The 115,343-nt window shown below is 69.2% G+C and carries 76 protein-coding genes and 2 pseudogenes (1 of these 78 running past the window's edge); 43 read left to right on the top strand and 35 right to left on the bottom strand.

The window, feature by feature from the left end:
- Positions 1–60: 60 nt before the first annotated feature.
- The 7 genes from ACGFIG_RS23890 to ACGFIG_RS23920 all read right to left on the bottom strand — a co-directional run bounded on the left by ACGFIG_RS23890 (position 61) and on the right by ACGFIG_RS23920 (position 12,377).
- Positions 61–2,046, bottom strand: a complete 1,986-nt coding sequence (locus tag ACGFIG_RS23890) for a site-specific DNA-methyltransferase (protein WP_393006340.1) — start codon at positions 2,044–2,046, stop codon at positions 61–63.
- Positions 2,047–2,069: 23 nt separating this feature from the next.
- Positions 2,070–5,129 (bottom strand): BPTD_3080 family restriction endonuclease, encoded by a 3,060-nt coding sequence (locus tag ACGFIG_RS23895; protein ID WP_393006342.1) that lies wholly within the window; start codon positions 5,127–5,129, stop codon positions 2,070–2,072.
- A gap of 54 nt (positions 5,130–5,183) precedes the next feature.
- Positions 5,184–6,530 carry an AAA domain-containing protein gene (locus ACGFIG_RS23900; protein WP_393006344.1) on the bottom strand — a complete coding sequence of 449 codons (1,347 nt, stop codon included), beginning with the start codon at positions 6,528–6,530 and terminating at the stop codon, positions 5,184–5,186.
- A gap of 5 nt (positions 6,531–6,535) precedes the next feature.
- Positions 6,536–8,872 (bottom strand): DUF262 domain-containing protein, encoded by a 2,337-nt coding sequence (locus ACGFIG_RS23905; RefSeq protein ID WP_393006346.1) that lies wholly within the window; start codon positions 8,870–8,872, stop codon positions 6,536–6,538.
- Between the two features lie 63 nt (positions 8,873–8,935).
- Positions 8,936–10,444 (bottom strand): hypothetical protein, encoded by a 1,509-nt coding sequence (locus ACGFIG_RS23910; RefSeq protein WP_393006348.1) that lies wholly within the window; start codon positions 10,442–10,444, stop codon positions 8,936–8,938.
- Complete coding sequence (locus ACGFIG_RS23915) at positions 10,441–11,571, bottom strand: hypothetical protein (RefSeq protein ID WP_393006350.1); 1,131 nt, start codon at positions 11,569–11,571, stop codon at positions 10,441–10,443. The genes ACGFIG_RS23910 and ACGFIG_RS23915 overlap by 4 nt, the downstream gene beginning before the upstream one ends.
- Complete coding sequence (locus ACGFIG_RS23920) at positions 11,568–12,377, bottom strand: hypothetical protein (RefSeq protein WP_393006352.1); 810 nt, start codon at positions 12,375–12,377, stop codon at positions 11,568–11,570. Before ACGFIG_RS23920 ends, ACGFIG_RS23915 begins: the two co-directional genes overlap by 4 nt.
- A 94-nt stretch (positions 12,378–12,471) precedes the next feature.
- Here ACGFIG_RS23920 and ACGFIG_RS23925 point away from each other — a divergent pair, with 94 nt between their 5' ends.
- The 10 genes from ACGFIG_RS23925 (at position 12,472) to ACGFIG_RS23970 (ending at position 32,700) form a co-directional block, all read left to right on the top strand.
- A complete protein-coding gene (locus ACGFIG_RS23925; protein WP_393006354.1) occupies positions 12,472–14,934 on the top strand; it encodes an AAA family ATPase in 2,463 nt (820 codons plus the stop codon).
- Positions 14,931–15,347 carry a hypothetical protein gene (locus ACGFIG_RS23930; RefSeq protein WP_393006356.1) on the top strand — a complete coding sequence of 139 codons (417 nt, stop codon included), beginning with the start codon at positions 14,931–14,933 and terminating at the stop codon, positions 15,345–15,347. The genes ACGFIG_RS23925 and ACGFIG_RS23930 overlap by 4 nt, the downstream gene beginning before the upstream one ends.
- Positions 15,348–15,735: 388 nt before the next feature.
- The gene (locus ACGFIG_RS23935; RefSeq protein WP_393006358.1) at positions 15,736–19,134 is read left to right on the top strand and encodes an AAA domain-containing protein; all 3,399 of its coding nucleotides are present in this window, start codon (positions 15,736–15,738) and stop codon (positions 19,132–19,134) included.
- Between the two features lie 94 nt (positions 19,135–19,228).
- Positions 19,229–20,494 (top strand): hypothetical protein, encoded by a 1,266-nt coding sequence (locus tag ACGFIG_RS23940; RefSeq protein ID WP_393006360.1) that lies wholly within the window; start codon positions 19,229–19,231, stop codon positions 20,492–20,494.
- Between the two features lie 305 nt (positions 20,495–20,799).
- Positions 20,800–22,386, top strand: a complete 1,587-nt coding sequence (locus ACGFIG_RS23945; RefSeq protein ID WP_393006362.1) for a TIGR02677 family protein — start codon at positions 20,800–20,802, stop codon at positions 22,384–22,386.
- Between the two features lies 1 nt (position 22,387).
- Positions 22,388–23,623, top strand: coding sequence for a TIGR02678 family protein (locus ACGFIG_RS23950; protein ID WP_393006363.1), 1,236 nt, complete (start codon positions 22,388–22,390; stop codon positions 23,621–23,623).
- Positions 23,620–27,825, top strand: coding sequence for a TIGR02680 family protein (locus ACGFIG_RS23955; RefSeq protein ID WP_393006365.1), 4,206 nt, complete (start codon positions 23,620–23,622; stop codon positions 27,823–27,825). Before ACGFIG_RS23950 ends, ACGFIG_RS23955 begins: the two co-directional genes overlap by 4 nt.
- Positions 27,822–29,135: a TIGR02679 family protein gene (locus ACGFIG_RS23960; RefSeq protein ID WP_393006367.1), complete on the top strand. Its 1,314-nt coding sequence runs from the start codon at positions 27,822–27,824 to the stop codon at positions 29,133–29,135. The genes ACGFIG_RS23955 and ACGFIG_RS23960 overlap by 4 nt, the downstream gene beginning before the upstream one ends.
- A 106-nt stretch (positions 29,136–29,241) precedes the next feature.
- Positions 29,242–30,111, top strand: coding sequence for a hypothetical protein (locus ACGFIG_RS23965; RefSeq protein ID WP_393006369.1), 870 nt, complete (start codon positions 29,242–29,244; stop codon positions 30,109–30,111).
- 288 nt (positions 30,112–30,399) lie between these two features.
- Entirely contained in the window at positions 30,400–32,700 is a 2,301-nt protein-coding gene (locus ACGFIG_RS23970) for a DUF4365 domain-containing protein (RefSeq protein WP_393006371.1), read from the top strand.
- 529 nt (positions 32,701–33,229) lie between these two features.
- Here the strand turns inward: ACGFIG_RS23970 and ACGFIG_RS23975 are convergent.
- The gene (locus ACGFIG_RS23975; RefSeq protein ID WP_393006373.1) at positions 33,230–33,742 is read right to left on the bottom strand and encodes a hypothetical protein; all 513 of its coding nucleotides are present in this window, start codon (positions 33,740–33,742) and stop codon (positions 33,230–33,232) included.
- An 81-nt stretch (positions 33,743–33,823) separates the two neighbouring features.
- On the opposite strand from ACGFIG_RS23975, the pseudogene ACGFIG_RS23980 reads away from it, so the two are divergent.
- The 3 genes and pseudogenes from ACGFIG_RS23980 to ACGFIG_RS23990 all read left to right on the top strand — a co-directional run.
- Positions 33,824–34,045: pseudogene (locus ACGFIG_RS23980) on the top strand (response regulator transcription factor); the annotation flags it as partial.
- Between the two features lie 531 nt (positions 34,046–34,576).
- Complete coding sequence (locus ACGFIG_RS23985; RefSeq protein ID WP_393006374.1) at positions 34,577–36,043, top strand: endo-1,4-beta-xylanase; 1,467 nt, start codon at positions 34,577–34,579, stop codon at positions 36,041–36,043.
- 191 nt (positions 36,044–36,234) lie between these two features.
- Complete coding sequence (locus ACGFIG_RS23990) at positions 36,235–37,617, top strand: RICIN domain-containing protein (RefSeq protein WP_393006376.1); 1,383 nt, start codon at positions 36,235–36,237, stop codon at positions 37,615–37,617.
- 103 nt (positions 37,618–37,720) lie between these two features.
- On the opposite strand, the gene ACGFIG_RS23995 is transcribed toward ACGFIG_RS23990, so the two are convergent.
- Both ACGFIG_RS23995 and ACGFIG_RS24000 read right to left on the bottom strand, forming a co-directional pair.
- Positions 37,721–37,870, bottom strand: coding sequence for an FCD domain-containing protein (locus ACGFIG_RS23995; RefSeq protein WP_393006378.1), 150 nt, complete (start codon positions 37,868–37,870; stop codon positions 37,721–37,723).
- Positions 37,871–37,882: 12 nt separating this feature from the next.
- Positions 37,883–38,029 carry a hypothetical protein gene (locus ACGFIG_RS24000; RefSeq protein WP_393006380.1) on the bottom strand — a complete coding sequence of 49 codons (147 nt, stop codon included), beginning with the start codon at positions 38,027–38,029 and terminating at the stop codon, positions 37,883–37,885.
- 544 nt (positions 38,030–38,573) lie between these two features.
- Between ACGFIG_RS24000 and ACGFIG_RS24005 the strand changes: the two genes are divergently transcribed.
- From ACGFIG_RS24005 to ACGFIG_RS24020, 4 genes are all read left to right on the top strand, one after another.
- Positions 38,574–45,221, top strand: a complete 6,648-nt coding sequence (locus tag ACGFIG_RS24005; RefSeq protein WP_393006382.1) for an RHS repeat-associated core domain-containing protein — start codon at positions 38,574–38,576, stop codon at positions 45,219–45,221.
- Positions 45,221–45,703, top strand: a complete 483-nt coding sequence (locus ACGFIG_RS24010; RefSeq protein WP_393006384.1) for a hypothetical protein — start codon at positions 45,221–45,223, stop codon at positions 45,701–45,703. The genes ACGFIG_RS24005 and ACGFIG_RS24010 overlap by 1 nt, the downstream gene beginning before the upstream one ends.
- 245 nt (positions 45,704–45,948) lie before the next feature.
- Entirely contained in the window at positions 45,949–46,254 is a 306-nt protein-coding gene (locus tag ACGFIG_RS24015) for a hypothetical protein (protein ID WP_393006386.1), read from the top strand.
- A 211-nt stretch (positions 46,255–46,465) separates the two neighbouring features.
- The gene (locus ACGFIG_RS24020; protein ID WP_393006388.1) at positions 46,466–52,975 is read left to right on the top strand and encodes a carboxypeptidase regulatory-like domain-containing protein; all 6,510 of its coding nucleotides are present in this window, start codon (positions 46,466–46,468) and stop codon (positions 52,973–52,975) included.
- Positions 52,976–53,109: 134 nt separating this feature from the next.
- Here the strand turns inward: ACGFIG_RS24020 and ACGFIG_RS24025 are convergent, their stop codons facing one another.
- A complete protein-coding gene (locus ACGFIG_RS24025; protein ID WP_393006390.1) occupies positions 53,110–53,346 on the bottom strand; it encodes a hypothetical protein in 237 nt (78 codons plus the stop codon).
- A gap of 393 nt (positions 53,347–53,739) precedes the next feature.
- Here ACGFIG_RS24025 and ACGFIG_RS24030 point away from each other — a divergent pair, with 393 nt between their 5' ends.
- The 3 genes from ACGFIG_RS24030 to ACGFIG_RS24040 all read left to right on the top strand — a co-directional run bounded on the left by ACGFIG_RS24030 (position 53,740) and on the right by ACGFIG_RS24040 (position 57,130).
- Positions 53,740–54,261 carry a GNAT family N-acetyltransferase gene (locus tag ACGFIG_RS24030; RefSeq protein WP_393006392.1) on the top strand — a complete coding sequence of 174 codons (522 nt, stop codon included), beginning with the start codon at positions 53,740–53,742 and terminating at the stop codon, positions 54,259–54,261.
- Positions 54,262–54,358: 97 nt separating this feature from the next.
- Entirely contained in the window at positions 54,359–55,666 is a 1,308-nt protein-coding gene (locus tag ACGFIG_RS24035; RefSeq protein WP_393006841.1) for an MFS transporter, read from the top strand.
- Between the two features lie 282 nt (positions 55,667–55,948).
- Positions 55,949–57,130: a peptidase M23 gene (locus ACGFIG_RS24040; RefSeq protein ID WP_393006394.1), complete on the top strand. Its 1,182-nt coding sequence runs from the start codon at positions 55,949–55,951 to the stop codon at positions 57,128–57,130.
- Between the two features lie 185 nt (positions 57,131–57,315).
- Here the strand turns inward: ACGFIG_RS24040 and ACGFIG_RS24045 are convergent.
- From ACGFIG_RS24045 to ccsA, 6 genes and pseudogenes are all read right to left on the bottom strand, one after another.
- A pseudogene (locus ACGFIG_RS24045) lies at positions 57,316–59,117 on the bottom strand (glycoside hydrolase family 15 protein).
- Positions 59,118–59,280: 163 nt separating this feature from the next.
- Entirely contained in the window at positions 59,281–60,159 is an 879-nt protein-coding gene (locus tag ACGFIG_RS24050; protein ID WP_393006396.1) for a cytochrome c-type biogenesis protein CcmH, read from the bottom strand.
- A complete protein-coding gene (locus ACGFIG_RS24055) occupies positions 60,156–60,707 on the bottom strand; it encodes a TlpA family protein disulfide reductase (protein WP_393006398.1) in 552 nt (183 codons plus the stop codon). Before ACGFIG_RS24055 ends, ACGFIG_RS24050 begins: the two co-directional genes overlap by 4 nt.
- A complete protein-coding gene (locus tag ACGFIG_RS24060) occupies positions 60,704–62,602 on the bottom strand; it encodes a heme lyase CcmF/NrfE family subunit (protein ID WP_393006400.1) in 1,899 nt (632 codons plus the stop codon). Before ACGFIG_RS24060 ends, ACGFIG_RS24055 begins: the two co-directional genes overlap by 4 nt.
- Entirely contained in the window at positions 62,592–63,002 is a 411-nt protein-coding gene (locus ACGFIG_RS24065; protein WP_393006402.1) for a cytochrome c maturation protein CcmE, read from the bottom strand. The genes ACGFIG_RS24060 and ACGFIG_RS24065 overlap by 11 nt, the downstream gene beginning before the upstream one ends.
- Positions 62,999–63,772, bottom strand: coding sequence for a cytochrome c biogenesis protein CcsA (ccsA, locus tag ACGFIG_RS24070; RefSeq protein WP_393006404.1), 774 nt, complete (start codon positions 63,770–63,772; stop codon positions 62,999–63,001). Before ccsA ends, ACGFIG_RS24065 begins: the two co-directional genes overlap by 4 nt.
- Positions 63,773–63,904: 132 nt before the next feature.
- Here ccsA and ACGFIG_RS24075 point away from each other — a divergent pair, with 132 nt between their 5' ends.
- The 15 genes from ACGFIG_RS24075 (at position 63,905) to ACGFIG_RS24145 (ending at position 80,955) form a co-directional block, all read left to right on the top strand.
- A complete protein-coding gene (locus tag ACGFIG_RS24075) occupies positions 63,905–64,936 on the top strand; it encodes a c-type cytochrome (RefSeq protein ID WP_393006406.1) in 1,032 nt (343 codons plus the stop codon).
- A 16-nt stretch (positions 64,937–64,952) separates the two neighbouring features.
- On the top strand, positions 64,953–66,881 hold the full coding sequence (gene ctaD, locus ACGFIG_RS24080; protein ID WP_393006408.1) for a cytochrome c oxidase subunit I: 1,929 nt from the start codon (positions 64,953–64,955) through the stop codon (positions 66,879–66,881).
- Positions 66,878–67,504 carry a heme-copper oxidase subunit III gene (locus ACGFIG_RS24085; RefSeq protein WP_393006410.1) on the top strand — a complete coding sequence of 209 codons (627 nt, stop codon included), beginning with the start codon at positions 66,878–66,880 and terminating at the stop codon, positions 67,502–67,504. The genes ctaD and ACGFIG_RS24085 overlap by 4 nt, the downstream gene beginning before the upstream one ends.
- Positions 67,504–67,902, top strand: coding sequence for a hypothetical protein (locus tag ACGFIG_RS24090; protein WP_393006412.1), 399 nt, complete (start codon positions 67,504–67,506; stop codon positions 67,900–67,902). The genes ACGFIG_RS24085 and ACGFIG_RS24090 overlap by 1 nt, the downstream gene beginning before the upstream one ends.
- On the top strand, positions 67,890–68,786 hold the full coding sequence (locus ACGFIG_RS24095; protein ID WP_393006414.1) for a cytochrome c oxidase assembly protein: 897 nt from the start codon (positions 67,890–67,892) through the stop codon (positions 68,784–68,786). Before ACGFIG_RS24090 ends, ACGFIG_RS24095 begins: the two co-directional genes overlap by 13 nt.
- Entirely contained in the window at positions 68,783–69,169 is a 387-nt protein-coding gene (locus ACGFIG_RS24100) for a c-type cytochrome (protein WP_393006416.1), read from the top strand. The genes ACGFIG_RS24095 and ACGFIG_RS24100 overlap by 4 nt, the downstream gene beginning before the upstream one ends.
- 3 nt (positions 69,170–69,172) lie before the next feature.
- Positions 69,173–69,976, top strand: a complete 804-nt coding sequence (locus ACGFIG_RS24105) for a c-type cytochrome (RefSeq protein ID WP_393006418.1) — start codon at positions 69,173–69,175, stop codon at positions 69,974–69,976.
- On the top strand, positions 69,973–70,839 hold the full coding sequence (locus ACGFIG_RS24110) for a ubiquinol-cytochrome c reductase iron-sulfur subunit (RefSeq protein ID WP_393006420.1): 867 nt from the start codon (positions 69,973–69,975) through the stop codon (positions 70,837–70,839). Before ACGFIG_RS24105 ends, ACGFIG_RS24110 begins: the two co-directional genes overlap by 4 nt.
- On the top strand, positions 70,836–72,557 hold the full coding sequence (locus ACGFIG_RS24115; RefSeq protein ID WP_393006422.1) for a cytochrome bc complex cytochrome b subunit: 1,722 nt from the start codon (positions 70,836–70,838) through the stop codon (positions 72,555–72,557). Before ACGFIG_RS24110 ends, ACGFIG_RS24115 begins: the two co-directional genes overlap by 4 nt.
- A 137-nt stretch (positions 72,558–72,694) precedes the next feature.
- The gene (locus ACGFIG_RS24120) at positions 72,695–72,862 is read left to right on the top strand and encodes a hypothetical protein (protein WP_393006424.1); all 168 of its coding nucleotides are present in this window, start codon (positions 72,695–72,697) and stop codon (positions 72,860–72,862) included.
- Positions 72,863–73,215: 353 nt separating this feature from the next.
- Positions 73,216–74,982, top strand: coding sequence for a thiamine pyrophosphate-dependent enzyme (locus ACGFIG_RS24125; protein ID WP_393006426.1), 1,767 nt, complete (start codon positions 73,216–73,218; stop codon positions 74,980–74,982).
- A complete protein-coding gene (locus tag ACGFIG_RS24130) occupies positions 74,979–78,077 on the top strand; it encodes an FAD-binding and (Fe-S)-binding domain-containing protein (protein ID WP_393006428.1) in 3,099 nt (1,032 codons plus the stop codon). The genes ACGFIG_RS24125 and ACGFIG_RS24130 overlap by 4 nt, the downstream gene beginning before the upstream one ends.
- Before the next feature lie 6 nt (positions 78,078–78,083).
- Positions 78,084–79,163, top strand: coding sequence for an enolase C-terminal domain-like protein (locus ACGFIG_RS24135; RefSeq protein ID WP_393006430.1), 1,080 nt, complete (start codon positions 78,084–78,086; stop codon positions 79,161–79,163).
- 338 nt (positions 79,164–79,501) lie between these two features.
- Positions 79,502–80,545, top strand: a complete 1,044-nt coding sequence (locus ACGFIG_RS24140; protein ID WP_393006432.1) for an SDR family oxidoreductase — start codon at positions 79,502–79,504, stop codon at positions 80,543–80,545.
- 11 nt (positions 80,546–80,556) lie between these two features.
- Positions 80,557–80,955 (top strand): hypothetical protein, encoded by a 399-nt coding sequence (locus ACGFIG_RS24145; protein ID WP_393006434.1) that lies wholly within the window; start codon positions 80,557–80,559, stop codon positions 80,953–80,955.
- Between the two features lie 460 nt (positions 80,956–81,415).
- Here the strand turns inward: ACGFIG_RS24145 and ACGFIG_RS24150 are convergent, their stop codons facing one another.
- The 3 genes from ACGFIG_RS24150 to ACGFIG_RS24160 form a co-directional block, all read right to left on the bottom strand.
- On the bottom strand, positions 81,416–82,441 hold the full coding sequence (locus ACGFIG_RS24150) for a hypothetical protein (protein WP_393006436.1): 1,026 nt from the start codon (positions 82,439–82,441) through the stop codon (positions 81,416–81,418).
- A 96-nt stretch (positions 82,442–82,537) separates the two neighbouring features.
- Positions 82,538–83,005 (bottom strand): hypothetical protein, encoded by a 468-nt coding sequence (locus ACGFIG_RS24155; protein WP_393006438.1) that lies wholly within the window; start codon positions 83,003–83,005, stop codon positions 82,538–82,540.
- Positions 83,006–83,397: 392 nt separating this feature from the next.
- Positions 83,398–86,118, bottom strand: a complete 2,721-nt coding sequence (locus tag ACGFIG_RS24160) for a sugar-binding protein (protein ID WP_393006440.1) — start codon at positions 86,116–86,118, stop codon at positions 83,398–83,400.
- Positions 86,119–86,644: 526 nt separating this feature from the next.
- Between ACGFIG_RS24160 and ACGFIG_RS24165 the strand changes: the two genes are divergently transcribed.
- The 7 genes from ACGFIG_RS24165 to ACGFIG_RS24195 all read left to right on the top strand — a co-directional run bounded on the left by ACGFIG_RS24165 (position 86,645) and on the right by ACGFIG_RS24195 (position 95,298).
- On the top strand, positions 86,645–87,793 hold the full coding sequence (locus tag ACGFIG_RS24165) for an ROK family transcriptional regulator (RefSeq protein WP_393006442.1): 1,149 nt from the start codon (positions 86,645–86,647) through the stop codon (positions 87,791–87,793).
- A 257-nt stretch (positions 87,794–88,050) separates the two neighbouring features.
- Positions 88,051–89,103, top strand: coding sequence for an extracellular solute-binding protein (locus ACGFIG_RS24170; protein WP_393006444.1), 1,053 nt, complete (start codon positions 88,051–88,053; stop codon positions 89,101–89,103).
- A 61-nt stretch (positions 89,104–89,164) separates the two neighbouring features.
- Positions 89,165–90,241, top strand: a complete 1,077-nt coding sequence (locus ACGFIG_RS24175; protein WP_393006446.1) for an ABC transporter ATP-binding protein — start codon at positions 89,165–89,167, stop codon at positions 90,239–90,241.
- Complete coding sequence (locus tag ACGFIG_RS24180; protein WP_393006448.1) at positions 90,238–91,986, top strand: ABC transporter permease; 1,749 nt, start codon at positions 90,238–90,240, stop codon at positions 91,984–91,986. Before ACGFIG_RS24175 ends, ACGFIG_RS24180 begins: the two co-directional genes overlap by 4 nt.
- Positions 91,974–92,795 (top strand): creatininase family protein, encoded by an 822-nt coding sequence (locus tag ACGFIG_RS24185; RefSeq protein WP_393006450.1) that lies wholly within the window; start codon positions 91,974–91,976, stop codon positions 92,793–92,795. Before ACGFIG_RS24180 ends, ACGFIG_RS24185 begins: the two co-directional genes overlap by 13 nt.
- Positions 92,796–92,842: 47 nt before the next feature.
- Positions 92,843–94,303 carry an argininosuccinate lyase gene (locus tag ACGFIG_RS24190; RefSeq protein WP_393006451.1) on the top strand — a complete coding sequence of 487 codons (1,461 nt, stop codon included), beginning with the start codon at positions 92,843–92,845 and terminating at the stop codon, positions 94,301–94,303.
- A 95-nt stretch (positions 94,304–94,398) separates the two neighbouring features.
- Positions 94,399–95,298 carry an ROK family protein gene (locus ACGFIG_RS24195; RefSeq protein WP_393006453.1) on the top strand — a complete coding sequence of 300 codons (900 nt, stop codon included), beginning with the start codon at positions 94,399–94,401 and terminating at the stop codon, positions 95,296–95,298.
- 293 nt (positions 95,299–95,591) lie between these two features.
- On the opposite strand, the gene ACGFIG_RS24200 is transcribed toward ACGFIG_RS24195, so the two are convergent.
- The 15 genes from ACGFIG_RS24200 to ACGFIG_RS24270 all read right to left on the bottom strand — a co-directional run bounded on the left by ACGFIG_RS24200 (position 95,592) and on the right by ACGFIG_RS24270 (position 114,021).
- A complete protein-coding gene (locus ACGFIG_RS24200; protein WP_393006455.1) occupies positions 95,592–96,383 on the bottom strand; it encodes an ABC transporter ATP-binding protein in 792 nt (263 codons plus the stop codon).
- Positions 96,384–96,385: 2 nt separating this feature from the next.
- Positions 96,386–97,174: an ABC transporter permease gene (locus ACGFIG_RS24205; protein WP_393006457.1), complete on the bottom strand. Its 789-nt coding sequence runs from the start codon at positions 97,172–97,174 to the stop codon at positions 96,386–96,388.
- Between the two features lie 4 nt (positions 97,175–97,178).
- Entirely contained in the window at positions 97,179–97,964 is a 786-nt protein-coding gene (locus ACGFIG_RS24210; protein WP_393006459.1) for an ABC transporter permease, read from the bottom strand.
- Positions 97,961–98,950, bottom strand: coding sequence for an ABC transporter substrate-binding protein (locus tag ACGFIG_RS24215; RefSeq protein WP_393006461.1), 990 nt, complete (start codon positions 98,948–98,950; stop codon positions 97,961–97,963). Before ACGFIG_RS24215 ends, ACGFIG_RS24210 begins: the two co-directional genes overlap by 4 nt.
- A 1,273-nt stretch (positions 98,951–100,223) precedes the next feature.
- On the bottom strand, positions 100,224–101,231 hold the full coding sequence (locus ACGFIG_RS24220) for a TauD/TfdA family dioxygenase (RefSeq protein WP_393006463.1): 1,008 nt from the start codon (positions 101,229–101,231) through the stop codon (positions 100,224–100,226).
- Between the two features lie 10 nt (positions 101,232–101,241).
- A complete protein-coding gene (locus ACGFIG_RS24225) occupies positions 101,242–102,729 on the bottom strand; it encodes an aldehyde dehydrogenase family protein (RefSeq protein WP_393006465.1) in 1,488 nt (495 codons plus the stop codon).
- A gap of 21 nt (positions 102,730–102,750) precedes the next feature.
- Positions 102,751–104,352, bottom strand: a complete 1,602-nt coding sequence (gene aceB / locus ACGFIG_RS24230; RefSeq protein ID WP_393006467.1) for a malate synthase A — start codon at positions 104,350–104,352, stop codon at positions 102,751–102,753.
- A 372-nt stretch (positions 104,353–104,724) separates the two neighbouring features.
- Entirely contained in the window at positions 104,725–106,377 is a 1,653-nt protein-coding gene (locus ACGFIG_RS24235; protein ID WP_393006469.1) for a GMC oxidoreductase, read from the bottom strand.
- Positions 106,374–106,769 carry a hypothetical protein gene (locus ACGFIG_RS24240; protein ID WP_393006471.1) on the bottom strand — a complete coding sequence of 132 codons (396 nt, stop codon included), beginning with the start codon at positions 106,767–106,769 and terminating at the stop codon, positions 106,374–106,376. The genes ACGFIG_RS24235 and ACGFIG_RS24240 overlap by 4 nt, the downstream gene beginning before the upstream one ends.
- Positions 106,770–106,778: 9 nt before the next feature.
- Positions 106,779–107,555 carry an ABC transporter ATP-binding protein gene (locus ACGFIG_RS24245; protein ID WP_393006473.1) on the bottom strand — a complete coding sequence of 259 codons (777 nt, stop codon included), beginning with the start codon at positions 107,553–107,555 and terminating at the stop codon, positions 106,779–106,781.
- 35 nt (positions 107,556–107,590) lie between these two features.
- On the bottom strand, positions 107,591–108,484 hold the full coding sequence (locus ACGFIG_RS24250) for an ABC transporter permease (protein ID WP_393006475.1): 894 nt from the start codon (positions 108,482–108,484) through the stop codon (positions 107,591–107,593).
- Complete coding sequence (locus ACGFIG_RS24255; RefSeq protein ID WP_393006477.1) at positions 108,477–109,238, bottom strand: ABC transporter permease; 762 nt, start codon at positions 109,236–109,238, stop codon at positions 108,477–108,479. The genes ACGFIG_RS24250 and ACGFIG_RS24255 overlap by 8 nt, the downstream gene beginning before the upstream one ends.
- Positions 109,239–109,274: 36 nt before the next feature.
- Entirely contained in the window at positions 109,275–110,234 is a 960-nt protein-coding gene (locus ACGFIG_RS24260) for an ABC transporter substrate-binding protein (RefSeq protein WP_393006479.1), read from the bottom strand.
- A gap of 330 nt (positions 110,235–110,564) precedes the next feature.
- Positions 110,565–112,802: a cytochrome P450 gene (locus ACGFIG_RS24265; RefSeq protein WP_393006481.1), complete on the bottom strand. Its 2,238-nt coding sequence runs from the start codon at positions 112,800–112,802 to the stop codon at positions 110,565–110,567.
- 136 nt (positions 112,803–112,938) lie between these two features.
- Positions 112,939–114,021, bottom strand: coding sequence for an NAD(P)-dependent alcohol dehydrogenase (locus tag ACGFIG_RS24270; RefSeq protein ID WP_393006483.1), 1,083 nt, complete (start codon positions 114,019–114,021; stop codon positions 112,939–112,941).
- A 72-nt stretch (positions 114,022–114,093) separates the two neighbouring features.
- On the opposite strand from ACGFIG_RS24270, the gene ACGFIG_RS24275 reads away from it, so the two are divergent.
- Positions 114,094–115,343 carry the 5' portion of an aldehyde dehydrogenase family protein gene (locus ACGFIG_RS24275; protein ID WP_393006485.1) on the top strand. 220 nt of this gene lie beyond the right edge of the window, so the window shows 1,250 of its 1,470 coding nt (coding positions 1–1,250); its start codon is at positions 114,094–114,096; its stop codon lies off the right edge, out of view.

The following is a 115,343-nucleotide window of genomic DNA, read 5'->3' on the forward strand; positions in this document are numbered from 1 at the left end:
CCATCTTCCGACGCCAACACCAAGCCGAAGCCAAGATCAGCCACTACGCCCGACAAGCCCTCACCGAGCCCTGAAACGGATCTCCTGCTGGAGTATTAGACGCTCGTTCTTACGACCGTTCTGGATACCAGCCGCGCGAAGATTGGCTATGACGGTCTGCTCGAACTCTGCACCACCGTTGGAGGCACGCTCTTCGTTTTCGCTCGTTGCGCCATTCTCTTCGACAGCGCTGCCCGCGAAGGCTAGCGACCGATGGGGGGACAGGCTCTCGACGGTGAAGGGGCCCGCAACCCGCACCTTCCTTGGATCTTCGTAGGGCCGGTCGTAGAGCAACTCGTATTCGGCGTGCCGGCGTATAGCTGCGTCGATTTCCGCCCGACTCATCCCCTGTCTGATATCAGGGTTGTTTGCAATTGACTTAAGCGTGATGTGCTGAACCCGCTCGTAGACAAAGCCATGTCGAATGTCGTTGGTCGTATTCGCTGGTGGCAGCGGCAATCCGGCCAGCTCGCTTTCCTTGGCGCGGCCCTCGGCCGAATCGGCGAGAAGATGCCACGGGAAGCGAGCTGCCATAATCCGCTGACGAGCAAGGGCTAGAGAGACGCGCGAGGTGTCGATCGTGATCCAGCGCCGGCCCCATTGTTCGGCGACGTAAGCGGTCGTTCCGGAGCCGCATGTTGGATCTAGCACCAAGTCCCCGGGATCGCTGCTCATCAACATGCAGCGCTCAATGACTTTGGTGTTCGTCTGGACCACGTAGATCTTCGGGTCAGCTCTACTCTGGATTCCACCGAGATCGTTCCAGGAGTTAGAGAGGCCGAACGCCGGGAAGTCGTCGAGGTAGCGAACATAGGATAAAGTGTTTCGAGAAGCGGCCACTCGTCGTGCAGCAATCAGGCGCGCCATCCCTGATTCGTTCGTCTTCCAACGGCTCTGCATAGTGGGCCGAAAGGTTTTCCCGTCGATTTCAACTGGGAACCAAGAAGCCGCGCCTTCTCCCTTCGCTCGCCCTTGGCTCTGACTAGTCAGATTATCGAGCCTGAAGACGCGGCTGGTTGAAGGTAGGTCGCCAAAACTCCGGAGTGGATGACGAGTGCCGTCCGCCAATTCCACTTGATCATACTTTGATGCGCCGGCTCCTCCGAGCGACTTGACGGTGAACAGCTGGCGCCACTTAACGCTCGATCGGTCTTTTGCAAACCACAGCACATAGTCGACGGTTCCGGGTAGCAAGTCGCTTGTTGCGCTGCTAGTCGTTGTGTAGGAGATCTGGCTGACAAAGTTGTCGCTGCCGAATACTTCGTCGAGGAGTGATCGAACGAGGTGGACGTTCTCGTCGCCGATCTGCACGAATATGCTGCCGGATTCCGTCAGGAGCTGTCTGGCTACGGTGAGCCGATCACGCAGGTAGGTGAGGTACGAGTTGATGCCGTACTCCCACGTGTCGCGGAAGGCTTTGATCTGCTCGACCTCGCGGGTGGCGTCCTCGAGCTTGCCGTCCTTGACATCGCGCTTGCGGGCCGACACCTGCCAGTTGCTGCCGAACTTGATGCCATACGGCGGGTCGATGTAAATCATCTGGACCTTGCCGCGGAGGCGCTCCCGCTCCGCGAGGCTCGCCATGACGTTCAGCGAGTCGCCGAGGATCATGCGGTTCGACCAGTTGGCCTCGTGCTGGTAGAAGTCGACTAGATCGAGCTCGGGCAAGCCGTCGAAGGCGTCGAACAGGGTCAGCTCGGGCTCTTCCTCGGGCTGGGCTGACGTCTGGCGGAGGTTCTCGATGAGCACCCGTGGGTCGATTTTCTCCTGGATGTAGATCGGGGGAGCGTTGCCCTCGAGGTACTCCGCCAGGTCCTGCTCTTCCTTGCCGCGCCACACGAGCTGCGGGCTGTAAAGCGGCCGCGGGTACTTGAAGACGAACGGGTTCTCGATCTCAGGATCCACAAAGTCGTGTGCGTCGGCGGTGGGTAGGTTCGTTCGCTTGTCGGCGTAGGTGATGGCGTCGACGGGGGTCGGCCCGGTGGTGGCCTTCTTCCGCGGTGGCATAGGTGCGGGTTCCCTTCGCAGGATCAGGCGGGCAGGCCGATGATCGGCCGGTCGGCGTACAGATTTTCGATGGCGGTGTGAAGCACGGCGTGCGCGTCAAAGGGGTTGCCAACCTCGATGTAGCCCCAGCGGCCAAAGTCGCCGCCGTTGTTGACGGCGGCGCACCACTGGTTCCGGGCGGTGTCGGCCTTGGCCCAGGTGGGGCCGGGCGACTTCCGGCCGCCGGACACCTCGACGATGAGCGTGCGCTCGACGTCGCCCGGCTCGGTGACAAGTCGCACCAGGAAGTCCGGCACATACTCGTGGCTACGGCCCTCGAACACGTACGGGATGGTGAAGCCGAGCCGCTCGTTTTTGACGTACGAGTAGACCCGCTTGTCCCGCTCGAGCATGTCGGCGAGGGCTTCCTCCCAGGTGTTGCCACGCACCCCGTCGAGAACCACGTGGTTGAGGTGCGACTTCTCAGGCGGAGGATCCATGACAGCCTTGCGAGTCAGGTAGCGGACGTCGTCCGTTGACCCCTCACCGTCCATGCGTCGGACGACCGGCATGAGTACCGGGGTGCGGTTGTCCTGCAGCCGGATGATTGAGGAGTAGACCTTCTCCGCGGCCCGGGCGCACGCCTGCGTCAACAGCAGGTGGCCCTTCGTCACCTCGGGGTCGGTCGTGACCCACTGCTCCAACCACTGCTTGCAGATGTCGACCAGCTGGGGGAACAGCCACGGCCGTTCGACACCCGCGTGCGCCGCGAAGTACCGCTCTTCTTCGATCAGTCGCTTCGCGATCGAGTAGGCGATGCGCTGGGGACGTGCGCGTCGGATGTCCTCCAGATCCGTGTCACTGGCAGCGCCCACGACGCCCTGGCTCTGCACCCACAAGGCGACCTCACGCTGATCGAGATGCAGGCGGGACTCGGCCGTGAAGTCGGCGTGCAGCGTCTCATCGGGCAGTTCGACGCGGTAGCCGTCCAGCTTCGGGAAGCGAATCGCGAGGTGTGACCGTTCGGGCAACGCGCGGACCTCGACCGCCGGCCGGGTCAGCTTCGGCTTCGGCATGGCCCGGTCGCTGGGGATGAACGCGAACGGGACGCCGTACACCTCGGCGTACTCCGGCTCGAATCGGCCCTCGGCGTTCACCGCGTAGCTGCGCCGGCGGAGCCCGCGCCCGACCACCTGCTCGCAGAGCAGTTGGCTGCGGAACGGTCGTACACCGAGGATGTGGGTGACGGTATTGGCGTCCCAGCCTTCCGTGAGCATCGCGACGGACACGACGCAGCGGATGTGCTCTCCCAGCTTGCCTTTCTTGCCGATGGTGTTCATCGCCTCGCGCAGCAGGTCGCCGTCGGTCAGGGAGTCGACGTCGGCGCCAGGGTTTCGCAGCCGATACGCCTGCTTGAACGCCTCGATCTCCCGAGCGGCGTCCTTGCGGAACTCCGGACCGAGCGGGCCGCCGGATTCCAGCGCTACGGAGTCGACCAGGATTGTCCGCTGGCGGGGCGTCCACACGCCGTCATCGACATTGCTCAGCAGTGGCAGGTTGCCGGCCGCGAGTCGCGTCGACCCGTCGGGGTGTTCGACCTCGCGGCCCGCGATCCAGTCGAACACCCACTTCGACACGATCGTGTTGGGGCATACCACGATCAGCACCGGCGGAGGTTCGCCGGCCGCGGCCATGGTCTCCTCGTACCGTCGGTGGTTCTGTTCGTAGCTGCGGTAGAGGCTGCGGAGGGCGCCTTCCAGCGTCTCTGGCATGACCCAGCCCTGTGGCCCGAAATCCACGCCCTTGGTGCTGCGACGCTTAGGCAGCGGCGGCTTGATGTTGTCCCAGAGGTTGAGGTACACCGGCTGCCGGGTGGCCGCGTCGTCGTCCACGGGTACTCGCGGGATCTTGACGATGCCCGACTCGATGGCGTCCATCAGCGAGAAGTCGCTGACGACCCAGGGGAAGATGTAGCCCTCGTTGTAGCCGGAGCCCTTGAGGTAGTAGGGCGTGGCCGAGAGGTCGTAGACCGACTTGATCTTTGTCTTGCGGCTCAGGTCAAGCAGGCCCCGGAACCACACGCGGGCCTCACGATTGCGCTCCTCGTCCTCCCGGTCAGCCTCGTCGTCGGGGTGCTCCAGGAGCTTGTCTTGATAGCAGTGGTGTGCCTCGTCGTTGAGTACGACGATGCCACCCTCGGTAGAGCCAAAGGGGCGCAGCACGCGGTCGGCGACCATCTCCGGGGTTTCCCGGAAGGCATCGGGCATGTCCGGTCGTCCGCCCCGCAGCAGCTTGCGCGTGTTGCTGGAGACGCCCTGGATCTCCTTGGCATCCCTGGGCAGGAAGGTGTGGTAGTTGACGACCTGGACCTGAGCCTGAAGCAGCGGCTCCCACAGGTCCGATGGGACGAGGTCCCGCTCGCGGTAGTAGTTGTCGTCCCGTTCGGGGTGGAGGACGCCGAGGCGGTCGCGGATGGTCACTCCCGGCGCCACGACGAGGAAGCGCTTGGCGAAGCGTGCGTCCCGCGGCGTCATCACCTTGTTGATGGTCTGCCAGGCGATCAGCATTGCCATGACCACCGTCTTGCCGGACCCGGTTGCCATCTTCAGCCCTATTCGCGGCAGCGCGTCGTTGTGTAGCTGGTTCTCCGGCTCCAGGCGTCGCCGGTAGTCGGCCGTGCCGTGGCGGCCGGCGACCTCTGCGAGGAAGATCGCGGTCTCGACAGCCTCGCGCTGGCAGAACAGCACGGCGTCGTCACGATGTGGGCCGGGTGCCCAGTGCGCCAGCAGCTTCCTGGTGTACGGCGTGACGCCGTTCCAGTTGTTCGCGCGCCAGCGCTCGACGGCAACCCGGATGTCATTGATGAGAGAGTTCGACTCACGGCGCTCGCCGGTGACGTCGAAGTCGAAGGCCTGCTGAACGGCGCCCTTACGTCCCTTCTTGCTGACAGGGACCGGGATGAACGACTCGCTCGGCCGGCGGCCGGGGAGGAGCTTCCCGGTGGGGCCGTGTTCACCGATCTCGAAGTGGTGCTCGGGAGGGTGATACGGCGAGTTGATGATCGGGTTGCTGAGGTCCTGGGTGAGCGTGGAAGGGTCTGGCATGTTGGCACCTTCGGTGGATGCTGGTTCAGAAGCAGACGGTGGCTGGAAGCGGGATCAGTGGCCGGAGACGCGATGCCCTGCCAGGTGCGCGAGCACGGCTTGGTTCGCCTCCCAGCCGTCGGGAAACTTGACCGGCACGTTGAGGTGAACCGGCTCGCTCGACGGATGTGCATCGAGTAGCTCGGCGATCCCCGCCCGAGCCACCACGATGCAGGCCTGGCGGTGCCGAGACGTCAGCACACAGAGCCGCCCCGATTCCAGGTGGAAAGCAGTGGCGTCCCGCCGTCCTGACAGCGGGTGCAGCACGATCGTCACGTCGTATTCCCGGCCCTGCAGCCGGTTGGCGGTGTCGACGGTGATGTCTGCTGCGGCCGGGCCGAGCTGTCCCCGGATCGCAGCGACCTGGTCACGGTGGGCGGCGCCGATCGCGACTCGGTCCGCGGTGACCGACGCACCACCAGGTTCACGTTCCGAGACGGCAACCGCTCCCCGCTCCAGCACCCGCCGTGCCAGGGCTGCACAGGCCGCGACTGCCTTGGCGTCGGTCCGTAGCGTGTGCCGGGCCGGGAGTTCGTAGAGCGCCCACCCGGTCGACGCCGCCGTCTCCACCGCCGCGTCAACCGGCCGGTGTCCGAACCCTGAGGTGGTGAGGGACAGCGACCGTTCGCCCGGGTCTGTGCCGGCCTGGAATCCGGTGAAGGGATAGAAGGCCTCAGCCACAACCGGTGCCGCCGAGGGAGGCAGTCGCCAGGACACGGGCAGCCGGTGTACCGGCAGGTCGGGGTTGTGCCGCAGTAGGGCCGCCACCGCAGACAGCATGGGATCCCAGGTCAGTCCGGTCCACCGCTCGGTTTCGACGGTCGAGAACGGGTCGAGCTGGCCGGGGTCGCCGACGAACAACGCCCGCTCGAATCGGCCGGCCACGCGCAGGAGAGCGTCAGACCGCATCTGGTACGCCTCGTCGACGATGGCCCAGGGCCAGCAGCCGTCGGGCACCACCGCCCACTTGGCCGCCGTACCGATGATGACGGACGGACCACCGAGGTCGGCTACCTTGGATGCGACCCGAACGGTGGGGTATCGCTTGATCCGATCGGTGGCCGTGTAGTCGGTCGCCGAAAGCCGGCCAATGTGCAGCTCCGGCGCCTTCTGTGCCAATCGGTCGATCAGGTCGTCGACCTGCTCATTGGTCTGCGCGATCACGATCAGCGGCTCGCCGCCTCGGGCCAGCTCGACGGCGGCGCGGACGACGAGGGTCGACTTGCCAGCCCCGGGAGGCGAGTCGACCACGACGCCACGGTGCAGGCCAGACTGGAGGTCTGCCAGCACATCGGCGATGACCCGTTCAGCCTGGACCGACGGTGGGTCGGCGGGCGCGTCCGGCAGGAGCAGGGTGGTCATCGTACTCACCGCCGCGCGGCGATGTCGTAATCGAACTGCCGCAGCCGGTGACGAGCGATGTCGAGCTCGCCCGGCGTGAAGAGGGATTCATACTCGGGCTTGACCACGAGCGCCTCCACCGTCAGGTCGAGTCGCTCGCGCTCCCACAGCGCCGCGAACCCGTCGGACACCACCGGGCTGGCGAGCAGCTTCTTCGCGGTGGCCAAGCCACCGTGCTCGGCGATCATTCCGAGGAAGTAGGTGGCGTTGTAGCCAGCCTCGCGCCGCGCGGCCTCGTACACCCCGCGCATCGCTCGCTCGAAGTCCGCGACCGTCCCGTGGTCACCGCCGGCCTGTGCCGGCACGACGGACGGCGCGATGGTCGCCCTGGCTTCGGAGTCCGAGTCCTCGCCGAGCGGCTCACCGTCGGCGTCGCTAAGTCCCGCCGCGTGCTCGTTGCGGCGGGCCACGTAACCACGAAGAGCGTCGACCGAGGTGAAGACCTCGTAGCCGAGCTCCTCCATCCGAGCCAGCTCCGGGTTGGCGTCCAGCTCCAGCACGACCGGGTTCCCCAGCCCGGGCTGCAGCCCGTCCGGCCAGTAAGCCTCCGCCACACCCAACACCCGGCCGGTGGCGGGGTCCGCGATCTCGCTATCGAGGGCTGGCTCCGCGCAGCCCGCGTTGACCAGCTCCTCGACGAGGGCCTTTACCTGCCCGGCACGGACGTCGTCGGCCTCTTCCTCGGCGACAACCACGACCGGCCGCAGCGGCTCGGCAGCCGGCTTCGTGCCGTCCCGCAGGCCCGCGAGGAAGCCGTTGGCGGCGTTGGCCAGCAGCTCCCGACGGGCGGCAAGGAAGTCCAGGTAGCGGTCGGGCCGCCAGAGCTGCGGGTCGGTCGGGATCCACTGAGATTCCAGCGCACCCGGGTGCTTCTGCTGCGTCTCGGCGAAGTAGTCCTCGGGTGCCCGCTTGCCGATCGCCAGGTTGGTCTGCTGGGTGAGGAAGGAGAAGTTGGCGACCGCGTTGACCTCGGATCGGCCGTAGCCGTGCTTGTAGAGCAGCGCCTTGGGAAAGATGTGGTGCACCTGCAGCGAGGTGAGGTGGCCCAACATCTCGCTCTTGAGCTCCAGTCCGGAGCCGAAGTCACGGGCGCCGAGCACCCGGGTGAGCAGGTAGAGCAGGGGGTAGAACCGGGAGCCCCGGCCGAACCCTTCGAAGTCCTGCCCGTCGATCGTCAGGTTGCCGCCGCGCCAGCGGGTCAGGCTGGTGATCAGGCCGCCGATGCCACCGCGGGCGACCGTCTCGTAGTCCTGGGTCAGGATCGTCTCGGTCGAGCCGGCGAAGCGTCCCCACAGCGCCGCGTGGATGTACCAGAAGAGCATCCGGTCACGCTGCATGGCGTCGGTGAACGAGCCGCCGTTGAGGTGCAGGAAGCGGGAGATCACCGGGAAGGCGTAGCGGCCCATCAACACGCGGTCGTGATCGAGGCCGAGCCGACCCGAAATCACGTCGAGGAACCCGCTGATGTAGCGCTCGCTCGATGCCAGCGCCTGGGCAAAGTCGGCCGACCCGACCCCCTCCAGGGACTCGAACTGGGCACGCCCGGTCGCGACGGCGTTGACGTTGCGGAGCAACCAGTCGAGGTTGAACTGGAATCCGGCGGTCGACCAGGTGCCCAGGTGCTTACGCATGGTCGAGCGGGCCTCGGGCCAGTCGGCGCAGATCTTGGCCAACGCGAGGTCACCCTTGGAGAGCTTGGTACCGCCCGAGTTGACCCGGTTGAAGATGTCGACGACGACCTCGACACCCTTGTCCGCTCCGGTGATCTTCTCCTGGTGGAACTCGCGCTCGAGGAGATTGCGCAACCGGCTCAGCCGGGTCATGTACGTAACGATGCGGGGCGCCACGGACGGGTGGGCGTTCAGCTTCCCGATCTGCGTTTCCAAGCCCTCGACGAAGAGCGCGGTGACGTCGACCCAGGTGGGGTCGTCCTTCATCTTCGCCGGCGCGTAGAACTCGAAGGTCTCCTCCTCGACGTTGAACCGCAGGCCGGTGAAGGCGGCGGGGTCGCCTTCGAAGAACGCCGGCGGCTGACCGCGGACCACGCCGTACAGGGAGGTGATCCGCTGCTGCCCGTCGAGGAGCAGCAGCTTCACCCCGCCGCCGACGTGGGTGTTACCGCGTACGGAGCCATGGTCGGCTTCCGTCTCCCACACCAGCAGCCCACCGACGGGGAAGCCGAGGTAGAGCGAGCGCATCAGGCCGCGTACCTGATCCCGGTTCCACACGTAGCCGCGCTGGAATTCCGGAAGCAGCACGGTGCCGGAGTCGATCTGGTCGAGGATCGTGCCCAACTTGCTCATGTCAGCTCCCCCACGGATCTGAACGCTTGGTCATCGATTGCTGGTATGGCCGGTCAGGGTAGATCAAGACCACTCCTCGCGGGCGTCCTCCGACGTCGGGGAGGTGTCCTCGTACGGGGCCGGTGGCCCGCCATGGGTCCACGGCGTCTCGTCGCGAGACGGGAAGGTGCCCGGAGGCATGAAGGAGTCGGTGAGCGTGGTGTAGCAGATCCGCTGTCCCACCTCCGGCACGGTCCCGGGGGCCGGGGTGAGTGCCCGCCCCATCCCGCCGGTCAGTTCCAGCACCACCGCGGTCGTACCGTCGTCCTTCGGCGCCACGGACATCACCCGAGCCTTCTGCTGCTCGGGTTGTTCCGGGGAGTACAAGGTGGTGCCGGGCGTGACGAGAACCGTGTCGGCGGTGGTCACGGCGATCCAGGGGCGCAGCACCCGCTTCTTCCCGCTGCTGTCCACCCGTGTGGGGTGGGCCGCCGTCACCTCGCCAACGAATGCCTCCCCGGTGAGCCGGTACTCGGCCATCACCATCGGGTCGTCGTAGGCGCGTTGCACGTCGTACGAGGCCAGAGCCCGCTCCATGTGGTGCAGCTTCCTGGCCGCCGCGACCGCCCCGTCGCGGCGGGGCTGCGGAATCCCGCCCTGGTCCAGGTACGCCGTGAAGTTCGTGAAGGCATCCCGGTCATCCGTCCAGCGCTTGGCCACGTGGGCGCCTGCGGGCAGCTCCCGCAGCAGCGAGATCGCCTGCCACATCAGTCGCCAGGTCGGCTCGAGCTGGGACCGAAGGAGGTATTCCAGCTTGGCGCGGGATCGGGACACCTGCGAACCCGTGGTCACCGCCCGGTCGTATGCGGCCATCGCCGGGGCCAGCTCTTCGTTGTCGAAGGTGGGGTCCGTGGCGGGACCCGCCGGCGGCCAGGTCATCGGGTCCTCGGCCGCAGCCGCAGCCTCGGCACCCGTCATACCCGACGGGGGCGTGATCCAGGCGAGAAGCGCGGCCAGCTGCGCGTCTTCGAGTGGGCTCTGCCCGGTGGCCCAGTGCATCGAGAGAGCCTGGGTCATCGCCACCAGGGCCGACGAGCCCGGGTGCTCGGCGCGTTCGGCCAGGTACGTCAGCCATCGGCCGAGCAGGGGCACCGACGGGTCCACCGGGTAGTCGCCGTCGGTGCGGCGGAACCGCGTGGAACGCCCGAACAGCCGGGTGAAGCCGACTCCGCCCGGGTTAGGTACAAGCAGCTGTGGCGCGTCCGCATAGCGGTGGCGGGAGGTTTTGCCCTTGCTCGTCGCCTCGACGGTCCCGTGGAAGCTGTTGATGTAGGGAACCACGACGCCCGCCAGGTCGGCCGCGAAGGCGAACCGCTGGTCGCGGTTACGCGGCTGCGGCACGATCAGCAACGTCGGGTCTTCCGGGTCGTCGCCCACCATTGCCGCAAGCGGCGCATTGGCCTCGCCTGCCATGGTGAGCGGAATGAAGACCAGGGGCCGGTCGGCTATGTGCACGTGACGGACGAGGGTGATTCGCTGGGCGATGCCCTCGACCACAGCCTCGGCCCGCGCCAAGGTGGTCAGGGTCGTCATCCGGCGACCCCGCTCATCAGCTCGGCCCGCAGCCGTGCGGCAGCGCGCAGCAGCTCGGCGGCCTCCTGCTGGTCCTCTGCGGGGGCAAGCTGGCTGCGTGCGATGGCCAGCGCCGTCTCCACGCGCTCGATGCCGCCTATCTCATCCCGAGCGGACTTGCCGAGCGCGGCCGTGCTGCCGCGAGCCTCATGCCGGCAGAAGTACGCAAGCTCGCAGCTCGCCAGGCACTCCGGCGAGTACCGGGCCTCGACGGCTTCGAGGGCAGCGACCAGCGAGGCCGGCGAACGGGTGGGTACTCCACGCGCGTCGGGAGCGAAATCGAAGCTGAGCGTGGCCGGAAGGCCGGCCAGGAGCGCGTCGATCCGGGTCATCCGGGACAGCTGACGGCGCAACACGGCGAGCTGCTTCCGCACGTCGACCCGGACCGCCATCGGTTGGTTGGAGAAGTCGCGGGGGCAGACCAACACCACATCGTGCGAGACGATCTGCGGGCCGTACCCGGCCTCGCCGAGCAGCTCACGCATGGCCAGCACGTAGACGGCGGCCTGGATCGCCGCGGCAGCCACCTTGCCCGGATCGCCCTGGCCGTCGATGACCGCGAAGGACTTGATCTCCACCACGTGGAACTGCCCATCGTGCTGGAACGCGATCAGGTCCGGTTCCAGGTAGGCCTGCTGGCCGGCTACCTCAAGTCGAAGCAGCGGATGGTCAAAGAGCGTGCCAGCCCCGTCGGCCTGGGCCGCCGCCCGGGTGAGCAGGGCCCGCGATCGGGCGTACCGAACGTCCTGGCTCTCGCGGCCCGCGACCGACTCCAAGTCGTCGTAGGAGACCTCGGGAATCTCGAGGTCGAGCCGTTCCCGCAGCAACTGCAGCAGTTGGGCGCAACCGTTGGCCTTGACCTGCGCCTCGAAGGCGTTGCCTCGAGTGATCGCGAACTGCGACTGACCGAAGCGGGCCGGGTAGTCGATGTAGGCAGCCAGGCGCTGCTTGTCGACGCCGGCGCAGTCGAGCACCGCCCTGCGCGCGCAGCCCGGGTTCGTGGTCAGGGCGGCGATGGTTCGAGCGTTGTGGCGGCTCGCGGCACCGCCACCGCGGATCGCGGCCAGCCGCTGACCGACGTTGGTCATGCCGTCCCCCTGAGTACGCGCAGCTTGCTGCCGAAAAGCTGCTCGGCCTCGTCCATCTGCCGGCGGGCGCGTTCCGCAGCCGCCTTCCGCTGTGACTGGTCGGCCGCCGCGTGCACGTCGAGCTCGGCCTGAGCGGCCTCCATGACGGTGGCCGCGTCTACCCCTCCATGCGGTTCGGCTGCCCCTGGGATCGTGGTGGCAAATCTCCAGAGCAGCCGAGTGACGCCCGGATCCTGTTCAGACATCCTGGTCGCCCGTTCCGCCACTTTGATGGCAGCTGTCAAAAAGTCGACACGTGGGCTCAGCGGTCCGATGATGCGTCGCTCGAGTGGCCAGGTGGATACGGCCAGCAGGCCGCGGGCCGGCGCCAGGTGATCGGCGGTCAACGCGGAGCAGAGGTAGTACGGCCGGGAGTGCCGCGCTGTGCGGAAGGATCGCTCCTCGTCGCGGCGCAGGTGAGTGAGCTTGCCTGCCGCGATCCCAGTAGCTCCGGCGCCATAGAAGGCGGCGTGCACTTCGGCGATCAGCTTGGGCGCGGCCGGCACCGACAGCAGGGTGAGCGCGTGGTGCACCTGCTCGCGCACCGGCACCAGCGGCGCGTCGTGCTTCGCGGCCGAGGCGTCGTCCTCTGCCGCGTCGGCGAGGTCCGTGAGCGCCCTCTCCCATTCACCTTCGGCGGCTCGTAGCTCAGCCCGCATCGCTCGCGCTCGGGCGGTGTCGCGCGCGATCACCGCCCGGCGGACCGCTGTTCGCAGGTCTTCAATCCGACGCTCGAGGTTTTCTATGGACTCGGCCACGAGGAGCATGGTACAAGTTCCAGTATTTTCCAGCAATCACCCGTCGGGCGGGTTGTTGGTGCAGGCAACAATACTTACCGTCGGGCCTGGAAGGGAGACCCGTATGGCCCCGGACCAGTCGCTACTCGACCAGGTTTTCGACCGGTTGGCCGAGGACAACGCCCCTGACGACCTCGTTGATCTTGTGCTCGCCGCGTACGTCGGAGATGAGCAGCTTGCCGCCGTCCTCGGGGGAGAGCCCGTCGAGCTGCCGACCCGGGACCCGTCGACGCGACCGCGTCCACAGCCGCTCTTTCTCGAGTCGATCTCCGTCGCAGGCTTCCGAGGTGTCGGTCCACAGCAGAGCCTCCGACTGCAGCCGCACGCTGGGCTCACGCTCGTCGTGGGTCGAAACGGCTCGGGCAAGTCGAGCTATGCGGAGGCCGCTGAGCTGGCCCTGACCGGCGACAGTGCGCGCTGGGCCGACCGCAACAGCGTCTTCAAGGACGGCTGGCGAAACCTGCACTGCGGGTCGCCCTGCGAGATCGAAGTGCTGCTGCGCGCTGATGGAGCCGCGAAACCCATCCGGGTACGCCGATGGTGGCGCGATGACCACATGGAGGCCCACCAGGGCGTCAGCAACATCCTGGCAGATGACGGCAACCGCTACGGGGAGACGGCGGAGCTGGGATGGCAGCAACCACTCGAGGCATGCCGGCCATTCCTCACCGCGAGCGACCTCGCCCGGCTCATCACCTCCACGCCCAGTGGGCTCTTCGACGCGTTGGCCCCGATCCTCGGCTTGGACCCGATCATCGATGCTGACAAACGACTGATGCGGATCCGCAAGGATCTGAGTGATCAGATCGCCACGGTCAAGTCGGCGCGGGACGCGCTGCGGGTCGCGCTCGCCGGTGTCGACGACCCGCGGGCACAGACAGCGTGCGCGCTTCTCGCGAAGCGGGCTCCTGACCTCGATGCTCTCGACCAGCTGCTCGCCGACGCGGGCAGCGACGTCAGCGACCCGGTCGCAGTCGCGGCTCGCCGATTGGTCGCCGTAGCGCTGCCAGACCTGGCCTACGCCAGCGAGGTGGCCGACGAACTCATGGCTGCGGCAGCACAGGTTGCTGACCTCTCCGCCACCCAGGCTGGCACGGCCGACCAGGCGGCCCAGCTGCTCCGCATGGCAGTCACCTTCCACGCCGAGCACGGCGATGGCCCGTGCCCCGTCTGTGGCTCGCGAACCCTCGACGCCGACTGGCGAGCCCACGCCGGCGCCACTCTCGAGCAGCTGCAACGCGACGCTGTCGCCGTGGAGGAGGGGCACCGACGACTTCGGGATGCCCGCGCCCGGGTTTCGAGGCTGCTCGACCTCGACCGACGGATCAGCACCGACGATCTGGAGGCCTTGGCTGGCGTACTCGACCAGGCTGACATGGTGAAGCGGTTCCGTTCGCGGGCGGATGAGCTGCACCCTGTGAACGACCAGCTCTCACACGACCAGCTTGCCGGACACCTCCGGGCCACCTATCCGGCGCTGCTCGAGGCGTTCACGGAGTTGCAGGAGGCGACGAGCGCTTGGCTCCGGCAGCGCCACGACGCCTGGCGCGAGCATGCCGTCGCTCTGCAGGACTGGCTGATCCGGGCCCGGACCGCCGCCGAGAACGAGGCGAAGCTCAAGCGTGTCAACGCCGCCCGAGACTGGTTGAAGAACGCGATCACGGCGCTGCGCGACCAGCGGTTCCAGCCGTTTGCCCAGCGGTCTCAGGAGATCTGGGACGAGCTGCGGCAGGAGAGCAACGTCGAACTGAGCGGGATGCGCCTGGACGGCACCAACACCCGCCGCAAGATCTCCTTCCCCGCCAAGGTTGATGGCACCACCACCTCCGCCATGGCGGTCATGAGCCAGGGAGAGCTTCAGGCCCTCGGTCTGTCGGTGTTCCTGCCCCGTGCCTGCGCCGACGACAGCCCGTTCCGGTTCGTCATCATCGACGACCCGGTCCAGAGCATGGACCCGTCGAAGGTCGACGGCCTGGCGCAGGTGCTGGCCGGCCTGGCGGAGACCCGGCAGGTCGTGGTCTTCACCCACGACAACCGCCTGCCCGAGGCGGTACGCCGGTTGCGCATCGAGGCCACCATCTGGGCGGTCACCCGGCGGGACGAGTCGGTGGTGGAGATCCGAAAGAACAGCGACCCGGTCGAGCGGTACCTCAATGACGCCAGCGCGATCCTCAAGGCCGAGGAACTGCCCGACAACGCCCGCTACCCGCTGGTCTCCGGGTTCTGCCGTTCAGCTCTCGAGGCCGCCTGTCATGAGCGGATCCGGCGGGAGCGGATCGCGCGCGGCGAACGACACGGCGACGTGGAGGAACTCATCGAGAAGGCACTGACGCTCAACCAGGTAACGGCCCTGGCACTCTTCGGCGATCTGCACCGCGGTAAGGATGTGCTCGGCCGAATCAACCGCTTCGGTGGTTGGGCCGGTGATGCGTTCCAGGCCTGCAAGCAGGGCGTACATGGGCCGGGCACCTTCGATCTCGAGGTGCTGGTGCGAGACGCACGCCGACTCGCGGAGCACCTGCGATGACGGCCGGTCAGCTCGTGGCCGTCCCGCAGAACTGCCTGGAGGCTGCCGACCAGCTGCTGTCCAGCGTCGTACGGGGCACCCGCGGCGCTTGGCCACGAGCCTGCGCCTGGCTCCTTCGCCTCGCGCTCGAGGCCGCCATGGACGACTACTGGCGGCGCTGTCACCCGGAGGTCTTGCCGATGCGAGCCCGGTCGCCCCAGTTCCTGATCCTCGACCGCTACGCTGGCCGGCCCATCGCCGCCCGCGCCGGTTACGCCTGGTCGGCGCTGTCCCGCGCCGGCCACCACCACTGCTACGAGCTCGGCCTCACTGCAGGGGAACTACGCCGACTGCGGGAGATGGTCGCAACAATCGTCAGTGACCTTGCTGCGGCACGGGGTGGGCGCGAAGGGGGCTCCGATGACCAGGATTGACGTGGGATGCACGCGGTGTGTCACGGTCTGTGAGGACTTGCTGGGGCAGGTCGATCGACCCTCCGGGCAAGCCAGGTCACTGGAGGGCGGCCGGCTGGTCGCCAAGCTGGGGCCGGACCCTTTGAGGTTAGGGCGCCTCCGGCGAGGGCGCGCCGGCTCCAGGATGACCGGAGGTCATTTGCGGCCGCTGGCCTGGTGGGCGGTGGCGGAGTCCGGGTGCAGTCGCGTGAAACCGACCTCTCGCAGCCTGTGCCAGTGACTCTGGCAGCACCCGTCCTCGCCGAAGGGTCTCTATCGCTGCCGTGACCGCCTTGCTACTACTGTGTTGTAACCCTTTGGCCGAGGCGAGGAGTGCTCTGTGCCGCCAGTGCTGATCAACGGTAGGTTCATGCTCTCCGACGAGTCCCCCAGATTCGGTGGTCTGTCGGAGGTGCGGAGGGCCTTCGACAGCACAACCGCTGAGCTCGTCGCGGTCAAGCTACTCAACCCACCATCGGATGACGACGTCATCGAGATCTTCCTGCAGCGGGAGACGGAGACGCTCGGCAAACTTCAGCATCCGAACATCGTCCAACTGCTGGACTCCGGCTGGAGTGCGGAGCTCGGTAAGTACTTCATGGCGTTGGAGTGGGTCGACCGAAGCCTCAAGGACGAGCTCGACGCGGGGCGAACCTACGAGTGGCAGGAGTATTTCGACCAGATCGGGCTTCCGCTCGCCGCCGCGCTCAGCTATGCGCATGCCAAGGAGATTGAGCACCGGGACGTTAAGCCGGGGAATGTTCTTCTCGACACCGAGGGCAAGCTCAAGCTCGCGGACTTCGGGATTGCCAAGATCCGCTCCAAGGTGACAGACCCTGACAACACCGTCGCCGCCTTCCGGTCCGGCTTGTACGCGCCCCCTGAGACAGACGACTCAATCCCATACGTGCGAGACGTTTTCGCGTTCGGTGTGCTCGCGGTCAAGGTGCTCTCGCCGCAAGAGGTGAACAGCTACGCAGACCTCGAGCCGGCACTCAACGCCCTGACTGCCATGCCGCACGAGCTCCGTGACGTGCTGTGGACCTGTGTCGCGCTCGACCCCGCTGACCGCTTTAAGAACGCCGCAGTGATGGAGCAGAAGCTGACAGACGCGTGCCGCGTCTCGCAGCAGCGGGAGTCCCGGAAGCAACACGTGATCTGGCTAGGAATGACGCGAACCGCTGCCGCCTCTATCCTGCGAGTCAACCAGCAGCAGGTGGACTTCGGGCGGGCCCAGGCCGCCGTACTCAGCGATCTCGGCGAGGACCTACACATCGACTATGGGTTTGATAGCCAGAGTCGGCAGGTGGACACGCGTCGGCTCGTGTTCGCCGGACGCTCCATGATGTTGCGGGCCGTGCCAGACGATGAGCACGACGATCGAGTGCGGATCGTGAGCGCAACCGTGAAGGACGAGGACTCGCTGCGTCGATGGCGAGAGAAGGCTGTCGACGTGAGTCGCCTCCTGACGTTGCGATTCGACGACCCTGGAGAGGAGGCGGCCAGGGCCGGCCTCGACTTCGTGCTCGATCGGTTGGACGAAGACCAGCAACGCAAGCGCACCGTTGCAGAAAGTTCCGCAAAGGGCAAAGTAGAGACAGCGGACCTCTACGAGCAATGGCGCCGGTTGCTGGAGGCTCGCGAGGTGCTGGCGCGCGGAGAGCGGAAGCCCATTTCGTACACAGGCATCACTCAGCGGGGCCGCAACACCCTGTTTCACCTGGCCGAACCCCACGAGGCGTCCCTGATCGGCGAGGAGTGGGAGGTTGCCTACTCTCCCCAGGGATACTCGATCGATCGCGGCGAGGTGATCGAGCAGACGGACGATGGCATCCGCATCCAGTTCCGGAAGCAGACGAACAAGATACCGCGCAACGGTGTTTTAGTGCCGTATCTAGGGCCGAGCAAGGTAGCCCTGCAACGGCAACAGGATGCACTCGTCAACGTCCGGACGGGCCAGACAGCCAATCCGCGGCTGGGCCAGATCATCCAGGAGCCTGCCTCCCTTCAGGTCGGAGCTCCGGTCGAAGTGGTCGACTGGTCCCGCAAGAACCTCGATCGGAGCAAACAGGAAGTGGTCCGCCGCGCTCTGGGATCACAGGACCTCCTGCTCATCCAGGGCCCACCTGGCACCGGCAAGACGACCGTGATCGCTGAGATCGTGCAGCAGATCATCAAGAGGCGGCCAAACGCCCGGATCCTCATCGTCAGCCAGACCCATATCGCTGTCGATAACGCCTTGGAGCGCCTGGAGTCGGCAGGCGTAGAGGGCCTCGTGCGACTCGGCCGGCCGGACGATCCGCGAGTCGCTGGGAACGTCCGACATCTGCTTATCGACGGACGGATCAAGAAATGGGCGCGTGGCATACGTACCAAGGCCGCCACCTACCTGAAGCACGTAGCCTCTGCTCAAGGACTCGATGCTCGCCACCTCGAAGCAGCCCTACTGCTGGAGGAACTCGCAGCTGTTCAAGCCGACGTGAGCCACGTACAGGAGACGATCGCGCGGCTTGAGGCCTTGGTCAGCGGCGACAAGACCAGTGCAACGAGGAGCGCCGCCGGGGACTTGATTACCGCTCGCGAGCGCCTCGAACAGTTGCAGGCAAAGGGTGACGAGCTCGTATCGGACATCCAGCTCCTCCTCGACGGTGCCCTCACTCTTCCTGCCCGGCCCAGTGCCGCCGTGGCCCGCTCTGCCGTTGGCGCACTCCTCGGTGAGTCGCCGACAGCCCGGAAGCTGATGCATCTGCTCAGGTTGCAGGGCGAGTGGCTCCAGCGCATCGATACCGACATGAAGCTTGTGACCGCATTCCTGCGTACCACCAACGTGGTTGGTGGTACCGCACTGGGGTTTCTCAGCCATCCGGCGGCGCGCGACCTCGATTTTGATCTTTGCATCTTCGATGAGGCGTCCAAGGCGACCGCGACTGAGGCCCTGGTGCCTTTGGCCCGGGCGCGGCAGTGGATTCTGGTGGGCGATACGAACCAACTGCCGCCAATGGACGAAAATCTGCTGCGCGAACCCCGGTTGCTGGAGGAATACGGTCTCACCCCGGAGCTGGTCAAGACGACGCTCTTTCAGTACCTCACCGACCGGACCGCAGCACCGATTCGACACATGCTCACCGAGCAGTACCGCATGACACCTGCCATTGGCAATCTCATCTCGACCTGCTTTTACCGGGGCGAGCTCGTGTCGCCGACGCGCGATGTCTTGCGGGGCTACGATCGGCTCAACAAGCCGGTCCTGTGGCTCAACACGCGGCCACTTGGCGAACAGCGGCGCGAGTCGCAGCGCCTCCACGGCAACACGAGCATCGCGAATCCCGCCGAGGCGGCTCAGGCGACCGCGGTGCTCCAGGTGGTCGACCGGGCCGTTGAGCGACGCATGGTGACGCCCGACGGAGACAAGCTGAACATCCTCGTCATCGCCCCGTACGGACGCCAAGTCGAGGACCTTCGCCGGCGGGTCGCAGGCCTGCGTCCGTCGCACCTGGACGTCGATGTGCTGTCTGTGGATGCTGTTCAAGGGCGAGAATGCGATATCGCGATCTTCTCCGTTACGCGCAGCAATGATCGCGGGGACTTCGGCTTTATTGGCGAGCCTTACTGGAGGCGCATCAACGTTGCGCTGTCCCGAGCGCGATTCGGTTTGATCATCATCGGAGACGCCGAATTCTGCCGAGGTAAGCCGGGAGCGCTGCGAGACGTGCTCAATTACATCAGCGAGCACCCGGAGGAGTGCGAGATCCGTGACGCAAGCCGTTAGCAGTCCTGACACCCAGCTGGCGCTCCGGTTTCAGGGAGGCCGCCCCGGATGGGACCTAGTCGCCATCGTTGACGCTGCTATTCCGGTCACGCTGGTGACCGCCGATGTCCTGGCCCAAGACCGGAAGAAGCTGCCACCGCTCGACGAGTTCGTCCTTCGCTTCCTTGAGGCCGACGTTACGACGACAGACGGGCTAACCGGCTTCCTCGGATTGCCGGAGGCGATCGTGGCAGAGGCCGTCGCTGGCCAGTTCTCATCTGACAACGTCGCCTACCGCTATCATCCGGTCCGCGGGAAGACGCTGGAACTTACCGGCCGTGGCCGGATTACCGCCCGTGAACTCGCGTCGGTTAGCCCAGTGAACGTTGAGCTGCCCCTGATCTTCGACCGGCTACTCTGGCGCATCCGGCCGTACGACGACAGCCAGACGATTTCGCGGAGCGACGCCCAGCGAGACAACATCCTCGTGCTCCCCGAGTTGCGTCCGCAGAAGGTCGCATCCACCGACATCACGGCAGCGGAAATCAATGCCATCCTCCGAAGCGAAGGGGCGACCGAGCGGGAAGTGCTGGTTGTGAAGTCAGTACGGCAACGCCCGGCCAAGCGTTTGATGGCTGCGAAGGTGCTGGTCTATGCCGACGTGGCGCGAGAAGAAGTGCAGCTGGCTGTCGTCGTGGATGACGAACTCAGCCAGGACCACGAGATGGCGCTGCTGAGCCTCGGAGGGGCAGCCAGGTTGGGTATCAAGGCTGAGCATGCTGAGCCGAGACCCGTGCTCTCAGAGGAGCTGGAACGTGTTCGGGTGCCGCTGACGGAGGTGACACGCCAGCAGGCAGAGGCTCTATCCGGCGAGCACCTCGGCGAGGCGGTTCCACCCGTAGAAGGCACGGAAGTGCGCGGCATCGGTGTGTTCGAGCATCCCGCCCTGTTGGACGAGGCGCTGACCCAGGCGTCGCGCCGCATCCTTGTCGTCTCGCCGTGGATCAAGCGAAACGTCGTCAACACCACATTCCTCGGGAAGCTGGAGCAGCGGCTGCGGCGCAACGTCAGGGTGCATATCGCCTACGGGATCGACCCAGAGGAGCCGGAGTGCCACGAGGACGCCGTTCGCAAACTTGCGAATCTCGCCGCACGGTACCCAGAGCAGTTCACCTTCACGAGGCTGCGTAGGACGCACGCGAAGGTCCTCATCTTTGACGACGTCTGGATTACCACTAGCTTCAACTGGTTGTCGTTCCAGGGATCGGCCGACCGCACCTATCGCATGGAGGAAGGCACCCTCGTGCGGAGCAAGGAATTGGTCGACGAGCATTACGAGCATTACCTGACGGTGATTACGCAGAACCGCCTCACGACTTGATGTTGGAGGGGGATTCGTTGCAGACGTGGTCCGGGAATCTGAGCCAGATCTCCGTGCAGAGCGACATGACCAGGGCGGGATGTAGGGGGCGCCTGCGTCAGCGTGTTGGCGCGCTGCGCGGGCCGCAATTGCGGGGCTCCGCGGCGGGCGCTCGGGCTGGGTGGCCGGCACCTCTTGGTTGGCGGCGCCGGAGGAGCATCCCGAGCTACGGTAGCCAATCGAGTACCTTCAGTGGCTGATCGGGACTGTCAGAGGCTCACCGTAGTGTTCGCGCGGGCAGCGACGCGGTGGCATCAGGGAGTGTGATGGGCGACGAGTTTGGCGCGGACGATCGCGTCGGCGTGGGGGGCCGCTCAGATCTCGATCGCCTCGATCTGTACCGGTATGCGACCGCGGACGACCCGGCTGTGCGTGGGCAGTACATCGCGATCATGGGATTGTTTGCCGACACCCTGCTCACCGACCTGTCGGCCGCCGAGGTTGCCGCGCAACTCGCTGAACGGGGAGTCGGTCTCGCTCTCGACGACGTCGAAACCAGGTGCCGGCAGCTGGAGGGCTGGGGCAACCTTGTTCGGTCGGTGCGCGACAACCGGGTAGCTACGGTAGCCGATTTTCTACGGTCTCGTTCTCGATATCAGGTATCCAAGCTGGGCGGCCGGGTACACCGCCAGGTCGCGGACCTGCTGCGTGCCACCACCGGAGTGCGGGACGTCGCTCGTGAGCTGCTCGGCGGCATGGTGGAGACGCTCGACCGCATCCAGCCCCGGCTTTCTGACGCGACCGGATCTGTGGATGCCGAAGCGCTCGCCGCCGACGTCACCACTCTTTTCACCAGCCAGCAGTTGTTCACCGACAGCGTCCGCGACTTCTACGCCTACTTGCATCAGGTCCTCTCCCGTTACGACCTGGTCGGCGACGAATATGCGGCGTTCAAGGAGCTCCTCCTGTCGTACGTCGATCTGATCACTGCGGACGTGGCCCGGCACTCACCGGCGGTCGCAGCTCGCGCGGCAGCCCTGATCGACCACCTCGACACCCTGCTCGAAGTCCTCGCGACGCTACCGACGATGACTAGCCCGGACGGCTCGCCGGCCGAGCGGCTACCCGGCCGGACCCGGGCCGACTGGGAAGAGTTCGCCGCCTGGTACGGCGGGCACGACGGCCGGTCCGGCCCGCAGCAGCTGCGCGCCGCCGCCGAACAGGCCCTCGGCCAACTGCTGGCCAATGCCAAACGAATGCTGGCGGCCGCAGGCACCGGTGTGTCGCGCCGCGGAGATCTACTGCGACTGGCTCGCTGGTTCGCCGATGCCGAAGCCAATGCGGAGACAGAGAAAGCCCACCGGCTGTTCGCCGCGGCGTTCGGTGTATACCCCGCCCGGCATTTGCTGCTCGGCCCGGACGAGGTCAGCCCACGTGCCAGCGCCTCGACTTCATGGTGGGACGCCGACCCGGTCGACGTGCCGGTGTCACTGCGCGAGCGAGGCGATCGCGCAGCCCGAGGGAGGACCGCCCGGGTTCCCGACGTGGCGATGGAGCGTGAAATCCAGCTCGCCGAGGCACGCGCCGAGCGTGAGCGCGACGAGGCCGCAGCGGCGGAACTCATCGCAGCCGGCGTCCTCGACCGGGTGCGGATCGCGCCCGCCGCCCGCGACATGGCCCTCGACCGGCTTGGCGAGCTGCTCGCCATGGGCCAGGACGACAGCGACGCGCTCGAATGGGCCGACACCGACCTCGGATTCATCCTGCACGCCCGACGCGCACCCGCCCGGTCCAGCGTGATACACGCCCTCGACGGCGATCTGACGATCGACGGCCTGATCCTCGAGGTCACCGCCATCGACAGCGCCGCATCGGGAAGCGCTCCCGGTGCGGCAACCGGAACGGACGGCTGAAGTGGCGGTATCGATTGTTGCCCATGAGGTCACCCAGCGCAGAGACGCCGCACGGGCGCTGCTGCGCACACCGCTGCTGACCGCGGCAACCGACCGGGACGCCCTCGCGCTGATTCGCCACCACGCCGCAGCGCTCAAGAGCAGCTTTGCGACCGCGCTTGGCTACATCCTGGTCGTTGAGCCGACTTTCGCCCGCCTCGTCAAAGCTCCGCTACCGGCCGCGACACCTGTCCGGCCGGCCCGCCGCAACAGCGGCGGAGAGTTCACGGCTCGCACCTACACATACCTGGCATTGATATGTGCCGCGGTACTCGCCCCCGACACCGGCGAGCAGGTGCTCGCCTCTGCCTTGGTCGAACAGCTGCGCGCCGACGCCGCCACGGTGGGCATCGACCTCGACGACTCACGCACCGAAAAACGGCATCTCGTCGCCGCGCTACGCCAGTTGATCGCCTGGGGCGTGATCGAGGAGACCGACGGCAACGTCAGCGGCTGGGGAGAGCGTCAGGAAGAAGCCCTGTTGACCGTTCATCGGCAGATGCTTCCGCACTTGCTGGCTCGGCCTCTTGCCGCGCTCGACGGCCCAGAGGCGCTGGTCACATCGAGCCCCGATGTGACGGAGCAACCTCGACGCAGCCTGCGCCGCAAATTGGTCGAGAACCCTCTGGTGCGCCGTGAAGATCTCACCGACGCCGAGCGCGACGTGTTGTCTCGGGAACGCACTGACCTGACCCGTACGCTCGACGACCTGTTTGGCCTGGTGCTCGAGGTCCGCGCCGAGGGAGCACTCGCCTACGACCCCGACCGGCACCTGTCCGATGTCGAATTCCCCGGTCCTGGCAAGGTGAAGCAGGCCGCGCTGTTACTCGTCGACGAGCTGCTGCGGGTGCACAAACCGACCGCAGGCAAGACCGCAGAACTGCACGGCCGCCAGGTACCCGGGTTGCTGTGCCCATGGCCGCAGGTGATCCGCATCGTCGCAGATCTCGCCGCCCGCCACGAGAAGATGTGGGGCGCAGAGCACGTGTCCGACCCCAGCGTGCTGTGCAGGGACGCCATATCCGTCCTCACCTCGCTCAGCCTCGCCGAGACCACCGAAGACGGCCTGGTCCTGCACCCGGCCGTCGCTCGCCACCGCCCCAACGTGCAGCTCGCGCCCTCCCAGACCCGCGCCCACGAGCGTCTGGAACCCGACGCCCCCGTCGCACCGTCCCTGTTTGACTTGGAGAGTCCGTGACCCCCGCCGCCCCGACCATGGCCGCCGAGGACCTCGACCAAACTCCCCGCAAACACCACCCGTCGCGATGGCGCATCAACCGTGGCGGCATCGTCAACGTGTGGTATTACTACGACTCTGAGTTCACCTGCTCCGGGGGGCGGATCATCTGGCGCGGCACGAATGGCGCCGGTAAGAGCCGGGCCTTGGAGATGCTTCTCCCTTACCTGCTGGACGCCGATCGACGCAACATCGACGCGTCCGGGGCGAAGAAGGTTCGCCTTGAAGACCTCATGGCTGCCGGCGCAGGCGAAAAGGCCGGCGGCAATCGCGTCGGATACCTGTGGCTGGAACTCATCGGCGAGTCCGATGACTCGGAAACCGAGTACCTCACGCTCGGCGCCTTCATCCGGTTCTCGAAAGCCAGCGCCGAGGCAAAACCTTGGTACTTCATCACACCCCTGCGGGTGGGAGTCGATCTCCACCTGCTGGACGACAGCCGCGAACCGCTATCGCGTGACCGGCTTGCCGAAAAGATCGGCTCTGACCGGCTCACCGACACCGCAGAGACACACCGCGAGCGAGTACGCACCCAGGTGTTCGCCCTCACCGGTGACTCCGGTCGCGAACGCTACACCGGACTGCTGCAGTTGCTGCACGTACTGCGCAACCCCGACGTCGGCAACCGCATCGAAGCGGGCCTGCTCCCGGCGATCGTCTCTGACGCGCTGCCGCCGCTGTCCGAGGCCGCGTTGGCAGCCGCCGGACAGCAACTCGATGCGCTGTCAGATACACGCGACGCCCAGCAGCGGCTGGAGAAGGCGGCCAACGATGTGGGCACCTTCCTGGCGACCTACCGTCGATACGCCGCTGGGGTGCTGCTGGCCGCCAGCGACCAAGCGAAAACCACAGCCGCGAGTGCGCGCCGGAGCGCGCGGGAATCAGACGACGCCCACAGCCAACACGAGCGTCTGCAGGCGCAGCATAAGCAGACTCTCGACACGCTGAGCCAGCTGGAAAACCGCGCCGAAGAGCTCGACGGAACGATTGGCGGCATCAAGACATCCAGTGAGTACACAGACGCCCAGCAGCTCATCGAGACCGAGCGGCGTATTGCGGCACTTCGCCAGACCGCCGAACGGGCACTGACCAACGCCCGAATATCACGGGACGCCGAAGCCGGTCTGGTCGCCACCTCCGACGAACGCGCCGGTGAAGTGATGGCCGCCGCCAACGCCGCTGCGCAGACCCTCGCCGAAGCGCGTGACCTACTCACCAAGGCGGGGCTGACCGCCGACCTTCTGCCCGCCGCAGCCGGCGCTACTGTCGACGACGAACTCTCGACCACCGAAAACGTCCGCACCGACTGCGATAGCGCGCCCAGCCCGGTCAAACGTCCCACGCCCAAAACTCTCACCTTCACCCTCGACGAGCCGAGACGGGCAGCCGAAACCGCTCGCCACGTCGCTCGCGCCGCCAAGGAACGAGCCGGTCAGGCCCTCAACCGACATGCAACCGCAGTGGCGCTGCGGGAGCAGATGCGCAAGGTCGAGCACGCGGAGGAGCGTGCCGGCGACGCCAGAAACGAAGCGGACACCGCCGCCGAGGAAGCCGATCAAGCAGCCGCCCGGCGCGACGACGCTGCAGCCAGCCTCGCGGTGAACTGGCGCAATTGGGTCGCCGACCCCACCACCGAAGAACTCCTCGGACCAGTCGACTGGCACACAACCGCCCTCGCTCGGGTCTTGGCCGACATCGACGCCCTCGCCGGTGATGACGGTCTGCCGATCGACGCCTTCGACCGGGCAGCCGACGAGGCCGCCCGACCGGCCCGGCAGCGGATATCCGACGACCGCGCCGACCTCAATCGGCGGAAGAACGACGTCACCGACCGCCGGGAAGCCCTGCACGCTGAGGCAGCCGACCTCCGCCGGGAACGGGATCCGGAACCGGCGCGGGCGCCATGGCAAACTTCGACTCCCACCGGGTGCGTGCCGCTGTGGCGTGCCGTCGACTTCACGGACCCGAAGCTCAGTGACGACGACAAGGCCGGAATCGAAGGAGCGCTGCACGCCGCCGGACTCCTCACCGCCGACCTCACTCCCGACGGGGCCGTCACCGCAGCCAATGGCCAGATCCTGCTCACCACCACCGGCCCGACCGTCAACCGGCCGCTGAGCACCGTGCTCGCACCGGACCCAACCTGCCCGATCGAGCCCGGAATCTCCGCTAGCGTCCTCGCTCGGATCGCCCTGGACGACCCCAACGCCCCCGTCTGGGTCGCCCGCGACGGCAGCTGGGGCAACGGCCCGCTGACCGGACGCCATCGCGTGCCCGCCGCCTCGCACATCGGCGCCCAGGCCCGCGCCGCCGCACGCGCCACCCGCCTTGACGAGATCGCCACCGAACTCGACGCACTGGCTGACATCGACAGCCAACACAAGGCCGAAGGGGACGCGCTGGCCGATCGGCAACAACAGCTCGACTCCCACCTCGGCACCGCACCCCGCACACGACAGCTGACTCAGGCACGAGCGGACGCTTCCGCCCAGGCACAGCAGGCCCGCAACACCACCGGCAAGGCCACGCGTCTGCGCGCAGAGGCCGAGCGGATGCGCCGCGATCTCGACGCCCGCCGCCGACAACACGCTGAAATGTGCCGCGCGTCCGGCCTGCCGACGGGCATCGACGAACTTGCTACAGCGCGGCAGGCCGCCGAATCCGCCGCAGGCTCCTGCACGCGGCTCGCCGACGGCTTCAGCCAACTCGGCGAATACATCGACCGACACATCCGCGGGGTCAGCGAAGTGCACAAGGCCACAGCCAACCGGATGACGGCCGAGTCGACCGCTGACGAGGACTGGGCGCTATGGCACCATGACGCAGCAGAGTTGACTGCTCTACGCGAAGCCATCGGCGCTGACCCCGAAGAGGTCTTCACCCGCCTAAAGACCGCCGAAGACGAAGCCCGCCGGACCAAGCGCGCACTCTCAGACACCCGGAAGGTTGAAGGTGAGCTGGGACGTCAAGTCGCCGCCGCAGCGGTGACCGCTAAGCACAACAAGGATCAGGCCACCGCTGCACGTAGGGCACTAGCGGACGAGGTAGCGCGGCTGCACCGCGTCGCCACCCTGCCCGGCATCACCGAAGCCGCCCTGAACACGGGCCGGTCGCTCCCGCACCTGCCGGCTGCGGACCCTGTCTCCATCGACCCGGGGGCGGTGGAGACCGCGGCCCAACAGCTTGCTGACGCCATCGACCGCAGCGGCCCAACCGTTGACGAAACCGTCGTCGTGCGCGCACAACAACGCCTCGAACAGGACCTCACTGGCACATTCGACGTGCAACCCACCCTGACCGACGGAGTACGGCTGGTTGACCTCGTCGACGCCGCCGGCACCCACACCATCCCCGCCGCACACACCACATTGCAGCGCAAAGTCGACGAAGGCCGGACGGCTCTGTCTGAGCGGGAACGTCAAGTGTTCACCAAGTTCATCCTCGACGGCGTCGCCGACGAACTTCAGCGACGGCTGGGCCAAGCTCATGGCTTGATCAAGGCAATGAACGCCAGCCTGCGAGCCATCCACACCTCACACGGCATCGGCGTCCGGGTGCAGTGGACGCTCAAATCCGACGCCACATCAGCACTGGCCCGGATCAGCGAACTCGTCGCCCTTGCCAACGACGTTCGTTCCGAGGCGGACAACGCCGAACTCATCGACTTGATCAAAGCCCGCGTTGACGGACAGAGGAACGTCGACGCGAACGCCGGGTACACCGCTCACCTCAAAGCCGCCCTCGATTACCGGTCCTGGCATGATGTCGAAGTCATCATCCGCGGCCCCGCGGCAGGACAAGAGCGGCGCATCAGCAAACGATCGAAGCTCTCACAGGGCGAGACCCGCTTCGTGTCCTACGTAACCCTGTTCGCGGCCGTCGACGCCTACCTTTCCGGCCTGCCCGACACCTCCCGAGCACTTCGGCTCATCGTCTTGGACGACGCGTTCGCCAAAGTCGACAACCGCACCATCGGTGTACTGATGGGCCTACTGGTACGCCTCGACATCGATTTCGCCATGACCGGCCATGCCCTCTGGGGCTGCTACCCGCAGGTGCCGTCGCTCGACGTGTACGAGGTCCGCCGCCGTGAAGGCAGCGCGGCAATCACCACCCACGTGCACTGGGACGGACACACCCGGCACCTAGGGTCAGTGGAATGACCCAAGCTCCGTTGCCCGACCGCCTGCGCGCCTACCTCGGGCACCAGTCACTGACCCCGGTATGGGAACGCGCCCGGCAACGACTGGAGCGCAACCGGCTGCAGCCCACCGGAACGATCAGCGTTGACCTCAATGAAGAGGCAGCAACCCGGCTCGGCGGTCTGCTCGGCCGGCCATATGCCGCAGGCTCGGCCAGAGTACAGCTGGCATCACTCGACGAGGCGCTACGCCGCAGCGCCGCCGCGGCCGGGCTCGTCGCTGTCCTCGGCGCCCTCACCGGACCGCTCGTCGACCGTGCCGCTGCCCGCGGCCAGAAGGCGGCGGCCTGGTCGCAGGTATGGTCCGCACTCGACACCGGCCTCGCTGCGGCAGGGCTCGCCAACGCGTCATGGGCACCCGCGTTCGCCGACGGCGTGCGACGCTCCGGGCTGCTCACCCGAGCCGGCGCACCGGCCGCGCACGCCGCGGTCAACGCCGCCGTCGTCGTCCTGTTCGAAATCGCCGACGGCACCGTGCTCTCGGGAGGCGAGAAGTTGATCGAATCCCGGTGGGAGCTGGGCGAACTCGCCAGCACAACCACCGGAAACGCGCACGGGCTTGACGACGGCGCCCTCACGGCCGCCCTGGTGTTACGCGCAATCGCCGAGGCCGCAGGCGAACCCGCACCCGCTTCACCCAGCGAGCGCCGTGCCCTGTGGGAGACGGTCGGCGTAACGAAAGATCAGGTGTCGGGTACCGTCATGGTTTGGGCGCTGCGCCCGCCAGGTACACACCGATGGTCGACCATGATGACCGACCGCGCCGACCTCGGGCTGGTCACCCATCTCACTCTGCACGAGCTGCGCGCCATGGCAGACCTTCCTCTCGCCAAACCAGGCCAGCGGGTGTACGCGTGCGAGAACCCCCAGGTGCTGCAGGCCGCCATCCGTGCCAGTGCCCCGGCACCTCTGCTGTGCTTCGCAGGTAACCCGGCCTCGGCCGGCCTCGTACTGCTGTCTCGCCTGATCGCAGACGGCGCGACCGTGAGCTACCACGGGGACTTCGACTGGCCCGGAGTTCGCATCGCCGCTCGGTTGTTTGACCGCGGTGCGACGCCGTGGCGGATGGGAGCACACGACTACATGGACGCAGTAAGCACCCTGAACACCAACGCCCGCCTCGCTCTGTCCGGGGCCGGGGCACCCACACCGTGGGAGCCTGGACTCGCTGCGGCAATGGAGCACGAAGGCATTGCCGTCCACGAGGAAGCACTTCTGCCCACACTGCTTCCCGACCTCGCCGGGCGCGCCAACTCGCCTGTGCAAGGCTGAACCGCACCGCCGACCAGATGCAGGCCGTGACGACAGCATGCGAGGCCGGCCCGGCGCCCAACACCGCCAAAACGGGAAGCCTGGTCCCGGAACCCTTGGACACGGCGTGCTTGCCAGCTTCGGCGCATCCGCTGGCGACCTCCTGATCGTCCTGGCCGCGCTGACACGATGGTCGATCCACCCGGACGACGACCACGTCGTGACCGTCACGCACGACGAGGCGCTCGACAACCTCCTCGACTACACCGATCTCGGCGAGTCGCCTGACGTGCATGCCGGCGCCGCCGCCCTCACGATGATCACGAGCACCGTGACCAACCTTCGCGACGCCGACTGGCGCCCGTGGCAAGCCCGCAGCCGCGCACGCCGCCTGCTCGTCCAGCCCTTGGCCGAACTGCCCGACGGCACGATCATCATCGCCCCGAACTTCTGCTACGCCGCCACCTCGGTTTACCTGAGATGTTTTTCAGCAGGGCATGCTGCCGTGGAGCCGGAACCACCGGCCCCGGTCAGCCGCGCACTGGTCCGTTTCCGCGACGACCGCAACAAAGCACTCGAAGACGACCTCGCCGATCTGCTGTCCGCCGCCGGGTACAGCACCCTCAACCGGGTCAAGGAGACTGCCCCGCAGCGCATCGGCATCCTCGCCGGACGCCCCGGCTCCCGCACGATTTGGTTGCTGGCGTTCAAGGACCCGGCCGACACCTTCGTCACGCCGGAAGTCCGGCGCCACCTCGACACCGGTCACCAGAAGTCGCCCGCCTACCTGACCCAGCTGCAGAGGAAGCTCGCCGACCTCACCCCGTACGGCGCTCAGATCGTTGCCCGGCTCCACCCGTCCCTGCAGCTCACCGACGGCGACTACACGATGCGGCCCCTGTTCGGCATCCGACGCCCGGTCCCCGCAGCGTTTGCGGGCGGGCCGATCCCCTTTCATCGCCATCGGTGGCCTGCTCGCCTACCTTGCCGACCATGACGAATGACGTGTGGGGGTGAGCGGGTCAAGGATCGTCCGGTGATCGGCGGCGAGTTGTAGGCGGTCGGCACCGAGCGCAGGAGTGACCTCTGCCGGTCCTTTATCGATATCGGAATCGATGACCGGCCGATGAGGCACACCGGACCTACCAGACTTCTGGCCCCATCGCGTCGCAGCCGAGAACATCTTGATGTCGTACCGGCCGGCTACGGTGTCGCTGCGTGGGCAGCCGCACCCTCGGCTGACACCACCGTGGAACCCACGACCAGGACGAAACGTGGTTGCGACGTGGCCGAACCCGGAGAGGAACTGGCCTGTATGACCCGGACAACAGCACAGAGCGAGCGCATCGGCGTCTCCGCCGTCGAAGGCGCTTTCAGCATCATGGGCTGGGCCTTCCGGGAACAATCTGTGTCCGACCACGGGATCGACGCCCTTGCCGAGGTCGACGGGCTCACAGCCGAGCCGTCGGGACGGTATCTTGCCGTGCAGATCAAGTGTGGGCCGTCCTACTTCAAACGCCGGACCGCCGGCGGCTGGCGGTTCATGGGAGAACCACGACACCTGCGGTACTGGCTTGCGAACCTGATGCCCGTGATCCTGGTGATCGTCGACGCCGATACCCGGGCCGGCTACTGGGTCCAGATCACGCACGACGCCGTCCGCTACACCGACAAGTCCTGGTGGATCGAGATACCAGAAGCGCAGATCCTCGACGACCGAGCACAGCTGCGGCTTCGCGAGCTCGCGCTCGCCACCGTTCCGGCAATTGCGGACCCCGTCGAGCAGGCGCTGCCGTTGCTGCCGCCGTCTGCGGTGGAGATGCTGTCGGCGCTGCGTCCAGTCGACCGGGACGGGGCACTTCGCTTGGCGAAGTTTTTGAGCGAGGGTCGCGAACAGTCCCGGGACACGGTGGAGGCGCTGCTGGACGCGAGCCGCGGCTGGTCGCACGCGAGCACGTTGCGGCTGGCGACGATCGGCGCGTATGCCAACGAGCACGGCCATCGTGACCTGGCAATGAGAGCGTTCGCGTTGGCCTCCGCACGGACCGTGCCCGAGGCGGCCATGGCCGAACGGGTCCGGCTCGCCGGCGTCGCGGCCGTGATGGCGATGGTGGCTGACGACCGCCAGCACGCGAACGACCTGCTACGGCTCGCCCGCGAGCACGCCGGGGCGAGCCTGCTCGCCGACGTTGCAGTCTGCGCCTTCGACGCCGACGAAGCAGGCCGTGAAAATGCCCTCGAAACACTGCTCCGCAACGCTTCGGATGAACAACTCGACGCCGAACCCACCTGCCTGCTGTTTCTCGCCGAACGTGCGTTCGCACGGGGAGATCTCGACCAAGCGCTGACGCTGTACGACCGGTCTTGCCGAAGGTTCCCGCGCATCGTCGGCGGCAGACTCGGGCAGGCGCGCGTGCTGATCGAACGCATGGTCCGAGGCAGTTCGGTGGTGCCGCACCACGACCAGCGCCGCGCGGTCGAGCTGGCCGTAGCCGTCCGCGACGAGATGCGCCGGTGGGCCGGGCCCAGCGAGGACGCCCACCGGCTCGTCGTGCAGGAACGCATGCTCGCCCAGGCCTTCACCGAGGTCATCGAGCTGGCCACCCCCGTGGACTTCGGCGGGCAGGCCACTGATCGGGAGGCTGCCGATCCCACGGTCGCCATCGTCGGCGCCCAGGCCAGCATCGCCCTCGGCGACCGTGCGCGGGCCGATCGGTTCGCCGACGCGATGCGTGACACCACGACCGAACCGCTGCTACGCGCCCTCGCCGCCGATCCCCGTCAGCCCCGGGAGCAGACGGTCATTGCGTGGAAGGCCGCGCTCGACGCCGCTGACACCGCGTTCGCCGCCCGGATCAGCCTGCATCGCCTCGCCGCGCACGGAGCCCTCGCACCGGCCGATCTCGACCGCTTGGGTGCGCTGGCGAACCTCGACGACCACGATCGGCTCCTGTTTACAGCCCGCCACACCGCCGCGGCCGGAGACCTCGATGCCGCAGTCGCGATGCTACGGTCGCAGCCCTCGCCGGCTGCTGGGGAGATGCTGGTCGAACTGCTGCACGAGGCGGGTCGTTTCGACGAGGCGCTCGCGGTCTGCGATGAGATCTGGAGAATCTACGGGGCGCTTAAAGGCCTCCAAGACAAGATCAACATTTTGGCGTCGCGCGGCGACTTCGACGGAGCCGAGGCCTGCGCCGCACAATTGCTCGCCACCGGCGAGCTCCCCGCCGAACATCGTCGGCAACTGCACCGCCGCATGATCGAGCGACGCACGACGCTCGGGGACTGGACGGGCATGGAGGCGGTCTGCCGCACCGCGCTACGCGACCAGGCCGACGACGCCGAGTATGGCTGGGGGCTGATCTACGCCCAGCTCAACCAGGACCACTGGGACGCGGCCTGGACCACGTACTGCCAGCTACGCCCAAACGTCTTCCACCCGAGCGTCGTGCGCGCATGGGTTGAACTGCACCTGAAGTTCGGTGTCGGCCCGCAGTGTCAAGCCACGGCCATGAACTTGATGGACCGCTTCGAGTCGGATCACGACGCGCGTGCCCAACTCGCGAGGCTCGAAGCCCAGGACTGAGTTACGGGAGTCGCGGATGAACGGAGCAGACGGCGAGTGGACGCCCGATAATGTTGCTGCCATGATCGGCGACCCTTTTTATGCCGTGAACATCGACCCCGACCTGGTTGGCGCGCACGATCCGATAATTCGGAGGAAGAATGGGTTGCGGCGAACGCGGGATTGACCAGCGAGCTTGATCCAGAGCCTTATCTGCGTAACCTTGTGGCGATCCTCAAGGGCGCGTACCCGAGGGGGTGACAACTTCAGCGTCCCCTTGAAATTATGCGCCGGTGCCGTCGCTGGTGTCTCTCGGCGCGAACTCCAGCGCAGGCTATGCCGGCTGGAGATGCCCTTTCTCGGTGGCCGGATTGACGACTGTGCTGCCATCGGCGCAGGCGGATCGAATTGGCTGCTCAAATTGCGCCACGCGGCAGCTCATGCCAGTAGTGTTACGCATCGTGAAGTGCTAGGCTTAACGCATGAGCACCCGTTTGTATAACGGGTGCTACGCACGGGTGGCCGAATCCCCCCTCGGACACACAAACCCTTACCCCACGGTGCGCGCTGAGATCCACTGCGGCGCGCACCGTTTGCGTTTCTGGCTGGTAGGTGAGCCGAGCCCGAGTTGCCGGTAGACCCCGGCCTTGTCGGTGGGGTCGGCGTCGCGGAGCACGGTGGCGATGTCGCCGAGCGCCGTCACCAGGCTCGTGATCTCTGCTCGGCTCATGCGGCGTGGGCTGTTGCCCGCCTTCGCGTGGAGGTCGGCTTCGGCGCGGGCGCGTTCGATCTGGGGTTTGGGTGATCCATTCGGTGACCACCGCCGGGTCGGCACCGGCGTCGAGGGCTGCTCAGTAGCGCTCCGGCTTGGCGTCGCATTCGGTGATGATTGCCTGGGCTGCCTTGGTATGACCGGGCGGATGATCCAGGGGTTGGGCGTCACGTTGTCCGGCAGCCCGATGTCCACGCGCAGCGCGCGCGGATCCGGTGTGACGCGTGACTGCACGGCGACGGCCGCCTGCGTGGGGAGCAGTCGGGTGCGCTGAACGGCGTTGAGTTGCATCCAACAGCACGCAACGGCGCTCAACTGCACCCGCGCCCACCTGCGGGTTCTCGTTTCTGCAGGTCAGAGTCGGTGCGCGTCCTTGTCACGCTCGTCGCGCGAGGGCTGTCCAACGACGAGATCGCGAAGCATCTGGTGATCAGCCCGATGACCGCCAAAACTCACGTCTACCGCGCGATGGTCAAGCTCCATGTCCGTGATCGCGCCCAACTGGTGATTCTCGCCTACGAGACCGGGCTGCTGACGCACGCCCGCAGCGCGTCAGGGCGCAGCGCGGAACTCGCCGTTCGACCGGGGTCATGATATCGCTAACATCACCTGGCATCGATTTACCTGACCGGGGTCGCCGGCCCGGGCGCCCAGTCGGGATGTCGCGGTCCGGCGGGGCCGACGCCGGCTTCTCGCTCGCCGAACCCCATCTCGCGACTGTGCGCCCCCGGCGATGCGCGCCGCCCCCGGCGCGCTCCGACTGTGCCCCGGAGGTGTGGGCATTGAGGCGCCGGCACGTATTGACGAACGGGATGTTATCGCTCACTCTCGATGTCGAGGATGACGGCACCTGTGGCTCACCGGGCGAGCTCGCTGGCCGAACCTCGCGTCCAGGGCATCCCAGGGGTGAGCGGACGTCGCTTCAGGACCATCAGCAGCTGTGTGCGACAGCCGGTCCGACTGCCCGTGCCAGCGCGGACCGGCCGACGACGACCGGCGGAGCGCACCTGAACGGCGTCGCCATCCACCCGTCTGACCGTCCGCGAGCCGCGTCCGCCGTCCCGGACCGGCTTGCCCGAGCGAACTGGCACATCACCACCACCGGATTCACTGGAAAGGAATGCCATGAGACCCAAGAGAACCCTGCTGTCGACGATGGCCCTCGCCGTCGCGTTGACCGCGGGTATGACGGTGACGCTGGCCCCGACGGCCAGTGCCGGGACGACCCTGAAAGCGTCCGCCGCCGAGAAGGGGCGCTACTTTGGCGCGGCCGTCGCAACGGGCAAGCTCTCCGACAGCCAGTACGTTGGCATTCTCAACCGCGAGTTCAACAGCGTCGTCGCCGAGAACGAGATGAAGTGGGACGCCACCGAGCCGCAACAGGGTCGGTTCAGCTACACGGGCGGTGATCGTCTCGTCAGTCACGCTCGGGCCAACGGCATGAGCGTGCGGGGTCACGCCCTGCTCTGGCACGCGCAGCAGCCGGGTTGGGCGCAGAGCCTCTCCGGTAGCGCGTTGCGCAACGCCGCGATCAACCATGTCACCCAGGTCGCCACCCATTTCCGAGGCCAGATCCACTCCTGGGACGTGGTGAACGAGGCGTTCGCCGACGGTGGCAGCGGCGCTCGGCGTGACTCCAACCTGCAGCGCACGGGCAACGACTGGATCGAGGCGGCGTTCCGCGCCGCCAGGGCGGCCGATCCCGGCGCGAAGTTGTGCTACAACGACTACAACACCGACGGCGTCAATGCGAAGTCGACCGGTATCTACAACATGGTGCGGGACTTCAAGTCCCGGGGCGTGCCGATCGACTGTGTCGGTTTCCAGTCCCACCTGGGCACCTCGCTCCCGGGTGACTACCAGGCCAATCTGCAGCGCTTCGCCGACCTCGGGGTCGAAGTGCAGATCACCGAACTCGACGTCATGACAGGCTCCAACCAGGCCAACATCTACGCCACGGTCACGCGCGCCTGTCTGGCTGTCTCGCGCTGCAACGGCATCACCGTGTGGGGTGTGCGGGACAGCGACTCCTGGCGCGGCACCGACGACGCCCTGCTCTTCGATCGATCGGGCAACAAGAAGCCGGCGTACACCTCCGTCCTCAACGCCCTGAACGAGGGTGGCAGCCCACCCACTACGCCGCCGCCGGGCTCCCCGGTGGACACCAGTGCCTGGTACGTGCTGCTCAATCGGAACAGTGGCAAGGCGTTGGACGTGTACAACCTTGCCACCAACGACGGTGCGCGGATCACGCAGTGGGCGCGGAACAACGGCAACCAGCAGCAGTGGCAGTTCGTGGACTCGGGTGGCGGCTACTACCGGTTGAAGTCCCGGCATTCCGGCAAGGTGCTGGACGTCTACAACTTCTCCACCTCCGACGCCGCGGCGATCGTGCAGTGGAGCGACGGCAACGGCACCAACCAGCAGTTCCGGCTCGCCGAATCGGCCGGGGGTTACGTGCGTGTGATCAACCGCAACAGCGGCAAGGCCGTGGAGGTGCAGAATGCGTCCACCGCCGACGGGGCGAACGTCGTCCAGTACACCGACTGGGGCGGCAACAACCAGCAGTGGCAACTGATCCGTATCGGGTAGCTGGTCCTCCGTCCGGTGGCGCGGACGGCATCCGTTCGCGCCACCGCAGGCGGGCAGCCGGCCAGGGACGTGCGCCGGTGGCCGCTTCGCGCTCGTACGACGAACACCGTGCTGACGCTGGACGTCAGCACGCACGCCAGGCCATCCGCGTGTGTTCCGCTCGCGGGTGACCCCGACCAGAGGAGTGGACCATGAGTGCCATCGGTGCGGCTCGTCCCGCCCTTCCACGGAGACATCGCTGGCGGTCAGGGCTGGCCGCAGCGGCTGCGGCGGTCATCGCGGCCGGCACGTTGGTCGCCGTGAACGCGGCCCCTGCGGCCGCGGCGACCGTGGACACCAGCGCCTGGTACATCTTGCTGAACAGGAACAGCGGCAAGGCGCTGGACCTGTACGCCTCGGCCACCAACGACGGTGCGCGGATCAGCCAGTGGACGCGGCACGACGGGGCGAACCAGCAGTGGCAGTTCCTGGACTCGGGTGGCGGCTACTACAGGCTGAAGTCCCGGCACTCCGGGAAGGTCCTCGACGTGCACAACTGGTCGACCGCCGACGGCGGAGCGATCGTGCAGTGGTCCGACACCAACGCGACGAACCAGCAGTTCCGGCTCGCGGACTCGGACGGCGGTCACGTCCGGCTGATCAGCCGGCACAGCGGCAAGGCCGTGGAGGTGCAGGGTGCCTCCACCGCCGACGGTGGCAACATCGTGCAGTACTCCGACTGGAACGGCGCCAACCAGCAGTGGCAGCTTGTCCGCGTGGACAGTGGCAACCCGCCGTCGGGAGGCACCGGGTGCGGTAGGGCACCGACGCTGTCCAGCGGCACGCACACGATTCAGAGCAACGGCAAGAGCCGCTCCTTCATCCTGCGGGTGCCCGCCAACTACAACAGCAACAACCCCTACCGGCTGATCTTCGCGTTCCACTGGCGCGGCGGCACCATGCAGGAGATCTCCTCGGGCGGCACCAGCGGGACGGCCTGGTCCTACTACGGGCAGCAGGAGCAGTCGAACAACAGCGCGATCTTGGTCGCGCCCCAGGGACTCGGCAACGGCTGGGGCAACGCCGGCGGTGAGGACGTCACCTTCGTCGACGACATGATCCGACGGATCGAGAGTGACCTCTGCGTCAACCCGAGGCAGCGGTTCGCCCTCGGCTTCAGTTGGGGCGGCGGCATGAGCTATGCGCTCGCCTGCGCGCGGGCCACCGTCTTCCGAGCGGTCGCGGTCATCTCCGGCGCACAGATCAGCGGGTGCAGCGGCGGTACGCAGCCCATCGCGTACTTCGGGCTGCACGGCATCTCGGACAACGTCCTGAACATCTCGCAGGGGCGGTCGTTGCGCGACACGTTCGTCCGGAACAACGGTTGCACCGCCCAGAACCCGCCCGAGCCGGGGCCGGGCAGCCGTACGCACATCACGACCACCTACTCCGGTTGCAGGGCCGGCTACCCGGTCCAGTGGGCCGCGTTCGACAACGGTCACATGCCGGGACCGGTGGACGGGACGTACGCCGAGAGCGGCGTCACCACCTGGACCAAGGGTGAGATCTGGAGGTTCTTCGCGCAGTTCTCGTGACGCAGACGGGTCAGGCGGCGCCGACCCCCGCGACGCGGGGGCCGGCGCCGCCTGACGTCGGGCCGGGATGGCGAGGATCCTGAGCGCCGGCCTCCTGGCCGGGTCAGCGTTGCAGGCGGGCCGGCTTGCCCGAACCGCTGCGACGGACCAGCCAGGCCTCGGTGATGTGGGTGAACATGGCCTCGGCCGCGCCGTCCGGGTCGTGCGCGGCGATGCGCTCGTAGATGCGCCGGTGGCCGCGGTTGGACGCCACGCAGCCCGTCGGTCAGATCCACAGCAGGCCCTGCCGGGACTCCGCGCCCGCCGGGGAAGGGTGACGACGGTGGCGGCTCAGGCTGCCGACGAGTTCTCTGGCGCAGTCCCGTTGCCAGTGCCGGGAGGTGACCCGGTTCTGGTGCTCGACTGTCGACATCCGGCCTTGGAACGCGAACCGCAGACCACGCGGCCGTCGGGTAGGTGGCTGCGGACCGGCCTGTGGCTGGCTGCTGAGCCGTCGAGTCAGGGGATCCTCGAGATCGTCACGCTGGTTGTCCGACAGGCCGATATTCCTACGAAGGATCTTCGCGGTCGAGTCGGACAAGCAGTCCGCTGGTGCTGAGGGCTGGCCGGACCGTGAGGCGTATGCGCTGACCGTCTGACGATCTTCAGTATTGATTGTTTTCTATTGTCACGCTACGGTGATCGCACCTTGCACTGAGTTGACCACGGGGGTTCGCATGTTCGGTCGCCTGGTTCCTGCAGCCTCCATCAGGTGAGAGGCACTCCAGACCTTCTGTTCGTCACTGTCAGTGCCGCTGTGCGTACCCATCGGTATTCGGTCGTTCGACCCGGCCTTCGGCTACGGAGCAGCCAACCGCTGCTCTGACCTGCACCGACCACCACGGCCAACACCATTCATCCGCTGATCTCGGACCTCGGAGGTACCGGTGCGGGTACTGCTGCGCACAAACACGTCCTTGTTCACCCGTTCCCGTCCGCTCCGGGCCGCTCGTAGCGGCTTCGCCGCCTCGCTCGCGGCGGTGCTGATCCTCAACCTGCTCCAGGTGCCGGCGCTGGCGGCGGGCCCGGCCCCGTACCAACGGCCAACGCCGGTTCCGGTCCCGAAGGTGCCGGTCACCGAGGTTCCCGTGCGGTCACCCTCGACGGTACCGGCCAGGCCGGACGCCAGCGCCAAACCGGCGCCGGTCTGGCCGGCGGCCGGCAGCGCCGTGGTGGCCGTGCCCGCCGGAACCGGGCGCGCACCGGCCCAGGCCGGGAGTTTGCCGGTCCGGGTCGCCGCCGCCCCGGCCGTTGCCGGCTCGACAGCCGGTCCACCCGCGCGGGTACGCGTCGACGTGCTCGACCGGGCCACCACCGCCCGTGCCGGGCTGCGCGGACTGGCGCTGCGCCTGGCCCGCGCCGACGGGATCACCGGCGCCGGCCCGACCCGGGTCAGCATCGACTACGCCCCCTTCGCCACCGCCTACGGTGCCGACTGGTCCAGCCGGCTACGACTGGTCAGCCTGCCCGAATGTGCCCTGACTACCCCGCAGCAGCGCAACTGCGTCGGTACGCCCCTGCGGTCGACGAAGGACCTTGCCAAGCGGACCGTGACAGCTGACGTACCGGTGGGCGCCGGCAGCCTCTTCGCGCTGACCGCTGCCGACTCCGGGCCGTCCGGCGACTACGCGGCCACCCCCCTGCAGGCGTCGGCGACCTGGTCCGCCGGCGGTAACTCCGGCACGTTCGCCTGGTCGTACCCGATGCGGGTGCCGCCCGCGATGAGCGGGCTGGCCCCGAAGCTGGCCCTGGCCTACTCGTCCCAGTCGGTCGACGGCCGGCACGCCGCCTCGAACAACCAGCCGTCCTGGGTGGGCGAGGGGTTCGAGATGTCGGGTGAAGGTTTCATCGAGCGCCGCTACAAGCCGTGCCTCGACGACATGGACGCATCGGCGAACAACGACGAGGAAACCGGCGACCTGTGCTGGGAGACCGACAACGCCACCCTCACCCTGGGCGGCAGCTCCGGTGAGCTGATCTACAACGCCACCGAGCAGCGCTGGCACCTGCGTAACGACGACGGATCCCGGATCGAGCGCAAGTCCGGGGCCAGCAACGGCGACAACAACGGCGAGCACTGGGTGGTCACCACGACCAGTGGCATCCAGTACTGGTTCGGGAAGAACCGGCTGCCCGGCTGGGTCACCGACGATCCGGAGACCAACTCGACCTGGACCGTGCCGGTCTTCGGCAACGACCCGAACGAGCCGTGCCACGCCACCGCGTTCGCCGACTCGGACTGCCGCCAGGCGTGGCGGTGGAACCTCGACTACGTCGTCGACCTCTCCGGCAACTCGTACTCCTACTGGTACACCAAGGAGACCAACAAGTACGGCCGTAACCTCGACCCGGACGACGAGGTCAGCTACGACCGGGGTGGCTGGCTCGACCGGATCGACTACGGCACCCGCCGCGTCGCCGACGTCGACTCGGTACTGGACACGCCGGCCCCGTTCCGGATCGACCTCGGGATCGGTAACCGCTGCCTGAGCGACTGCACCACCCACGACGAGACGCACTGGCCGGACACCCCGTGGGACAGGGAGTGCACCGGCACCTCCTGCCCGGAGAACTTCTCACCCACCTTCTGGCGTACGAAGCGGTTGTCCACGGTGACCACCCAGATCCGCAGCGGCACCGGCTACGCCGACGTCGAACGGTGGAACCTGATCCACACCTTCCCCGACCCCGGGGACGGCACCCGCGCCGGGCTGTGGCTGGACCGGATCTCGCACACCGGCCTGGCCGGCGGGACCGCCGCCACTCTGCCGGACGTGGAGTTCACCCCCGTCCAGCTCGCCAACCGGGTCGACACCCGGGACTTCGCCGCCGCGATGAACTGGATGCGCATCACGAAGATCCGCAACGAGACCGGCGGCACCCTGAACCTCACATACTCCGAGCCGGACTGCGTGGCGGGCCAGACCCCGACGCCACACACCAACAACCGGCTCTGCTATCCGGTGATCTGGACTCCGGAGGGCTACCCGGCCCCGCGCACCGACTGGTTCCACAAGTACGTCATCAAAAAGATCTTCGAAATCGACCACACCGGCGGAGTGGCACCGCAGGGCAGCCCACGCGTCATTCGGACCTACGACTATCTCGACGGCGCGGCCTGGCACTACGCCGACGACGAGGGTCTGATCGAGAAGGAGGAGAAAACCTGGTCCGACTACCGGGGCTACGGCAAGGTCACGGAGACCATCGGTGATCCGGGGGAGCAGACGTACACCGAGACCCGCTACTTCCGTGGCATGCACGGTGACCGGGCGGCACCGGCCGGCGGCACCCGCACGGTGACCGTGGACGGCATCAACGACGAGGACTGGTATGCGGGCGTGACCCGGGAAACCCGGACGCTCAACGGGGTCGGCGGTCCCACGGTCTCCCGTCAGACCATGATTCCCTGGGCCTCCTCCCCGGCGACCGCAACCCGCACGATCAACGGTGACACGGTCACCGCCCGGTTCAGCCGGGTCGCGACCGTCACCAGCTACACCACGCTCGACGCGGGGCGCGGTGAGCGGGCCACCACGGTCACCACCGGGTACGACAGCTACGGCATGGCCGTCAGCGTCGACGACTCCGGTGAGGACGGCAAGCCCGGCGACGAGCAGTGCACGAAGACCGACTACACCCCACGAAACGACACGAACTGGTTGATGGACCGGGTGCACCGCACGCAGAAGTATGCGCTGAAGTGCGCGGACATCGGTGGCACCCTGACCGCGGCGGACGTCATCGGCGAGACCCGCACCTGGTACGACAATAGTTCGACGTTCGAGGCCACCCCCACCGCCGGGCTGCCAACCCGGGTCGAGGAGATGGCGGACTGGAACTCCGGGGCGCCGACCTTCACCACCGTCACGCGCACGGCCTATGACGCCCACGGGCGGGTCACCTCGTCCTGGGACGCGATGAACTACGAGACGAAGACGGCGTACACCCCGACGCTCGGCGGGCCGGTCACCGCGACCACGCTGACGAATCCGCTCGGCCACAAGACGACCACGACACTGGACCCGGCGTGGGCGTCGGAGACCTCGGTGGTGGACCCGAACGACAAGCGCACCGACCTGACCTATGACGGACTCGGCCGGCTCACCGCGGTCTGGCTGCCCGGCCGGGACAAGGCCACTGACAGCGCCAACGTCACCTTCGGCTACACCGTCCGCAACGACGCGAGCACCGTGCTCGCCACCAACCGGCTCAACGCCCAGGGGGCGTACGTCACCTCGTACGCGATGTTCGACGGGCTGTTGCGACCCCGGCAGACCCAGGCGCCCTCGCCTTCCGGTGGGCGGCTGCTGACCGACACCTTCTACGACAGCGCCGGGCGCCCCGCGCGGTCCTACGGGATCTACCACGCGGCCGGAACGCCGGGCACCACGCTGGCGACCGCCACCGAAGCCGCCTTCGTGCCCAACCAGTCCCGCAACGTCTACGACGGCACCGGCCGGATCACCGCCACGGTCTTCCAGCCCTACGCCGCCGAACGCTGGCGCACCACCACCTACTATGCGGGGGACCGCACCGACACCACCCCACCGTCGGGGGGTACCGCCAGTGCCTCGGTGACCGACGTACGCGGCCGCACGGTGGAACTGCGGCAGTACCACGGTGCCGTCCCCACGCCGGCCACCGCGGGCAGTTGGGATGCCACCACCTACGCCTTCAACCGCAAGGGCCAGTTGGAGGGGGTCACCGATCCCGCCGGCAACGACTGGGCCTACACCTACGACATCCGTGGTCGCAAGACCGGAGCCGTGGACCCGGACACCGGTTCGACCTCCCTGACCTACGACAACGCCGGGCGGATCACCCTCAGCACCGACGCCCGGAGCCGGAAGCTCGCCTACGGCTACGACCCGCTGAACCGCAAGCGTGCTGTCTACGAAAACCAGATCGGTGGCACGCCGCGGGCCCAGTGGGTCTACGACACCGTGGCCAAGGGGCAGCTGTCGCAGTCCGTCCGGTACGTGGGCTCGGCCCAGTACGTCTACAAGGTGACCGCCTACAGCGACACCTACCAGCCTGAGGCGACCGAGGTCGTCATCCCGGCGTCGGAAACCGGCCTGGCCGGCACGTACACCTCCGACAACAGCTGGAACGTGGACGGCTCGCTGGCCTCGACGACTCTGCCCGCCACCAACGTCAACGACCTGCCCGCCGAAACCCTCTCCTACGGTTACGACAGCCTGGGGTTGCCCACCACCCTCAGCACGCTCTACGGGTCGACCAACTCCTCGTACGTCGCCGACACCGACTACAACGCGCTCGGTCAGCCAGAACAGTACGAGCTGTACACCGGCACCGGTGGTCGGGTGTTCCAGGCGTTCACCCGCGAGTTGGAGACCGGCCGACTGACCGGCGCCCGTACCGACCGGGACTCGGCAACCCCGAACATTATCGCGGACCGCCGCTACACCTTCGATCCGGCCGGCAACATCACCGGTGTCAAGGACGTGGCTGCCGACCCGGTCGACGACACCCAGTGTTTCGGCCACGACCACCTGCGCCGGCTCAGCCAGGCGTGGACCCCGACCTCCGGCGACTGTTCCGTCGCACCGAACGCGTCCCTGCTCGGCGGGCCCGCACCGTACTGGCACTCCTGGACCTTCGACAGCAGCGGCAACCGGAAGACCCAGTCCGTACACAGCACGAACGGTGCGGCGGTCACCGACTACCACTACCCGGCCGCCGGTGGCGCACGACCGCACAGTCTCACCAGCACCAGCGGTGCCCAGAGCGGTAGCTACACCTACGACTTGTCCGGCAATACCCTCACCCGTCCGACTACGGGAGCTGGCACCCAGACTCTGGTCTGGGACGCCGAAGGGGACCTGGAGACGTCCACCGACGCCACCGGGCAGACCCGGTACATCTACGACGCGGACGGCAACCGCCTGGTCCGCCGGGATCCCGCTGGCCGGACCCTCTACCTGCCGGGGCAGGAGATCCGCTACAACACCGCGAGTGGCACCACCACCTGCACCCGCTACTACGGCTTTGCCGGTTCGACGCTCGCCTCCCGTACCGCCGCCGGGCTGACCTGGCTCTCGGCCGACCATCAGGGCACCTCGCTGGTCGCGGTCGACGCCGGGTCGCAGCAGGTCACCCAGCGCAGGCAGACGCCCTATGGGACCGCCCGTGGCGGCGTTCCGGGATGGCCCAACAGCCGGGGATTCGTCGGCGGCACCGTCGACAACACCGGGCTGACCCACCTCGGAGCCCGCGAGTACGACCCGACGATCGGACGCTTCATCTCGGTCGACCCGATCCAGGATCTCAACGATCCGGTGCAGTGGAACGGCTACACCTATTCCAACAACACGCCGGTCACCATGAGCGATCCCAGCGGCCTGCTCGGGTCGGCCAGTTGCGCCCCCGGCATGGTGGGTGGTCCCGGTGCCTGTACCGGTAACGAGAACGGCCCCGGGATCAGTCCCGGTTCCACCGGCGGCTACCACACGAGCATCAAGACCTATCCCGGCGGCACCACGGTGACGCGTAGTAACGGTCGGACCTGGATCAACGACTTCGAGGTACCTGAAGAGGACCTTCGACACGTCCCGGACGCACCCACCGTCGACCAGATGGCAGCCGGTCTTGACCGCTACCACTCCGAGCACCCCGTGTTGGAGGAGGGCTGGGTCGACCGGTACAGCGATGAGGTGACCCGGGCCGGCCTGCTGCTGGCTACCAACAACGGATACATCAAGGGATCAGGCCAGTTCAAGCTGTGGGTGCACGGTGTCAGCGGCCAGATCACCCCGGAACTGGGCGGGATGCACGGCATCGTCGGCCCACGCGGGCCCCGGGGAGGACCTGGTCCGCGTGGTCCTCGGGTACATGGGTGCAACAGCTTTGCTGGCGACACGGAAGTCCTGCTGGCCGCCGGGGACACCAAACCGCTCGAAGAAATCGAGGTCGGTGACGTCGTACTGGCTACCGACCCGGAGACCGGCGAACAGGGGCCGCGTACCGTCACCGCGGTCTGGGTCCACGACGACGAACTCCGTGACCTGGAGGTGACGGGAGGGCGCCTCCGCACGACCGAGGACCATCCCTACTGGAATGTGACCGACCAGCAGTGGCAGCTCGCCAGCGAACTGGACCCCGGTGATCTGCTGCGTGCGGCGGACGGTTCAGAGGTCGAGGTCTTCGGCTTCGTCAAGGGCGGCAGCCGGGTGGCCCTGGCCTACAACCTGACCGTCGATGACATCCACACGTACTATGTGGTGGCCGGCAAAACTCCGGTACTCGTACACAACACAGGCCCGTGTCTTGGGCCGGTGCAAAACCCATCGCGTGGCAGCACCGCACGACGAGACCACGTCGATTGGGAGGAGGATTTGCTGCTGGAGGTGAGACATAATCCGGCAGCCGGTGAGAGATTGGTGAAGGTTCCACAAACGGATCCGAGATGGCCGGCTGATAAGGGTTGGCAGAAGATGACGCAGACGATTGATGGCGTGGAAATTCATTACCAGTACCAAGCTACAACAGGTGCAGTTGACGACCTCAAGGTGAAGGACTGGGTTCCGGGGGCGGCCGACTGATGGCTATGCAGGTCATCTGTATTGGAAATCGTGGCAGCGACTTGCCAGGACCGGTCCTAAGCCTCAGCGGAAACTTCGAGTCAACTAAATTTCAGTTAACGGTCGACGGCGCCTATGCGGTTTACGCAATGGCGATCAGTCGAGGAAATCTCATGCTCCTTGTCCTCAACGACAGTGTTCGACCGGTCTGGGCTCACGTCGAACTGTTCCGTTTTACCGATGCCGCGCTTCCTTTTGACTGGAGCTTCGCTAAGCGAGAAGAAGGGGTGCATGGAATTAGTGCGCTGTGGGGATACCGCAGCATGATTGAAAACCCTTCGCACAATGATGGTTTGATGGAGCGTGAGCGTAGCGCATGGAGGGACTTCCTGGTGGACAATGAACGGGCATCGAGGGAGGGGCCAGATCAGGAGAAGATTCGTGCGCTGAGCAAAGCGTTCAATTCTGGTCGTACCTTTCTAAGGCCTCCCAGCGCGGGATAGCTTGTCGGCTGAACCAATATTCGCGCTGACCCGGATATTTCAAGATCTGAGCATGTTTGCCATTTGTCGGCGGTGATCGTCGCGTTGGGCAGACGAGTTGAGGACCTGTGATCGCATTGATGACAAGCTGGCGGTGGTGGTGGGTGGCGGCGGTGGTCCTCGCAGTCGTCGGCTGCGGGCGGGCGGAGTCGGGGGACCGCCCGGTTCCACCCGACAACTCCGCACAGATCTGTGGGGACGTCAGGATGATTAACGAGCGGTACGTCGCCGGTGGTGCGCCGGAGGGTCGCGCCTACCTCGATGCGGTAGAAGCGGCGTACACCGGCGCCCCCGGCGCGGCTGATGTGGCCGACTTGCGTCGCCGCTATTTCGAGGCATGGGCCGCGCAACTCCGTCCACTGGTGGAGCGGGTGGGCGACGAGCGACTCCGCGTCGTTCTGCGTCACTACACCGACCTGCTTCGCCAGCAGGCGGCGGGCAGCGCTGATGCGACGGGAACTGATCTGATCAGGGTGCAAAAAGAACTGAATGAGGTCTGCCTCGTTGGTTGAGCAGGCGGGTCGCCTGATTCTCCGATCGCTCCGAGTCTGGCAATTGTGCTGCCGGTGCGGATGTCAACGGCTCCGTGGCATCTTCTCAAGTCGACTGGCGCAAAATATTGACGCCTATGAGAGTTTATCTGTACGTTGAGCGCGCCATGACGTTGGATGATCACGGGGGCCCCTCATGTTCGGTGTGCCTAGAGTGCTGTCCGCTGCGCGGATGTGGAAACGGTCCAGGTGGTCTGCGGCGGCGGTCGCGGCGGCGGTGGCGGGGACGGCGCTGATCGTGCCAACCACACCTGCTGCGGCGCAGCCGCCAGCCCCGCGCTGTGTCGATGCGCAGCCCGACGCCGCAGCCGCGCGGAGCATGCTGGCCGCCTGCGGGCGGCCCGTGGAGATCCTGTCGGAGCGCACCGAGTACGCGCAGACGTTCCTCAACGTCGACGGTTCCCGCACTCTGGAGCAGAGCATCGAGCCGGTGCGGGTGCGTAAGGGCAACTCGTGGGCTCCGGTGGACACCACACTCAAGGCGTCCCCGGACGGGATCGCGCCGCGGGCGACGGTCCTGCCGATGGTCTTCTCCTCCGGCGGGGACGGCCCGTTCGTACGCCTGCGCGACGGCGACCGGGAATTGTCGATGACCTGGCCCGGCAAACTGCCGGCGCCGGTGCTGGAGGGCGCCACCGCGATCTACCGGGACGTGCTGCCCGAGGTGGACCTGCGGGTCACCGCGCAGCCGTTGGGCTTCTCCGAGGTGTTGGTGGTACGCACCCGGCAGGCGGCGGCGAATCCGAAGCTCGCGTCCCTGCGGTTCGGTCTGGCCACCAGGGGAGTCGCTGTGGCCGCCGTCTCCGGCGGAGGCCTGGCCGCGCGGGACAGTGCGGGGAAGACCGTCTTCACCTCGCCGGCCCCGTTGATGTGGGACTCCTCCGACCCCGAGTCGGCAGCGGGCGGCCCGGCGGAGGCCGGGAAGGGGAAAGAGCGGCAGCTCAGCCCGAAGCCCAAGCCGACCGCCGGGGAAGCCGAGCCGAACCGGTCCGCCGGTGCGCCGGGTCAGGCCGGTCCGCCGGAGGGCTCCCGGCGGTCGGTGATGCCGGTCAAGGTGGGTGACGGTGCGCTGACGATCGTGCCGGACCAGGCCATGCTGGCCGACCCGGGTACGAAGCTTCCGATCTATATCGATCCGTCCTGGACCGGCGGCATCGTCGACAACGCGTGGACGTCGGTGTGGAGTAAGCACAAGTCCAGCTCGTTCTGGAAGAACTCCTCGGCACTGAACAACGGCTCGACGTACGGGTCTGCCGGTGCCGGTCGCACCGAGGACTGTTCCGGGTGCAGTGACCACATCATCCGCTCGATGTTCCGGATGAACACCAGCGCGGTGCGGGGCAAGCACATCCTCGCCGCGGAGTTCCGCGTCGAGCAGCGGCACGCCTGGACGTGCAACCCGAAGACCAACGCGAAGCTGTGGATGACCGGGTCGATCTCGTCGTCGACGACCTGGAACAACCAGCCCACCTGGTACAGCGCCTACACGGCACAGACCTCGGGCAACCGCAAGTACGGGGCGGCGCACGGCTGTCTCGGTACCGGCACCATCGAGTTCAACGTCAAGACGATGGTGACGAAGGCAGCGGCGAGCAACTGGTCCACCCTGACCGTCGGGCTCAGGGCGATAGACGAGGGCACCAAGGGTCAGTGGAAGCGGTTCAACCACTCCTCGCCGAAGCTGGCGATCACCTACAACACCAACCCGAACGCGCCGTCGGACCGCAAATCCGACGGCAAGGTGTGTGCCACCGGCAGTGCCCGGCCGTACGTGCTGTCCACCACGCCGGTGCTGGCCGCGAAGCATTCCGACCCGGACACCGCGCAGCAGTCGCTGACCACCTGGTTCTACTGGTGGCCGGTGGGCGGGACCCGCAACGAGACCAACAAGATCTCCCAGTCATCGGGTAATCCGTCGGCGGTGTCGAAGGCGATCCCGTCGGGCAAGCTGGTCGACGGCTCGAGCTACGTGTGGCAGGCGCGTACCTGGGACGGCACACACTACGGCGGCTGGTCGGGCACCTGCGAGTTCACCGTCGACGCGACATCACCGTCACCGCCGAGTGACATCGCCTCCACCGACTACCCGGACAACGGTACGCCGCACGGCGGCGTCGGTGTGTCGGGCGTGTTCACGATCGCGGCGCCCGCTGTCCGGGCGTACGAGGTGAAGGAGTATGCCTACAGCCTGGACTCGGGAGTGTTGACCGCAGCCAGGACGGTGCCGGCGCGGACCACCGACTACGGTGCCTCGCTCACGATCGTGCCGTTGCACGACGGGGTCAACACCCTCTACGTCTGGGCCCGGGACCACGCGGGCCGGTACTCGACCCCGGTCACCCACACCTTCAGCGTCCGCGCCGGCTCAGGGCCGGCCGCGCAGTGGAACTTCGACGAGGCCAGCGGCAACGCCACCGACGTCACCACCCACAACAACACCGCCACGCTTGCCGGCAGTGCCGGACGGACGACGGGCCGGGGTGGCGCGGGCAGCGCCCTGTCCCTCAACGGCTCGACCGCCTACGCGGCCACCGCGGGCCAGCTCACCACCCCGCACCCGGACACCGGCGTCGCCACACCGGTGCGTACCGACGCCAGCTTCACCGTGACGGCGCGGGTGAAGGTCACCTCCACCACCTCGGTGACCGGCCAGCGGACCGTGGTGGCGGCCAACGGCTCGCGGGTGTCCAGCTATTCGCTGGGCTACTCCGGTCCGGACAACCGCTGGCGGTTCGCCATGAACGGCACCGACGCCGACAACCCCGGGGTCTACTCGGTGTTGTCCAACGTGGCCCCCACCGCCGGGAAGTGGACCCACCTCGCGGCGACGTACGACGGTGGCACCAAGCAACTCACCCTGTACGTCAACGGTGTGGCCCAGACCGCGACCGCCACCCAGGTCGGCGGGTTCAACGCCACCGGCCCGGTCACCATCGGCAAGCGTAAGTGGAACGGCGTCGACGACGGCTTCTTCAACGGCGCGGTCGACGACGTGCACATCTACAACTTCAAGGAGACCGCGACCAAGCTGGCCGAGTTGGCTGTGCCCCTGCAGCCGGCAGTGTCGTTCCCGAACGGCACCGAGGCGACGGCCGGTGGGCAGCTCCAGGTCATCTTCAACGCCGGTGGCGACACCAACATCACCAAGTTCCGGTACAGCGTCGGCGGCACCGCGCTGGACACCGAAGTGAACGCCGCCGCCGCAGGCGGGACCGCCACAGTGACCCTCAACGTCGGCACCACCAACGGTGAGCGGCCGATCCATGTGGTCGCGGTCGACGACGGGGGCCGCGTCGGTGGCATGTCCCGGGGACTGTTCACGGTGAAGCCCACCGCGTTCCTCAACGGACAGGTACTTGATTTCACCACCTTCCTCCCGGTGGCCGGCGCCACCGTCAGGATGGAACCGGGCGGGCTGCAGACGGTCACCGCCGCCGACGGCGGGTACTCCTTCACCGGCTTCGCGCCCGGCATCTACACCCTCCACGCCGCCGTCGGCGGCCGGTGCGGCCTGGCCGGCAGTGGGCAGGTCGAGATCGACGGCCAGGGCAACTACCTGGAGCTGTACCTCTTCCCGCACACCGACGACCTGGGCCACACCTGCTCGGAGCAGACGGCCGCGTTCAGCACGGCCGGCAACGCCCTGGCGTTGACCGGTGACAACGCGGTGACCAGCGTGAACCTGCCGTTCGCCTTCCCGTTCTACGGGTCGGCGTACCGCAACGCCTGGGTGGACACCAACGGGCTGCTGTCCTTCACCGACCCGGGTGGCTCCCACCCGTACACCGGCGGTGGACAACTCCCGGCCCCGGCGGACCCGAACGCGCTGCTGGCACCCTTCTGGGACGACCTGGTCGTCGACGCCTCGGCCAGCGTGCGGACCGCGACCACCGGCACCGGCGACGACCAGCGGTTCACCGTCGAGTGGCGCAACGTGCACCGTAAGGGCAATACCGCACAGCGGCTGAGTTTCGCGGCCGTCCTGGCCCCGGACGGCACCGTGACCACCAGCTACGACCAGCTCGACAACGATGCCGAACGCGGCGCCAACGCGCTGGTCGGCATCGAGGCCCCCGCCGGTGAGGACGGACTGCCCTACTCGGCCGACGAGCCGGTGCTGACCACGGGCAGGACGATCACCTTCGCCCGCCCCGCGGCGGTCGACCCGCTGGAGAAGCACAACCTTTCCGGCACCCTGGTCGACGCGGTCGGCAACCCGGTGGTCGGAGCCACCGTCACCCTCGACCCGAGTGGGCTGACCGCCACGACCGGCGCGGGTGGAGCGTGGAGCTTCACCGGTCTGGTCGCCGACAGCTACACCGTATCGGTGAAGATGGCCGGCCGGTGTGGCACCGCCGCACGCAGCCAGGTCGAGCTGGCCGCGGACACCGTCCGTAACCTCCAGCTCGGACCGGACCACGGTGGTCTCGGGTACGCCTGCACCACCGGTGCCTCGGGCTACGTCGCGGCCTCCACGGTGCTCGCACTGACCGGCGACGACGCGGTCACCATGGTCACCATGCCGTTCCCGGTCACCTTCCACGGGCGGTCGTACAGCCAGGGCCGGGTGCACACCAATGGCCTGATCAGCTTCGGCAACGCGTCCGGTGAGCCGGATACCTGGGCGAACCCGACGATGCCGACGGCTACGGCACCGAACGCGCTGGTCGCCCCGTTCTGGGACGACCTCGAGGTGGACGCCTCGGCGAGCGTGCGTACCCAGTCCATCGGCACCGCCCCCAACCGGTCGTTCGTGGTCGAGTGGCGCAACGTCAACTTCCGACCGCCGAACGCCGGGCGGCTGACCTTCGAGGTCATCTTCCACGAGGATGGCCGGATCGCCTTCCACTACGGCACCATGACCACCCCCACCGAACAGGGAGCGGCCGCGACCATCGGGTTGGAGAACGGCTCGGGTACGGTCGCCGCGCTCTACTCCTTCCAGGAGGCGGCGCTCACCGGCAACAGTTCGATCACCTACACCCCGGCCCCGGTCGGCTCGGTCAGCGGCACGCTCACCACGGCGGTGACCGGTCAACCGGTCTCCGGCGCGACAGTGACCCTCAACCCGGGTAACCGCAGCACCACCACCGGCGCCGACGGCAGCTATCAGTTCACCGGCGTCGCGGTCGGCGAGTACACGCTCGCCGCGTCCACCGGCGACGACCGTTGTGCCGGGCAGTACGCCAAGGAGACCGTCAACCACCCGGGCGGGGTCTCCGGGGTGGACCTGTCGGTGATGGTCGACGGGGACGAGTTCGGTTACAAGTGCACCACCGGCGCCCAGACCTTCGTCCCCGGTGACGTGGTCGAGGGGTGGAGCGGTGATGAGACGGTGTGGCCCAAGAACCCGCCCTTCCCGGTCAAGCTCTACGGCGAGTCGTACACGTCGGCCTGGATCAGCGCCAACGGCCTGATCAGCTTCAAGGACCCGGCGTACTTCGGGTGGATCGGTTCGGTGCCGGGCACCCTCCCGTCGCCGGCCGCCGAGGGCTCCCCGAACGCCGCCGTCTACGTGCACTGGGACGACTGGGTCGTCGACTCGGAGGCGAAGATCGCCACGAAGATCAGCGGCACCGCGCCGAACCGGCAGTGGGTGGTCGAATGGCGCAACGTCCACCTCTTCGGGGACACCAACACCCGGGCCACCTTCGAGGTGATCTTCAGTGAGGGCGGGGACATCACCCTCGCCTACAGCGGGATCGACCCGGCCAAGCCGGTCGAGCAGGGCGCCGAGGCGACCGTCGGCATCGAGAACGCCAGCGGGTCGCTCGGCTTCCAGTACCTGCACAGGGAGGCGTGGCTGGCCAGTGGGCAGGGAGTGACGTTCAAGCCCAACCCGCCGGGATTGGGTTCGGTCACCGGCGTCGTCACCTGCCAGGGCACGCCGGTCTCCGGGGCCAGCGTCACGGTGGCCGGCCTGTCGGCCACCACCGCGGCAAACGGCACCTACCAGGTCAACAACGTGCCGGCCGGATCGTACGCCGTGATCAGCACGGTATCCGCCGGCGCCTGCAAGGGCTCCTCGGTCCACCAGGTCGTGGTCGGCACCAACACCCAACAGGTTGTCGACTTCGCCCTGGCGACCACCCCGGCTGGGGCCGGCTACACGGTGACCGAGCAGCCCGTGGCGTACACCCCGGCGGACACCACGGTCCTGCCGATCACCGGGGACGACGCGTACACCCAGGTCAGCCTGCCCTTCCCGGTCACCCTGTATGGCCAGACGTACACCACCGGCTGGGTGGACATCAACGGTCTGGTGACCTTCGTCGACCCGGGTGAGCCGTCGCCGGACGCCTGGCCGATCCCGTCGGTGGAGAGTCCGGAGGAACCGAACGCCGCGCTCTACCCGTTCTGGCACGACTGGGTGGTGGACGCAGGCGCCAGCGTGCGGACCTCGGTCCGGGGCACCGCACCGAACCGCCAGTTCGTCATCGAGTGGCGCAACGTGCACTCGTACGAGGACCCGCTCACCCGGGTCACCTTCCAGGCGATCATCGACGAGGCCGGTGGGTACAGCTTCGCCTACACCGACAACGACGGGACGTTCCTGGAGCGTGGCGGCGGCGCCACCATCGGTATCGAGAACGGCGACGGTAGCTCCGCGATCCAGTACACCTACCGGCAGCCGGTCCTGCGACCGAGCTTCGGGCTGCGGTTCAACGTACCGACGCCCTGACCGTAGCGCCCGACGGATCGTCGGGTACCGGCTGGTCTGCCGGTACCCGACGATCCACCTGCCCGGGTCCACCGGCAGATCGTTCACAGTGCCGGCGGGCAAGGCTCCGCCGGGTCACAGCCGGCCGGCGGCCTTCAGGCCCAGTACCGGTCGGCGACCTCGGACGCCAGGCCCGCCACCGGACCCTGCACCACGTGCATTCCGTACCGGGTCAGGGCCCGGGCCACCCGGTCCAACTCGACGAGACTCCGCTCGGCCGCCGCCACGTGCAGACCGCCGGCCCCGGCGCGACCGGCGGCGAGCACCCGCAGCGACGGGTCCTGCACGGCGGCGACCAGCATGGTGTTCCGGGCGACGAACTGCGGCAGCACCGGTTGCAGCCCTTCCCGAGCGCGCCGGGGTCCAGGGCGGCAAAGCGCAGCAAAGTGTTGATTAAGGTCAATAGGTGCATTAACGTTCTGGCCCCTTGCAAGTTGCGCGTCACTGCGCGCGCGGCGGTCGCCAGCCGATTCGTTGATTTCTGGTGGCCGGCTCAAATGTGGCGCAAGTCACACAATCGCCGCGTGTGGGGCTGCTGACTTCCTGGCGTCCCTGGTCTGGGTTGCGTCTTTGACCGGGCTGACATTGCCAAGCGGCCCCGCACAGCGCCTCCCGGTAGCCGTCGAAGCGCGTGGACTTCATGGAGCTGAATGGGCTTCTGGGGGATGATCAATACTCGTAAGAGGTGGCTCGTTCAGCGGTCCGGCTTTCAATACCGTGACCAGATGCCCGACTTGATTCTGCCGACTATCCGCCTGCACGCCGCGTTCGTGGAATGCCGCGACGACTGGGGCCCTGGCCTCCACGAGGACGGCTTCGGCCTGGGGGCCGACGACGACGTGGACTCGCCCGAAGGCTTCGCCGCTTGGGTGCACGAGCGGGTCCGACTGACCCATCCGGCTGGCGACCCCTGCCCTGACGAACAGCACGGCTCACCCCGGTGGATCGTCGAGAACGGCCACGTACTCGGGGCAATCGCCCTCCGGCACAAGTTCGACGACGAGATCGGCCAGATCGGCTACGGCATCCGGCCGTCCGCGCGCCGCCGAGGACTGGCGAGTTGGGCACTCGGCGAGATGCTCAAGGAAGCTCGCATCGTCCTGGGCCTAGAACGCCTCCTCATCCCCTGCCTGGCCGACAACATCGCGTCAGCCCGGACGATCGAACGCAACGGCGGCGTCCTCGAGGACATCCGCGACACCGAGCACGGTCCAGTGCGGCGCTACTGGATCGTCTTGGATCGGTGATGGGTCACGCATTGCGCACGGCAACCCCGCTGGGACCGAATCCAGGAACCACTCGTCTTGAGCCAGGACGGCCCCGAAGGTACGGACCGTGTTGGATGTGAAGCCGTACCGGGACGCGCTCGCGCTGCCAGGGTTGCGGCCCCTGCTGCTGGTCGCGATCCTGGCCCGGGTACCGGTGGCGGCCACCGCGGTGGTCATGACGCTGCACGTCCTCGATCTAGGTCACCGGTACTTCGCCGCCGGACTCGTCGGGTCCGCGATGACGGTCGGTTCGGCGCTCGGCGCCCCACTGCTCGGCAGGCTGGTCGACCGGCGTGGCCTGCGACCGATGCTGCTGCTGACCACGGCGGTCTCGGCGCTGTTCTGGGGAACGGCACCGGTCTTGCCGTACCCGGTGCTGCTCGGTGCCGCGTTCGTCGGCGGACTGCTCACTCTGCCGGTCTTCTCGGTGGTCCGGCAGTCGATCGCCGCCCTGGTCCCGCTGGCCCAGCGCCGTCAGGCGTACGCGCTGGACTCGATGTCGGTCGAGTTGAGCTTCATGGTCGGGCCGGCGGGGGCGGTGGCTCTGGCCACCAGTCTCTCGCCCACCCTGACCCTGTACGCCGTCGGCGGAGGGATCGTGCTCGCCGGACTCACCCTGCTGGTGCTGAACCCGCCGACCCGGGCGAGTGACGAGGAGCCGACGCAAGCAGAGAAGCTGCCCAGGCGGCAGTGGCTGACCCCCCGGCTGATCGGGCTGCTCACCGGTGGCGCGGCGGGCACGCTGGTGATCGCCGGCATCGACGTGTCGGTGGTGGCGGTGCTGCGCGACGTTGGCCAGGTCGACTGGACCGGTGTGGTGCTGGCGCTCTGGGCGGCGTGCTCGTTGATCGGTGGCTTCATCTACGGGGCGCTGTCCCGTCCGGTGCCGTCGCTGATCCTCACCCTGGTCCTCGGTCTGATCACCATTCCGGTCGGCCTGGGCAGCGGACAGTGGTGGCTGCTCGCCCTGATGCTGCTGCCGTCCGGAGCGCTCACCGCGCCGACCGTGGCAGCCACCGCCGACGCGGTGAGCCGGCTGGTGCCGGCGAGCGTACGGGGTGAGGCGATGGGCCTGCACGGCTCGGCCATGGTGATGGGGGTGGCCGCCGGTGCCCCCCTGGCCGGGGCGGTGATCGATGCCACCGGGCCGGCCTGGGGCTTCGCCGCGACGGGCCTGCTCGGCGCGCTGATCGCGCTGGCGGTACTGCCGACCCAGTCGAGTCACCGCCACTCCAGAGCCGCGGCGGAGCCCACCGTCATCCCCGCCGCCGCTCCCCGCTCGATTCCGCCCCCGCTCGATCATCGATCTAGACGAGCCGGAGTACCGCTACCCACAAACACACCTGAGCGGGCACCAGACCAGCCATCCAATCACACGCTGTGACGGATCCTTCCTCGCGACCGGGCACTCGCACTAAACGAATACGCGATTCTGCCAGTCCCGGCGCGCGGATCATTCCGGTTCGCGGGCCGCTGCGGACGCGTCCCGCCCTCGCCGCCGCGATCCAGTTCTCGCTCGGGATCCCGCCCGTGGCGAGCGTCCTGGTGAAAGCCGGAGCGTGGCCGTTCCGACGGCACGACGATCCACTATTCATATACGTGCATCAATCTCTGGTATATCGTCCTTCGGGTATATGTCAGCCTCTCAGCCCCCTCTGGAGCGGACATGATGAGTACTCGACGCTGGCTCGGTACCGCCACGGCGGTCCTGCTCGTTGCCACCATGGCCAGCACCGTGCCGAGCGGCGCCCACGCCGCGCCGGCCAACGACGTCACCGCCGCCGTACAGCAGAAGCTGCTCGCGGAGGCAGTCACGGCGGACCAGGCGTTTCGGACCGCCGATGTGGCGGACACCCGGGTGAACGTCACCCGCAGGGACGGCCGGGCCTGGGCCTTCGGCATCGCCGTGCTCGTCGCCCCGCAGGGAGAGGACCTCCACCCGTCCGGTTGGCTCTTCGTCGCCCGTCAGCAGCGCGGCGGCTGGCAGGTCGCCTTCGAGGGCGAAGCCACCTTCGCCGAACTGACTGCGGCCGCGCCCGCCTCCGTCGTCGCTGAGCAGGAGAGGGACACCTTCACCGCCCCCAAGACGATGGCCGCCAACGGGGACTTCCGCACCGGCATGCGCCTGCCGTTCACCGTCGGCCAGTCCTGGATCCTCCGGGGCGGCCCACACGGCTGGTCCGGCTCCCCGCGACCGTTCAGTTCCATCGACCTCTACGGCGGTGACGAGCGGGTGCTGGCCGTGCGCGCCGGCACCGCGTACACGATGTGCAAGGGTTGGATCCGGGTGGTCCACGACCGGGGGTACGCCACGGACTACTACCACCTCTGGAACAACATCGACGTCGACGGTGCCTCCGTCTCGGCGGGCACCTTCCTCGGCAACACCGGCACCGACATCACCTGCGGCGGCTCCGCCAGCAGCCGGCACGTGCACCTGGGGCTGCGGCAGAACAGCGCGTACGTCGCGGTCGCCACCCACAACCTCGGCAAGTGGGTGCCGCGGGAGGGCAGCACGGCCTACGAGGGCTACGCGCTGCACGGCTCGAAGCGCGTGAACGTCAAGGGCACGCTCTACAACTACGGCGCGCTCGGCTTCACCGAGGGCATCGTCGACAGCAACGGCGGCACGTCGGTCAGCCGGCGGTCCGGGCCGGGCACCGGGTACGGCGTCGTCGGTTCGATCGCGGACGGCGCCACGGCGGCCGTGGCCTGCTCGGCGAACGGCACCACCCACAGCGGCCGCTGGGGCACCACCGCCCTGTGGAACCGGCTCACCGACGGCACCTGGATCCCCGACGCGTACCACTACACCGGAGCGGCCAACCCGGTCAACGGCTGGTGCTGACGCACAGCCCCGCCCGGTGCCGGTGATCGGTAGCGCCAGGGTGAGTGGTCGAGTAGCCGCGTCGTGGCGGCGCTGCGTCTCATAGCCGGGACTGCCGGTCACCTGGAGCCCTCGTGCTCTCGGCCCGGCCGGGCCTGGAACGTGGTCGGCCAGCGAGGCCGGCGACCCGTCCCGCAGGCGACCGGTCAGCGCGGCGGCCGGCAGGGAGCGGCCTGGCCCAGGCTCACTGCGGTCTCCAGCATGAGCGCATGCACGAACGCCTGCGGCAGGTTCGCGCGCAACTGCCGCTGCTGCACGTCGTATTCCTCGGTGAAGAGCCCCGGCGGACCGCAGGCGGCCCGGTTGCGCTCGAACCACCGATTTGCCTCGACGACATCGCCGGCCTGCCATGCGGCGAGCGCCGCAGCGAAACCACAGAGCAGGAAAGCGCCTTCGGCGTCGCCCAATGGACGGCTGTCGGGACGAACCGGTACAGGTAGCCGTCGCACTCCAGATCTGCCAGTACGGCCTGTCGGGTGGCCTCGGTGCGTGGGTCACCCTGCGGTAGGGCTCCCCGGATGCCGGGGAACAGCAGCGCAGCGTCGACCCGCCTGTCGTCGTAGGCCCGCTGCCAGCGTCCGGAGGGGTGCAGTCCGTGCCCGGCGGCGTCGGCGAGGATGGCGTCGGCGAGCGAAACCCACCGCCCGGCGAGCCCGTCCGGCGCGACCTGGGCGGCTGCCCGCAGCCCGGCCACACACATCAGCTTCGAATGCGTCCACTGCCGGGCGGGCAGCTCCCAGATCCCTGAGTCGGGTTGACACCAGCGGTCGCGGATGATGTCAGCCGTCAGCTTCAGAGCCCGCCACGATGTGTCGTCCAGACGGTCGTGCTGACCGGCGGCGGCCAGCAGCAGCAGGATCTCGCCGAAGACGTCGAGCTGCAGCTGTGTGCCGATCCAGTTGCCGACTCGTGGCGCCGCGCCCGGGTATCCCGGCAACGATTCCAGCCTGCGTTCCTGCGGTACGGGGCCGCCGTCGACGGTATAGGCGGGGGAGAGGCGGTCCCCGTCGTCGAGTACCCGTTCGGTGAGGAAGGCGACTGCGTCGTCCAGCAGGTCGTACCGGCCGATCAGGCCAGCCGCACGGCCGGCCAAGGACTGGTCTCGCAGCCAGGCGTAGCGGTAGTCGTAGTTGCGTCCGGCGAGTGCCCGCTCGGGCAGCGAGGTGGTGGCCGCCGCCACCATGCCCCCGCCCGGCCGGGTCAGGCCGCGCAGCACCGCGTACGCGAAGACAGCATCCCGTTGGGCCGGCCCGCCGGCCAGTGGCGGCACCGACCTCCGCCACGAGAATTCGGTGGTGCGCCACGATTCGGCCGGGTCCGGCGGCTCGTCCGTGAACGGCTGTGCCGAGATCTCCAGCACCAGATCGTGCCGGCCGCCGGCTGGCACCCTCAGCTCGCCGCAGAGCGGGCCGTCGCTGGTCGGCCCGAGCGGCTCGCCCCCGCTGTGGCGTAGGTGCAGGCCGCCCGAGCGGGCCCACCACAGCGGTCCGTCACGACGCACCTCACGTACCGGAGCGCGACCGAAGTCAGCTCGCGGGTCGAGACGGACGCGGACCAGCGCGTCCTGATCCAGCGCGCGAATCTGCCGCAGCAGCATCACCCGCTGCCGCTCTGCGGGGAACAGCAACGCCTCCCGGCATTCGATGATCCCGCTCGTGGTCACCCACCGGCTCACCCAGACGAGAGACCCGGGCTCGTAGTGCCCACCCCACACGAACCGCTGGTTCGCCGGCGTCACCAGGTAGTCACCCGGGCCGCCGAGCAGGCTGCTGAACACGGGTGAGTCCGCCCATCCGGGGGCACAGAGCCAGCTCACGTTTCCGTCCGGACCGACGAGCGCGCCACGGTACCCGTCGGCGAGCAGCGCGTATTCGCGTAGCACGTTCGGTGCACGGTCGTCTCCATCGGGCCGCCCGCCTCGCCTCACCGTCCGCACCTCCCCGAGCATCGCGCGCACCGCTGCCCCTGGTCTTCCCACACCTGCCCGCGACACACGGGCCCGCAGCCCGATCCACCACCCCCGGCCGCAGCGGTAGCCCAGGGACAGGAGAGGCGACCCGGGAGCGCCTGAGCTCGCGTTGTCGTGCTGCAGACACCGCTGCCAGGGTCGATCAGGAGACCAGCAGCCGGCGGATCTCCGCGGCGGCGGGGTGCCCGGGCGCAGTGGCGAGGAACCGCCGCAGCGTGGCCGACGCCTCCTCGGGACGCGTGGCGCGCTGGGCCAGGCCCAGCACCAGCAGCCCCTCGGGTGAGTCGGGCGAGTTGGTGAGCACCTCCAGCGCGGTCTGCTCCGCGCCCGCGGCGTCGCCGGACCGCAGCAGGGCGAAGGCGAGGCGTAGCCGGACGGCGTCGTCGGGGAGTTCCCGCAGCACTTCGCGGTACATCTGAGCGGCGGCGTCGTACCGTTGCTGGGCCTCCAGGTCCTGCGCCAGCCGAAGCACGACCACCGCCGGGTCGGTGGTGGTGGGTTGCGGCGCCAGCCGGTCGGCGGCCACGGCCACGGCCACCACCAGGACCGCCAGCCCGGCGGCGGAGAGCCACCAAGCCGCCCGCGGCCGTCCCCCGGCCCGCGCCGAAACGTCGTCCGGGCTGCGGCATCCGCCGTTCCGCTGGCGGGGACGCAGGGTACGCAGCGCGGCGGTGCCGGCGCCGAGCAGCGCCACCGCCGGGACCACCCACAGCAGCGGCGCGGCGCGCAGGGGCGGCTGCGCCAGCACCTCCTCGCCGTACCGGTCGACGAACCACCGGCGGACCTCCTGCGGGCTACGGCCCTGGGCCACCTGGTCGGCGATCACCTGCCGCATGGACGCGGCGATCGGAGACCGCGAGTCGGCCACCGACTCGCCCTGGCAGGCGGGGCAGCGCAGCCCGGCGGCGATCGCGGCGGCGGGGTCGGCCCGGTCGGCCGGCCCCGCCGACCGGACCAGCCCGGCGACCGCCAGCGCGACCAGCGCCGCCAGGCCCAGCGCGACGAGTAGGCGCCGGATCACCCTGACTCCAGCCGCGGGGACAGATGGTCCTGGAGCCACTGCCGGGTGACCACGCCCGTCTGGTGGGCCACGATGCGCCCGTCGCGGTCCACGACGAAGGTCTCCGGTACGCCCCGGACGCCCCACGCGACGGCACGGGTGCCGTCCGGGTCGGGCAGCACGGTGAGATCCTCGGCGTGCGTCTGCTTCAGCACCGCGCGTACCGCGTCCGGGCCGTCGCGTAGGTTGAGTCCGACCACCTGCAATCTCTGCGGGGACCAACGCCGGGCGGTCTCGACCAGCAGCGGCAGTTCCTCCCGGCACGGCCCGCACCACGAGGCGAAGACGTTGACCACGACGACGTGCCCGCGCGCCGCCGCCAGATCGAACCGGGCGCCGGTGAGGGTGGTGCCGGTCAGCGGGGGCGCGGCGACCGGCTGTCGTCCGACCTCGCCGGGCTCGGAGTGGTGCCCGGTGGCGAGGGCGATCCCGAGGCCGACGGCGAGCAGCAGGACCGTGGCCGGGGCCGGCCTCATCCGCCGCCAGGACCGCCTGGCTCGCGCGCTCACGCCGACACTCCGGCCGCGGCCACGGATGCACGCTGCCCGGCCGCTTCCGTGCGCCGCTCACGTCGTGTCCGTGCCGCGCCGTTCAGGGCGATCAGGCCGCCTGCGGTGGCGACCGCGCCGCCGGCCCAGATGAGTCCGACGAACGGGTTCACCGCCACACGTACGGTCGCGCTGCCGCCGTCGTCGGACACGGCGACGAGGGTGAGATAGACGTCGCGGTGGAGGCCTTCGTCGATCGCGGGCACGGTGACGGCGGCATCCCGGGCCGGGTCGTAGCGCAGTTCCGGCACTGCCGTGTGGGAGGTGCCACCCGCGGACACCGCCAGCCGTGCCTGCACGGCCATCCGGCCGCCGGCGGAGCCACGCTGCACCGACACCAGTCGGGCGGACACGTCGGCCACCCGCAGCGTCTCGCCGACCCGCAGGGTCCGCTCGTCGGCCCGCCCGTACGCGGAGGAGGCCGTGACCCCCACGGCGACGAGGGCGAGTCCGGCGTGCGCCAGCACCGCGGCCCAGCGGCGGGGGCGCGTGGCGAGCAGGCCGGTGAGGACGAAGGCGGCCGCCCCGAAGGCGGTGAGCGCCGTGGGTCCGGGCCGGCTGAGCTGGCCGACGGTGGCCACGGTGGCCAACGCCGCGGCACCGGGCAGGGCCAGCCGGCGCAGCGCGCCGGCCCGGTCCCGTACGCGCAGCGCGGGGGTGACCCCGGCCAACAGGAGCACCACCACGGCCAACGGGACCGCGGTGCGTTGGTAGTAGGCGGCGCCGACGCTGGTCCGGCTGCCGGTGAGTGGCTCGCTGAGCAACGGCTGCACGGTGCCAATCAGCACGACGGCGGCGACGGTGACCAGCAGGACGGCGTTGGTCAGCGCGGCGGTCCGCCGGGACCACAGCGGCGTGGCGCCGTGGGCCGGCGCCGGTTGCCGGCGACCGGTGAGGATGGTGGCGGCCAGCACGGCGAGCAGGACGAAACCAAGCAGCAGCGGCCCCAGCGGCGAATCGGTGAACGCGTGCACGCTCGCCACGGCCCCGGAGCGGGTCAGGAAGGTGCCGAGCAGCACCAGCAGGAAGCCGGCGCAGGCCAGCACGCTGTTCCAGCGCTCCCGCCCCCGGCCGCCACCCAGGCTGGTGTGCAGAAAAGCGGTGGTGGTCAGCCAGGGCAGCAGTGAGGCGTTCTCCACAGGATCCCAGGCCCAGTAACCGCCCCAGCCGAGGACCGCGTACGACCACCAGGCGCCGAGGACGATGCCGGCGGTGAGCGTGCACCAGGCCACCAGCGCCCAGGGGCGGGCCCGCCGGACCCAGTTCCGTCCGGCTGTTCGGGCGAGCGGAGCGGCCAGCGCCAGGGCGAACGGCACCACCGCGCCGAGGTAGCCGGCGTACAGCAGCGGTGGGTGCACGCCCATCGCCGGGTGCTGTTGCAGCAACGGGTTCGGTCCCGGCCCGTCCAGGGGCACCGGGTTCACCGCGCGGAAGGGGTTGGCCGCGAAGGTGGACAGCGCGAAGAACAGGGTGGTCGCCACACTGACCACGACCATCGCGTAGGCGCGCAGCCGGTCCGGTCGTCCGCGCGCGAACAGGGCGCCGTACCCGCCGAGGACCAGTAGCCAGAGCAGCAGGGACCCGTCCATCGCCGACCACAGGCTGGTGATCGTGTAGTAGGTGGACACGTGGCGGCCACCGTTCTCGGCGACGAACCGCACGCTGAAGTCGTGGCTCAGCAGTGCCACCTCCAGCAGGAGGCAGGTTCCGGCGGCGGCGAGCAGCGCCCCCAGCGTGGCCAGCCGGGCCGGCCGGGCCGGCACGCCGAGCAGGGCGACCCGCAACCAGAGCAGCGCGGCGAGCGCGGCGGCGAGCAGTCCGGCGGCGAGGCCGCCGGTGCCGAGGTCACCGAGCATCGGACGGTTGCGGGTCGGCGGGGGAGGAGGGACGGTATTCGTTGCCGTGGCGCACCAGCACCTGGTCGGCGTCGAAGACCCCGTCGGTGCCCAGACGCCCCTCGACGACCGCGTCCTCGCCCTCCCGGAAAGCCTGCGGGGGCACGCCGCGTTGGCGTACAGCCACCCGGTGACCGGCGTCGGCCAACTGGAACACCACGAGGTCACCGTCGTGGCGCAGCGAGCCGGGGACGACCTCGCCGCCGAGGCGGATGCGCTGCCGCCCGGCCTCGGGGTCGCTGAGCACCTCACTCGGGGTGCGGTAGTAGGTGAGGGTGCCGCGCAGAGCGCTGGTGACCAGCAGACCGCCGATGGCGAGCAGCACCGCGACCAACAGGAGACGTGCGGGTCGGCGGATCATCTCACCCGCGCCAGGCCGCGTCGGGTGGTGCCGGCCCCGGTCGTCGATGTCTCGGCTGCGACCGCGAGCCGGCGCTCCAGCCGCAGCGTGCGGTGCGCCAGGGCGAGGAGCGCACCGGTGCTCGCCGCCGCCACCGCGAGCAGCAGCGCGAGGGCCATCCGCGGGTCGATCGGCGGTTGTCCGGGAGCGAGGACGGTGGCCTGTTGGTGCAGGGAGCGCCACCAGAGCACCGAGAAGTGGACCACGGGGACGAGCAGGAAGCCGGCGATGCCGGCGAGGGCCGCCACGCGCGCGGTCCGCCGGTCGCCGCCGTCGGTTCCGCCGACGCGTTCGGCCAGTGCCCGGCGGAGGGCCAGATAACCGATGTACGCCAGCAGCAGCAGAGCGGTGCTGACCAGCCGCGGGTCCCAGGCCCACCAGGTGCCCCAGACCAGATGCCCCCACAGCGATCCGGTGCCGATGGCCGCCGTGGTGAGCGCTACCCCGATCTCCGCGCTCGCCCGGGCGATGCGGTCCCAGCGCAGGTCCCCGCCGATCAGGTGGGCGACGCTGGCGGCCAGAACGGCGGCGAACGCCAGATACGCCACCCACGCGGCGGGTACGTGCAGGTACATCAGCCGTTGCGCCTGTCCCTGCACGGCGTCGGCCGGTGCCAGGAGTCCACCGGTGAGCCCGGCCGCGGCGGCGAGCCCGCCGGCGATCCAGGCCGTCGTGCGGCGCGCGTGGGCGCCCCGTGGATTGTCGGCGGTCAAGTCCGCGGTGGTTGGCATGATCTTCCTGTCCGCGCCGTCGGCGCTTGCCCAGCTGTTGCCGAACATCAACTGTAAACGGACGAAAGCTGATACCAGCGACATGTGGGTAAGAGAGGATATAAACCTCTGTAATCGCTAGGGTCGGTGCCGGTGGATACGAGAGGCGATGCGACGACGCACCCCGGACCACAGCGCCGCCGAGGGCTGCTCCCGGTCGTGGTGCTGGGTGGCGGGTTGGCCCTCGCCGGCTGCTCCGCAGGTGCGCCGTCGACACTGGACCCCGCAGGCGCCGGGGCAGGGCGGGTCGCCAACCTGTGGTGGCTGCTGTTCTGGATCTCCATCGCCGTATTCGCCGAGGTCATGGTCGTGTTGGCGTGGGCGCTGCTGGTTCGCCGCGGCCCCCACGTCCGCATCCGGCACGGGCAGCCGCTGCGTTTCGTCACCGTCGCCGGCGCGGGCGTACCGCTGGTGATCCTGGTGGCCGTCTACGCCATCGGCCTGCGCGACCTCGCCGCGCTCGGCGACGACCCGGGCCCGCACGCGCCGACCATCGAGATCACCGGCCACAAGTGGTGGTGGGAGGTACGGGTCCCGGGTGTCGACGGTGCCACCGCCAATGAGCTGCACATCCCGGTGGGGGAGAAGGTGCGCGTCCGGCTGCGTACGGCGGACGTGCTGCACAGCTTCTGGGTGCCGCAACTGATGCCCAAGACCGATCTCATCGCCGGCGAGGTACGGGAAACCTGGCTGCACGCCGAACGGGCCGGCAGCTACCGGGGTCAGTGCGCGGAGTACTGCGGCACCCAGCACGCCCACATGGCCTTCATGGTCGTCGCTGAACCCCGGCCGGCATTCGACGCCTGGGTGGCCCGGCTCTCCGCGCCGGCTCCCGCCCCGCAGACCGACGCCCAGCGCCGCGGCAAGGAGGCGTTCGTGCGGGGCACCTGCGCCGGCTGCCACGCCGTCCGCGGGACCGACGCGAACGGCCGGGTCGGACCAGACCTGTCCGACGTCGGCTCCCGCTGGAGCATCGGAGCCGGGGCGGTGCCCAACGACGGCGGCCACCTCGGCGGCTGGATCGCCAACTCGCAGACGGTCAAACCGGGCAACCGCATGCCGCCGCAGCCGGTGGAGCCGGGCCGGCTGCCGGACCTGATCACGTACCTGCAGTCGCTGAAGTAGGCGGAGGGAGGGAAGGATGTCCACGACCGCGACACCGGCGTCCGGCGTCAGCCGGGAGGAGTTGGCGGCACTCGAGGCGCACTGGGGGGAACGCCCCTCGCTGCGCTCCTGGTTCAGCACCGTCGACCACAAGAGGATCGGCCGGCGCTACCTGGTCACCGCCGGCTTCTTCTTCACCCTCGCCGGCCTGAGCGCGCTGGCCATGCGTACCCAACTGGCCCGCCCGGAGTCCGGGCTGCTCTCCCCGGAGGAGTACAACCAGCTGTTCACCATGCACGGCACGGCGATGATCTTCCTGTTCGCCACCCCGATGCTGTTCGGGTTCGGCAACTTCCTGGTTCCGCTGATGATCGGCTCCCGGGACATGGCGTTTCCGAAGCTCAACGCGCTCGGCTACTGGGTGTTCCTGTTCTCCGGGCTGTTCATGTGGGCCAGCCTGCCCTTCGGCGCCGCCCCCAATGGCGGCTGGTTCGCCTACGTGCCGCTGACCGGGCGCACGAACACCCCCGGCCTGCACATGGACGTCTACAGCCTGGGGTTGCTGTTCCTCGGTATCGCCACCACCGCCGGATCGATCAACTTCATCGTCACCGCGCTCAAGCTGCGTGCGCCCGGCATGTCGCTGAACCGGGTGCCGCTGTTCGTCTGGGCGATCGTCGCCACCGCCTTCATGGTGATCTTCGCGCTGCCGGCGCTGAACCTCGACAACGCCATGCTCTTTCTCGACCGGCGCTTCGGCACCCACTTCTTCGACCCCGACGCCGGCGGCAACGTGCTGCTCTGGCAACACCTGTTCTGGATCTTCGGGCATCCCGACGTCTACATCATCGTCATGCCGGCCCTGGGCATCGTCTCGGCGGTGCTGCCCGCGTTCACCCGGCGCGGCGTGGTCGGTTACCCGCTCATCGTGTTCGCCATCGTCGCCATCTCGATCATCTCGTTCGGCGTCTGGGTGCACCACATGTTCGCCACCGGCCTGCCACGACTGTCGTACAGCTTCTTCAGCGCGGCCAGCGCCATCATCACCATCCCGTCGGGGATCCAGATCTTCGCCTGGCTGGCCACGATGGCGCTTGGCCGGCTCGTGCTCAAGGTGCCGATGCTGTTTCTGATCGGGTTCATCGTGACGTTCGTACTCGGCGGGTTCACCGGGACGATGTTCGCGCTGACCGCCTTCGACCAGCAGGTCACCGATTCCTACTTCGTCGTGGCCCACTTCCACTACGTCCTCATCGGCGGGGCGGTGTTCCCCATGCTCGCCGGCATCTACTACTGGCTACCCAAGATCACCGGCCGGATGTACCACGAGAAGCTCGGCCGGTGGGCGTTCTGGCTGGTCTTCGCCGGCATGCACGTCACCTTCTTCCCCATGCACCTGTACGGGCTGTTCGGCATGCCCAGACGGGTCTACACCTACCGCAGCGAGCCCGGCTGGGACGGCTGGAACCTCGTCAGCACCGGCGGGTCCTACCTGCTCGCCCTCGGGCTGCTGCTGGTGCTGGTCGGCGTGGTGCACGCGGTCCGTCGTGGGCGGCCCGCACCGCCGGACCCCTGGGGCGGCGACAGCCTGGAATGGTCCACCGACTCACCGCCCAAGCCGTACAACTTCCCCGTCCTGCCCGAGGTGCGCAGCGTGCATCCGACGTGGGACGCGGCCAGCCGGGAATCCATCGCCGGCGGCGTCACCGGGGACCGGATCCTCGCCGACGGGCGCAGGACACTGGTCACCAGCGAACTCGACGGTCGCCGCGAGCGGGCGGTGGAGATGCCCGAATCCTCTCTGCAACCGCTGCTGCTCGCCTCGGCGATGCTGGTCTTCTTCATCGCGATGCTCGTCGCCTGGTATCCGGTCGCCGCCGTCGCGGCGACCGCCGTGGCGGCCACCATCGCCGTCTGGCTCTGGCCACCCCGACAGCCCGAACGGGAACTCGGAGTGCAGCCATGAGCGTGCGGGGAGGCGTTGCCGCCACCACCGGCACGGAGGCGCTGACCACCGAACTGCCGGTGGGCCGGTCGACCGGCTGGTGGGGAATGGTGATGTTCGTGGCCACCGAGGCGACCCTGTTCGCCTGCCTGCTCGGCAGCTACTTCTACCTGCGGTTCCAGTACGGCGGACCGTGGCCCCCCGACGGCATCGGCAAACCTAAGCTGCTCGTCCCGCTGGTCATGACCGCGGTACTGCTCCCCAGCAGCCTGCCCGTCATCTGGGCTGAGCGCGGCATCCGCAAGGGGCAACGCTGGCGGATGCGCTCCGGGCTGGCTGCCACCATCGTCCTCGGCGTCACCTTCCTGACCCTGCAGGCCGGCGAGTACGCCGAGAAACTGCGCGAGTTCACCATGACCACCAACGCGTACGGCTCACTGTTCTACCTGATCACCGGGTTCCACGGCCTGCACGTGCTGGTCGGCCTGACCATGATCAGTTGGCTGCTCGCCGCCTCCCTGCGCGGTGGCAGCTTCGGCGCCCACCGCCACGAGCGGGTACGCAACGCGGCCATCTACTGGCACTTCGTCGACCTCGTCTGGGCAGCGATCCTGTTCACCGTCTACCTGTCGCCGAGCCTGTGATGAGCACCCACCCCGGCCCCCGCGCCCGCCTCGCCGGTGGCTTGCTCTTCTGGTACGCGGTGCTCGGCGGCGCGATCGCCTGGGCGGTGCACCTGCTCGCCGCGTGGAGCGTGGACGAGCTGGCTTGCGCCGGCGGTCGGGAGCAGATCGGGGCGCTGCCGCTGCGGGCCGTCATCGCGGTCGCCATAGTGCTGCCCGCCCTGGCGACCGTCGGTGCCCTGCTGGCCGCCGCGCTTGTCTGGCGGCGCACCACGCACCCGCCGAACGGGCTCGACGAGCGGCCGGTGGGCCGCGGCCGGATGGCTGCGGTTGTCGCCATCTGGTCCAACCTGCTGTTCCTGACCATCATCGTGCTGGGCGGCATCGCCCTGCTGGTGCTGCCGCCGTGCCTGCGCTGAACGCGACCGGCACCACCACCGGCGGCGACGACATGGTGGCCGGGCTGCTCGCCATGCTGCTCGCCGCCACCCTGGCCCTGCTCGCCGCCGGCTACGGCAGGGGAGTGCACGAGCTGTGGGCGCGCCGGGGACCCGGCCGCGTGCTGTCCGGCTGGCGGGTGGCTGCCTTCGGCGCCGGCCTGCTCTGCGTACTCGCCACGCAGGACGGGCCCCTCACCGACCTCGCCGAACGGTCCTTCGCCGGACACATGACCCAGCACATGCTGCTGCTGCTCGGCGCCGGCCCGCTGCTTGCCGCCGGGGCCGCAGGCCTGCCGCTGACCCTGGCCTGCCCGCCGGCGCCACGCCGCCGGCTGGCCCGGCTGCGGGTGTCCGGGCCATTCCGCTGGCTTCGGCGACCGGCCGTGCTGGCGCTCACCGCCGGCGGGATCCACGCCGTGGCGCTCTGGTTCTGGCATCTGCCCACGCCGTATGCCAGCGCCGAACGGCAGCCGGTCGCGCACGCCGTCGAGCACCTCTGTTTCATCGGCTCGGCCTGGTTGCTGTGGGCGCCACTGGTCGGAGCACCGCGGCACCGGTTGCCAGTCCCCGCCGGAATGCTGCTGCTGGTGGGCGCAACGCTGCCGGCGTCCGCGCTCGGGGCGGTGCTGACCTTCGCACCGCAGCCCATCTATCCGGCGAGCCTCCTCGGGCCCGACCCGCTGGCCGACCAGCAGCTGGCCGGGCTGCTGATGTGGGGACCGATGGACGCGGCGGTGCTCGCCGTCACCCTGACCGGGTTCCTGCGCTGGCTCCTCGGTATGCAGCGGCAGCGCCCCGAGCGGGTGACCTCACCCGAGTCCGCTCGCCCGGCGGTGGCCCACAGCGGCAGAGTCGTGCCATGAGCCGCAATCTCCACCGCTGGCTGCTGTTGGTGGCGCTGCCGTTGCCGCTCGCCCTGCCCGGCTGCGCGCGCACCTCCGCGCCGCCACCGCCGGAGGTCCGCGACGGCCGGCCTGACCGGGGCGCCACGCTCATCGCCCAGTACGGCTGCGGCTCCTGCCACACGATTCCCGGCGTCAACCGGGCCAACGGTCTCGTCGGTCCCCCGTTGACCCGGTTCGGCTCACGCTCGTACATCGCCGGGAAGCTGGTGAACAACGCCGACAACCTGCAGCACTGGATCACCGACCCGCAGGCGGTGGTACCCGGTAACGCGATGCCGGACCTGGGCGTGAGCCCGGTCGACGCCCAGGACATCGCCGCCTACCTGTACACGCTGGACTGAGTCGTGGGCACGGGGACGTACCGGTTGACGCGCCGGTGGTGGCACCCGGGACGAGCGGTCGCCCTCGGTGCGGCCCTCAGCCTGGCGGCCGGTCCCGCAGCCCTCGCCGCTCCCGCGGCCCCCACGCCCTCCGGTTCCGCCGCACCCGCTCCGAGCGGCGCGGCGCGCGGTGGTGGGCGGGGGGAGGAACTGTTCCGGCAGAACTGCGCCAGCTGCCACGGCCAACAGGGGCAGGGTGCCCAGCGCGGCCCGTCGCTGGTCGGTGTCGGACCGGCGTCGGTGGACTTCCAGCTCTCCACCGGGCGGATGCCGATCCCCGACGAGATCCAGCAGCCGCGCCGCAGCGAACCGGTCTTCTCCGCCGACGAGATCGCTGCCCTGGTCGACCATGTCGCCAGCTTCGGCGGCGGCCCCCAGATCCCCCGCGTGGCGCCGGGCAACCTCGCCGCCGGCCGGGAACTGTACGCCGCGAACTGCGCTCCGTGTCACGGCGCCACCGGCTCCGGGGCGCCCCTGACCAACGGCTGGATCGCCCCGCCGCTGTACGAGGCGACCTCGGTGCAGGTCGCCGAGGCGATCCGGGTCGGTCCCGGTCTCATGCCGGTCTTCCCGAGCCAGGTCCTCACCGACGAGCAGGTGAACGACCTGGCCACCTACGTCCGGCGACTGCGCGCCGAGGACCTGGACCGGGGCGGCAACCCGGTGGGCCGGCTGGGGCCCCTGGCCGAAGGACTCGTCGCCTGGATCATCGCCCTTGGGCTGCTCGTGGCGGCGGCCCGCTGGTTGGGCGGGAGAGCGGGCGAATGAGCCGGCGTGTGCGAGTGCCGGCCGCGCCACCCACAGTGAACGGCCGGATCATCCTGTCCTTCCTCTTCAGCGCGGCCGGTGCCGTCGGCTTCGCGGTCACCTACGGTCTCGGCGGCCAGACCCAGTGGGAAGGGGCCTGCCTGGGGGTGGCGTTCGCCGGGTTGGCGACGGGCCTGGCAATCTGGGGACGACGGCTGGTGCCGGTCGGCGGCTACGTCGAGGAGCACGAGGGCTTCACCCCGCCCCCCGCCGAGCAGGCCCTGACCGCGGCGGTGTTCACCGCACCGGACAGCCCGATCCGCCGCCGTGGCCTGCTCGCCACGCTCGGGCTGGCGCTGACCGCGCTCGGCGTCGCCGGGTTGTTCCCCCTCCGGTCGCTGCTGCCGTGGGACCGCACCGGGCCGGTACGGGCGCGCAGGGACACCCCGTGGGGGCCAGGTGTGCGGCTGCTGACCGTCGACGGACGGCCACTGCGGCCGGCGGACGTGCCGGCCGGCACAGTGGTGGGGGTGTTTCCCGAGGGCGGCACCGAAGCCGGCGACGCCCCCGCCTTCGCGGTACGGCTGCAGCCCGAGCGGTTCAGTCGGCCCCCGTCGGCCGGCCACCTCGCGGGACTGGTCGTCTACTCGCTGCTCTGCACCCACGCGGGCTGCCCGGTGCGGCTCTACCTCAAGGGAACCGGCCGGCTGCTCTGTCCCTGCCACCAGTCGTCGTTCGATCTGTTCGCCGACGCCGCCCCGGTTGCCGGGCCCGCCGCCCGGCCGCTGCCCGGCCTGCCCATCGAGGTCGGACCCGACGGCTACCTGCGCGCCAGCGGCGACTTCACCACGCCGCCCGGCGCCGGCTTCTGGAGCCGGCGATGATCTTCGACCGGCTGGCCCGCGCGATGGACGACCGGCTGCGGCTCTCCCCGCTGACCCGTCGGGCGCTGGCGAAGGTGTTCCCGGACCACTGGTCGTTCATGCTCGGCGAGATCGCTCTCTACTCCTTCGTCGCGCTCATCCTCACCGGCATCTACCTGACCCTGTTCTTCGAGGCCAGTTCCGCCGACCGCGTCTACCACGGTTCGTACGCCCCGCTGGACGGCACCACCACCTCCGCGGCATACGCCTCCACGGTCCGGTTGAGCTGGGACGTCCGGGCCGGGCTGCTGATCCGGCAGACCCACCACTGGGCAGCCCTGATCTTCGTCGCGGCGATCCTGGTGCATCTGGTGCGGGTCTTCTTCACCGGCGCGTTCCGCAAGCCTCGGGAGCTGAACTGGCTGGTCGGCGTGACCATGCTCCTGCTGGCCCTGGCGAACGGATTCACCGGCTACTCCATGCCCGACGACCTGCTCTCCGGTCTCGGCCTGCGGATCATCGTCTCGGTGGTGGAGTCGATCCCGCTGGTCGGTTCCTGGCTGGCCGCACTCGGCCTCGGCGGCGAGTTCCCGTCCGACGAGATGATCCCACGGATGTTCGTCACCCATGTGCTTCTGGTTCCCGCGGTGCTGGTCGCCCTCGTCTCCGTGCACCTGGCGATGATCGTCCGGCAGAAGCACAGCCAGTTCCCCGGCCCGGGGCGTACCGAGCACAACGTCGTCGGCTCCCGGCTCTACCCCAGCTACGCCCTGCGGTCGCTGGCGCTGTTCCTCTGGGTGCTGGCGGTGCTGTTCGCCCTCGGTGGACTCGTGCAGATCAACCCGGTCTGGCTCTACGGGCCGTTCGCCCCGGCCGAGTCCACCTCACCCGCGCAGCCCGACTGGTACGTCGCCTGGGGCGACGGGGCACTTCGACTGTTCCCCGCCTGGGAGATCCACATCGCCGGCCACCTGGTGCCGGCGCCGTTCTTCCCCGGCGTGGTCCTCGGCGGCGTCACGTTCCTCGCCCTGTACGCCTGGCCGTTCATCGAGCGGTGGTGCACCGGCGATCGCCGCCCACACCAGCTGCTCGACCGGCCCCGCGATCACCCGGTCCGGATGGGCGTGGGCGTGATGGCCCTGACCTTCTTCGGGGTGCTGGTCGTCGCGGCCGGCGACGACATCCTCGCCCGGCTGCTCCGGGTGCCGGTGTACGACCTGCTCAACCTGCTGCGTGTGCTGGTCCTTGTGCTGCCGGTGCTCGCGGGGGCCTCGGCTTTCCTGGTGGCCCGGGCACTGCGTCGCGGCGACGCGGCCCGCCTGGGTGAACTGACTCGGGCCGACCTGCGGGCCGCCCGGCAGCCGTCGGACCCCAGCGACGCGGAGGCCATGGCCGACGAGCCGGAACTGCCGGCGCCGGACCGCCCGGGGGAGCGGATCGAACTGTGGCCCGACGGCGACGTGTGGCGCTGGCGTTACCGCGACGAGCCGGCCGGCGTGGCGATTCTCAGCAACCGCGCGGTGCTGAGCGAGCAGGAGGCCGCCGACGCGGCCCGGCTCGCGTACCCCGGGATCGACCACGTGGCGGTGCCCGGCCCGCCCCCGCCGTCGCGCCGGGTCCGCACCGCGCTGCGGCGGTGGGGCAACGCCGCGCTGGGCGTCTCACTGCTGACGGCGGCCCTGCGGCAGCGGCGTGACCGACAGCGTGGCGTGGACGGAGACGAACCGGAGCGGCGGTGAGCGCGGTCTGCACCGGCCCGCACCGCCGCAACCTGCGGGTGGGCGCGGGGAGGCGGCGTTTGGTGCCGGCCGCGACGGGTACGGCTGGCAGCAGTGGGACCGGCAGAAGGGGCGGCAGGGGAATGGACAGGGGCCGGATGGGTGACGTCGTTGTCGGCACGGCCGGCAATGTGGCGGGTGCGGTCGTCGATCCCCGGGAGGGCTTGTCCCGGCTCCGCGCGGTCGCCACCGGGCGTACCGTCAGCATCCTGGTCGTCGGGCTGATCATCGGTTATCTGGCGACTCGCCTCGGCCGCCGCAGGTGACCCTCCGCGGGCCCGCCGACCCGGAGATCGGGCCGACCTGACCGACCTGTTCAACGTGCCGCACGATGCCGGGCGACAGTTTCAGATGCTGTCGCGTCCGTGAGGTTCGGGGGCTGCCCAGGTGCGCCGGCCTCCGCTAAATGCGGTCATTTCGGAGTTATCGGTGAGGGATCCGGCTGGTTGCCGGAGAATTCAGGGCGGCCATGACCGCCTCGCGGCAGGTGAGTAGGGGTCTGCTGGCACCCCGTCTCCGATAGAGCGGCCGGAGCGGAAGGGATCGCGGTCCATCGGCCCGAGCGGGTCGACGTCGACAGGGCCGCGAACCGGGAAACTCCATGATCGGGAGGCGTGAGGTGCAGGAGATCGTTGGCGAGAGCGTGGCCCGACGGTTGGTGAAGTGGGGCGTCGACACCGTCTTCGGCCTGCCGGGCGACGGCATCAACGGCCTGATGGAGGGATTCCGCCGGCAGCGGGAGAAGCTCAGGTTCGTCCTGGTGCACCACGAGGAGGCAGCCGCCTTCATGGCCACCGGTTACGCCAAGGCCACCGGCCGTATCGGCGTCTGTGCCGCCACGTCGGGACCGGGAGCCATCCACCTGCTCAACGGGCTGTACGACGCGAAGCTCGACCATGTGCCGGTGCTGGCGATCACGGGCATGCAGGAGACGTCGGTGCTCGGCTCGCATTACCAGCAGGAGGTGCACACCCCGCTGCTCTATCAGGACGTGGCGGCCTACAACCTGATGGTCACCAATCCGCAGCAGGTGCCCGGAGTGGTGGACATCGCGATCCGCCACGCCCTTGCCATGCGGACGGTGGCCCACCTGACCTTCCCGAACGACGTGCAGGTCGCCGCAGCCGACGAGGACCCGTACCGGCACGTCAGCCCGGGTGAGCCGCCGATGAGCAGGGCGGTGGTGTCGCTGCCGGCGGTACCGGCGGAGCAGGCCGATCTGGCCCGGGCGGCGGAGGTGCTCAACGCCGGCACGAAGGTGGCCATGCTCGTCGGCGTGGGCGCCCGGCACGCCCGTGACGAGGTCATCGCGGTGGCGGAGGCGCTGGCCAGCCCGATCGTCAAGACGCTGCCGGGCAAGATGGTGGTGCCCGACGACCATCCACTCACCACCGGCGGCCTCGGCCTGCTCGGCACGAAGCCGAGTGAGGCACTGATGGAGGAGTGCGACACCCTGCTCATGGTCGGCACGTCCTTCCCGTACGGGAAGTACCTGCCGAAGCCGGGGCAGGCCCGCGTGGTGCAGATCGACATCGACGCCAGCCTGATCGGCATGCGGTTGCCGGTCGACGCGGCGCTCACCGCCGACGCCCGGCTGGCGTTGCAGCAGTTGCTGCCGATGCTCCAGCACCGGTCGGACCGGTCCTTCCTGGCGAAGTACCAGCGGGAGCGGGATGCGTGGCGTTCGGACATGGTCGCGCTACAGGATCCGGCGCGGGACCCGATCGCCCCGCAGTACCTGATCAGCTGCGTCGACGAAGCGGCCACCTCCGACGCGATCCTGACCTGTGACTCCGGCACCATCGCCACCTGGGCGGCCCGGCATTGGACCATCCGGGGCGGGCGGGAGTTCTACCTGTCGGGCAACCTGGCCACGATGGCGCCGGGCCTGCCGTATGCGGTCGCCATGCAGCACGCGTATCCGGGCCGGCAGGTGATCGCCTTCGTCGGTGACGGCGGGTTCGCCATGCTGATGGCCGAGTTCCTCACCGCCGTGCGGCACGAACTGCCGATCAAGGTGATCGTCAACAACAACAACTCGTACGGGCAGATCCTCTGGGAGCAGATCATCCTCGGCTATCCCGAGTACGCGGTGCGACACCGCCAGCCGGAAGCAGACTTCGGCGCCTGGGCCCGCGCCTGCGGCGGCTACGGCGCGAAGGTCACCGACCCGAAGGCGTTGCCCGAGGTGATTCGGGAGGCCCTCGCCCACCCGGGCCCGGCGCTCGTGGACTGTGACGTCAACCCGAACGAACCGCCGATGCCCGGAAAGGTCAGGTATGACCAGGCGAAGCACTTCACCGAGGCGTTCCTGCGCGGACAGCCGCACAAGGTCGCGACGCTGGCCACCGTCACTCGAGACAAGATCAACGAGCTGCGGTCATGACCCGGGTCGCCGCTACACCGGTCGCGCTGCCCGACCCGGTGACCCGGGCGCCCGCGCCGGCCACGGGTGTGGACCTCGACGCCCTGGCCGCACGGCTGCGCCCCGTGGTCGACGGCGAGGTCCGGTTCGACGCCGGCTCACGCGGCGCCTACTCCACCGACGGCTCCAACTACCGCCAGATCCCGCTCGGCGTGGTCGTGCCCCGTACCGTCGAGGCCGCCGTCGCCGCGATCGAGGTGTGCCGCCAGACGGGTGTGCCGGTGCTGTCCCGCGGTGGCGGCACGAGCCTGGCCGGCGAGTGCACGAACACCGCCGTCGTGATCGACTGGTCGAAGTACTGCAACCGGCTGCTCGACGTGGACGTCGAGGCGAAGACCTGCCTGGTTGAGCCGGGCATCGTGCTCGACACGCTCAACGAGTTGCTGGCCTCGTACAGGTTGGAGTTCGGCCCCAAGCCGGCGACCCACAACCACTGCACCATCGGGGGGATGATCGGAAACAACTCCTGCGGGGCGACGGCACAGCGCACCGGCAAGACCGTCGACAACCTCGTCGAGATGGAGGTACTGCTCTACGACGGCACCCGGATGTGGGTCGGCGAGACCAACGACGAGCAGTACGCCGAGATCCAGGGCCGGAGCGGCCGCCAAGCCGAGATCTACCGCCAGCTGCGGGCGCTACGGGACGAGTACCTGAGCGACATCCGCACCCGATACCCGGACATCCCACGGCGGGTCTCCGGCTACAACCTGGACAGCCTGCTGCCGGAGAGGAACTTCCACGTCGCGCAGGCCCTGGTCGGCTCGGAGAACACGTTGGTCACCGTGCTGCGGGCCCGGCTCAAGCTCGTCCCGGTGGTCCCGGCCAAGGTGATGGTCTTCCTCGGCTACCAGGACATCGCCGCCGCGGCCGACGACGTGAAGCACATCCTGCCGCACAACCCGATCGCCCTCGAAGGGCTCGACGACAAACTGATCAACTTCGAGAAGCGCAAGCACATGCACCCCGCCGCGGTGCACCTGCTTCCGAAGGGCGGCGGCTGGTTGATGGTCCAGCTCGGCGGCGACACACCGCAGGAGGCGGAGGACGCCCTCGCCCGGATGCTCGCCGCGATGCGACGCGAGGCCGGGCCGCATGTGCACCGATTCGACGACGAGGCCCACGAGGAACAGATGTGGCGGATCCGCGAATCCGGTCTCGGCGCGACCGCCCGCGTGCCCGGCGAGGACGACACCTGGGAGGGCTGGGAGGACTCAGCCGTCCCACCGGACCGGCTCGGCGACTATCTGCGCGATCTCGACCGTCTGTTCCGGGAGTACGGCTTCGAACAGGCGTCGCTGTACGGGCACTTCGGACAGGGCTGCGTGCACACCCGGATTCCGTTCAAGCTGACCACCGCCGACGGCGTGCGTCAGTTCCGCTCGTTCATCGAGCGCGCCGCGGACCTCGTGGTGTCGTACGGCGGATCCTTCTCCGGCGAGCACGGCGACGGACAATCCCGGGGCGAGCTGCTGCCAAAGATGTACGGCGAACGACTGGTCCGCGCGTTCGGCCAGCTCAAGGCCATCTTCGACCCGGACGACCGGATGAACCCGGGCAAGGTCGTCGGCCCCTACCCGCTGGACAGCCACCTGCGGATCGGGGTCGACTACAACCACGGCGGCGTGCTGACCCACTTCCGTTACCCCGATGACTCCGGCAGCTTCGGTCGGGCGGTGCTGCGCTGCGTCGGCGTCGGCAAGTGCCGGCGACAGCACGGCGGCGTCATGTGCCCGTCGTACATGGTCACCCGGGAGGAGGAGCACTCGACCCGGGGCCGGTCCCGGCTGCTGTTCGAGATGCTCGACGGCACCGCCCGGGGCGGGGTCATCGGCGACGGCTGGCGCTCCGAGGCCGTCCGGGACGCCCTGGACCTCTGCCTGGCCTGCAAAGGCTGCAAGGCGGACTGCCCGGTCAACGTCGACATGGCGACGTACAAGGCGGAATTCCTCTCCCACCACTACCAGGGGCGGCTACGCCCCCGGTCGCACTACTCGATGGGCTGGCTGCCGGCGCTGGCCGCGGTTGCCGCCCGCGCGCCACGCGTGGTGAACGCGCTGACCCAGGCACCCGGACCGGATCGGCTCGCCAAGCTGGTCGGTGGCATCGACCGCCGCCGGGACATCCCCCTCTTCGCGCCGGAGTCGTTCCAACGCTGGTTCACCCGCCGGACGCCGAACGGGGACGGCTCCCGCGGCGAGGTGCTGCTCTGGCCCGACACCTTCACCAACCACTTCCACCCCGGCGTCGGGCAGGCCGCGGTCGAGGTGCTGGAGGCGGCCGGCTGGCGGGTGCGGGTGCCGGACCAGCCAGTCTGCTGCGGCCTGACCTGGATCTCCACGGGCCAGCTCGGCGTCGCCAAGCGGGTGCTCCAACGGACCGTGGACGCACTCCGTCCGCATCTGCGGGCCGGCACCCGGGTGGTGGGCCTGGAGCCGAGCTGCACGGCCGTGTTCCGCAGCGACGCCCACGAACTGTTCCCCGACGACGAAGATGTCTCCCGGCTGCGGAAGCAGACGGTCACCCTGGCCGAGCTGCTGCACGAGCACACGCCGGGCTGGCGACCGCCGTCGCTGCCGGCGCATGCGCTGATCCAGACACACTGCCACCAGCACGCCATCCTCGGCACTGCCGCCGACCAGGCAGTACTCACCGCAGTGGGAGTCCAGGCGGACATCCTCGACTCCGGCTGCTGCGGACTGGCCGGCAACTTCGGCTTCGAGGCGGGGCACTACGAGGTCTCCGAGGCGTGCGCCGAGCGGGTTCTCCTCCCGGCCGTCCGGGCCGCCGCCGACACCGACGTCATCCTGGCCGACGGTTTCAGCTGCCGTACCCAGGTCGCGCAGGGAGCCGCCAGCGGTCGGGGGGCGATCCACCTCGCCGAGCTGCTCCGCGCCGGTCTGCACGGCGACCCGGTCGACGACCGCCCGGAACAGCGGTGGGCGCGGCGGCCGGACAAGCCCTCCCGCACGGCCCGGCTGTTCGCCGCCGGACTCGTCGGCCTGGCCGCGCTCGCCCCGGTCATCGCGCTGGCCGTTCGGCAGCGGCGGCGGTGACCGGCCTTGCGACTCGACGCGGCGGCATACCGGGTGCCGACCGACGCACCCGAGGGAGACGGCACCCTCGCCTGGACCGACACCACCCTCGTGCTGGTCCGAGCGGCGGCCGACGGCGAGACCGGCACCGGCTGGACGTACGGACCGAGCGCGGTGGTGCCGGTCGTCACCGACCTGCTCGCACCCGTGGTGGCGACACTCGACCCGGACGACGTGCCGGCCGCGTGGTCAGCCATGCAGCGGCGACTGCGCAACGCGGGACGGCCCGGCGTGGCCGGGCTGGCGCTGTCCGCCGCCGACTGCGCGATCTGGGACCTCAAGGCCCGCCGCCACGGCCTGCCGCTGGCCCGCCTGCTCGGCACCGCCCGCCGGCAGGTCCCGGTGTACGGCAGCGGCGGCTTCACCACCTACGACGCCGAGCGTCAGCATCGGCAGCTTTCCGGCTGGGTGCACGACGAGGGCATCCCACGGGTGAAGATCAAGATCGGGGAGTCCTGGGGGACCGAGGTGCCCCGCGACCTCGCCCGGATGGCTGCCGCCCGGCACACCATCGGCGACGACGCCGAGCTCTACGTCGATGCGAACGGCGGCTACCAGCGCAAGCAGGCCGTCCGGGTGGCCCTGGCGGCCGCCGACCTCGACGTGCGCTGGTACGAGGAACCGGTCAGCTCCGACGACCTCGTCGGGCTCGGTCTGCTCCGCGACCAGGTGCTGCCCGACGTGACGGCCGGCGAATACGGCTTCGACCTGGCCTACTTCCACCGGATGGCCCCGTACGTCGACTGCCTTCAGATCGACGTCACCCGGTGCGGCGGGATCAGCGAGTTCCTGCGCGCGGCGGCCGTCGCCGACGCGGCCGGCCTGGAGGTCTCCGCGCACTGCGCACCCCACCAGCATCTGCCGGTTGCCGCCGCGACGCCGAACCTGCGGCATCTGGAATGGTTCCACGACCACGTGCGGATCGAGTCCATGCTCTTCGACGGAGCGGTGCCCGCGGCGGGAGGCAGCGCACCGGCAGTGCTGGATCGGCCCGGTCACGGGCTGGAACTGCGCGAGACTGAGGCGGAGCGGTACCGGGTGCGCTGAGCGCGCCGGAAACAAGCAACCGATGGACGGGGCGAACCCCGCCAGGCTGCGCAGCAGCCCGCGGCGTCCCGTTGGGCGGGGCGCCACCGGGCACGCGATCTCCAACGCCGAGTCTCACCGGCCGACGTCGCGGGGGACGTGCAGGGCGTAGCGGTCGGACAGCTGCGCCGCAACCTCCTCGGCCGTTCTGGCCCGGGCCCTCGTGATGGCCCGCTCCCGCGTCTCACCGCATGGTCGCAGGGACGACGCGTGCCGGTTCGCCGGACACCTCGACTCGGCGCGGTTACCTCGTCGGGTACCGGGTAGCTGGCGGTAGAGGCCAGGCCGGGAGGGGCGACATGCGGCGATCCGGGCGGGACGCAGGGGTTGCGGTGATCACGGGAGCCAGCGCCGGCGTGGGCCGGGCCACCGCCCGGCTGCTCGCCCGGCGGGGAATCGCCATCGCGCTGCTGGCCAGGGGGCGCACGGGGCTGGACGCCGCCGCAGCCGAGGTAGGCGCGTACGGCAGCCGGGCACTGCCAATCGAGGTGGACATGGCCGAGTACGACCAGGTGGTCGCGGCCGGGCAGCGGGTGGAGGACGAACTGGGGCCGATCGACCTGTGGATCAACGACGCCTTCAGCTCCGTGTTCTCGCCCTTCCAGGAGACCCGGCCGGAGGAGTTCCGGCGTGCGATGGAGGTCACCTATCTGGGGTACGTGCACGGCACCCGGGTCGCGCTGGCCCACATGACGCCTCGGGACCGAGGGACGATCGTGCAGGTGGGATCGGCGCTGGCGTACCGGGGAATCCCTCTGCAGGCCACCTACTGCGGGGCCAAGCACGCGATCGTCGGATTCACCGAATCGCTGCGCTGCGAACTGATGCATGACAAGAGCAATGTGAAAGTGACGATGGTGCACCTGCCGGCAGTCAACACGCCCCAGTTCGACTGGCTGCTGACCCGGTTGCCCCGGCATGCCCAGCCGGTGCCGCCGATCTACGAGCCCGAGGTCGCCGCCCGAGCGATCGTAGGTGCTGCGGACCGGCCCGGACGCCGTGAGTACTGGGTGGGCATCTCCACTGTCCTGACCATCCTGGGGAATCGGATCGCTCCCGGGTTGCTCGACCGGTACCTGGCCCGGACCGGGTACCAGTCGCAGCAGACCCAGCAGCCGACCGATCCGCACCGGCCCGCGAACCTGTGGCACCCGATGGACGGCCCGAACGGCCACGACTTCGGCGCGCGGGGCAGTTTCACCGGGCGCTCACACCGCCACAGCCCCCAAGCCTGGATGTCCCGCCACCCCCTGGTCACCGCAGCCGGCCTGACCGTGGCGGCCGGCGCACTCGGCACCCTGGTCGCCACCCGTGACCGCCATGCGGCCGAAGCCAATTCCTGACGTTGTCCTCGGTGACCCTATTCAGCACTCCGGCGGCATTTGAGGATGCCGAGTCTTTCGGGCGCAGTCGAACTTTCAGCCCCGACAGTCGTCTGCTGGTCGCCCAAAGCGGCGAGAGGCGTTCCCGTTGGTTCGACAATGCCAGCCAACTACAGCTCTGGGATGTTACCGACCCGGCCCGCGTCGCGGAGGTGGCCGCTCCGACAGTGCCGGTCAACCTCGCGTCAGTGGGCTTCGATCCCGACAGCAGCACCCTGTACGTCGCCGGCGACCGCCAGCTTCTCCTCCTAGACCCAAACATGGACAGTCTGACCCGGCGGCTCTGCGAGGCGGTCGGGGACGCTCTCTCCCTGGAACAATGGCGGCAGTACTTCCCCGGAACGCGATATGACCCGCCCTGCCAGCGGTGACCGGGAGTGCGGATGCGAAGTGACACTCACCGGTCGGACACCTCGATGTCTATCAGGGAATCTCGGTGAATTCTCTGGTTTCGTCATGGTCTGTCTCCCTCCCGGTCGGCGGTCGGTGAGACAGACCGTAGGAGCGTGAACCGCCGCTTCTGTCGCTGCAGGCCCTCACAACACCTCGCACCTCCTCACGCGGTCCCACATCGCAGCGCTGACTCGGCAGCCATCGATCAGAGCAGCGTCCCTGCTGGCCGCCGCGGACGCGGCCGGGATGATCGCCCAGCCGCGTGCTGGACAGCGCGGCCCCATAGCCCTTTCCGATCGCCCACCAACTACCGACTGCGCGCGGTGCCGGCAGGGCGTACGCGGCGGAGGCGATCGGCTGAGGCGGTCAGTGGACCGTGATCCGCTGACGGGCTTCGAGTCGTCCCCGCACGCCGGGGGTGCGGTCGCCGAACACCGTTCACGTCGCGGGAACGTGATCCAGGTTCAGTTGGTGCCAGCGCTCGGCGGTGATCAGGTGCAGGACCGGACCTCGGCCGACAACCGTTACGTGAGGCGGAAGCGGGGTCCCGTCCGGTAGGACGAGCCGGTGTGTGCCGACGACGCGCATCGTTTCGCCGTCGAGTTCACCCACGACGAACCGGTCGTGCTGCTGCCCGTACCCGCCGAGGAGCCCGATCCGGGTGCCGGCAACCGCCAAGGCCTTGGCCCCGTCGGTCTGATTGCGCCACCCGGTGACGTCGTCGCCGTGGATCCGCACGATCGGGAAGCCGCTGTAGTAGCAGGTCCAGGTCGCGTCGTCGCTGACGTTGAGGGCGTAGCAGTCGTCGATCGCGCCCGCGTCATTGTCGACGTGGGACGGGAACCGCCACGTCGGCTCCAACTCCGGCGAGAAGCGGACCAGGCCCATGTTGCCGAGCGGTGGCGGGGCGTCGCCGCTACCCCAGCCGTAGTTGCCGTACACACCCTCGTCGAAGTACCCGACCCACACGTCACCGGATGTGGTGGTGAGGACGTGCTCGATACCGTCACCGAGGGTCGCCTGGGCCTCGATACGTCCGTTGCTGTCGTAGATCACGCCGTTGCGGTCCGGGCCATTCGGGCGCCACCGGCATCGGGCTCCGACCACCAGCATCCGACCGCCCGGCAGGGGCTGCGCCGTCGGGTGGGCCAGCGTCAGCCCAGGCAGTGACATGACATCAACGGCGTCCCCGGTCTGCCGGCTGACCCGGACCGGTACGGGACGGTCGGTGGCCGGATCCGGAAACGTCGCCCAGCCGGGCTGGGTGGTGACCGATCGCAGCGCTGCCTCGTCGGCCGCGTTCGACCACAGCGCGACGAGTTCGCCGGCGGGCCCGATCGACGCCGACACCAGCACGTCGCCTTCCGCGGGCCGCACGAGCGGCACACCCTCGTCAAGCTGCCACCTCGGCGAGGTCTGGGTAGTTTGCTCCCTGCTACGCCGGCGACCGTTCCCCCATTTCATCCGAGTACCCCATCACCCGTCGCGTCCGACCGCCAGCCGATTCCACCAGGGCGACCGACGCCAGCGGAACAAGCGCAGACCCCCAAGCGGGAGCCCTCAGGCGCGCAGTCCTTTCCCGGTAGCCACGATGGCCTTCTCGAACCATGTTGCGGTGTTGGTTGCCGAGCGGCTCCAGACCGCGACGCACTGGATCACCCGATCGTGGTGCAGGCATCCGTAGCGGTGGGGGAATGGCGTGCCGTCGGGGAGTGTCATGGTGGCGGTCACTGCCCGGCCGGGCGCGTCGAGCCCGGCCGGTAGGTCGGTGGCGGTATGCCCGTCGGTGACCTGGCCCTCCTCCACGTCCTGGTCGCACGCCTCCAGCAGGTCGAAGAGCCGCCGTACGGATTCGCTGGCCATCGCTTCGCTCGCATAGACCACGGTCTGTTGGTAGACCTCGACGAACTCTCCCGGTTCGGTGTCGGCCGGGGTGCCGAAGACGCGCGCCACCGCGACCAGTCGCCGATCCAGCATCGGCATCGGTTGGCCGCACACCACCCCGTCGGAATCCAGTCTCTCGTCCACGTGGGCAGGCTTCTCGGCCAACCCGACCAGGCTTCCAGTGGCGGCGAGGCGGTCTCGCAGTTCCCGCGCGGCACCGCCGTCACTGGGCGAGGGAGCAACCAGGGCCGTGGCCGATGTCGTGGGTGCCGACGCGTCTGCCGCCGTAGTCGAGTCGCAGGCGCCGACCGAGGTGAGTACGGCCAGGGGAGCCGTTGGGGCAGCGAGACGTCGATGCATGGCGGCGAGCATACGTGCCGCACGTCAGTCGATTCGCCGGGACGCTGAGCGGGCCCAGCCGGCGTGCCGCGTGCGGGTGTCCCCGGGGTGAAGCCTGCCCGGGACACCCCGATGGGCCGGGCCGCACGGCCCGGCCCATCGGGTTCGCGCGTCAGGTCGACGCGGTCACCGTCCGGTCAGCTCAGCTTCTGCGCGAGAGCGACGGTGGCGCCGCCGTGCTCGTACGAGACGAGCAGCGAGGTGCCGGCCGGAAGCGAGCCGCTCAGCGGCAGGACGAGGGTGCCGTCCTTACGCAGGCTGGCCTTGGCCTCCGCCACGACCTGGGTGCCGTCCCAGACGAAGACCCGGGCGGTGCCCGCCTTCTTCACCTGGAGCTGCACCGACACCTTGCTGGCGGTACGGGTGACCTTCTTGATCTTCACGGTGTTGTCCGCCAGCTTGGCGTAACCGCCCGGTGCCACCCCGTCCGAGACGGACTGCAGGAGGGTCTGGGGCGAGTCGACGCTCTGCGCCGCGGTGTCGGGCATGATCGGCGCCTTCGGCGCCGACGGCTTCGCCGCCAGGCCCGGCAGGGTCGCGTTGCCCCAGCGCCACGGGTCGGCCCGCACGCCGCTCCAGGTCGACCAGCCGACCCGGGTCTGCGCGGTCAGGTCCTGCGTGTCCGAGTCGTTGACGAGGATGTTCAGCCCCATCCGGCTCGGGTCGATGTTGTCCGGCAGCACGCTGAACGGGATCTTGACCTCGATCCGGTAACCGGTGTACGGCTCGCTGGTCACGACGGAGGCGATCTGGACACCCGGTGCGGTCTCCGGGCCGCCCTGGTGGTTGTCCCGCTCCCGGGCGAAGCACGGCGGGTTGCCGTTGGCCGGGTCCTTCGTGGCCGGGAAGAGTGCCATGTTGAACACCGTGGAGGTGTTCGCCGAGTTGCCGCGCGGGTCGATGCCGAACTCGATGTTGTCGTTGCGTCGAGGACGCTTGCAGTCCTCCGGCGGCAGGACGGTGCCGAGCACGTCGTCGGTGATGTTGAAGACGGCGTACAGGGCGTCATCGGTGTGGGTGAGCTGGGCGGTGCCGGAGATGTCCGACGCCGGGGCGGCGGTGCCCTCCCAGCGGGTCGAGATGTCGATGACCTCGCCGGTGTACTCGTGCTCGTCGGCGTGGCCGTCGACGGTCGGCGCGGTGGTGGCCTTCGGGATCGTGGTGACCGGGACCAGGTTGAACGCACCCGGCTCGGTCGCGTTGCCACCGGCGTAGCTGGTCTCGATCTGCACCCGGTAGGCGCCGTTGTCCGGCGCCCGGTTGGCCGTCGGCAGCGACGTGTCGGTGTTGGTGACCGTGAAGGTCACCGAGGTGCTGGCGCCCGGCTGGAGCCCGGTGTACGGCAGCTGCTGCTCGGCCACCGAGAAGCCCGCGGGGACGTTCAACTTGACCGCTCCGGACTGGACCTGGGTGCCGTGGTTGGTCAGGTTGACCTGGACGCTACGGGTGCCGCCGCTGGGGACGTTCAGCAGGGACTCGATGAGCGCGTCGAGCTGCTGGGTCTTGTTCCGCACGGTCCACTGGCGGAAGTCGGCGATCTCCTCGAGCGGCTCCAGGGTGCCGCGCACCGGAGCGGTGCCCTGCACCCGGGCGCTGCTGGTGCCGCTGCCGTCCTTCTTGCTGGTCAGCGTGGCGTTGATCCGGAAGCGGGCACCCACCTGTACCTGCGCGGGCGGGGTGACCGTGAAGGTCTTCACGACCTCCTTGCCCGGGCTCAGCGTGCCGACGTTGCCGTTGCCGCTGACCGTCCAGCCGGCCGGGACGTCCAGGGTGACCTTGGCGCCCTGGATGGCCTTTTCGGCATAGAGGACCGTGTCCACCTTGATGGGCTGGCCGGCGAGGGCCTCCCAGTTGTGCGGACGCACGTGGATCTCGGTGCCGAGCGGCAGGCCGCCCGGGGCGCGCACGGTGGCACCCTGGAGCGCACCGGTGCCGGCACCCTCGTTCGGGGCCGGGTACGGGGTGCGGGTGTCGATGAGCGTCAGCCGGTTGCAACCGATGTTGGTCGGGTTGGTCGTCGGGAAGGAGCTGTTGCCCCAGCCCTGCGACACGTACTCCCGGCGGGCCCAGGTCTGGACCGTGTTCCACCGGGTGCCGTCGTAGCGCGCCGACTCGTAGCCCTGCCAGGTGCCGAAGACGACCTCGCTGGCCTCGTTCGGCGTGAACGTGGTCTCGCAGGCGGGGCCGTTGGTGCCGGTGGTGCCGCTGCCACCGGTCTGGAAGATGCGGGAGACCCGCCAGGGCTTGAGCCCTTCCTTCTTGATCTGCTCCGGGAACGCCTTCGGGTCGGCCGCCGCGTAGAAGGCCTCCACGGCCAGCATGGCCGCCTTCTGGTGGTTGCCGTGGTTGCCCTGGGTCGCCGAGGGGTTCATCGTGAGGATGACCTCGGGCTTGGTGGTACGCAGGACCCGCACGATCCGCGACAGCGTCTCCTGGTAGCCCCAGACCTCCTCGGTCAGGGGGGCGCTGGCGGTGTACCAGAAGTCGAGCGCGTCCAGGTTGTAGATGTTGTCGATGCCGGCCCAGCCGACGGCCTTGCGCTCCTCGTCCTCCCGGATGAGCCCGAGTTCGGGCCCCTCCTCGAGACCGGTGGCGTTGCCGCCGCCCTCGCCGCGGGTGGTGGTGATGACGCCGGCCTTCATGCCGTGATACTCGTTCCAGTATCCGAGCATGCCGAGCTGGCCGGCCTCGTCGTCCGGGTGGGCGCCGATGAACATGATGTCCAGGTCGATCGGCTTGTCGGACTTCTTGGCCTGTTGCTTCGGTGCTTTGTGCTCAGGGTTGGCCTGGGCCGGAGTGGCCAGGCCCAACGACAGCAGACCGCACATGGCGATCGCCGCTGTGGTGCGCCATCTCATGGGCATACCTCTTCGTCTCGAAGCGAGAGTGCTGCGGCTGGGGACGGTTACGGGCCCGGCACGGGCCGACTGACACGTGACTCGTGCCGGGCCGTACTGCAGACAGCTGTCCACTGAGGACCATCAGGTCCCCACGGTCGTGGTGCTCGACAACGGGATGGTGACGTACGCGCACCGTCACGGCGTGAGCGGTGCGTACGGTGGCGACGGGTCGGGCCACCGGAAGGCCTTCGGGCCGTAACCTAGGGATCTTGCTGAGGCGTCGTCAATAGTCCTGGACGACTTTCTTCCTTATTCGAAGAAACGATCTGCCCTGCTCAGGTGGTCCGCTGCTGCGCCGGTCGCGATCTGTGGGCAACCTTTGTCCGGCTTTGGGTACCCAATGTGGACGCGAGGGCCCGACTTTGCGCGTCATGTCGGGGTAGCCCGGCACGCCCCGCTTGCGGATTCCGAACTTTCCGCTGGTCGAGCGGTTGAGATCATCTCGTTACTTGACGGCGGATTTTTTTCGCACTAGGAAGAAAGTGTGTCTGACAAAGCCCCGACCAGCCCGGTCAGCCGTGAGCGGTCCCGTGAGATCAAGCGTCTCTCGGTGATCATGGCCGCCCGGCAGGCCCGGCGGTTGTCCCGGGTCGACCTGGCCGAGATGACCGGCCTTTCGGCGGCCACCGTGACCGCGCTCGTGCGGGAACTCGTCGCCGAGGGCTACCTCATCGAGCGCGGCCCGGGCGCGCCCACCACCGGCCGTCCTCGGGAGATGCTCGAGTTCAACCCCCGCGCCGAGCTGGTCGCGGCGGTGTCGCTCGAGCCGCCCCGGATCAGCTGCGAGATCGCCGACAGCGAGGGCGCGGTCATCGCGCACCGCGTCGCGCGGCTCGGCGACGACGTGGTGGAGACCGTCTGCGAGTTCGTCCTCGACCTGGTCGGCGACAACCTGCCGTCGCTTCGCGGCGTCGCGATCGCGGTGCCGGGGGTCTCCAGCAACGGCGCGGTACGCCTCGCGCCGTCCGTGGGGCTGGTCGAGGCGAGGCCGATCGGCGAGTCGGTCCAGCGGCGGCTCGGCGTACCCGTGGTCGTCGACAACGACGTCAACCTCATGGCCGCCGGCGAGTGCGTCGCCGGCGCCGGCGCGGACGTGGCCAACCTGTTGCTGATCCACGTCGCCGACGGCATCGGCGCCGGGCTCGTGCTCGACGGCAAGGTCCGCCGGGGCGCCAGCGGAGCGGCGGGCGAGGTGGGCTTCCTTCCCCTGGGCGCCGCACCCGAGCGCCGCTACAGCGGCGTCGGCGAGTTCGAGGCCCGGTGGTCGGTCAACGCCATCGCGGAGCGGGCGGTCGCGCTCAACCCGGGGCGCCGACCCGAGTCGCCGGTACGGGAGCTGATCCAGCTCGCCGCGACGTCGGCCCCGGCCCGCGAATACCTCGACGAGGTCCTCAGCGCCTGGGCCCGGCTCATCCTCTCCTGCGCCTGCGTGGTCGATCCGGGGCTGGTGCTGCTCAGCGGCGCCGCCGCGGAACTCGACGATCCGGCGATCGAGCAACTCCAGGCTCTCGTCTCCGCCCGGACCCCGGCCCCCACCGAGGTGCGCAGGGCCACCCTCGGCGACCAGGCCGTGCTGCACGGAGCGATCAGCTACGCGCTGTCGGCCGCAGTGCCCCGACCCTCGCTTCCCTGACCCTCACCTGACCCCCGGCCCCCGACAACCCCCGACACCGACACCCCACCACAGCCCATCACCACCGCCGCCGTCGCGGCGGCCGCGTCCGTACCCCGGACGAGCGGCCGCGGCGCGGTGCGACGCGCCCCGGTCCGTGCGCGACCTGCGGATCTCCGACCCGTCCGGGAACCGGCCGACCATCGGCGCCCCGGGTCGGGGACCGCACACCGTCTCTTCCCGCTTTCGATAGTTCCCCCTTCGAGTGGAGGTACCTGATGAAACGTCGTTTGGTCCTGGCCGTCGCGTTCAGCACGCTGCTGGCCGTCACCGCCTGCGGCGGCAGCGACGACGACAAGGACGCCGGCTCCTCCGGCTCCGCGCCCGTGGAGAAGGTCGTCATCTACAGCGCCCGTGACAAGTCGGTCACCGACTACGTCGTCGAGCAGTTCACGGCCAAGAACCCCGAGTACAAGGGCAAGGTCGAGGTGCTCAACATGGGCGCCCAGGAGGTGCTGGAGCGGGTCCGCGCCGAGAAGGCCAACCCGCAGGCGTCGGTCTGGTGGGGCGGCACCCAGCAGGGTCTCGCCGCCGGTGCCTCGGAGGGCCTGCTGGAGGCCTGGCAGCCGTCGTTCGCCTCGAAGATCGACGCGCGGTACAAGGACGCCGAGGGCCGCTGGTTCGGCGAGATCCTGCTGCCCGAGGTCATCATGTACAACAACAAGGCGCTGACCCCGGAGACGGCGCCGAAGGACTGGGACGACCTGATCGACCCGAAGTGGAAAGACAAGATCATCATCCGGGACGTGGCCGCCTCCGGCACCATGCGCTCGATCTACGCCTCGATGATCCAGCGCTTCTCGGCCGACGGATCCAACCCGCAGCCCGGCTACGACTGGCTGCGCAAGCTCGACGCCAACACCGTCGAGTACGCGGCCAACCCCAGCGACCTCTACCTGAAGATGTCGCGTGAGCAGGGCGTGGTCAGCGCCTGGAACCTCCAGGACATCCTGCTGCAGGCCAACGAGAAGATGCCGTTCAGCTACGTCATGCCGGCCTCGGGCGCCCCGGTGCTCGTCGACGGTGTGGCCGCCGTCAAGGGCGGCAACAGCGAGGGCGCGAAGAAGTTCCTCGAGTTCCTCTTCGACGACTCCCTGCGGGCCAGCCTGGCCAAGGACTACTTCCAGATCCCCGCGGTCGAGATCGCCGAGAAGCCCGAGTGGCTGACCAAGCTCGACCTCAAGCCGATGGACGTCGACTGGGACGTGATCGGCAAGAACGAGACCGCCTGGATCACCCACTGGAATGCCCAGATCAAGGGCAAGGGCTAAGACGCTCGGAACCGGGCCGTGCCACGGCACGGCCCGGCTTCGTCCTGGAAGGACCCACGAAATGATCGATGTCCGACTGACGGCGGTCAGTAAGCGCTTCGCCAAGTCGAGCGACTCCGCGGCGGTCGATGACGTCACCATCACCATCGGAGCCGGCGAGTTCTTCACGCTGCTCGGGCCGAGCGGTTGTGGCAAGACGACGACGCTGCGGATGGTGGCCGGCTTCTACTTCCCGACCTCCGGGCACATCCACTTCGGCGATGACGACGTCACCCGCTGGACGCCGAACAAGCGGGACACCGGCATGGTGTTCCAGAACTACGCGCTGTTCCCGCACATGACGGTGGCGCAGAACGTCGCGTACGGGCTCAAGGTCCGCCGGGTCTCCCGCGCCGAGCAGGCCCGCCGGGTCGAGGAGGCACTCGCCCAGGTGCACCTCGCCGGGTACGGCGACCGGCGCATCGACGCGCTCTCGGGCGGCCAGCAGCAGCGGGTCGCGCTGGCCCGGGCCCTGGTCATCCGCCCCCGCACCATGCTGCTCGACGAGCCGCTGTCCAACCTCGACGCGAAGCTGCGCGAGGAGACCCGCGCCGAGATCCGGCGCATCCAGCGGGAGAGCGGCACCACCTCGATCTACGTCACGCACGACCAGGCCGAGGCGATGGCGATGTCCGACCGGATCGCCGTCATGCAGTCCGGCCGGGTCCAGCAGGTCGGCTCTCCCCACGAGATCTACTACCAGCCCGCGAACGCGTTCGTGGCCCGGTTCATCGGGCGCAGCAACGTGCTGAGCCTGCCGGTGGTCAGCGCGGGGGAGAAGCGCGTCGGCGTACGCCTGCCCGGCGGCGCCACGATCGACGTCGGCGCCCCCACCGGACACGGGCTCGCCGAGGGCGACACCGCGCTGGTCTCCGCGCGCCCCGAGCACATCGCGCTCAGCGGCGCCGACGACGACACGGCGGCCATGCGCGGCCGGATCAGCCACGTCGAGTTCACCGGCATGGCCACCCACATCAGCGTCGACGTCGACGGCGACGACGTGATGGCCGCCCTGGTCGACGCGCCGGCCGGCATCCGGCTCGGCGACGTCGTGGGCCTGCGGCTCGTACCGGAGCGCCTCTGGGTGGTCAAGCCGTGACCGCTGCGACCCGACCCGCCCCCGGCTGGGCGGCGGCCCTCGGCCGGCGCATGGCCGGCGGGGCCAACTCACGATGGTTCCCCTACCTGCTGGTGTTGCCACTGATCCTGGTGCTCTGGGGCTTCGTCGTCCAACCGATGTTCGCCACCTTCCGCGAGAGCGTCAGCGCCAACGGCACCGACAACTACCTCCAGTTCCTCTCCTCCTCCGGGGTGGCCCGCGAGTCGCTGTTCACCTCGCTGTTCATCTCGGCCGCCAGCGTGCTGCTCTGCGGGGTCGTCGGCGTGGCGATGGCGTTCCTGCTCAAGCGGTTCCACTTCCGCGGCCGGCGGCTCATCGAGGCGTTCATCCTGGTGCCGGCGGCCCTGCCGCCGCTGATCGGGGCCGTCTCCTTCCAACTGCTCTACAGCAACATCGGCATCGTGCCGCGCGGCCTCCAGGCGCTGCTCGGCACCGACAAGCCGGTGCTGGCCTTCGACGGCATCGCCGGTGTGCTCGTGGTGCACACGTTCACCATGTACCCGTTCTTCTTCCTGGCCGCCTCCGCGGCGCTGGCCGGGATGGACCCCTCGGTCGAGGAGGCGGCGTACAACCTCGGCGCCGGTCGGGTACGCGTCTGGCGGACGATCCTGCTGCCGATGCTCACCCCCGCGCTGATCTCGGCGTCGCTGCTGGTCTTCATGACGTCGCTGGCGTCCTACACCGCGCCACTGCTGTTCAACGTCAGCCAGACCATGACGATGCAGATCTACATCAACCGCACCAACGGCGACCTGCCGATGGCCTCGGCGTACGCCTCCGTGCTCGGCATCGTCTCGATCATCTTCCTGCTGGCGATGCGCTGGTACGAGGGGCGGCGCAACTACCAGTCGCAGTCCAAGGGGATCTCCGCGGTCCGGCGGGAGATCACCAACCCGGTCGGCCGCTGGCTCGCCCCGCTCGCCTCGGTGCTGGCCACGCTGGTCCTGCTCGCCCCGGTCGGCGCGATCGCGCTCGTCGCCTTCTCCGAGGACCGGTCCTGGACCACCGAGGTGCTGCCGCCGACGTACACGTTCGAGAACTTCGTCACCATCTTCACCGACCCCAAGGCGTTCCAGCCGATCCTCAACTCGGTGCAGATGAGCCTCCTCGCGGTCGTGGGCTGCGTGGTGATCGGCGTCCTGATCGCGTACGCGGTGCGGCGGCTGAAGTTCGTCGGGCGCGGTCTGCTCGACGTGGCCGTCATGATCGCCTGGGCGCTGCCCGGAACGGTCGTGGCGATCAACCTGATCTCGGCGTTCAGCACCGGCAACGCGTTCAGCTTCGGACAGGTGCTGGTCGGCACGTTCTGGATCCTGCCGCTCGCCTACTTCGTGCGCTTCCTGCCGATCGTGTTCCGGTCCAGCTCCGCGACCCTGGCGCTGATCGACCCGTCGCTGGAGGACGCCGCCCGCAACCTCGGCGCCTCCTGGCTGCGTGCCTTCTACACCATCACCGTACGGCTGATGCTGCCCGGCGTGCTCGCCGGCGCGCTGCTGGCGTTCGTGCACGGCGTCGGCGAGTTCGTCGCCTCGGTGCTCATCTACACCTCCTCGACGGTGCCGATCTCGGTCGCCATCAACAACCGCATGTACTCCTTCGAGCTGGGCACCGCGGCGGCCTACGGCATGCTCCAGGTGCTGCTCATCTTCGTGGTGATGTGGTTCTCCGGCCGGCTGGAGAGCAGCCGGACCGCGACCCGGAGGGCCGAGCAGTGGACGAACTGATCGAGCGGTGGCGGACCGGGGGAGGACTGCTCCCGGTCACCCGGGTACCCGGCCACGCGTTCGCCGCCGTGACCGAGGCGGCCGACCTCGCGGTGCTGCCGGTCGGCGCGGTCGAGTGGCACGGTCCGCACCTGCCGATCGGCGCCGACCTGATCCTGGCCGAGGGATTCGCCGGGGAACTGGCCACCGGCTCCGCCCGGGCCGTGCTCTTCCCCGCCGCGCCGTACGCCGCCTGCCCGGGCCAGACCCGGCCCTGGCCGGGCACGGTGGCGCTGCGGCCGGAGATCGCCGTCGGCTACCTCGGTGACGTGCTCGGCGGCATCGTCGAGGCGGGCTTCACCCGGCTGCTCGTGGTCAACGGCCACGACGCCAACATGTCCACCGTCCGCGCCGCGATGGAGTGGGTGTCCGGCCGGCACCGGGCCAGCATGATGCTGGTGAACTGGTTCCAGCTCCTCGGCCCGGACGAGACGGCCGAGATGTTCGGGGACCTGCCGGCCCGGGGGCACGGCGGCGCGTACGAGAGCTCCGCCGTGCTCGCCTTCGACCCCGGCGCGGTACGCCTGGCGGCGGCGCCGGACCTGCCCCCGAAGCCGAAACTGCCCACCCCGTACCCGTACGTGCTCGTGGAGTCACGGCCCGACCCCTGGCAGGGTTGGTCGGGCCACGTCTCGCTGGCCGGCGAGGAGGCGGGCGGCCGGATCCGCCGGACCGCGGGCGCACGCCTGCGCGAGGTGGTCGACGCGTGGCTCGCCGCCCCGCTGCCCGGACCGCCCGGAGCCGACCGGCCGGAACAGACGACCGGATGACCACGCGCGGCACGCCGCAGGACAACGCACCGCCTCGGGAGGCCACCATGACCCCGTCACTGACCGTCTACCAGCAGCACCACCTCCGCGTCGTGTTCGAGCACCACGTCGCCCACCTCTACCCGGCGATGGTCACGGCCAGCCAGGCCCACGTCGTCATGCTCGCCGAGCAGGGACTGATCTCCGCCGAGTCCGCCGCGACGATGCTGCGCGGCCTGGTCGTCCTCGCCGGGGAACAGCCCGCCGAGCTGGAGTACGACGGCAGCGTCGAGGACGTCTACTACACGCTGGAGAAGCGTCTCGCCGCCGCCAGCGGGATCGAGGTGTCGCAGCTCAGCGTGCAACTGGCGCGCAGCCGCAACGACCTCGACGCCGGCGTCTTCCGGATGGTGCTGCGCGACCAGCTGCTCCAGGTGCTGGACGCGCTGCTGGCCACCGGCCGCACCGTGCTGGACCGCGCGGACCGGCACGCCGACGTCGTGATCACCGGCTACACGCACCGCCGCCCCGCCCAGCCGACGAGCATCGGGCACGTCTTCGCCGGCTACGCCGAGGCGCTTGCCGGCGAGGCGGCCGCCTACGCCGACCTGCTGGACGAGATGAACCGCTCGCCGCTGGGCTCCTGCGCCTTCGCCGGCACCGACCTGGACATCTCTCCCCGCCGTCTCGCCGACCTGCTCGGCTTCGACCAGCTCATCGTCAACTCGTACGAGGCGGTGGCCGGCGCCGACCACCTGGTCCGGGTCGCCACCCTCAACGCGCAGGCGCTCGCCACCGGCGCCCGGCTGGCCCGCACCCTGATGGACTGGCTCAGCTGGGGCTGGGTGGTCACGCCCGCCGAGTTCACCCAGGGCAGCAGCATCATGCCGCAGAAGCGCAACCCGGTGGTGCTGGAGCACCTCGTCTCGATGGCGGGCGCCGCGGCGGCCGACGCCGCGAGCGTGCTCAACAACGTCGGCGCCGCCTGGTGGGAGGACTCCAACAACGCCACCACCGACGTGCAGGCCCGGCTCTGGGACGGCGACGACCGGGCGTACCGGTTCTTCTCCCTGCTCGGCGGGCTGATCACGGAGCTGGACCCGCTGCGCCCGCCGACCGCCGAGGAGATCGTCGCCTCGGGTGCCACCACCACGGCCGCCGCCGACGCGCTGGCCCGCCACGGCGTGCCGTTCCGGGGCGCCCACTCGCTGCTCGGCCGGCTGGTACGCGGCGGCGCGCCCGCGACCTGGACCGCGGAACTGGTCCGGTCGACCGCGGCTGACCTCGGCCTGGGCGACCAGCTCGACGACGCCGCGGTACGGGATCTGCTGGCCGCCGCGGTCCGCCCCGAACTCGTGCTGCGCCGGGCCCAGGCCGACGGCCCCGGCGAAGCCGCCGTCCGCGATCAGGTCGGACGACTGTCTACAATGCTGGATGCGGTGCAGGCGCGGGCGCAGGCGTTGCGCGACCGGCTGACCCGTGCCGACGCGGCTCTCGCCGAGGCGGTCGCGGCGAGGGTAGGCCCGTGACGGGGCGACAGACGCAGCAGGCCGTGGTCGCGGACGTCGTGTCGCGGCGACCACGAGACCTGGACCGACGGCCCGAAGGGCGATTTGACATCACCATGGAACGACCGGCAAATCCACGGCTGCTCGGCATCGACTTCGGCGGCACCAAGATGGCGATCGGCGTGGGCGACACCGACGGCCGGCTGCTCGTCTCCGAGCGCCTGCCCACGAACGCCGAGCAGGGTGCGCAACAGGCCCTCACCCGGGCCCTCGACCGGGCGCGCGAACTCGCCGACCAGACCGGCGGCACGATCGTCGCGGCCGGCATCGCCTCTCCCGGCGTGGTCCACGACCACGGCATCGAACTGGCGCCCAACGTCCCCGGCTGGGAGCAACTGCGGCTGGCCGAGGCGGTCCGCGCCCACCTGAACCTGGCACACGTGCGGGTGGCCAACGACCTGAAGGCCGCCGCCTACGCCGAGCTGCGGCTCGGGGCGCTGCGCGACGTCGACCCGGGACTGGTGGTCGGGCTCGGGACCGGGGTGGCCGCCGCGGTCACGATCAACGGCGAGGTGCTGCCCGGCCGCCACGGCGCGGCCGGGGAGATCGCCTACGGCCTGACCGACCACAGCTGGCCGCCCCGCCTGGAGCCGATGCTGGAGGCGACGTTCTCCGGCCGGGCCCTGGACGAGCTGGCGCAGCGGCTGGGAGTGACCGGCCGGGCCGCCGGCCTCTGCACCGTCGCGGAGCAGCCCGGCCGGGTACGCGAGCAGCTTCGCCAGCGCGTCGACGAACTGGCCCGTCAGCTCGTCACGTGCTGCCTCCTGCTCGACCCGCAGCGGATCGTGCTGGTCGGCAGCGTCGCGGGCAACGACCTGGTGCGGGAGATGCTGATCGAGCGGCTCACCCACACGCTGCCGTACCGACCGGACATCGTCCTGTCCGACTTCCCGCAGGACGCCGCGCTGCTCGGCTCGCTCGCCATGGCGACCGAGGCCCAGCCCGCGGTGGTCTGAGCGGCACGCGGGGCGCGGCGAACCGGCGCCGGGCGGGCGTGCAGGGGCACCCCGCCCGGCTGCCTGGCGTCGACCCCGCACAACTTCCCGCCGCCCGTGGCAGCCGGTCATGTCGAACCACAAGCAGGAGCCCGTGGCCCGGGCGAACGGCGGGACGCAGTCAACCCGGCAACTGACACACGCGAACACGTCCGCCGGACGCGGGTCGCCGGGTGAGTTCCCCGCGCCCCACGCCCGGCGGTGGGCAGAGCTGGTCTACCGCGCTGTTGGGCGCGGTCCGTCACACGTCACGGTCAGTGGCCCATGACGAGATCCATCACCTCACTGCGCAGCTTGCCGAAGAGCGGTTCCTGCTTGGTGAGGATCTGGTCGCGGTCCCGGGGGAGCGGCACGTCCACGGTCGCCTTCACGGTCGACGGGCCCTTGCTGAGCACCACCACCCGGTCCGAGAGATAGACCGCCTCATCGATGTCATGCGTGATGAAGAGGATGGACTTCTGCCATTCCCGCCATACCCGCAGCGTGAGGTCTTCCAGGCTGATCCGCGTCTGCGCGTCGACCGAGGCGAACGGCTCGTCCATCAGCAGGATCTTGGGCTTGTTGATCAGCGCCCGGGCGATGGCAACACGCTGCTGCATGCCGCCCGACAGCTGCCACGGATACTTCCCGATCACGGAACGCGGCAGCCCGACGGCCTCCAGCAGACTGTCCACCGCGCTGCTCACGCTGCTGCGGCTCGCCCCGGTACGGCGCAGCGGCAGGCCGATGTTCCGCTCGACGGTGAGCCACGGGAACAGCGACCGGCTGTAGTCCTGGAACACGATCGCCATGTCCTCGGACGGGCCGTCGCCGATGGGCTCGCCGAACGTCCGGACCTGACCGGCGGTGGGCCGCAGCAGCCCGGAGATGCAGTTGAGCAGCGTCGTCTTCCCGCTACCGGACGGCCCCACGATGGAGACGAATTCACCGGCGTACACCTGCAGGTCCACCTGCTCGATGGCCAGATGGTCGACCCCGTTGGTGGTGTACGTCTTGGACAGCCCCTCCACGACCAGCGCGGCCGCAGTGGTATCCGCGTTGCTCATGCCTATCTCCCTACCGTTGGCCGCCCGCGGAGCGCCCACCGCTCATACAGGCCGAAGAGTGCGTTGAACAGGATGCCGATCGTGCACGCCATCACCACGCCGGCGAACATCTTGGGGGTGTCGAACTTGTACTGCTGAAGCAGAATCTGGTAGCCGACCCCGGACGTGGAGGCGTACAACTCGGAACTGACCATCAGCACCACCGCGACACCCAGACTGACCCGCGCCCCCGCCAGGATGCGCGGCAGCGCCGCGGGAAACACGACGAACCGGTAGCGGTCGACCCGGCGCAGCCCGATCGCCCGCGCGCTGTTCAGGGCCAACCGGTCGACGTTGGCCACCCCGTCCATCGTGTTGAAGATGACCGGCCAGATCGAGCCGAACGCGATCACGAAGATGGGCATCCGGTCGTTGATCCCGAGCAGCACGATCGCGATCGGGATGAGCACCACCGCCGGTGTGGCGACGCCGAGCCGGACCACCGGCGCGCACAGCCACTCCAGGCGTTGACTACGGCCCAGCGCCATCCCGACGAGGATGCCCACCGACAACGCGAGGGCGTAGCCGAGGACCAGCCGGAACATGCTCGCACCGACATCCGCGACGAACGCGTCGGAGACGAAGAGCCGGTCTGCCGGGCCGCTCAACCACAGCTCGACGAAGGCGGTCGCCACCCGGCTCGGCGGTGGGGTGAACGAGGAGTCCCGCCAGCGCAGCAGCAACTCGGCCACGAGCACCAGCGCGATCACGAGCCACACGTAGGAGACGACCCTGACGACGATCCTGCGCACTGTCTCACTCCTGCCTGGACGGGCGCCAGCGGATCAGGCGCCGCTCGGTCAGTTGGGCCGCGATGTTGAGCACCATGCCGGTGATGCTGACTGCGAGCACACCGGCGTAGACCGAGTCCACCCGTTGCGCCTCCTGATAGCTGACGAGCACCGTGCCGACGCCGGTGGTGGCGCCGAGCAGTTCCGCGCTCAGGGTCACCACGAACGCGATGCCGGTGGCGATGCGGATGCCGGTCACGACGTACGGCAGCGTGGTCGGCAGCAGCACCCGACGCATCGTCTCCACCCGGCCGAACTTCAGTGCCCGGGCCACCTTCAGCGCGAGCGGTTCGACGCTGCGTACGCCGTAGATGGTGTTGACCAGGATGATCCAGAAGACCGAGAAGGTCACCACCGAGATCTTCATCTGGGGCCCCAGGCCGATGAGGACGATCGCCGCCGGGATCAGCGTCACGACCGGCATCGCCCGGCCGATGTCGATCACGAGTGAGCTCGCTCGGGCCAGCGGCTCGAAGTACCCGATCAGCAGGCCCACCGGGATGCTGATGACGGCCGCGATGCCGAGGCTGACCGCCCAGGTGGCGAGCGTGTCCAGGTACTCGCGGACGAAGTCGGCGTCGTTCAGCAGGCCCCAGAGCGCCTGGGCGACCGCGGCCGGGCTCGGCAGCCCGGACGCGGGCACCACCTCGGCCGCCACCACGGCGGCCCAGCCGGCGATCAGGAGGCCCAGGCCCGCTGCTCCCCAGATCACCGGCTGGCCGCGCCGAAGCCCGCTGCGGATGGCGCTCATCCAGCTCGCTCGTAGATGAGGCCGGACGTATCCACCTTCTGGCTGATCGCACCGAACTCGTGGGCGATGTCGGCCATCTTCTGCAGCGCCGCCGCGTCCACCTCGCTGGACAGTTCCTCGAACTGGCTGGCCCGGATCGCCTCGACCGTCGTCTTACCGAATTCGGCGGCCATCGCCTGCCACTCCGCCTCGTTCGCCGGGTCCAGGATCTGGCTCAGTGACTCGTCCATGGCGGCCCGGAACTTCTCGATCCGGTCCGCGTTCCCGGCGACGAACTTCTCGGATGCGACGTAGTTGGCGTAGTTGATCCGCCCCTGCACGTCCGCGTACGGCTCGCCGAGCCAGACCGCTTGGCCCTTGCGCACGAGGGCCTGGCCGATCGCCCCGCTGGCGTTGATCGCGTCGACCGCGCCGCCCTCCAACGAGGTGGCCATCTGCGCACTCGGGATGTTCACATACTTGATCTTCGTGTCGTCGCAACCGGCCTTGCGTACGGCGGCGCTCGTGTAGACCTGGCCTGGGCCGTTCAGTTCGGTGACCCCGATGGTCTTACCGACCAGGGCGCAGTAGTCCTTCGCCCCGCTCTTGGTGGAGGCGAAGACCCCGCGGCTGCGCTCCGGGTCCGGCGTCGCCGGGTTGAAGTACGCCCCAATCACGATCTTGACCTTCACCCCCTGCGAGGCGGCCACGATGGCACCCCAGCCGCCGGAGAAGGCCAGGTCGACCTGGCCGGAGTCCGCCGCGGCGACAGCCGACGCGGCGGAGGCGAGGGTGACCGGCTCCACGGCGATGCCGTGCTTCTCGAAGATCCCCTTCTTCAGCGCCCAGACCAGGGTGATCTCGTTGGGGAAGCCGATCTGGGTGACCTTCAGCGGCTGCCCCAGGGACTTGTCGGTGGCCGTGGCCGAACCGCCGTCGGAGAAGCAACCAGAGAGTACGAGCATGCTGGCGGTGGCCAGCGCGAGGCCGAGGCGTCCTCGTCTCATCAGTTGACCTCCCGGGCGGCGGGGCGGGGAATGGTCCCGTCCTCGACGAAGTCCTTCTGCAGCCTGTTTCGGTGCGCTACGCACGCTGGAGTCCACGGTGGAAACCATGGGAATGTCCTCCACTGAGTTGACAGGCATCCCGAGCGGGTGGCCGAGCCGGTCCGCGCGGAATCGCCGGCGATGCGGACGTCAGCGTGGTCTACCGGGCCGGCGGGTGTCCGCATTCGGTGGCGGGTCGCCTGATATGGGGGTTGAGAGAAGTGCGACGGCGTCCGATCGGATTGGAACGATCGGGCTTACTGGGTGACGCGGGCCAATTCCGCCAGGACCGTCGTGACCGGCAGTCAAATGGCCCGCGTCTCGGTCACGGACACCAGGGGGACGGCGGCCGTGCCGACAGTTAATCAGCGTGAAATGTTTGATCCGAATCCTCTATGCGAGATGGCATCTTGTCAAGTGATCCATCTGGTGTGGCGTCCCAGGTCGCGGCATGGTTCCCCTGCCCGGGGCAGGCGGCGGCCCTGACCGCGCGCGGAGGCTCGGATGCTGCTGCTGCGGAGGGCGCGCGGCCGCTGGGCTGGCGGATCAGCCGGGCCGCCTCAGGTCACGCGAAGGGCCGGAGCCGGCGCAGTTCGCTGATTACGGCGCCGTCGGCGAGATGGATCGCGGCGAACAGGCCCGTGACGCCGTTACGGACTGGTCGTGGGCGTGCCGCCAGGACATGCCCGGCATCATCGGCGGCACCGGCTGCGAGCGGTCCGACGCGTGAATTGACTTCCCGTCCACACGCAGCACGACGGCCCGTTCGGCCGGTTGTGGTGCTGAATCTGTCGCCCGTGATCGTCGCCCGGCTGCTGCCGCCGGGATCGCGTGTGCTGCCCAGAGCGAACAGAAGGGCAGCCCGCACTCAATTGCGGGCCGGATCACTCCGGCGGGAATCCGGCTTGGCTCTTGGCCTCTGCGTCGCGGGGTCGGACTGTTCGAGGTCTCGTTCCCTCTTGTCCGTGTAGTTGCCGCTGCTGGTCACGAGGTGCGAATCGTGGTGCGGTGCCTGCGGCGGTCGGGTGTTCGGGGGGTCGTCCGGGCCTGGTCGGCCGGGGTCCGGGCGGCTGGGTTCCGGGCGGCTGGGTTCCGGGCGGCGGCGGGGCGGCCGACGGTGCTTGCCCACCTTCGGGTGGGGCGACTGTCCTACGGGGGTGGCCGTGGCCATCGGGCCACGGCCACCCCCGCTCACCGCGGCGGACGGCACGCGGTCCGCCGCGGTGGACAGCGGTCACCGAGCCAGGGCGACCGCGCGGGGGACGATGCCACCGGCGTCGAAGGCCGGGGGCAGACCGAGGTCACGGTCGATGACCAGCCAGAGTCGGATCAGGTCCCGCTTGCGCTCCGGCTCCGGGTAGTCCTGGTAGTCCGTACGGGCGTGCATGATCGTGTAGTTGTTCAGGAACTGGATGTCGCCAGGAGCGAAGTTCATGTTCAGGACGAACTCCTCTGAGTTGTTGAGTTCGTCGAGCAGGTCCATCGCCTCGATCTGGGCCGGCGTGAGCTCGGGAACCCCTTCGCCCCGGGGCGCCGACTCGATGTACGCCCGGCCGTAGTGCGCGAACAGCTTGCCCTGCTCGTTGCGGCCGAAGATCGGGCACTGGAAGAAGCTCTCCGGGCCGTTGCCGGAGCGACGGTCGTGCCACCAGTCCTCGGCCAGGACCTCGGCCAGGTCCGGGCGGCGCCGCACGATCTCGTCGTGGACGGCGACGGAGCTGACGATCGTGCTGACACCGCCGGACATGGCCGGGCGGATGCAGAGCAGCCCCACGATGTCCGAGGAATCGGCGTGGTAGTCCAGCCGGGCGTTGGTCTGGAACCCGCGCACGAGCGGATCGTTGCGGTCCACCCCCTGATCCCGGATGTGGATCAGCAGGTCGTCCTCAGACTTCTGGTGGATCGGGATGCCGACGTAGAGCCCGATGCCCCAGTACATCAGCTCGGCCTGCCGCTCGGTCAGTCGCTCGACCGGCACACCACGCACCAGGACGAACCCACGGCCGTCGACCAGTTCGTCGACGGCGCCCTCCAGTACGGGAGCGAGCGTGGGCAGCACGAAGTTCTCCTTCGTGATCTCCCGCAACCCGATCCCGGGCCGGTCCACCGCCGCCAGCGCCGTCATGAGCTCGGCGACGTGCCCGTCGGTCAGTTCGATCTTCCAGTCCGGGCTGTTGACGATCTCGGGCCCACGCCATGCCGCTGGGCCGCCCACCACCTTGACCACGTCAGATCCTTTCATCGATGGAAAACTAGGTAAGACGTGTGAAGACGTTCTTCTGCTGGAGGTACTTCTCCATCCCGACGCCGCCGAGCCCGCTCTGCTTGTATCCCTGGGAGCCGATCGCCACGCCGCCGGTGCCGAACCACTGGTTCACGAAGACCTGCCCGGCCGCGAGGGAGTCCGTGACCGTGCCGGCTGTGGCAAGGCTGCTGGTGAACACTCCGGCGGTCAGCCCGTACCGCGAGTCGTTGGCCAGCCGGATGGCCTCCGCGGTGTCGTCGAACGGAGTCACGGTCACGACCGGGCCGAAGATCTCGTCCACCGCCGCCGGACAATTCGGGGCCACGTCCGCGAGCACCGTCGGGGGGATGTACCAGCCGTCGCGGCGTACCGGGTCGTCGTACCGCACGCCCCCGGTGAGGACCGTGGCCTGCTCCCGGCCGATCTCGACGTACTCCCAGATCTTGTCCCACTGGTTCGCGCCGTTGACCGGCCCCAACTGGGTGTCCGGGTCGAGCGGGTCACCAACCACGAAGGACTCGGCGTGGGCGACGAACGCGGCGAGGAACTCGTCGTACACCGGCCGCTGCACCAGGATCCGGGAGCCGGACGCGCAGATCTGACCGCTGTTCGAGAAGCCGCCGATCGCACTCCACATGGCCGCGGAAGGCAGGTCCGCGTCGGCGAAGACCAGGTTCGGGTTCTTGCCGCCGAGCTCCAGCACCGTGCGTTTGATCGACGCCGCCGTCAGGCCGAGGATGTGGGCGCCGGTCTGCACCCCGCCCGTCAGCGACACCAGGTCGACGCCGGGGTGCGTCACGAGGGCCTCACCCACGACCCGTCCCGGGCCCGGCAGCACCTGCACCGCGCCGGGCGGGAACCCGACCTGCGTGATCAGTTGCGCGAGGCGCAGGAACGAGGCCGACGAGAGTTCCGCCGGCTTGAGGATGGCGGCGTTGCCACCCGCCAGGATGGCGGCCATCCGCTGCACCCCGGTCCACAGCGGCCCGTTCCACGGCAGGATCTCGAGCACCACGCCGACCGGCTCCCACCGTGACCGGTGGTGCACCACCGGGTCTCCGGTGTCGACGGCGGCCCCGGCCCGGAACGAGGCCCGGCTGGCGAAGTAGTCGAGCGCCTCCAACGACACCGCGATGTCGTTGGAGCGCACCCCGCTGATGGCCTTCCCACCGTCGACGGCCTCGAGGAAGGCGAGTTCGTCGGCGTGCTTCTCGACCAGTTCGGCCAGCCGCCGCAGCAGGTCGCCGCGGTCCCTGCCGGTCAACCGCGACCACGCGCCGCCGTCCACGGCCGCCCGGGCGGCCGTGACCGCCTGCTCGATCTGACCGGCGTCGGGCACGGAGAACCGTCCCACCACCTGCCGGTTGTGCGGTGCCACGAGCTCACCGACGCCACCGGAGCCGGCCACGAGTCCGTCGCCGAGCAGGATGGGGAACGGGTCCGTGCCGAACAGCGACCAGCGCGGATCGGTGCGGCCGTTCGTGCTGTCAGCCATCTTTTCTTCCGTCCCGGGGCGTCACGGCATGCGCTCGTAGGCGGGCAGGGTGAGGAACTCGGCGAAGTCGTCCGCCAGGCTCACCTCGACGAAGAGCGCGCGGGCGGAGGCATAGCCGGCGGCGTCGAACGTCGGCCCCTGGGCGGCGGAGATCTTGGCGATCTCCTCGTCGATCACCTGCTCGACCAGGGCCCGGGTGACCGTACGCCCGTCGGCCAGCGCGGTGTCGTTGTGCACCCACTGCCACACCTGGGAACGGGCGATCTCGGCAGTGGCGGCGTCCTCCATCAGGTTGAAGATCGCGACCGCGCCGAGCCCGCCGATCCAGGCCGCGAGGTACTGCAGTGCGGCGCTCACGTTGTTCCGCAGGCCGGCCTCGGTGACCTGCCCGCCGGCCGACCGCACGTCCAGCAGCGCGGCGGCGTCGACCTTGACGTCGTCGCGGGTCCGGTCGAGCTGGTTCGGTGTGTCCCGCAGGAAGCCGTCGAAGACCTCCCGGCACAGCGGCACGAGGTCGGGGTGGGCCACCCATGACCCGTCGAACCCGATCGTCGCCTCGCGGGTCTTGTCCTCGCGGACCTTCGCGAGCGCCGTGGCGTTGACCTGTTCGTCCCGGCGGCTGGGGATGAAGGCCGCCATCCCGCCGATGGCGTGGGCACCCCGCGCGTGGCAGGTCCGCACCAGCAGCTCCGAATAGGCCTGCATGAACGGCGCCGCCATCGTGACCGAGTTGCGGTCGGGCAGGACGAACTCCGACCCGCGGTTGCGGTACTTCTTGATGATGCTGAACAGGTAGTCCCAGCGGCCGGCGTTGAGCCCGGAGGAGTGCTCGCGCAGCTCGTAGAGGATCTCTTCCATCTCGAACGCCGCCGGGATGGTCTCGATCAGCACCGTGGCCCGGATCGTGCCCTGCGCGATGCCGCGCTCCTGCTGGGCCCAGACGAAGATGTCGTTCCACAGCCGGGCTTCCAGGTGGCTCTCCAGCTTGGGCAGGTAGAAGTAGGGGCCCTTGCCGGCGTCGATCTGCCGCTGCGCGCAGTGGAAGAAGTAGAGCCCGAAGTCGACCAGCGCGCCGGCGACCGGCTGGCCGTCGACGAGGACGTGCTTCTCCCGCAGGTGCCACCCGCGGGGCCGTACGACGATCGTGGCGAGGTCTTCACCGAGGGCGTAGGACTTGCCGTCGGGCGTGGTGAAGTCGATGGTGCGGTCCAGGGCGTCCCGGAGGTTGAGCTGGCCCGAGACGACGTTCTCCCAGGTCGGGGTGATGGCGTCCTCGAAGTCGGCGAGCCAGACCTTGGCACCGGAGTTCAGCGCGTTGATCGTCATCTTCCGGTCGGTCGGGCCCGTGATCTCGACCCGCCGGTCCACCAGGCCCGGGGCCGGAGGCGCGACCCGCCAGTCGCCGGAGCGCACGTGCGCGGTCTCGGACAGGAAGTCGAAGTTGGCGCCGGCGTCGATCTCGGCCTGCCGCTTGACGCGCAACGCCAAGAGTTCGTCGCGCCGGGCGCCGAACCGGCGGTGCAGTTCGGCGACGAACGCCACCGCCTCCTGGGTCAGGATCTGATCGAACCCCGGCGCGAACTCGCCGGTGATCGTCACGTCAACGTTCTGCTGGTCGCTCACGGGCTGAACCTCACTGTTTTGTTCGCCGGTCACCGGCGTCCCGGGCCCCGCGACGATGCTCGCGCGGGTCGTCCGTCGGGCCGTCGAACACTCAATGGATGAGACGCTATCTCGTATTACGACATGCTCGTTCATCCTCGCTGGGCTGTCAACCCTCCTTGCCTGGAGGAGCCCGGGTCGGGGCCCGACCGCGGCGACCTCGAAGGAAGCCGCCGCGCGGCTCGACACCGGCACACCGGTACACGAAGGCGACGGCGTCGCGGACCGGCTGCGGTACGACATCGGGTCCCCGGCCGCGCATGCGCCGCACGCGTGGCCGGGGACCCACCGAGATGCTGGAGTCGAGTCGGATGTGCGGTGACCGCCTGCGGCTCAGCGGGCGGCGTCGGCGATGGCGTCGACGGCGCGCAGCGCCAACGCGGTGATCGTCAGCATCGGGTTCAGGCCGGCGCCCGTGACGAACAGTCCGGCGCCTGCCACGAACAGGTTCGTCGTGCCGTGCACGAGGCCGCGGTCGTCCGCCACCGAGGTGGCGGGATCCGTTCCCATCCGGGTCGTGCCGTGCGCGTGGCCCGCGAACATCCCGCCGGGTACCGCCGACGGAGCGCTCGCGATCATCGTCGCTCCGGAGGCTTCGAGCAGTCGTACGCTCGCCGCGACGAGGTGTTCGATCTGTGCGATGTCCTCCGGGTGCCGGCGGTACCGCATCCGCACTGCGGGAGTGCCGGCCGAGTCCCTCCGCTCCGGGTCGAGCACGACCCGGTTGTCGGCCTGCGGCAGGTCCTCACCCAGGGAGTACACCGCCTGGTGCCGGGTGTAGGCGTGTGCCGCGAACTCCATCAGGCCCTGACCGTAGGCGGGCACTCCCGCCGGCAGCGGTGCCATGCCGCCGAGCGCGCGGGCGAAGAGGAGCGGTCCGCCCGCGAACGACACCGGCATGCCGCCGTGCAGCACTCCTCCTCGCCGGAAGCCGGCTCCCGCACGCCAGGGGCGGTCCTCGTTCAGGTCGTCGACGGCGACCTGCTGGGCAGGGCCGGAGTCGACGTGCAACTGCTCGTCGTAGACGCCCCAGGCGACGCCGCCGGTATGGAACGTCAGGTGCCGGCCGACCTGGTCGGAGTCGTTGCCGAGCCCCCGTCTGTGGTGCGTGGACGTGCTCTGCAACAGCAGTTTCGCCACGTAGACCGCGTTGTTGGCCAGCACCACGACGGAGGCCGGCTGCTCGCCGGCGGTGCCGTCCGAGCGCAGGTAACGGACCCCACGCGGTCGACCGCTCACCGGATCGCAGACGACCTCGGTGACCAGCGTGTCACCGGCGAGCCGCAGCCGGCCGGTCCGCAGCCCCAGCGGCAGCGCGAAGACGCTCGAGGACGCCTTGGCGTCGCGGTGGCAGGCGTAGTTCGTGCACAGACCGCAGCGGGAACACCCGGACCGCTCGCCGCGAGCTGCCGACAGGATCGCGGCCGGCGGCTGGTACGGGTGCCAGCCCAGGGACCGCGCGGCGTCGTCGAGGAGGGTCGTGCCGGGTACCCGGCGGACCGGCCGCTGCGGGAACGGCCCGCGGCGGGGCGGTTCGAACGGGTAGGTCCCGGCGTCACCGCTGACGCCGATCAACTGCTCGGCCGCTTCGTACCACGGCGTCATCTCGTCGTAGTCGATCGGCCAGTCCTCGACCGAGGAGCCGTCCGGGATCCCCACCGTACTCGCGACCCGGAAGTCGGACGGGTGGAAGCGGTACGCGAAGCCACTCCAGGCGAAGGGGCCGCCGACTCCGCGGTTGCGTTTGAGCCAGGTCGCCGTCGTCGCGGCACCCTCGAAGTCCAGCACCTCCGGGTCGGTCCACAGGTGCTTGCGGTCCACGGAGTTGACGAGTTCGTCGTCGGTGTAGTCGTCGGGTCGGGCCAGCTGCGGGCCGGCCTCCAGCCCGACGATGTCGAGGCCGCGTTCGGCGAGCGCCGCGGCGATTGTGCCGCCCGCGGCGCCCAGGCCGACGACGACGACGTCGACATGTTCATCGATAATCATGACTCTCGCTCTCGGGGTGGACCCGCCCATCCGAAGTAGGCCCAGCCGAGCCCGCCGCGGTTGACGCCCCAGCGTGGGTGGGCGAGGAACCCGTCCCACGCCCATGCGCGCAGCCGCTCGAACAGCTCGCCGGACTCGGTCTCGGCCGTGGCGAGCCACTGCTCCTCCCGCCCGGATGCCGCGGTGAGCGCGGCGCGCAGCGCCGCCGCCCAGGCGCAGTCCTCGGCGGTGAGCCGGCGCTGCACGTACGCGACGGTGTCGGCCACGACCGGACCGCCCGGCTGCGGCGGGTACGGCAGGACGCGGTCCAGCAGGCGGGCCAGCACTGCGGACTCCGCGGCGTCCAGCGGCCCGCCGTCGGGGCGGCCGGCCTCGACGTCAGGTTGGGGCACGTGTGCTCCTCAGTGGGTGGAGGCGGCTTCCTTGGCCGCCTTTGGCCGCATGACCAACTGGAAGACCTCGCTGCGCAGCCGGGCGAACTCCGGCTCGAGCTTGGTCTGGACCTGGTCCCGTGGGCGCGGCAGATCGACCGCGAGGTCGGCGATGATGCGGCCGGGGTTGGCTGCCAGGACGACGACCCGGTCACCGAGATAGACGGCCTCGTCGATGTCGTGGGTCACGAACCCCACGGTGACCTTGTACTCGTCGCGTACCCGCAGGACCAGGTCCTCCAGGTCGGCCCGGGTCTGGGCGTCCACCGCCGCGAACGGCTCGTCCATCAGCATGACCTGCGGCTGGACGATCAGCGCGCGGGCGATGGCGACGCGCTGCTGCATGCCACCGGACATCTGGTACGGGTAGAGGTTATGCGTGTCCGGCAGGCCGACCGCGACGAGGGCGTTGTCGACGCGCTCCCGCACCTCCGCCTTGCTCAACTTGTACGCCGCAGCCGCCATCGCCAGGTTCCGCTGCACGGTCAGCCACGGGAACAGCGAACGGGAGTAGTCCTGGAACACGACGGCCAGGCCCATCGGGGGCTTGGTGACGGCCTGGCCGCCGAGGGTGATCTGCCCGCTGGACGGTGGCAACAGCCCGGCCATCATCATCAGCAGGGTGGACTTGCCGCAGCCGGAGGGTCCGACGATGGAGACGAACTCCTTCTCGAAGATCTCGATCGACGTCGCCTCCAGCGCGAGTCGGTCGCCGTAGGTCTTCGACACCCCATCCGCTGTGAGCATCATGGTCGCTTCTCCTTGTTTCTGTGCGCCCGTCATCAAAGACCGCCCAGTCCGGTTCGCCGTTGCCACCGCACCGCACGCCGCTCCAAGGCGGTGAAGGCCATGTTGAGCAGGATGCCGATCAAGGCGATGAGCAGGAACGCGGACCACATCCTGACGTACTCGAACGTGCTCTGGAAGATCGCGATCTGGTAGCCGAGACCCTCGGTCGTCGCGTACAGCTCGGAGACGATGACCAGGATCAGCCCGATCCCGATGCTGACCCGCAGCCCGGTGAAGATCTGCGGCGACGCCGCGGGCAGGAGCACCCTCCGGTAGAGGGTGGGTCGGCTCAGCTGCATGCTGCGGGCGCTGCGCAGCCAGGCCGCGTCCACCCCTGCCACGCCGTCGGCCGTGTTGATCAGGATCAGCCACACCGTGCCGAAGAAGATCAGGAAGATGTTCATGCTGTCGGCGATGCCGAAGATCTGCACGGCGATCGGCAGCAGCACGACCTTGGGGGTGGCCATCCAGAACCTGATCACCGGGTGGAACATCCGCGCCGTGAGTCGACTGCGGCCGATGATGAAGCCACAGACGATGCCGACGACGACGGCGAGCCCCCAACCGCGGGCCAGCCGCGACATGCTCGGTACCACCGTGCCGTAGAACAGGTCCGACAGGAACAGCCGCTGCCAGTCGGACGACAGCCACATGACCTTGAACTCGGCCATGACCTCGGACAGTGGGGGGAAGTACCTGGTCGGGCTGGTGCGCGCGACCGCTTCCCAGAGCAGCGGCACGATCGCGATCAGCCAGACGTTGGCGATCGAGGCCGACATCCGCCGCAGGGCCCGGCGCACCCGTACCGACGGGGGCACCTGCCGCAGCGCGCGGACCTTGGTCAGTTCGGCCGCCTCCGCGCTGGCGTGGCCGACGGGGCTAGCCAACGGGGGCCCACTTCACGATGCGCCGCTCGGCGGCGGCGATACAGGTGTACATGATTGCTCCAAGTGCGCCGATGCACAGCACGCCGGCGTAGACGAACTCGGCCATGAGCGCGTTCTGGTAGCGCAGCATGACCGTGCCGACACCGGACTTCGCGCCCAACAGTTCGGCCGACAGCACCACGACGAGCGCGGTGCCGGAGGCGATCCGGATGCCCGTGGTGATCGACGGCAGCGCGCTGGGCAGGACGACGTACAGCTGCCTGCGCCACCACGACCACCGCATCGAGCGGGCCGCGTCGAGGCGCATCGGTTCGGTGTTGGCCACGCCGTAGACGGTGTTGATCAGCACCGGCCAGAAGATCGCGTAGATCGCGACCGACACCTTCATCTCGACGCCCAGCCCGAACAGCAGGATCGCGATCGGGATGAGCGCGGTGGCCGGAATCGACCGGAAGGCGTTCACCGCCACCGCGCTCGGCCGGGCCAGACCCGGCGTCGTGCTGGTCAGCAGACCCGCCGCGACGCCCGTCACGGAGGTGATGACCAGCGCGAGCATCCATGCCAGCAGGGTGTTCCCGATGCCGACGACGAACTCTCCGTCGGAGAGAAGGTCGGGAAAGTGGGTCAGGACGGCCCACGGGCTCGGCAGCGACCCGCTGGGAACGACCTCCAGCAGGTGCAGGATCTGCCACCCGAGCAGGACCGTCGCGATCCCCAGCAGGCCGAGGCCGATGCCCGTCAACCTCTTCAACATGTGCTCCTCCTCCGTGCGGGCAGCCGCGGCACCGGTCTAGGCCTGGCGTGCGAAGGCGGGGACGACGTCTTCCCACTTGGTCTCGCCAGGGATCAGCTTCTGGTCGACCAGGACCTTCACGAGCGCCCGGTACGGATCCATGGAGACCTTGCCCTCGTAGTCGGACTCCGGCTCCTGCTTGATGATGTCGACGGGCTTCTTGCAGAACTTGGCCAGGACGGGGAAGCGCTTGTCGTCGTTGGCCGGGTCGTTCGCCGATTCCGAGGCCTTCTGCATGCCGTCGGCGAACCGCTTCGCGGTGTCCGGGTTCTTCTGCACCCACTCGGACTTCGCCAGGTAGAACGCGGTGGGGATCGGGCCGGTCCGCACGAAGAAGGGGTTGCCGAGCGACACGGTCGTGCCGGCCTTCTGGCCCTCGCTGACCTGTGACGCGGTGACCTGCGCGGCCTCGACCCGGTTGCCGACCACGGCCGGCAGCAGCTGGTCGAACGGCAGTTGGGTGAACTTCGCCGTGGACTTCTCGCCGACCTCCTGCTCGATCCAGTAGTTCGTCATCGCGTGGCCGATCGAGTTGAGGCCGTTGATCGCGATGGTCTTGCCCTGCAACTGCCGTACGGAGGTGATGCCGCTCTTGGCGTTCACGATCAGGCCGTTGGCCTGTTCGGTCGACAGTGCGCTGTTGCCGACGATCTGCACGGGCTCGCCCTTGCCGATCGCGGTGAAGGAGGTCAGGGCGTTGACGAACGCGACGTCTGTCTCACCGGCGGTCAGGGCGGCCAGGGCGGCCGCTCCGCTCTGCACCGGCACGAGTTCGACGTCCAAGCCGTCGAACATCTTCTGATCGATGCCCCAGGCGATCTGTTCGTTGCACAGTCCGATGGTGGTGACCCGGAGCTTGCCCGAGTTGGTCCCGTCCGAGCCGGAGCTGTCGGAGTTACACGCTCCGACCGCCAGGGCCATGGTGGCTATCAGTGTCACCGACGCGAATCGCTTCATTTGAGATTCTCCTCGACCAAGTGCGAAGGGGGGTCTGGCACTTCTGTCCTGATGGCGGCCGCCGCTCGATGTGGCGCTGCTCTCAGGGGGTCTGTTGGGTGAGAGGGTGGCACGGCCCCAGGCCGGAGTCAACGTTATGCGTAATGCCATCTTGCAGGGCAAGACGTCGACCTGGTGCCGTCGGGCGTCCGCGCGACGTCCTAAGCGGGCTGAAAATCAGTACATATCGGTGCATTCGGGTCAGGCTGTGGCCGGCATCGGCCGGGGGGCGCGGGTGCCGATGCCGGCCACAGCCCTGCCAGTCCCACTGCGCGGGCTGGCGGGAGAAGGTCACAGGTCGAGAACGAGCCGCTCCGACGTGCACCGACCGACGCAGATCATCATGCTGCGCCCGGCGAGCCGTTCCTCCGCGGTGAGCAGGGAGTCGCGGTGCTCGGGGGTGCCGGCGAGGACCCGGGTCTCGCAGGCCCCGCAGTAGCCCTTCTCGCAGTCGTAGGTCAGGCCGGGCACCGCCTCGCGCACCACCTCGATCAGGCGCTTGTCCCGGGGCACGGGCAGGGTCACCCCGGTACGGGCCAGGTGCACCTCGAAGGCGGTGTCGGCCGCCGTGTCGAAGTGGACCTCCAGATCGTCGCCGGCGGTGAAGCGCTCCACGTGCAGCTGGCCGGCCCGGTCGGCCGCGGCGCAGACGCGTTCCACCGCACCGATCATCGCGCTCGGCCCGCAGCAGTAGATGGCGGTGCCGGCTGCGGTGGCCCCGATGAGGGGGGCCAGGTCGGGCAGGCCCGCCTCGTCCTGCGGAAGCAGGGTGGCCCGGTCGCCGGCCAGGGCGAGCAGGTCGTCGGCGAAGGCCATCGAGGCGCGGCTGCGCCCGCCGTACACCACCCGGTAGGGCAGCTGTCGACGGGTGGCCTCGCGGACCATGGCCAGGACCGGGGTGATCCCGATGCCGCCGGCGAGGAAGAGGTATTCGTCGGCGTCGACGAGCGGGAAGTGGTTGCGCGGCCCGCGCACGGTCAGGGCGGCCCCGGCGCGGGCCAGCGCGTGCAGTTCGACCGAGCCGCCCCGGCCGGCGGGCTCGCGCAGCACGCCGATGCGGTAGTGGTCGGTCTCGCCCGGGTCGCCGCACAGCGAGTACTGCCGGATCCGCCCGGAGGGCAGCCGTACCTCCAGGTGCGCGCCGGGCGCCCAGGCTGGCAGCGGGTCGCCGGTCGCGGCGGCCAGGCGTACCTCGATGACGTCGGTGGCGGCCGGGGTGACGGCCGTGACGACCAGGTCCAGGTCCCTGGCCGGGCCGGCCGGAGCGGCGCCGCCCGTCGTCCCGGCGGCGCGGGGGCCGGGGGTGAACACGGCGGGGATGGCGTCCCAGCCGCTCTGGTTGCCCCGGGTGGGATAGCCGACCAGGCCCGCTTCGATGATGCGGTAGTCGGGCAGCCGGGTGAGCACCTGGGTGATCATCTCCTGGAACATCAGCCGGGCCAGGTGAGCCCCGGCGCAGCGGTGGCTGCCGATGCCGAAGCTGAGATGCCGGGCCGCGTCGCGGTCGAGCCGGACCTGCTCCGGGTCGGGGAAGACGGCCGGGTCGTGGTTGGCGGCGACCCAGGGGATGAGGACCCGCTCCCCGGCGGCCACCGGACAGCCGCCGACGTCGGCGTCGGCCCGGGCGGTACGCGCCATCGACTGCGACGGGGCGAAGACCCGCAGGAACTCCTCGGTGGCGGTCCGCAGCAGGTCGGGGGAGGCGATCAGGCGTTGCCGCTGCTCGGGGTGGCGGCTCAGGTGCACCAGCGTGGATCCGGTCAGCGAGGTGGTGGTGTCCACCCCGCCGGCGATGAGCAGCCCGATCACCGAGACGAGTTCGTCGACGTCGAACAACTCGCCGTCGGCGCGGCGCTGGTTGGCCAGGTAGCTCACCGCGTCGGTGGTCGGCTCCGCCCGGCGCTCCTGGACGAGGTCGCGGATCCGGGAATCCATGTACGCCAGTCCCTCGGCGCCGCGGCGGGCGCGTTCGCTGCCGGGCAGAGCGGCGAAGATGTCGTGGATCGGGCCGGCGAGGCGGGCCCAGTCGGCCTCGGGGAAGCCGAGCCAGTCCAGGGTGACCGCGGCGGGCAGCGGATTCGTCAGGTCGCGGACGAAATCCACGGAACCCTGGGCGATGAAGTCGTCGATGATCCGGGTGGTGTGCCGGGCGACCATCGGCGCGAGCTTCGCGACCGCCTCCTGGGTGAGCAGCGGGTTGATCAGGTTCCGGTAGTCGGTGGCGGCCGGCGGGTCCAGTTCGATCGGGTACTGCTCCAGCCCCGGGCCGCGGGGGATGACGATGGCGGTGCCTGCGCCGCCGGCGGTGGACCGGGCGGAGGAGAAGGTGTCGTCGTCACGGGCCACCCGCACCACGTCGGCGTACCGGGTGGTGTAGACGAAGCCACCGTGGGCGTCGGTGCGTCCGACCGGGCAGCTCTGCCGGTACGCCCGGTAGTAGCCGACAGGGTCGGCGTTGCACCCGGCGGAATGGTGGTCGAAGCGGTCGGCTGCCGGGACGGGCGGCGCGACGAGTGGGGTGTCAGTCATGGTGGGGACTCCACAGCTGCGGTGTCGCGCGGTGTTTCCCAGCCGCGCCACTGGGTGTGTCAGATGCCGAGCGTAATGTGTCTCACATTGCGCAACAATGTTTCATCATCAGACTTTCGTCTGGTAGATGGCCTGGTCAGAAGGTCAGGACGGCCTTGCCGACCGCGCCGGCGCGTACCGCCGCCACCGCCTCGTTGATCTGCTCGAACGGGATGTGGGTGAGCAACCGGTCCACCGGGAACCGGCCGGCGGCGTGCAGGTCGAGCAGGCGGGGCAGGAACACCTGGGGCAGGCTGCTGCCACCGATGATGCCGGTGACGCTGCGCCCGTTGAGGATGCTGCGCCACTCGAAGCTCATCCGCTCGCTCGGGCCGACGCCGACCACGCCGGCGCGACCCAGCGGGCCGAGCGACTCGACGGCGGTGCGCAACACGTCCTCCCGGCCCGTGGTGTCGATGGCGAAGTCGAAGCCGTACGGGGCGATGGCTCGCAGCAGCTCGCGCGGGTTCTCGGTGGCCGAGTGCACGCCGTGGGTGGCGCCGAGCAGTCGGGCGGTGTCCAGTTTGTCGGCGTTGACGTCGACGGCGGTGATGGTCGAGCAGCCGCTGACCCGTGCGGCCATGATCGCCGCGACGCCGACCGCGCCGGCGCCGAAGACCACCAACGAGGAGCCGACCGGCGGGCGGAGCACGTTGAGCACCGCACCTGCGCCGGTGCCGAACCCGCAGCCGAACGGCCCGACCACCCGTAGGTCGGTCTGCTTGTCGATGGGCACCACCGCGCGGGCCGGGGCGACCACGTGGCTCGCGAACGACGACTGACCGAGGAAGTGCCCGTTGACCGGCTCGCCGGCGAGGGACAGGGCCGAGGTGCCGTCGGGTCGCCGGCCGCTGAAGTTGACCGCGTCGAAGTGGTGGCAGTACGCCGGGCTGCCGCTCAGGCAGAGCGGGCAGGTGCCGCAGGAGGCGAAGCTCATCGTCACGTGGTCGCCGATCGAGATGCCGGTGACCTGGTCGCCGACCTGCTCGACCACCCCGCTGCCCTCGTGACCGAGCACCGCCGGAGTGGGGAAGAACGTGGCGAACTCCAGGTCCGTCCCGCAGATGCCGACGCTGTCCACCCGGACCAGCACCTCGGTCGGTCCCGGGCCGGCGAGGTCGACGTCCCGGAGGGTGAACGGGCCACCCGCCTCTTCCAGTACCGCAGCAGTAATTCGCACGAGGACTCCCTATGTATCGCAAAACGAGACAGCATATTGACATGCGGAACACGGAGGGTCAAGGATGCCCCCATGGCTGACCTGGACATTTCCGCTGCCCACCAGTTGATCGACGGGGTCTGGGCACCCGCTGCCGACGGCGGTGAGGTGCCCGTGCTCGATCCGGCGACCCGCGAGCGCATCCAGGCGGTGCCGCGCAGCGGGGCCGTCGACGTCGACCGTGCCGTCGCCGCTGCCAGCAAAGCCGCTCCGGCCTGGGCGGCGACCAGCCCCAGCGAGCGCGGAGCGATCCTCCGCCGCTGGGCCGACCTGATCGCCGCCAACGTCGAGACCCTCGCCGCGTACGAGGCCCGGGACGTGGGCAAGCCCCGGTCCGCCGGGCGCCTCAACGTCTACATCGCGCACGGCATCATCGACTACTTCGCCGGGGCGGCCGACAAGCTGACGGGGGTCACCCTGCCCAGCCGTACGCCGGACTTCTTCGGCTACACCCGGCTCGAGCCGCACGGGGTCTGTGCCGTGGTGCTGCCCTGGAACGTGCCGGCCGTGCTGACGGCCGCGAACGTGGCGCCGGCCCTCGCCGCCGGCAACACGGTGGTGCTCAAGCCCTCCGAGGTGGCCCCGCTCGCCCCGTTCGCGTTGGCCGAACTGGCGCAGTGGGCCGGCCTGCCGCCGGGGGTGCTCAACGTGATCACCGGCCTCGGACCCGAGGCGGGCGCCGCGCTGACCGGTCATCCGGGCGTCCGGCACATCAGCTTCGTCGGTTCCACCGTCACCGGGCGGGCGGTCATGCGGGCCGCCGCCGAGAACCTGGTGCCGGTGAAGCTGGAACTCGGCGGAAAGTCGCCGAACGTCGTCTTCGCCGACGCCGACCTGGACGCGGCCATCCCGGCGATCGTCGCCTCGATCACCGAGAACGCCGGGCAGAACTGCTACGCCGGCTCCCGGCTGCTGGTCGAGGAGTCGATCCGGGCCGAGGTGGTGGAGCGCGTCGCCGCCGGCATGGCCGCGGTGCGGACCGGCCCCTGGGATCAGGACCTGGACATGGGGCCGCTGGTCAGCCAGGCCCAGTACGAGCGGGTGCGCGGCTTCCTGGCCGAGGCGCCAGCTGCCGGGGCCCGCCTGGTCACCGGCGGGGAGAAGGCGACCGAGGCGCTCGGCGACGGCTGGTTCGTCGCGCCGACCGTCTTCGACCAGGTCGACTCGGGCATGCGGCTGGTGCGGGAGGAGGTCTTCGGACCGGTCCTGGCCGTGCAGGGCTTCCGGGAGACCGCCGAGGCGGTGGCGCTGATGAACGAGACCGACTTCGGGCTGCTGTCCTG

The sequence above is a fragment of the Micromonospora sp. NPDC049048 genome (assembly GCF_043197615.1).
In the GTDB taxonomy this organism is placed as follows: domain Bacteria; phylum Actinomycetota; class Actinomycetes; order Mycobacteriales; family Micromonosporaceae; genus Micromonospora.

What these genes read in the sequence shown, in the direction of transcription:
- ACGFIG_RS23905 (WP_393006346.1), bottom strand. Translation starts at nt 8,872, where the DNA reads ATGAGCAAGTTGGGCACGATCCTCGACCAGATCGACTCCGGCACCGTG.
- ACGFIG_RS23930 (WP_393006356.1), top strand. Translation starts at nt 14,931, where the DNA reads ATGACGGCCGGTCAGCTCGTGGCCGTCCCGCAGAACTGCCTGGAGGCT.
- ACGFIG_RS24255 (WP_393006477.1), bottom strand. Translation starts at nt 109,238, where the DNA reads ATGTTGAAGAGGTTGACGGGCATCGGCCTCGGCCTGCTGGGGATCGCG.
- ACGFIG_RS24100 (WP_393006416.1), top strand. Translation starts at nt 68,783, where the DNA reads ATGAGCCGCAATCTCCACCGCTGGCTGCTGTTGGTGGCGCTGCCGTTG.
- ACGFIG_RS24085 (WP_393006410.1), top strand. Translation starts at nt 66,878, where the DNA reads ATGAGCGTGCGGGGAGGCGTTGCCGCCACCACCGGCACGGAGGCGCTG.
- ccsA (WP_393006404.1), bottom strand. Translation starts at nt 63,772, where the DNA reads ATGCCAACCACCGCGGACTTGACCGCCGACAATCCACGGGGCGCCCAC.
- ACGFIG_RS24060 (WP_393006400.1), bottom strand. Translation starts at nt 62,602, where the DNA reads ATGCTCGGTGACCTCGGCACCGGCGGCCTCGCCGCCGGACTGCTCGCC.
- ACGFIG_RS24175 (WP_393006446.1), top strand. Translation starts at nt 89,165, where the DNA reads ATGATCGATGTCCGACTGACGGCGGTCAGTAAGCGCTTCGCCAAGTCG.
- ACGFIG_RS24120 (WP_393006424.1), top strand. Translation starts at nt 72,695, where the DNA reads ATGGGTGACGTCGTTGTCGGCACGGCCGGCAATGTGGCGGGTGCGGTC.
- ACGFIG_RS24210 (WP_393006459.1), bottom strand. Translation starts at nt 97,964, where the DNA reads ATGAGCGCCATCCGCAGCGGGCTTCGGCGCGGCCAGCCGGTGATCTGG.
- ACGFIG_RS24235 (WP_393006469.1), bottom strand. Translation starts at nt 106,377, where the DNA reads ATGATTATCGATGAACATGTCGACGTCGTCGTCGTCGGCCTGGGCGCC.
- ACGFIG_RS24130 (WP_393006428.1), top strand. Translation starts at nt 74,979, where the DNA reads ATGACCCGGGTCGCCGCTACACCGGTCGCGCTGCCCGACCCGGTGACC.
- ACGFIG_RS24000 (WP_393006380.1), bottom strand. Translation starts at nt 38,029, where the DNA reads ATGTCGACAGTCGAGCACCAGAACCGGGTCACCTCCCGGCACTGGCAA.
- ACGFIG_RS23915 (WP_393006350.1), bottom strand. Translation starts at nt 11,571, where the DNA reads ATGACCAACGTCGGTCAGCGGCTGGCCGCGATCCGCGGTGGCGGTGCC.
- ACGFIG_RS24150 (WP_393006436.1), bottom strand. Translation starts at nt 82,441, where the DNA reads ATGAAATGGGGGAACGGTCGCCGGCGTAGCAGGGAGCAAACTACCCAG.
- ACGFIG_RS24260 (WP_393006479.1), bottom strand. Translation starts at nt 110,234, where the DNA reads ATGAAGCGATTCGCGTCGGTGACACTGATAGCCACCATGGCCCTGGCG.
- ACGFIG_RS24090 (WP_393006412.1), top strand. Translation starts at nt 67,504, where the DNA reads ATGAGCACCCACCCCGGCCCCCGCGCCCGCCTCGCCGGTGGCTTGCTC.
- ACGFIG_RS24110 (WP_393006420.1), top strand. Translation starts at nt 69,973, where the DNA reads ATGAGCCGGCGTGTGCGAGTGCCGGCCGCGCCACCCACAGTGAACGGC.
- ACGFIG_RS24065 (WP_393006402.1), bottom strand. Translation starts at nt 63,002, where the DNA reads ATGATCCGCCGACCCGCACGTCTCCTGTTGGTCGCGGTGCTGCTCGCC.
- ACGFIG_RS23925 (WP_393006354.1), top strand. Translation starts at nt 12,472, where the DNA reads ATGGCCCCGGACCAGTCGCTACTCGACCAGGTTTTCGACCGGTTGGCC.
- ACGFIG_RS23900 (WP_393006344.1), bottom strand. Translation starts at nt 6,530, where the DNA reads ATGACCACCCTGCTCCTGCCGGACGCGCCCGCCGACCCACCGTCGGTC.
- ACGFIG_RS23975 (WP_393006373.1), bottom strand. Translation starts at nt 33,742, where the DNA reads ATGCAACTCAACGCCGTTCAGCGCACCCGACTGCTCCCCACGCAGGCG.
- ACGFIG_RS24010 (WP_393006384.1), top strand. Translation starts at nt 45,221, where the DNA reads ATGGCTATGCAGGTCATCTGTATTGGAAATCGTGGCAGCGACTTGCCA.
- ACGFIG_RS24015 (WP_393006386.1), top strand. Translation starts at nt 45,949, where the DNA reads ATGATTAACGAGCGGTACGTCGCCGGTGGTGCGCCGGAGGGTCGCGCC.
- ACGFIG_RS24195 (WP_393006453.1), top strand. Translation starts at nt 94,399, where the DNA reads ATGGAACGACCGGCAAATCCACGGCTGCTCGGCATCGACTTCGGCGGC.
- ACGFIG_RS23910 (WP_393006348.1), bottom strand. Translation starts at nt 10,444, where the DNA reads ATGACGACCCTGACCACCTTGGCGCGGGCCGAGGCTGTGGTCGAGGGC.
- ACGFIG_RS24140 (WP_393006432.1), top strand. Translation starts at nt 79,502, where the DNA reads ATGCGGCGATCCGGGCGGGACGCAGGGGTTGCGGTGATCACGGGAGCC.
- ACGFIG_RS24170 (WP_393006444.1), top strand. Translation starts at nt 88,051, where the DNA reads ATGAAACGTCGTTTGGTCCTGGCCGTCGCGTTCAGCACGCTGCTGGCC.
- ACGFIG_RS23895 (WP_393006342.1), bottom strand. Translation starts at nt 5,129, where the DNA reads ATGCCAGACCCTTCCACGCTCACCCAGGACCTCAGCAACCCGATCATC.
- ACGFIG_RS24040 (WP_393006394.1), top strand. Translation starts at nt 55,949, where the DNA reads ATGATGAGTACTCGACGCTGGCTCGGTACCGCCACGGCGGTCCTGCTC.
- ACGFIG_RS24190 (WP_393006451.1), top strand. Translation starts at nt 92,843, where the DNA reads ATGACCCCGTCACTGACCGTCTACCAGCAGCACCACCTCCGCGTCGTG.
- ACGFIG_RS24020 (WP_393006388.1), top strand. Translation starts at nt 46,466, where the DNA reads ATGTGGAAACGGTCCAGGTGGTCTGCGGCGGCGGTCGCGGCGGCGGTG.
- ACGFIG_RS24225 (WP_393006465.1), bottom strand. Translation starts at nt 102,729, where the DNA reads ATGGCTGACAGCACGAACGGCCGCACCGATCCGCGCTGGTCGCTGTTC.
- ACGFIG_RS24030 (WP_393006392.1), top strand. Translation starts at nt 53,740, where the DNA reads ATGCCCGACTTGATTCTGCCGACTATCCGCCTGCACGCCGCGTTCGTG.
- ACGFIG_RS24220 (WP_393006463.1), bottom strand. Translation starts at nt 101,231, where the DNA reads ATGAAAGGATCTGACGTGGTCAAGGTGGTGGGCGGCCCAGCGGCATGG.
- ACGFIG_RS23990 (WP_393006376.1), top strand. Translation starts at nt 36,235, where the DNA reads ATGAGTGCCATCGGTGCGGCTCGTCCCGCCCTTCCACGGAGACATCGC.
- ACGFIG_RS24245 (WP_393006473.1), bottom strand. Translation starts at nt 107,555, where the DNA reads ATGCTCACAGCGGATGGGGTGTCGAAGACCTACGGCGACCGACTCGCG.
- ACGFIG_RS23945 (WP_393006362.1), top strand. Translation starts at nt 20,800, where the DNA reads ATGGGCGACGAGTTTGGCGCGGACGATCGCGTCGGCGTGGGGGGCCGC.
- ACGFIG_RS24115 (WP_393006422.1), top strand. Translation starts at nt 70,836, where the DNA reads ATGATCTTCGACCGGCTGGCCCGCGCGATGGACGACCGGCTGCGGCTC.
- ACGFIG_RS24265 (WP_393006481.1), bottom strand. Translation starts at nt 112,802, where the DNA reads ATGACTGACACCCCACTCGTCGCGCCGCCCGTCCCGGCAGCCGACCGC.
- ACGFIG_RS23985 (WP_393006374.1), top strand. Translation starts at nt 34,577, where the DNA reads ATGAGACCCAAGAGAACCCTGCTGTCGACGATGGCCCTCGCCGTCGCG.
- ACGFIG_RS24215 (WP_393006461.1), bottom strand. Translation starts at nt 98,950, where the DNA reads ATGAGACGAGGACGCCTCGGCCTCGCGCTGGCCACCGCCAGCATGCTC.
- ACGFIG_RS24160 (WP_393006440.1), bottom strand. Translation starts at nt 86,118, where the DNA reads ATGAGATGGCGCACCACAGCGGCGATCGCCATGTGCGGTCTGCTGTCG.
- ACGFIG_RS23920 (WP_393006352.1), bottom strand. Translation starts at nt 12,377, where the DNA reads ATGCTCCTCGTGGCCGAGTCCATAGAAAACCTCGAGCGTCGGATTGAA.
- ACGFIG_RS23890 (WP_393006340.1), bottom strand. Translation starts at nt 2,046, where the DNA reads ATGCCACCGCGGAAGAAGGCCACCACCGGGCCGACCCCCGTCGACGCC.
- ACGFIG_RS23935 (WP_393006358.1), top strand. Translation starts at nt 15,736, where the DNA reads ATGCTCTCCGACGAGTCCCCCAGATTCGGTGGTCTGTCGGAGGTGCGG.
- ACGFIG_RS23960 (WP_393006367.1), top strand. Translation starts at nt 27,822, where the DNA reads ATGACCCAAGCTCCGTTGCCCGACCGCCTGCGCGCCTACCTCGGGCAC.
- ACGFIG_RS24200 (WP_393006455.1), bottom strand. Translation starts at nt 96,383, where the DNA reads ATGAGCAACGCGGATACCACTGCGGCCGCGCTGGTCGTGGAGGGGCTG.
- ctaD (WP_393006408.1), top strand. Translation starts at nt 64,953, where the DNA reads ATGTCCACGACCGCGACACCGGCGTCCGGCGTCAGCCGGGAGGAGTTG.